Origin of the sequence: Flavobacterium arcticum (assembly GCF_003344925.1) — a bacterium.
GTDB lineage: Bacteria > Bacteroidota > Bacteroidia > Flavobacteriales > Flavobacteriaceae > Flavobacterium > Flavobacterium arcticum.
In genome coordinates this window covers 1,528,261-1,643,603 of record NZ_CP031188.1, presented here as the reverse complement: position 1 = coordinate 1,643,603, position 115,343 = coordinate 1,528,261, and the positions used below count along the sequence as shown (strand labels likewise).

Genomic DNA, 115,343 nt, shown 5'->3' with positions numbered 1-115,343 from the left:
AACTCGGTTACCATACTAGGAAAAGGTGAATTTGATCGTAATTATAATAAAGGTAACCTTAATTGGGATAACGAGCTGGTAGTTAGATACGGGTTTAATAGCCAAGAAGGACAAGAAACACGAAAAACTGACGACCAAATACAGCTTACCTCTACCTTTGGTTACCGAAGTGATACCATATCGCATTGGTATTATAGTGCCAAATTTAACTTTAATACGCAATTTACTAACGGATATGCTTACCCTAATACTACCGATGAAATTTCGGCACCTTTTGCACCTGCCTATATTTTTCTTGGGGTTGGTGGCGAATACATCCGTAAAGATTTAGGTTTAAATGCTTACTTCTCTCCTCTTACCGATAAAACCACATTAGTACTAAACCAAACACTTGCTAATCAGGGTGCTTTTGGGGTACGTGCTGCTGTGTATGATGAGGAAGGTAAATTGATAAGTGAAGGTAAAAAATCACGTACAGAGCTGGGTATATTAATTACCAACAGTATAAAGCGTAAAATATTTAAAAACATAGTACTCGATCATCGCATTAGCTTTTACACCGATTACATTAATAAATTTGGGAATATTGATATCGACTGGCAATGGTCTTTAGACATGACCGTAAATCAATATGTAAAAGCAAACATTGGCGCACATATCATTTATGATGATGATATAAAAGCTACCGAAGAGGTAAATGGCGAACCTATAAAAGTAGGTCCTAAACTACAACTAAAACAAATGCTTGGTGTGGGCGTAACGTATACTTTTTAAATTTTTGGATTATCTGATAATTAGAAAACCTGATAATCCAAAAATCTATTTTACTCCTGTTATAGTATTATAAAGTAATAGCGCCTTACCATCGGTTAATGTCGATACAAAATGCGATATATGCAGTAACCTGTCATATAAATTCATTTTATCTGTAACAAATTTTTCGGGTAGCATTTTTAATACTAACTTGTCATAATTACTCTCTTTTCCATCATACTTATTGTTGTATGCGGTACAAAAAGTATCGAGCAGTATATTTATAATACGATAGCCTATTACTTCTTTTTCTACCACCTCACGACTCTGGTATATGTTTTCGACACTAATATTAATTATATCACGCATCTGGGCAGTATATTTACCCTGATCAGTTAGTGCATAAGGGTATTTACCAGCAAGTATTGCCTCTTCATTATCCAAGAATACCTTTACAGCATCATTTATAAGACTACTAATAGCTAAGGCGCGCAAGTAGCTCACCCTATCCTCTTTAGTCTTTAAGCTCTTATATTTTTCTACTTGTACATTGTCTTTAACCAACTTTATAAGGTATTCTAACGCAAAATCTTCTGATATAACTCCAAGGTTGATACCATCTTCAAAATCGATAATGGTATAACAAATATCATCGGCAGCCTCTACAAGGTAAGCCAACGGATGGCGTTCGTAACCAATATCATTACCTGTTTTATTACGAATAAGCCCCAACTCTTTGGCTACATCTTCAAAGTAAACTTTATCACATTGAAAGAAACCATATTTTTTATCGGCAATATTAGCCGTAGGCTTTTTAGGCAACGACTCTTTAGGATATTTCATAAAAGCCCCCAGTGTAGCATAGGATAATCGTAAACCACCCTCTATACCTGGGCGCGATGTAGCAAGCAAGTTAAACCCATTGGCATTACCCTCAAAATCGACTAAATCTTGCCATTCTTTATCGGTAAGTTGGTCTTTATACTGCTTCCCTTTACCTATTTTAAAATATTCGCCTATAGCCTTCTCTCCCGAATGCCCGAAGGGTGGATTACCAATATCGTGTGCCAAAGCTGCCGCAGCGACTATAGCACCAAAATCGTTCATTTGGAAACCGTGTATATCTTGCAGATACGGATGCTTCTCGATAATTTTTTTACCAACAAGCCTGCCTAGCGAACGCCCAACAACTGATACTTCGAGACTGTGTGTAAGACGCGTGTGTACAAAATCTGTTTTAGATAAGGGTATTACCTGTGTTTTATCTTGTAGGCTTCTAAAAGCCGATGAGAATATAATACGGTCATAATCTACCTCAAAACCCAAACGGGTATCGTCTTGTTCTTTTCGTAAACGTTTACTTGTATCGCCCTGCCTTTTTAACGACAGTAGTTGTTCCCATTGCATCATATTGGTCGATGGTTTTATTCTCTAATTTTCTTCAGCTTCTGGACTATCATCTTTAACCCATTTTTTCTTGTTTGCCAATGCAAAATCTTTCGATTTCATAGGGTATTTTTCTTGACTTTTATCACTCGGGTTTTCGATAATGGTTTTTATCGTTATCTTGTCGTCTAGTTTAAATCCCGAAGCTACTTTTTGATAATCTAATAGGTATGTACCACAAAAGTAGTTACCATCTTCATCCTGCGCTATCACTCCCGTATAAACGGCTTTTTTTTCTTTTGTCATATTGGTTTATTTATGGCTATTAAAGCACTTCTTCGTTACCTATCTCGTTAAACGACTTTTTTAATTGTAATGCTGCTTCATATTCTTTTACATCTACCACATAGGTTTTACTAAGGCTATCATGCCACCCTCTCGGGTTAGCTGCAAAATATGAAAAAGCATCAAAAGGTATAAATCTACATACCGTTCTTAATGCTATTGTTCTAGCATCGGGTTTAGTACCATCATAACACACTACTTTAGTACCTGTAATATATTTACCTATAGTTCGCTGCGTTGAGACCTCTATAATAATATAATAACTGGCTACAATTAAAATACTCAGAAAGAAGCCTTGCAATGGATCTAAGTTAGTAGTCCACATAATCATCGAATCGTAATCAAAAATATAAAAAAGCCCCAAGCCAATTAAGTCTAGTAAATTTACAAGCACAACTCTTATTATCATATCAATAAGAAGGTTACCTAATCTTTTACCCCAAGAAGCCTGCATATCTTCTGTTACAAAAAATGACGACGGTATTGTTTGATCCATTATTCAGTGTTAAGAAAAGAAGGAGCAGTAACCTTGCTCCTTCTATAGTTTATATATTTTTTATTTAATTCTAAAAATTAAGAACCACACATTTCGCAGTCATCAGGATCAGCATTTTTAGAACGCTCAATCATTGCCTGAAACTCGGTAGTTGCTATCGGTTGTGCCTCAGCTGCTACTGCTTCGGGTACTGCTACTGCTTTTTTATCGTTATTAAGCGTAAACTTAATAGCATCTACAGCACTCTTAGTCCTTAGGTAATACATACCTGTTTTTAAGCCACTTTGCCATGCATAAAAGTGCATAGAGGTAAGCTTACCAAAGGTAGCATTTTCCATAAACAGGTTAAGCGACTGCGACTGGTCGATGAAGTAACCACGTTGGCGCGACATATCTATAATGTCTTTCATACTCATCTCCCATACCGTTTTGTATAGCTCTTTTATATCTTCTGGTATGCCTTCTATATTTTGTACAGAGCCATTAGCTCTCATTAGTTCTTGTTTCAGGTTATCATCCCAAATACCAAGTTCTACTAAATCGCGTAGTAAGTGTTTGTTTACCACAATAAACTCACCCGAAAGTACTCTTCTTGTATAAATATTAGATGTATAAGGTTCGAATGCCTCATTGTTACCTAATATTTGCGAAGTAGATGCTGTAGGCATTGGTGCCATAAGTAGTGAGTTTCTCACACCGTGCTCCATAACTTCTTTACGAAGTGATGCCCAGTCCCAACGACCACTAAGATCTTCATCTTTTAAGCCCCAAAGGTTGTACTGGAATTCTCCTTGCGATATTGGCGAACCTTCAAAACTAGAGTAAGCTCCTTCTTCTTTAGCCATTTCCATAGAAGCGGTAACGGCTGCAAAATATATGGTTTCGAATATCTCTTGGTTTATCTTCTTAGCTGCATCACTAGTAAACGGAAGACGCATTAATATAAGTGCATCGGCAAGCCCTTGTACACCTAACCCTACAGGACGGTGGCGCATATTAGAGTTACGTGCTTCTTCTATTGGGTAATAGTTCCTGTCTATAACCTTGTTAAGGTTACGGGTAATACGCTTAGTTACATTATGCAGGTGCTCATGGTTAAGCACGCCTTCTTCTACAAACATTGGTAATGATATAGAAGCAAGGTTACATACTGCTATTTCATCTGGTGCTGTGTACTCCATAATCTCAGTACACAGGTTAGATGAGCGTATTGTACCTAAGTTCTTTTGGTTCGATTTCCTGTTAGCTGCATCTTTATACAGCATATAAGGAAGCCCTGTTTCTATTTGCGACTCTAGTATTTTCTCCCAAAGTTCACGGGCTTTAATGGTTTTTCTACCTTTATTTTCTGCTTCATATTTAAGGTAAAGTGCATCAAACTCCTCACTATGCACATCGCATAATCCTGGGCACTCGTTAGGGCACATTAATGTCCATGTACTATCTTCTTGTACACGTTTCATAAATAAATCTGGCATCCACATAGCCGTAAACAAATCACGGGCGCGCATTTCTTCTTTACCGTGGTTTTTACGTAACTCAAGGAAATCAAAAATATCAGCATGCCAAGGTTCTATATAAATAGCAAAACTACCTTTACGCTTACCTCCACCTTGATCTACATAACGTGCTGTATCATTAAACACACGTAGCATAGGCACAATACCGTTTGACGTACCATTAGTACCACGAATATATGAACCTGTAGCTCTAACGTTGTGTATAGATAAACCTATACCACCCGCAGATTGCGATATTTTTGCTGTACTTTTTAGTGTATCATATATACCATCTATACTATCATCTTTCATGGTAAGCAAGAAACATGATGACATTTGTGGCTTAGGCGTACCCGAGTTGAAAAGCGTAGGCGTAGCATGGGTAAAGAATTTTTTAGACATCAGCTCATAAGTTTCTATAGCTGCATCTATATCATCAAGATGTATCCCTATTGACACACGCATTAACATATGTTGTGGTCGCTCTACAATTTTTCCGTTTATTTTTAACAAGTACGAACGCTCTAGTGTTTTAAATCCAAAGTAGTCGTAGTTAAAGTCTCTATTATATATAATGCTCGAATCTAAAAACTCAGCATTTTCCATAATAGTTTTGTAAACCTCATCAGAAAGCAAAGGCGATTTTTGCCCTGTTCTTGGGTTTACATAATTATACATATCGGACATGGTTTCCGAAAATGATTTCTTAGTGTTTTTATGCAAGTTAGATACCGATATACGGGCTGCTAACTGTGCATAATCTGGGTGACTAACCGTCATAGCGGCAGCAATTTCTGCAGCAAGATTATCTAACTCATAAGTAGTAACTCCATCATATAACCCCTCTATAACACGCATGGCTACTTTTACAGGATCTACAAGATCACTAAGCTCATAGCATAGTATTCTTACTCTATCGGTTATTTTATCGAACATTACCGGCTCTCTGCGTCCGTCTCTTTTTACTACATACATAGGGCAATATTTTTTGGGTTAATAATAGCAAACACCTTAGCATTTGCAACAAGTAAATTGTTATTAAAAATCAGCGTCGAAGCTAATTTTTTGCGAATCGCCACCTTCTTTATTGATAACACCTGCTTTTTGATATTCTGAAACTCTTTTTTCGAAGAAGTTAGTTTTTCCTTGTAAGGATATCATATCCATAAAATCGAATGGATTAGTTGCATTATACTCTCTCTCACAACCTAACTCTACTAAAAGCCTATCAGTAACAAACTCTAGGTACTGTGTCATTAATGTAGAGTTCATACCAATAAGGCTCGCTGGCAACGACTCTGTTATAAACTCTCTTTCTATATTAAGTGCATCTATCAATATTTCTCTTATTCTTTCTTTTGGCACTTTATTTACTAAGTGATGGTTGTGTAGGTGTACTGCAAAATCACAGTGTACACCTTCATCTCTAGAAATTAATTCGTTAGAAAACGTAAGCCCTGGCATAAGCCCTCTTTTCTTTAACCAGAATATTGAACAAAATGCTCCCGAGAAGAAAATACCTTCTACCGCAGCAAAAGCAATAAGCCTTTCGGCAAAAGAATCGCTCTCTATCCATTTTAATGCCCAGTCTGCTTTTTTCTTGATTGCAGGAAACACTTCTAAGGCATTAAACAACTCATCTTTCTCTTCCTCATCTTTTACATACGTATCTATAAGTAGCGAATAGGTTTCGCTGTGTATGTTTTCCATCATAATCTGGAAACCATAGAAGAATTTTGCTTCGGCATACTGCACCTCGTTTACAAAATTCTCGGCAAGGTTTTCATTTACAATACCATCAGATGCTGCAAAGAATGCAAGAATGTGCTTAATGAAATATTTTTCATCATCACTCAGTTTATTATTCCAATCATTAAGGTCTTGGTGCAGGTCTATCTCTTCGGCAGTCCAAAAACTCGCCTCCATTTTTTTATACCAGTCCCAAATATCGTGGTGTTTTATCGGGAATATTACAAATCTGTTTTTATTTTCTTGTAAAATTGGCTCTGTTGCAGACATAGTGTTTTGACTTTTATAGTGTTATGAAAATAACTTTTTTTGCTAAAAGGGAGATACAAAGATTGGCATTTAGATTAGAAAATGAAAGGCAAACTTATCCACAATCGGCATGAGTTTTTAACAACCCCTTAATATTAACCTAATATTAATAAAGTATTACAAAAGCCTGAAAAATAGACCATTGTAAACAATAAACTTATGATAAAATAATAGAAAAACTAAACGGAAACAGTAGTTTTCACAAGGGTTAACAGCACTTTTTAACAAGCTTATCTTTAAGCTCATCCCCCCATTTACCAACTCAACACACCAGTATTCTTTAAACGATAAATAAATATCTACTTTACAACTATAAAGAATAACCTATAGCACTTTTTTATCTTGTTTTTTACATTTAATTAAAAAAAACGGATAATTCTCTTCAACCTCTATAACTTCGACTAAACCCACATTATTAAACTCTTTACTTATAGACTCTCTGTCATAAAAAAACATTTTAACACCCCAAACATCTCAAAACGATCTTTACTAACAACACTACCCTTGCCATAAGTAGAAGCTTCTTTTGATATAGTTGTGAATATCATATAGCCGTTTTCGGCAAGCTGATCATAACAATCCTTAATAAGTTTTTTCCTTTCTCTACTACTAAGTAAATGAATCAATGCATAGCAAAATATCCCATCATAACGATATTTATCATATGGCATATCCGTTACAGAACCATGATGAATTTGTATATCTGCACCATAATGTTTTGTCGCCATCTCAATAGCGGTCTTTGATATTTCTATACCTGTAACCTTTATTCCGTTATCTTTAAAAATTTGCGCATTTCGCCCATAACCAATTCCGGGGATAAGAATATTTTTAATTGATTTTTCAAGAAAAAAATCTTTTATCAACACTGCAGATTTGGATGGGTCAAACCCCCACATCTCTTGTTTATCAATAAAATTTTTCTCCCAAAACTCGGGTTGTTCAGAGTTATTTATCATCGCAGTAATCAATTATTAATTACAGTAAAACCTTCAAAGAAACAACAGTAATGCAAAATAAACTAACCTAAATTTAGATTATTTTCTCCCTAAAGTCTCATCTTTAAGTTCAGTCGCCACCTTTTCGAGTTCCATATACCAGTCTTCGCCAAAGCGACGAATAAGCGCTTCTTTCACAAATTTATATACTGGCACTTCTAGCTCTTTACCTAGCGTACAAGCATCACTACATATATCCCAACGGTCATAATTAACCGCAGCAAACTCTGTAAAATCTTTTACACGTATAGGGTATAAATGACAGGAAACAGGTTTTTTCCAACTTATTAAACCCTGATTATAGGCTTGCTCTATACCACATAGTGCGGTTTTACCATCAAATATTACGTAAGCACAATCTTTATCATCAATAAGTGGTGTTTCTAAGTCACCATCTGTGCCTTTTTTCCATATCCCTTGTGCCTCAATGGCAGCAATACCCTCTTTTCTTAAAAAAGGTTTTACCTTAGGGTATATCTCCTCTAATATCTTGGTTTCTTCTTCATTTAATGGTGCACCAGCATCGCCATCTACACAGCAAGCCCCATGGCATGCCGAAAGGTTGCACACAAAATCTTTTTCCAGTATGTCCTCAGACACTATTGTTTTTCCCAGTTGAAACATCCTGCAAAGATAGCGAAACTCGATATAAAAAAGATGTAAACTAAGCACTCTTAAAAATTTAAATTCTTTTTAGTTGTATCCATTACTATATATGGTAATTTTGCAGCTTCAAATTTTAATAACACTAGTTATGGCATTCGACTGGAAAGAAATTTTTACAGTAAGTATGGTATTGTTCGCCGTTATAGATATAATGGGAAGTATACCTATAATAGTAGATTTGCGCTCTAAGGTAGGGCACATACAATCGGAAAAAGCATCTATAGTAGCTATGGTTATTATGATTGCATTCTTATTTGTAGGGGAAGAGATATTAAAGCTAATAGGTATAGATACTAGCTCGTTTGCAGTAGCAGGTTCTTTTGTACTGTTTTTCTTAGCATTAGAGATGATTTTAGGCATACGCCTGTATAAAGACGACGACCCCAACACGGCATCTATAGTACCCATTGCATTTCCGCTTATTGCTGGCGCAGGTACCATGACAACAATATTATCGCTTAAAGCAGAGTTTGCCACAATAAATATAATAATCGCTATTATTGTGAATGTAATAGTAGTCTACACTGTATTAAAATCATCGGCAAGAATAGAGAAAGCGCTGGGCGCAAATGGACTAGGCGTAATTAGAAAAGTATTTGGCGTTATACTCCTTGCTATAGCTGTTAAATTATTTGCGGCTAATGTTAAACAATTATTTATATAATAACTCTTTTAGTATTTTTACACTAAATATCAGATAGATACATCTACACTTTATAGGTGTTCTATAACTTAATTTAAAATCGCAATGAAAATTTTTATTTACACCCTTATTGCTATAGCGTTAGGGCTCATTATTTTCAATATTACCATGCTAGATTTTAGTAATCCTGCAAAGGGAGATAGCCTTATAGCTCTCATCGGGATTATAGCCTCATTGTGTGCTATATGCATACTTATTATTTTTAAGATGGCTAAAAATATTGAGAAAAAAACAAAACGATAATTATTACTTATGTTTGATGTACTTATAATAGGCGGTGGCGTATCTGGGGTATCTTGTGCCCTAATATTAGGCTCTGCTCATGCAAAACCATATGCCGAAGGCAAAAAAACAGGGATACTTACCCACCAAAAAGCATCGGCTTTACAAGATGCTGTTTTTAATAACGCTTATGGTATACCGCAAGGAAAATTAGGTAAAGAAATAATGGACGAAAGCTTAGCACACCTAACAGAAGCTTACCCACATGTAACCCAAATTGAGAAAGAAAAAGTAATGAAAGTAGAAGGCGAAGCCGGAAACTTTACCATTACTACCAACAAAGCTACCTATACTACAAAAGCAATAGTAGTTGCCGTAGGCTCTGCGCCTACTTTTGGTATCGAAGGGCTAACGCAATATATAGAACCACATGGTAAAGCTTTACCAGAAAAGAATAGAATACAACTGAAGAATAACGACCACCTTGTTACCGAAGGTATTTATGTAACAGGTACACTTGCTGGTTGGCGTAGTCAGCTTGCCATAGCCTCGGGTAGTGGTGCAGCAGTAGCTACAGATATTATGACACTCTGGAACAACGGAGTGCCAGCACAATATCATGATAGTACAAGAAATAAATAGTTTAATCTATTTCTAGATAAAACATAAAAAAACGGGGTTGTTATATAACAACCCCGTTTTTTTATATATAAGTGATTTTTACACCTTACAACAACCGTCTAGTTTTTCATAAGCATTTGGGTCTGCTTTAATATCATCTGCATCATAACCCAGTTTACTAATCGCTTGTTTTATGGTAGACAAGTCTGTTTTTTTACTATTATAAGTTACCTTAATAGTCATAGCCTCTTCATTTAGCTCTACCATTTGCACTCCCTTTTCTCTCAACAGTTTTTTATCAAAAAGCTCTCCGCAAGTTTCACAAACTTTACAATGGTTACACGCAATAGCTGTTTTTATAGTAGCCGTCTGGACTGTTTTCTTTTCTTGCGCGCTAGCAGTAGTACTAATACAAAATAACGTAAACAGGAGAAATAATGATTTAAATAGTGTTTTCATTTTTTATAGTTTTATGGTTTTAATTTATACACTTACTGTTCTAGCACTTTTTTTACCATGCTATCTTCTTTCAGTAACATTTGATAATATTTCTTTTCACTTACAAGCTGCCTTACAAATTCTGCCGCTAAATAGTATTTTATTTCTTGTTTATGTTTTTGTAACGGTAGTACCAAACCGCTCTGTGAAAGGTACTTGGAAAATGACCTATAATAAACATCAGTATTGATAATTTTATCTATTACTTGTTGTTTATTAAGACCATCAAACGCTTTTCTTTCAGCATCTAGTTGTTCAAATACAAAATAGCTTACCACACCCGATTTCATTATCATAAGTAAAGCCTCATCGCCATGCTCGCCCTCAAGCGGCACAAACACGTCGGGTATAATACCACCACCGCCATATACCGTTCTACCTCTAAGGGTTTTATATTTTAATGTATCGGCTACTTTAATACTATCGGCAGCATATAGCTCACCATTTTCATAACGTTTCTGAAAATCGTCAAAATAAGCCTCTTCACCATCGGCATAGCTACGCTGTATAGAACGTCCCGAAGGAGTATAATAACGCGCCACAGTAAGCCTTACAGCACTACCATCACCTAATGGCATTTCGCGCTGTACTAAGCCTTTCCCAAACGAGCGCCTACCTACTATAGTGCCTCTATCATTATCTTGTATAGCTCCTGCTAATATTTCACTTGCCGATGCACTATTTTCATTTATAAGCACATATACCTTTCCTTGCTCAAAAACACCATCATCGCTTGCATAGGTAATATCTTCACGATTTTTTTTATTCTTGGTTTTTACAATTACAAGATCGTCTTCCAGTAAATCATCGGCAATATCTACTGCTTTTTCAAGGTAACCACCACCATTATCACGAAGATCTATTATAAGTGTTGTAGCCCCTTGTTTTTTAAGAGTAACTAGCCCTTCATGAAACTCATCATAAGTTGTCTCGGCAAAACGATTTATTTTTATGTATCCTGTTTTATCATCAACCATTACGGCAACATCTACACTTTTTATAGGTACTACATCACGTGTAAGATTAACTTTAAATTTTTTATTTTCACTTTTTCTGAACACGGTTAAAGTAAGCGCAGACCCCCTTTCGCCTTTTAGCGTAGCAAAAAGACTATCGTTTGGCAGCTCACGCCCATATAGTTTAGTATTATCTGCATATAAAATGCGGTCACCCGATTTTATTCCCGCTTTTTCAGATGGTCCTCCATGTATAGGCTTTATAACCGCTACCGAGTCTTTATACATATAGAAGTTAACCCCTATACCTACAAAGTCTCCTTTCATGCTTTGGGATACAGCTTCCATTTCATTTTTGGCAATATATACCGAGTGTGGGTCGAGTTTTTCGAGTATGCTATTTACAGTAAGATCTACAATAGAGTCGGCATCTACATCATCTATATACTCGCTCTCAATAAAGTCCATAAGTTTATTCAGCTTCGTCTTTTTAGCACTAGACAACATACTGCGCTTATCTTCGGGAAAGTTTAAAAAACTCCCCAAAAGTATGCCTGCTGCCATAAAGACCGCAAGAAGCAATGGAATATATATATTTTTAATTTTCATTATCTATTTATCCAAATCAGGGATACACACAACCGCTACACCTGCACGTTCTAAAAACGTAATACCAGAATTGTCTTTATATCCGTTTTGATATACTACACGGGTTATACCTGATTGATGTATTAATTTACTACAATCTTTACAAGGCGACATTGTGATATATAATGTTGCGCCCTCACAAGATTGTGTTGAACGAGCAACTTTTAAAATCGCATTAGCCTCTGCGTGTAAAACATACCATTTAGTAAGGTTCTCTTCATCTTCGCAGCAGTTTTCAAATCCCGATGGTGTGCCGTTATAACCATCAGATATTATCATTCTATCTTTTACAATAATTGCGCCAACCTTTTTGCGTTCGCAGTACGACAACTGGCTCCATTCTCTTGCTATTCTCAAATAAGCTTTATCGTACTTATTCAGTTTTTCTTCTTCCATTTACATAAATAACTAAAGAAACAAAGTTAAGCCATTCAGCGTCTTAAAACGATAATTGATTAAAATTTATTATTGTAGTAACCAATAGTAACACCTAAAATAAGTATACAAACTACTCTAAAAACCTTACAATTATAATAAAGGTTGAAAATTTAAGAAATTTGCAGTAAAAATCTTTTAAAAATTGTTTTCAACAGGGAATTTATAATTTATATTTGCGGTTACTAAATAACATGTAAGAAATATGTCAATTTCAGATTTATTCGATAGTGGTTTCAAAGAGAGAAATAAAGGACATTTCTCTGCTATTGTTAGGGTTGCGATGGAAAACGGACACGTTAGTCCTGAAGAAAAACTGTTTTTGGATAAACTGGCTAAACAACTGGAAATATCCGAAGATGAGTACAAAGAAATCATGGCTAACCCCATGAAATACCCTGTAAACCCTCCGTACTTGTATGTACAAAGACTAGAGCGTTTATATGACCTTTCTAAAATGGTATATGCAGACCATATATTAGGACCAAGGCAAAAAGATATCCTTACCCGTTTTGCCCTTGCATTAGGCTTTACTCCGGGGAATGTTAAGTATATTGTAGACAAAGCATTATCACTTATTGTGATGGGAGTTGACTCTGACAACTTTGTGTATGAAATGCAACACATGAACAAATAATAAAAAAAGCCCTTTTAAAAGGGCTTTTTTTATTTATGGTAATTTCTATTATTCTATTATTTCACTTCGGCTTTTTGCATAAACTCCTCAGCTTTTGCTACCATATTATAACTACCGCAGAAAAACGGTACACGCTGGTGCAGCTCTGTAGGTTGTATTTCCATAATACGTTTAAACCCATCAGATGCTTTACCACCTGCCTGCTCTGCTATAAATGCCATAGGGTTACATTCATATAACAAACGTAATTTACCATTAGGTGCTTTTGCACTAGTAGGGTAAATATATATACCACCCTTTATCATATTACGATGAATATCAGACACCAAACTACCTATGTAACGCGATGTGTAAGGTCTGTTCTCTTCTTCTAGCTGACAGTATTTTATATAGTTCTTTACGCCTTGAGGAAAGTGTACATAATTCCCTTCGTTAATAGAGTAGATATTTCCATCTTTAGAAAACTGCATATTAGGATGCGAAAGATAAAATGTACCAATAGCAGGGTTAAGCGTAAAACCGTTAACACCATGCCCTGTTGTATACACAATCATAGTACTAGTACCATATATAACATAGCCTGCTGCAACCTGATTAACTCCTGGTTGTAAAAAATCTTCGGAAGTAACTGGCGTACCCACAGGTGTTACCCTACGAAAAACAGAGAATATAGTACCTACCGATACATTAACATCTATGTTAGACGAGCCATCAAGCGGATCCATAAGCACAACATATTTGTTATTATGCCCTTTATCCTGCCCTTGCACCGTAATAAAATCGTCATTCTCTTCAGAAGCAATACCACATACAATCTCACGATTTATAAGCGTTTGCATAAAAACCTCATTAGCATATACATCAAGCTTTTGCTGATCTTCGCCCTGTACATTCTGCTCGCCAAAGGCACCCACGATATCTACGAGCCCCGCTTTGTTTACCTTATAGTTTACCACTTTTGCCGCAAGGCGTATAGAGTTGATAAGCCTTGATAATTCGCCCGAAGAATATTGAAAATCCTTCTGATTCTCGATGATAAATTCGCCTAATGTCTTGTTGCGTTCTTCCATTACTAAAACGTTATAGTTGAGTTGTGGCACAAATATCTAAATTTTTGTGATAAGAAAATAATTTATTATCAAATAAGGGAATAGAATGTATTTTTGCTAAAATTTTGGTCATGATTATACGCAAAGGAACACCGCAGGATATGCCTGCCGTACTGGAACTCATTAAGGAACTTGCCGTTTTTGAAAAAGAACCCGATGCAGTACTCCTTACTGCTGATGATTTAGTAAAAGATGGTTTTGGCACAAATCCCTTATTCTATACTGTTGTAGCGGAATTGGATGGCGAAATAATAGGTATGGCATTATTTTATAACCGTTACTCTACATGGAAAGGTAAAACCATACACCTTGAAGACCTTATTGTAAAAGAAGAGAAACGCGGCACGGGTGCAGGCAGCGCATTATATAAAGAAGTGATTACCTTTGCTAAAGCGCAGGGCGTAAGCCGTGTAGAGTGGGTAGTACTCGACTGGAACACTCACGCTATTGATTTTTATAAACGATCGGGGGCTACCGTTTTTAACGACTGGCTAACGGTACAAATGGACGAAGAGGGCATTACAAAATTTACACTTAGTTTATAAGCAATTTAGTATAACAGATGAAAGTATTTAAATTTGGAGGAGCATCAGTAAAAGATGCCGAAGGGATTAAAAATGTATATAGTGTTTTAGAACAAGTAGGGCATAAAGATGTACTGCTTGTAATTTCGGCAATGGGTAAAACCACTAATGCATTAGAGGTTGTTATAAAAAACTATATTGACAAGTCGCCAGAACTGCAATCGTCTTTACAGGATGTAAAAAAGTACCATAACCAAATATTACTCGACCTGTTTGAGGAAGAGAATCACGAAGTATTTACAGTAGTAAACAAGCTGTTTGCCGACTTAGAATATTTCCTGAAACACAACAAATCGCCTAATTACAATTTTGTGTATGACCAAGTAGTAAGCACAGGCGAAATGGTATCGACCACCATAGTGAGTCAGTACTTTAATTACAGAGGGCTGCAAAACCAATGGCTGGATGTAAGAGAGTTTATTAAAACCGACAATACTTACCGCGATGCCATAGTAGATTGGGAGCATACACAGCAAAACATTGTTAAAAAAATACAGCGTAAAACACTAAACATTACACAAGGATTTTTAGGCTCTGACGAGAATAACTTCACTACCACGTTAGGCAGAGAAGGCTCCGATTATTCGGCAGCAATATTTGCCTATTGCCTTAATGCCGAAAGCGTAACGATATGGAAAGATGTACAAGGGGTACTTAATGCTGACCCTCGTTATTTTGAAAACGCAATACTGCTTAACCAAATATCCTATCGCGAAGCCATAGAGCTTGCTTTTTATGGTGCTACGGTTATTCATCCTAAAACGTTACAACCACTACAGCGCAAAGAAATTCCGTTGTATGTAAAGTCGTTTATCAATCCTTTATTGGCAGGCACAAGCGTGAGTAAGGGTGCCGACTTAGAACCACACACCAGTTGCTACATTGTTAAGAAAAATCAGTTATTGATATCACTTTCATCGCTTGATTTCTCTTTTATTATGGAAGAAAACATCAGCGAGATATTTGCCTTGCTGCACCAATATAAAATGAAAGTACACCTTATCCAGAATTCGGCAATTAGCTTCTCGGTATGTGTAGATGATAAATTTGGCAACTTTAGCGAACTAAAAAAACTACTCTCTAAAAAGTTTAAAGTAACCTATAACGAAGATGTTTCGCTGTACACGATACGTCACTTTACCGAAAAATCGGTTAATGCTGTAGCACAAAATAAAGAGGTGTTAGTAAAACAGGTAAGCCGCGAAACGATGCAGGTAGTTACTAAAGAAAAAATATAAGCTTATTTGCGGCTATATTTATATTTTTCTTCATATACACTATCCAGTATTGCATTAGCTTCTCTGCGAAGTTCTTCATTATCAGGATCAGCTTGTGCTTTTTTATAAGCTTCTATATATTCAGGGATATCTCCATATTGATTCTCTATATACCAGTTATCTTTAATCATAAAAATAGTAGCGCATATAAGACAAAGTATTACAGAACGTAGTAATATACTCTTATAAAAAGGTAGTTTACTTGAACTGTATTTAATTAGAGATATTATTATTACAATAGATACACTTATTGAGCCAATTAATGTCATAAAAGAGGCTCCTGGCCAAAACATTAACATAAAGAGTATACCTATAGTAAGAATAGAAAATGTAAACCCTGTAGCTACACTAAATAGTGTTTGTAAAGTCCCTTTGGCTTTAAATAATAAAAAACTTAAAGTAATGTATAGCATAGACAATAATCCCATAGATAGTATCCCTAAAACTGCCCCTCCTGGCACATGGGATATCTTTAATCCTATTGCTATTATTGCTATTGCAACAAGTATTAATTCGGCTTTCTTCATTTTTTGTTTATTTGAAAGACAAAACTACAAAAAAGAAATACTCTGTTAAATAAAAAATTACTTCGCCGTACTTACTCATAATGACTAATCTCATTACCTTAACTAATTAAAGCCAAATACACTACTTTTGCCATTTTAGAGTTATAAAGTTGTGATGCTGAAAAACGGGCTTTTACTGGTGTTTATATGTTGTGCCTCCGCGCTATACGGGCAGGAGATAACCACGCCCTATAAAAACCGTAAAATAACTACCGAACGTGATACTATAAAAATAGATAGCGTAAGCATTAATAAAGTGTTCTTTAAGCTACAGGACAAAATGGGTAACGATATCGATACCAGCTATTATGATGTTGATTTCCGTAAGAGTACACTGATATTTAAAAACGGTTTCCAATCGCCCGATACGCTTACTATGCGTTATCTAAGTTACCCCGACTACCTTACCAAAAAATACAGTATTTACGATGCTTCGCGCGTAGTACCAAATGATGCCGACGATGGTAACCGCTACACTATAAAACGTGACCCGCTTAATACTTTTAAGCCTTTTGAAGGGTTAAATACGTCGGGGAGTATAACACGAGGCATCACGATGGGTAACAATCAAAATGCGGTGGTAAACTCTAACCTCGACTTACAAATAACAGGGAAAATATCACAACGCGTTAGCCTGCGTGCCTCTATACAAGATAGTAATATACCATTGCAAGAAGGCGGTTATTCGCAAAAGCTCGATGAGTTCGACCAAATATTTATAGAGATGTTTAGCGACAATTGGAACATTCGTGCAGGTGACTTGTTTTTAGAAAATAGAGAATCGCGTTTCCTTAATTTCAATAAAAAAGTACAGGGGCTTTCTACCACTTTTTCTTTCGGGAAACCCGAAGCACGCACTACCATACATACCGCAGCGGCATTGGTACGCGGGCAGTATGCGCGCAGTACCTTTACAGGGCAAGAAGGCAACCAAGGACCTTATAAACTACGTGGCGCCAATCAGCAATCCTATATATTGGTAATATCAGGTTCAGAGCGGGTTTTTGTAAATGGTATCTTGCTGGAGCGTGGCGAGAGCAACGATTATATTATTGATTATAATGCGGGAGAAATTATCTTCACTACACTGTTCCCTATCACTTCAGAAATGCGTATTAATGTAGAATATCAATATTCTGAGCGCAGTTATACCCGCTTTGTATCTTATGGTGGTATTACGCATGAAAACGATGGCTGGAGCATTGGTGGTTATGTGTACTCTGAAAATGATATTAAAAATCAACCATTACAACAAAATCTATCGGAAGCACAAGTAGAAATACTAAAACAGGCGGGCGATGATAGTAGCCTAATGACTGCGCCCTCTGCTTACCTTGACAGTTATTCGGAGAACAAAGTATTATATCAAAAAACTATAGTAAACGGCTTTGAAGTTTTTGAATACTCCAATAACCCTGATGATGAGTTGTATAATGTTACCTTTAGTCTTGTGGGCAATAATCAGGGTAATTATGTACTGAGTAACACCGATGCTATAGGTCGAATTTATGAATATGCCCCACCCATTGGCGGTGTATTACAGGGGAACTATGAACCGATAACCCGTTTAACCCCTCCTACCAAAATACAAATAGCTACCGTACTGGGAAAATATAACCCAAACGAGAAAACCTATATTGATTTTGAAGCAGGATTAAGCAATAACGACCTTAACCTCTACTCCCCTATAGATGATGGGAATAACAAAGGTTTTGCAGGGAACTTGAATGCTAAACAGCGAGTTTATACTGCTAATGCATGGGAACTTGATGTTTTTGGTAATTTCCAATATGTGCAAAAAGATTTCCGCACTATAGAAAGGTTGTATAACATAGAATTTGACCGCGACTGGAACTTGGACAATATTATTACTACCGATGACAACCAAAGCTTTTTAGTAGCAGGAACAATATTTAAATTACCCAAAAAGGGGCAGGTAAAATATCAGGCAGAGCAACTAGATTTTTCTGACACTTTTTCAGGTACGCGTCATGTGGTTGATGGTATGTTTACCTTTAATAAACTGATGGTTAAAAATCAGGGTAGTTGGCTAGAAAGTGATAGCGACTACGCATCATCTACTTTTATACGTAATGAAGCATTAACAAAATATCACTTTGGCAAAAACTGGGTAGGTGGTTCTGTTAGGATGGAGAGCAATGAAGAAAAAATTAAAGAAACAGATGAATTTTCAGCTTTAAGCCAACGCTTTAATGAGTTTGGCGCATTTATAGGGCGTGGCGATAGCACCAAAGTATATGTAGAATTGGGCTACTTGCAACGTGCCAATGATAGCTTAGTAGCAGGGGCTTTAAAAAAAGTAAATACTTCGCGCTCCTACTACCTAAAATCGCGACTAGTAAAAACCGAAAAAAGCGACCTTACACTATTTGTAAACTATAGAGAATTAAAGTTTGAAGACCCTACCATACGCGATGAGCCTTCGCTTAACTCGCGCGTGTTGTATAATGACAGCTACTGGAATCAACTAGTGCAGGTTACTACGGCTTACGAAACCACATCGGGTACTATTGCACAGCAAGAGTTTACTTATCTTGAGGTAGAACCTGGGCAGGGTGTATATATGTGGAACGATTATAACGAAAATGGTATACAAGAGCTACAGGAGTTTGAAGTAGCCCCTTTTCCTGATCAAGCGAAGTATGTACAAGTGTTTCTAGCAAATCAAATTTTTGTACGCACACACCAAAACAAGTTTTCGCAATCACTTATGCTTAACCCTAACCAATGGCAAAATGAAGAGGGATTTAAAAAAGTGCTTTCTTACTTTTACAATCAGTCGTCTTTTTTAATTGACAGGAAAATAGCGCGCGATGGTGGTAACTTCGACCTCAACCCTTTTTCTTCAGGTGAGAAAGACTTGCTAGGTATCACATCGGGCATTCGTAATAGCTTGTTTTACAATCGGGGTAAACAAGACCATTCTGTTACCTATACCTATACTAAAAACAGGACTAAAACGCTGTTAACATCAGGATCGCAAGAAAATAACAATAACTCGCACCAGTTACAATATGCTCATTTATTACAAAAAACATGGTTGTTTGGGTTAACAGGGCAAATGATAGAATCATCTACTTATTCTGAAAACTACAGTACACGAAACTATGAAATAGACAGTTATTTGGCAGGTCCTAAAATATCATATATTTTTTCGCGTAATGCGAGTTGGGATATTTTTTATGAATACCGCAGCAAAGAAAACCGCATTGGTGATGCCGAAACACTATACCAGCAACGTTTGGGTACTTCGTATACTTATGCTTCAGAGAAGCAATTTACCACGAGCGGCGAGTTGTCTTATTATAAAAACGATTTTACAGGAAATCAGTTAAGTCCCGCAGCATTCCAGATGCTAGAAGGGTTACAAGCTGGCGAAAACATTACTTGGCGGCTATTATTACAAAAAAGTCTTACGCAATTTTTAGATGTAAATATAAGCTATCAGGGACGTAAAAGTGAAACCAGCAAAGCGATACACACGGGTAGTGTACAGCTACGAGCTTACTTCTAATTAAAATATTCTTTTTCTTCATCAGAGAAAGCGGCTGATTGTTTGACATACTTTTTGGTAAAGTCTTTTAAATCCTGCGGTTGTTTATTGTAATTTTTTATAAGAAAGGCTTTATCTTCTTTAATTTCAGATTTATACCCAGTAATCCAAGGTACATTATCCTGAATATTAAGCCGTATTAGGCGGGCTTCATAATTATCGGGTGCTTTTTCTATAGTAGCCTCTAGCATATCAGTACCTCGATTAAAAAACCTTGTTTTGGTAATAATACCTTTTTCATATTTTGCCATCAGTACTACAGAGGCTGCCTTATATGCCATAAGCGTTGCATCTTGTCCTTTCTCTATGCTTTGTAATGAAGTATAAAAGCTATCAGCACTCGTTTTAGATTGTGCTGCATTAATATAATGCTGCCTCACTGATTTTAGTTCAGGAGTAGAGATAACAAATAGAAAAAAGACACAAAATGAAATTAACTTCATAAAAACCACTATTATATGAATCAGCAAATTAAAGCGTATTTATTAAAAGTACACACTATTTTTATTTTTTATAACAAAAAAAGGGCTTCCTGTACAGAAAGCCCTTTAGTGGAAAGGAAAAACTAACCAATTTATTCCTTCTTCATAATCTTAAATGATGTCGTTGCACCGTTTAGTGCTTGGACTTGTACAAAATAAGTACCCGCTTCTACTGAATCCATATTTATAATAACTTCTGTATCATTAGCATCCTGACTAATAACGTTTTGCCCTAGTAAGTTAACTACTACTACTTTAGAAATAGTAGTTTCTCCTGATACAATAAGCACATCAATAACAGGGTTAGGATATACCATCATTTTATTTCTAGTAATCGTTGCTATACTCAACACGTCATTTGCTGTAATCATAAAGGGTAAACTTTCACAACCATCAACCGTTTGAGTTGCATAATATTCTCCTTCATGAACTAATGCAGTATTTGAAGCTACCTCGACTAGCTGCATGCCAGCATCCATTATGTACCATGTTATTGTTGCTCCATCTATTGTAGTAATCTCTAAATCGGCTATTGTTTCGCCAGAGTTGAACTCTTGTTCAGCGTCTCCCATAGGCGCAATAGGTATCAGGTTAACAGTAATATTTACTTCTTCTCTATCACTCTCACAAGTACCGTTTGTTTGCGATACATAATAAGTACCAGATGTTGTTATTACCATGTTTATATTTAAAGGTGTTCCTCCTGTAGCAGCATCATAAAATACTGGCATTAAGAAACCTTGGGTTCCAACTGTAGTAACCTCAATTACACCTAATATTACCTGCCCGCAAAAAGTTTGATCTTCTACGATAGGATTACTAAGCGGCGCGATTGTTACCGCTACTGCTGTTCTTTCACTTGTACAACCATCTAATGTTTGCTCTACATAATAGTTACCTGAAGTTAATGTTGCTGAACTGGCTAAAGCTGTACCGCCTGTAGCAACATCATACCAGCTAAGAGTAGCTCCTGTAGTACCACTTGCCATTAAATTAAAAACGGTAGAACCTTCACAAAGATCTTGTGTAGCATCTGCTGTAGGGCTAGTAGAAGTAATTGTTACATCAAAACTTTCTTCTGAAGGACATGCAGGAAAAGTTTCAGTAGTTGCATAAATATAAATTGTTTGGTTAGTAGTTATCATATCTCCTGCTGATAACATCGTGCCTGTACCAGAGGGTCCTGTATAGTAATCGCCTACTGTAAGAGCAGGTAATTCATAGTCTATACACACTGTTTGATTACCTGGAGAAGTCACTACTGGAGAATCAATAATAGTAATTGTAAAACTACTTTCGTCAGTACAATTTGGTGTCGTTCCTGATTCTGTATAAATATAAATCTCTTGAGTAGTCGTTATAATATCTCCCACTGCTAACATAGTGCCTGTACCGCCAGATGCTGTATAATAATTATTACCCGCATCTAATGATTGTAACACATACATATCGCACATAGAAAAAGAAGGTAATACTTGTGCTGTAACACTTGCAACAGTTACTGATACTGATGTTCTTTCGCTCTCGCAATCACTTACCGTTTGCGAAACATAATATGTACCTGTCGAAAGAGAAGCTGTACCTGCAAGTGCTGTACCTCCTGTAGCAACATTATACCAACTAAATGTTGCACCCGTAGCACCTGTTACTGCAAGATCGCTAACCATAGCACTATCGCAAAATGTTTGCGCCGAAGCTAATGGAGCATCGGGAGCTACACAAGTAAAAGGTCTGTTAAGCTGATACCCTCTATTTATACCGTGATAGGCTAAAGAGTAAACGGCTGTTTGCGAACGCGAAAAAGCAAAGTCTATATCAGTATTACTATATACAAATGTATAATCGTTAGTATCTCCTGTATTAAAAGCTCGTGTTGCTACAATTGTTCTTGTAGAACCTGAAACTGTATTAGATGTCACCGTCCAGTCATTGGTGGCATCGGTAGAGGGTGTAGCGCCAACTCCATTATGCACTGCATCTACTAGTGTAGTACCGTTATAATAAACAATATCTTGACCACTAGCCATACCTCCGCCACTGGTTCCAGGAAATATACCAAACTGCAACGCATACCATCTGTCAGACGGACCTGTAAAGGTTAATGTCGCTGTTGATGTATCATTATTAAGCACTATCTCGGCAGTTGTACCTGGTATCGAACCCGATGCAGAGAGTAAGTTTACCACTCCTGTGGTTTTTGACTGCGCCTGCAAACCAAGCGAAGCCAACATAAAAAGAATAAAGAGTACTGATTTTTTCATAACTAATTTTTTAATAGGTTAATAACTTCTTGATTTTTAGTAAAACCTGCATGATCTATAGGCGTTTTACCGTCTTTATCCTTATATGTTTTACTCGCTTTATATTTTAATAATAATTCTATAAGTGCTGTATTTTCAAACTGAACAGCATATACTAGTGGTGTAACCCCTAGAGCATCTGCAATGTTGGGGTCTGCTTTATTTTCTAGCAATACTTTTGCAATTTTCACATCGCCTTTTACTGCTGCTGCTGCTAGTGCTGTTCCATTTTCGGTGGTATAATTAATATCTTTTACGTTTTGCGCTAAGTATATTGCCACTTCGGTATTACCACGATAGCATGCTAATATAAGTGGCGTAAAACCCATAGGGTTTACGCTATTAATACTGTTTTTATCGTTTGCTTCAAGTTGTTTCATCTCGGCAACCGTACCATAACGAGCCGTGTTAAAAACATCTTTATCTGACTTCATTTGCGCATGGCAAACAACAGATAAGAATAAAATAAATAAGGTGATTTTTTTCATAATACTATATTTCAGTGTTTATTTAGTTAGCAATAAATTATAAGTTACCGCTACCGCCTCTGCTACTTTTTTGCGCACTACGTTAGGCACTTCAATATCAAAATCGGCAGGTTTTACATTAAACTTTCCTGTTACTGTTATAACATTTCCTGATTTTGACATCATAGCGATATCAGTAATTTGTTTTGTTTTTCCATGTAGGGTAATCTCTCCTGTAATGGTATATTCTTTTGGTGTTTCCGAAAGTTTTGCGCTATCAAAATTTTCTATTTTACCCTTAAAAGTAGCCTTAGGATACTTATTACTTTCTACATAATTTTCATTAAAATGCTCTTCCATAAGCGCTACTTTAAATCGAAATCCTTTCATTAATGCCAGTACTGCTATATCGCCACTTGAAGTATTTAATGCTGCCGAAACTGATTTGTTTTCTCCCGCTACTTCTTCAAATGATGGTACAGAGGCTTCAAACTTTACTGTACCTGTTCGTGTGCCATATTTTTGCCCGTAAAAAAGGGTTGGCAACAATAAGGCTATTAATAAAACACAATTTATAAATCTCTTTTTCATAGCATTTTATATTTTAGTTTTCAGGTAAACCATTGTTAGCCCACTCTAATATTAGATCTATATTGCTCATGGTCATTCGTCCTGTTTTTGGCATTTGTCCTTCTTCTCCATTTTGCCTTTGTATCCTGTCTAGCAAGTTGGTGGTTTCTACTGCATCTTTAACTTCCATATAGTTTGTAAGTGGTCGAAAAGAAGACAACCCTCCTTCGCTATGACAAACTATGCAATTATTGTCTATAACTGATTTTATATGTGCATCATAAGTTATTTCTTCTTCTATCATTACATCAGCTTCCAGCTCCTCATAAGTAGTACTATCACAACTGTATAGCAGTATCATAACACCTATTGCTAATATTCTATATTTTGCTTTCATCATTTTAAAACACTCTATATAAATTAAACCCAAAGAAAAAATCGCCATCGCCCCAGTCGCCTGCTGCATGAGTCATATAACCACTCTCTGTCATCGACTGAGAGTTAGCAAAAAGCAATTGAAATATATGTCCTCCTGTTTCTAAATCTAACCCTACAGATAATGGGTTTACATAAAAATCAGGTTTATCTACATTGTACACATATTCTAAATTAAGCGACAATCTTTTCGTGAGCTTTACTCTACCCCCTGCACCAACTGAGAACTGATTATCATTTTCAATCGTGGGGTTATACAAGTTTTTATGAATGAAAGACGGAACTAACTCTACAGAGACCCTATCAGACAATTTTCTTGAAACCAATAATTGACTTATATAGGTAAGCCTATCTTTAAATTCTATTTTAGGATAATCTTCCTCTTCAAGAAATGTATTTATATCTATTGTATTATATCCTACTATTTCTAGCGGAAAGCTATCGTCTTGCCTTGCTAGCCTGTATTTTATACCTGTTTCATATACCTTTAGCATAGTATGTCGCGATGCACTTACAGAAAGCCAATTAGTAACACCATATACTCCCCCTATTTTTGTAGTGGCCATATCGAGTCCAAAAAACTCTGATATCCCGTCTTTAACCGATCCAAACCGGTGCGAGACTACAAAGTAAAACTCACTTTTTGCAGGCATTTTTGTAGTCTGTAAGGTCACTATTTGCAAACCTTTAAATACCGCTGTTACGTGATTATCTGTTACAGTTTGTGTCGAGTCTAGCTCTGCGAGCAGGTTATCTTGAGCATTAGCTGTTACAATCCCTAATAGGCAAACTGCCAGTATAAACTTCTTCATATATTTATTCATTACTACTGCATTGATCGAGTTTTACTTCGCCAAAAATCTCATCATAGCCAATGCAGCGCCCCTTTACAGTAACAGTGTCATCAACATTAATTTTTTCTTTATAATCAAAAGCACAAAACACTACCGAGTCAATAGTTATTAGCGAATCGGCAACATGGGTTACCACACCTTGTACTGCTATCGTTTTATTAAGATACTTACTATTAGCAGCTTGTAAATCGGCTTCATAATCTGATATTAGCTGAGTTGCCAAAACCGTATAAGTTGCATCTTCTGTAGTTATATTGCGTGCTTCTTTATACACATAACCATATAATAGGAAAAAAGTCCCCGCAAGCACTACAAGTATTATGGCAATAATTTTTACGCTTCTTTTTTTCATTTTTTTCAAGAAATGAGGAGTTAAACATTACATAACAACCTCATTTCAACAAAAATAAACAAGAAAACCACGGTTAATTTAAAATAAGGACAAACACCACTTTTGAATGAGAATTTGAATAGATAGAGCTAGAATTTGAAAAACAGAAAATCTAAGTTTGCTTATAAGGCATCTTTAAACATAAAAAAAAGTTAAAGGCTGTTTTATTTCTAAACGATTGTTTAGATTTGTACTGTAATTTAAAATATGGCAAGAAAAAAAACATATATAGAAGAGGAGGTAATAGAGAAAGCTATGAATTTATTCTGGCGGAATGGTTATGAAACTACCTCTATGCAAATGTTAGAAAAAGAGATGGGAATAAATAAGTTTTCTATCTACGCTAGCTTTGGCAATAAAAATGGTGTGTTTATAGAATGTTTAAAATGTTATAAACTAAAGCTAAACCAAATTATTAAGAACCTAAAAGCTTCTAGTGGTGGTACTGATGGAATAAAACAGTACTTCTATGATTTTATAAATTTTTCGAAAGAAACAGGAGTAAATAAAGGTTGTTTGATAACCAATACAGCAAACGAAATAGGAGAAGGTGCAGATGAGAATGTGAAAGAAATTCTATCACGATTTACTAATGAGGTAAAGCAAGCTTTTGCCGATAGTTTACAGCAAGATAAAACTAAAAGCATAGAACTTATTGAACAACAAGCCGACTATTTAATTATAGCAATGTTTGGTTTATCTTCTGCTACAAGAGTATTTAATAAAACACAACTCGATAACTACATAGAAAATATATTTAAAAATATATAATCCTTTTTTTTAACCAATAACTAAACATTTGTTTAGATATAATTAACAAAATTAAAATTATGAGTACTACAAAAACAAATGAAACATTAAAAATTCATACTATCGAATCGGCTCCAGAAAAAAGCAAAGCATTATTAGAAAAGTCTAAAAAAGCCTATGGCTATGTACCTAACTTACACGGAGCTCTAGCCGAAGCCCCAGAGTTACTAGAAGCATACCAAACATTGCACGAATTATTTGCAAACTCTTCTTTTAATAATGATGAGCTTACCGTAGTATGGCAAACTATTAATGTAGAACATGAGTGTCATTATTGTGTACCTGCACATACAGCTATTGCCAAAGCAATGAAAGTAGATGATGCTATTACAGAAGCCTTGAGAAACAAAACCCAAATGCCATCAGAAAAACTACAAGCCCTACATGAAACTACATTAAGTATTGTGCGTAACCGTGGCGTTATATCTCAAGAAGAAATCGATACTTTCTTTAAAGCAGGGTATAACCAAAGAAACCTTTTAGAAATCATTCTTGGTTTATCTCAAAAAGTAATAAGTAACTACACTAACCACATTGCCGAAACACCTCTAGACAAAGGGTTTGAACAATTTATCTGGAAAAAATAACTGTAAGTTTTAAAGAGCTATAATATGCACCTTTAATATATAATCAAAAAAAACATAGTATAATGAAAAATCATCGACGCGATTTTATAAAAAACATAGGGCTTATGGGAACTACAGGAATATTAATGCCCAATATGGTAATGGGCGGTACACAAGAAATGAAAACAGATTTTGAGATAAAAACAAGACCTAAAGTACTATTTTTTGATGTAAATGAAACGCTGCTAGACCTGACTGTAATGAAAAAACAGGTAGGTAAAGCATTAAACGGTCGAGAAGATTTATTATCATTATGGTTTACTACAATGTTACAGTATTCACTTGTTGTTACAGCAAGTGGACAATATGAGCACTTTGGCTATATAGGGGCTGCTGCATTACAAATGGTGGCAGCAAACAATGGTATAACAATAACTCAAGATGAAGCACGAAAAATAATTGTAGACTCTATAAGAGCACTACCCGCACATCTTGAAGTTAAAACCGCACTATCATTATTAAAAAAAGATGGCTATAAGTTAGTATCATTTACTAATTCGTCAAACGAAGGGGTTAAAACTCAATTTGAAAATGCAGGGCTAACCGAATATTTTGATGAACGCCTAAGTGTAGAAGATGTAGGGAAATTTAAACCCGCTACAGATACCTATGCATGGGGAGCTCGAAAAATGGGTGTAAAACCTGAAGAGTGTATGCTTATTGCAGCCCACGGATGGGATGTTGCAGGTGCACTCTGGGCAGGATGGCGTGCAGCATTTATAAGCAGACCAGGACAACAATTATTCCCGTTAGCTCCTAAAACAGAAATTGCAGAAAATGATTTAGAGAAAATAGCGCAAATTCTTGTAACCTATAAATAATTACAAGAAATATTACTTGGTTTATATCTACTAAAAACCGCAATCTATTCTTCACGAATTTGATTGCGGTTTTTAACTTTTAAAACAAAGTTACTTTTTCCATTTTGTAGCCTTCCACTCTTTCTGTTCTTCTTTAGAGAGTAACGTCCAAGCTACAATTCGGGTAGATTTATTACCCGTACCCATAGGTATTGTTTTTACATCGGTAGCCCCTATAGCATCTAATGCTTTATAAATCCCTTTTAAATTAGATTGTTTAGACACTAAAGTGGAAAACCAAAAACAATTTGCAGCAAACTTTTTACTCTCCCTTATCATATTATGTATAAACTGATGTTCGCCGCCATCGCAAATAAGCTCATTACTAATGCCCGCAAAGTTGAGTTCAGGAGTTTTTATAGGCTTACCCGATAGGTTTTTTACTTTGCGCAACGTTCCTTTTTGTGCCTCTTCGGCAGATGCATGAAAAGGCGGATTGCATAGCGTCATATCTATTTTATCTTCTAGGGCTATTATCCCATAAAAAATATCCTTACTGCTTTTTTGTAATCGAAGTTCAATTTTGTTGCTAAGCTGTACATTATTGTTAATAATATTCTGTGCCGATGCAATTGAATTTTCATTGATATCTGCACCTATAAAGTTCCAATTATACTCTGTAACCCCAAGTATAGGATAAATACAACTCGCCCCTACTCCCACATCTAAACACGTAATTTTATTGCCATGCGGAAGCCTACCAAAATTACTTTCGCACAATAAATCGGCTATGTAATGAATATAATCGGCTCTACCAGGAATAGGCGGACAAAGGTTTTCATCAGGAAATTCCCAGCTTTTTATACCATAATAATGACTCAGTAATGCAGTATTAAGCAATTTTACAGCAACAGGGTTTGAAAAATCTACCGAGTCTACTCCAAATTTATTAGGCTTTACATAATTAGATAATTCAGGAGTAGCAATTAGTAATGCGTCTAAATCATATCGCTCTCTATTTCTGTTCCTTAGGTGTAATCTTCCCTTTTCTTCTTGTTTTTTTTCTGACGACATGATTTAAAAAAATTGCTATTATTTATTTTTTAGTTTCCTCGTATTTTGACTGAATGCCCGACCCGTATTTTTTAGCATATACCCAAGTAAATTCAGCCCCAAAAAATAATATCAAGCAAGAATAAGATACCCATAGTAATATAAGAACAATTGTTCCGGCAGCTCCATAAGTAGACCCTGGGTCAGATTGCCCAAAATAATATCCTAGCAAGGACTTTCCTAGCACAAAAAGTACCGATGTAATTACTGCACCTACCCAAACTGACTTCCACCTTATCTTGGCATCAGGTAGATATCTAAAAATGAGTGCAAATAGAACAGTTATTATTCCAATCGAAATTATAAAATCTAAAACGAAGGCAATATATACAATGGCTTCGGGTAAAATGCTAGTGATATAATTGTTTAATACAGCAATTGCAGCAGTTACTATAAAACTAATCAACAATAAAAAACCAATTACGATAATGAAAACAAAGCTTCGAGCTCTATCAATAAGCGTTTTTAAGATGCCCGAATTGGGTTTGGGTTTTATCTCCCATATCTGATTTAAAGATAACTGTAAGTGATAAAACACACCCGTTGCACCAAAAATTAGTACACCTATACCAAGTATTGTTGCCAAGGTACTTTTATCCTTATTTTGTGTCTCCATCATCATGGCCTGAATAGATTCACTAGCATTTTGACCCAATGCACTAGAAATTTCATCGGTCAAATAGCCTTGTACTATTTCCTGTCCCCAAATTGAGCCTACTAAGTTGATAATAATTACTAATAAACCTGGTAAGGATAATACAGCATAATATGCTACAACGGCACTCAACCGAAACGGGTCGTGTTTGTTCCAAACTTTATAGGTCTCAACCAAAAGCGAAGGGATATGACCGATTTTAAATGTTGAATTTTTTATGTCCATGAATGAATAAATCTGACATTTGTTATTTTCACCTGCTGCCATTAATTACAAAAATAACATAAAAGAGTGGTAGTCCGCTCCCTATAAAATCATAATTATTTTCAGACTCTCAGTAAACAACGAAACCCTCTGGCTGCGTAATACGACTCTGCTCCATTATGATAAACAAACACATGGTTATAACGCCTATCGGCAAAAACAGCACCTCCGTGTTTCCTAATTTCATCAGGTGTTTTAATCCAGCTTGAGGTTTTAGTATCAAACTCTCCAAGCTTTTGCAGTTCTTTATATTCCTCTTCCGATAAAAGTTCAGCGCCCAGTGCTAACGCAGCATCAATAGCGTTATTTTTAGGTTTATGCTTTTTTCTTGCTTCCAGTGCAGCATTATCATAGCAATAACTCCTTCTTCCTTTAGGGCTTTCTACTACACAATCATAAAAAATATATTCAGCGGTCTTTTTATCGAAATCTACCACGTCGGGTTCTCCTCCCGTTTCTTCCATTTCATTAAGCGACCATAGTTTTTCGGGGTTAGCCTCCAGCTTTGCAAGTACATCTTCCCACTTTAGCCCTTTATGGCGATGCATATTATTTTCAAAGCGTATTTGTAATGCTTTTAGTAATTCTTCCTGTAAATCGGGAGATAGATTTTTATTGTTGGCACTCATACTTTATTAATTTGTATGAGCAATATAATAAAAAAGCTCCAGTTTTCACTGAAGCTTTTATCTGTGGAGAAGATGGGATTCGAACCCACGACCTCTTGACTGCCAGTCAAGCGCTCTAGCCAACTGAGCTACATCCCCAATAATTTAGTGCTAGCAAATATAACAGAATTAACAACCATTCTACAAATACTGTTACAAAGTTTTGCAAAATTGTTTAACTACTACCATATTTGCTTTAATTTTACCGTAAAACTATTAAAATGACAACTACTAACAGACCTGACGGATCGCTTTATACCAATATTGAAAATCACATTGCTACTATAGAGTTTGGGCATCCTGCAAGTAACTCTTTCCCATCAGTACTATTACAACGCCTTACCGATGAGTTAAACCAATTAAGTGATAATAACGATGTACATGTAATTGTATTAAAAAGTGAAGGCGAAAAAGCCTTTTGTGCAGGAGCATCTTTTACCGAATTACTAGCCGTTTCTAACCTAGACGAAGGTGCAAAATTCTTCTCGGGGTTTGCCAATGTTATTAATGCTATGCGTAAGTGTTCTAAACTTATTGTAGGGCGCATTCACGGTAAAGCCGTAGGTGGTGGCGTAGGGCTTGCAGCAGCCTGCGATTATGCCTTAGCTACAGAGCATAGTGCTATAAAACTATCTGAATTTACCATAGGTATAGGACCATTTGTAATTGCACCTGCCGTAGAACGAAAAATGGGCGTTGCTGCTCTTGCCGAAATGACTATTGCTGCCGATGAGTGGAAAAATGCCTATTGGGCAAAAGAAAAAGGATTGTATGCCAAAGTATTTGACAATGTAGAAGATCTTGATAAAGAAATTGATATTCTTACAAGCAAGCTGGCAGGCTATAACCCCGAAGCATTGCAAGCAATGAAAAAAGTATTATGGGAAGGCACAGAAACATGGAACACATTACTTGCCGATAGAGCTGCAATATCAGGTAAACTAGTACTATCTGACGCTACTAAAAAAGCACTTGAGCCTTATAGAAAATAAGTCATACTTATATAGAAAAGTAAAAAGGGTTTAGCAATTGCTAAACCCTTTTTTATGATATAACTATATTGTAATAATGTAATTGTTATTGCTTAACAATCTTAACTGATGTTGTTGCGCCATTTTGCAACTGTACATTAAGTATATAAGTACCCGCAGCAAGACTAGATACATTAAGTTCTACCGTTTCAGTATTAGCAGTACGGTTTAGTACTGTTTGCCCTAAAAGGTTAGCAACTTTTACATTTTCTATAACACCCACATTTGCAATAGTAATCATTGCATTAGCAGGGTTAGGATATACTTTTAATCCTGAGAACTCATGAGTTACTGTACTAAGTACTTCATTTGCTGTTATAGCTAGCATTTCGCTCTCACAACTAAGAAGTGTTTGCGAAACATAATAAGTAACACCATTTTCTAATACTGTAGTAGCATCTACGGCTTCATAATTCCCTTCTACAGTCATTACATACCAGTTAGCAGTTCCAAATTCAACAAAATCAACCTCAAGACTTGCAAGAGTTTCGCCTGTATTAAAGTCTTGCATCATATCGCCTGTAGGCGCATCAGGTGTAGCATTAATGGTAACAGCTACTTCTATTCTATCACTCTCACAGCCTCCTACAGTTTGTGACACAAAGTAAGAGCCTGTTTCTAACACTAACTCTTCTGCTAATAATTCTTCACTGTCTGCTGTTGCATACCAATTGATAACTCCGCCCTCTATAGTATCTACATATAAACCTGATATATTAGTCGCTGTACAAAATGACTGCTCAGTTTCTGTTAATGGTAATGTTGCAGTACCTAGTGTTACCACTACAGCCTGTCTTTCACTCTCGCAAGTATACCTGTATTGTGATACATAATATGTTCCTGATTCAAGTACTGTTTCTTCGGCAAGTGGCTCTACGCTTTCTTCTGTTGCATACCAACGAATTGTAGCGTCGTCATAATCTGTTGCAGCAACCAAATCAGCTACTGTACTAGCAGTACAAAATGTTTGGTCATCAGCTTGCGGAGTTAACGGTGTAACACATTCATAAGTTACTGTAACTGTCCAGCTATTATTGTCTACAAAATTATGACTTGTAGTACAACCAGAACTACCATAAGTTCTCCATGCTCTTAGTTCAAACTCCACCTCACCCGTAGCACCATTGGCAAATGTTAAATCTGTACGGTTGTATTCTTGTGTTCCTCCATTACCTGTACCAGAATAAAGACTTGATTCAGAAGTATTGGTAGTAGTACAAACCAATAGCGAACGCTGTTCTGATTTATACCCGTTACTTGCAGTAGTCATAGTATATGATGTTGCTACATCTCCTATTTGGTATCCGTCAGGAATTGAAATAGTCATTGTTCCAGGACAAGTAGTTGTTGATGTTATTGTTGGAAAGGTATTATATAATGTTTCTATATCGCCTTCTGTATAAGTAGACGAAATTTGACCTGTTGTAAAAGTAGTAGCTACCCAAGCACCTACATCGCCATCACCACAGTTAGAGCGCACCCAAAAATAGTATGTTGCTCCTATTTCTAATTCTGAAAACTCAACAGTCATTACATCAGATGCAACATTACCTGTTGGCACTGTAGCTTCTGTTGGTGCATCGGCACTTGTACTAAAGTAATAGTCATAACCATCTCCAGGCTCTATTATAGACTCTGCCCATGTAACAGCTCCCGTAGTTATTCCAAAAACAGCCGTTAAACCATCAGGAGAAGGACAACTACCTAATAGCTCTGCGGTTACAGCAAATATATTAGCTACACCTTGGGCTGTAGAAGTCTTGGTAAATTGAATACTCTCTATTTCTTTTATTTGGTTTTCAACATCTATATCTATAGTAAGTTGATACATTCTTGGATTACCCGATGGGTTTTCAACATTATTAGTTGCTACACTTACACGTCCAAAACCTGATGCTGCAACGGGTAATACAGTACTATTATACCAATCAGGCAAAACAGCTCCTGTTATAGTTTGTGAAGTAGCATCAGTAAAATTAACAATAGCAGTTACAGTAGATGCACCACTACCCGAAGTAGCTAAAACATAAAGTTTTTTAGCACTAACTTGATTAGAGAAAACCAAAGTTCCTGTAGTAACAGTAGGTGCTGGAGTAGTACCGTGTATTCTTAGTGAGTTGTTAACTGAATAATCAGCTAATTGATAACTTAATCCTGGCGTAGCCATCGAGGCTATATTGCCATCTACAGGAAGCGCATAAGCTGGTGGAATAGATGTCCCTGTAGGCTGAAAATCGGCAGCAACAAAAGCAAAACTATCATTATCTACAATTGTACTTATAGATGCAGCTGCAGTATTAGCACCATTGGCTATTACATCTTCATTTAATCCAGATGTAATCTCTAAATATTCATATTCTTGGGCTGTAATTGTTTCAAAAGCAAAAAGTGAGAAAACCCCACATAGCAAAAGTATTTTTCTTTTCATAAAATGAATGGTTTGGTTAAAAAATAGGTACATTAACAAATGTAACACGTTTTTGTTAAAGAAAAACTAAAACCATTATGTTAAAAGAACGGTAATAACAAAGTTAAGTGCTAATGTTATATTTCTACACCAAAATATCATTAATGCTTTGATATTTATTAAAATACAATCTCAGGTCGCGATTTTAACCATCCTGTAATACTAAGGCGTTCTTGCTGTACTGGTTTTACCTCGTGTTCTAAAACTTGACTTTCAAAAATTACCATACGACCTTGCACAGGATATATATTTAACGCCGTTTCTACACCGTCGTTAGTATGATATAGTGTAAGCTCACCTCCATACTCTGGCAACCAATCTTCATCATTCAAATAACATACGATAGACAATTTACGTTTACTATCATTCTGAAAAGTGTCTAAATGCCTTTTATAAAAAGTACCTGGAGGGTATACTGCATAATGAAACTCCTGATCGGCAATACCCATAAAACAAGTACGATTAAGGTAAGTCGTAAAATCATTAATCTTATCAAAAAACTGACGTTCGGCACTATTATAAATACTTTCATCAAGCCAAAAAATAAAATCGCCTCTAATCGCCTCAACGATTACTTCATTAGCCATATTACCTATAGCCGATTTTTTAAACATGTCCTCATCATATTTTACCAAAAGGCTTTCACGGAGTGCAAGCACTTCGGTAGCCGAAAAAAAATTTTCGACAACACTATATTGCTGTTCCACTAAGTCGGTTATAACCTTTTCATATAGCGGATTAAGCCCTGTTCCATTCATTAGATGTAATTTAAAAAGCGAGCAAAGGTAACCTGAAAAACAATACGCTGTTAATAAATTATTACCGTCGATTTTATTTAGTAAATTTGCAGCCTTAACACCTTTACTTATGAGTAAAATAAGGATTACAAAACAATTTACTTTCGAAACTGGACACGCCTTATATGGCTATGATGGCAAATGTAAAAATGTTCATGGACATAGTTATAAACTATCAGTTACAGTTATAGGCATACCAATAACAGATAATAATCATGTAAAATATGGTATGGTTATAGACTTTGGCGATTTAAAGAAGATAGTAAAAGAAGAAATTGTAGATGTTTTTGATCATGCTACAGTATTTAACCAAAATACACCACATATAGAGTTGGCTAAAGAGCTACAAAAACGTGAGCATCACGTTATACTTGTAGACTACCAACCTACGAGTGAAAATATGGTGATTGATTTTGCTAAGAAAATAAAAAACCGACTACCCGATTCTATAAAGCTACACTCTTTAAAATTACAAGAAACCGAAAGCTCTTTTGCAGAATGGTATCAAAGTGATAATTAGGAGAAGAAGATAATAAAAAACAAACCCCGTTACACAATGTGTAGCGGGGTTTTTGTTTTTATAAGCTCAGGGTAAAACCCTTATCGTTGATTGTTCGTTGTTGTTATCTGCCATAGTTTGGTAGTAGCCTACGCTGTATTGGGCTGGGTCCATTCCATCGAGTATTTCTTCGTCTTTGGTGCTTAGATCGAAGATGGTAACTCCATCGGTGTCGTCTAGTCCTGCATCACATAAAGCATAGTCGGTTGGGATGGCGGCGATAGGGCGTGGATTTACAACAAGATTAAGTGCTACAATAGTATAACATGTAGATACAATATCTGACTGTAATCTTATATATAATATTTGGTTATTGGCTACTATATTAGGGTAAGCACTTAGATTAGTAATAGGTGAGTTATTAAACTCTGCATCTATTAACGTTTCATGTACAGTTACCGAAACATCAGTTTGATTATCTAATGCAGCTTGCATAGAGGGAGCAAGGTTAAATATACCGTGTCCAAGATCGTCTATACCACAAGTTTCAATCGGATCAGGCTGTACAAATGTTGGTGAAGAAACAACTGTCACTTCAAAATCACTCTCGGCTGTACAAACAGGAACTGTATTCGTTTCTGCATAGATGTATATCGTACTTGTAGTTGTTATCACTGTACCTTCGGCAAGCTGTGTACCTGTACCTCCAGGAGCTGTAAAATAATTACCTTCGGCAAGGGCTGGTAATATATAATTTTCGCAAACTGCAAAATCTTCAACTTCAGGAACGTAAACAGAGTTTACTGTTATAATAAAACTACGCTCGTTTGAACAAGTTACAAAAGCATCTCCTGTAGCTTCGTATATATATATTTCTTGTGTTGATGTTATAATATCTCCTGCATTTAGCATTGTTCCTGTTCCGCTAGGACCTGTATAGTAATTACCTACAGTAAGCGGTGGTAACTCATACTGGAAACATACCGATTCGCTTACTGGATTAGCATCTACTATTGGAGTATTAAATATTGTAATTTCAAATTCATTTTCATCATTACAGTTTATCCTTCCTCCCAATTCTGCATATACATAAAGTGTTTGGGTAGCTGTTATAACGTCACCTGCTTCATACAGTAACTGACCTACTGTATCAGGACCTCCTGATAACAGGTAGTAGTCTCCTACTCCAAGTTCTGGAAGTGTATAACTATCACAAACAGATATTGCTCCATTTTCAGGGTTATCGGCTGTTATACTATGTATTCTTATTTCAAAACTATTTTCTGCAGAACAATTTGGTGTTGTGCCTGATTCTGCATAGATATACATCGTCTCGATTGATTCAGTAATTATATCTCCTGCAAAATATTGCTGCTGACCAGGAACATCTGGACCTCCTAATAACGCATAATAATCCCCAACAATAAGCTCATCAAGTACATATTGATCACATCTTTCTACTAAAGAACGTGCATCAGGAATTGGTGTATAGTTAATCTCTACTTCAAAACTATCCTGTGATATACAGTTAGGAGCTGTACCCGTTTCGGCATAAACATAAACTGTTTGTGTGCTTGTTATTAAACTACCTGCTTCTAACAACGTACCCTCACCATCGGGTTGTGTATAATAATTACCTACTACAATTTCAGGAAGTTCATACTCATCACACATCGGCTCTAATACTGGCACAGGAGCTAGCACTGGCGACTGGTTTACTGTTATTGTAAAAAAGTTATTATCGGTACAGTTTGGCGTTGCAACCATTTCTATATACACATATATATCTTGGGTAGATGTTATTACATCGCCTGCAAAAAGTTGGAAACCTGTTCCTGCAGGACCTGTATAATAATTACCTACTGGTAGCTCAGGGAGCACATAGCTATCACACACTGTTGCACTAACAGGTGCCTGAGGATTAATGAATATAGAGAACATATGTTCTGCTTCACAGTTAGGAACGCCTCCTGTTTCGGCATAAATATAAAGATCAGTATCTGCACTTATTACTTGTCCTGCAAAAAGTTGTGTACCCGTACCTCCAGGTCCTGTATAATAATCACCTACTGTCAAAGCAGGTAATGTATAAGTACCACATGAACCTACGTTAGCAGGTGTATCTATAGCCGGAGCAGGCTTAATAGTTACGGTAAAAACTCCCTCATCAGCACATGTAGGTAGTGTGTTTGTTTCTCCATACACATAAACATCCTGATCTGCATCAATAGTATAGCCCACAGCATATTGTACTTGACCAGGTGTATTAGGACCTCCAGACAGCATATAATAATCTCCTATTGCAAGCTGAGGAAGCACATATCCATCACACACTAATTGATCTGCAGGGTCTGGTATATTAAAATCATTAATCGTAATTGTAAAAGCATTATCATCAAAACAACCCGGTATCGATGTATTTTCATAGTACACATGCAAAGTAGTATCTGCAGTAATAATATCTCCGGCATTAAGCATAGTACCTGTTCCGTTTACACCAGTATAATAATCACCATTAGTAAGCGGCGGAAGCTCATAATCAACACAAGAAGTAACATCAGCAGGATCATCTGCTATGGCAGCAGGCGATATTGTAACAGTAAAGCTGTCATTATTTGTACAGTTAGCACCACTAGTAACAGAGGCATATGTATAAACAGTTTGAGTACTTGTTATAGATGAACCAACACTTAAAGAAACTCCTCCACCCGAAGGTGCTGTATAATAACCCCCAAGAGGTAATGCAGGAAGTACATAACTACCACATGCATCAACATCGGCAGGAGCTATAGAGCCGTTTATTATAGTAATATCAAATGTTTTTTCTTTTGCACATCCAAGCGAAGAAATAGAATATATATATATTGTTTGTGGAGAACTAATTATTGTACCAGCAGGCAACATAGTACCCGTTCCATCTGGACCTGTATAATATTGCGCATAAGATGGTAGTGTATTTGGTAATGCATAACTCCCACAAACAAGTTCATCGGGCATGGAAGGCAAAATAGGGTTTGGGTTTATAGTAACCTCAAAACTTTCCTCGGCAGTACATGCAGGTGTAGTATTAGACGCTACGTATACATATATAGTTTGTGTTGATGTAACATTTGCACCAGGCGTTAACTGAACCCCCATACCACCTGACTCTGTATAATAATCTCCTACAGATAAAGGAGGCAATGTATAAGCCCCACATCTTTCTATATCATCTGGAGCAAGCGCATTTACATCTATTATAGTCACATCAAAAGTTCTTTGCCTTGTACAACCGTTTGGCGAAACTGCATAAACATATATTGCTTGGTCAGTAGTTAAAACCGTACCTGCTGGCAATAATGTGCCTGAACCTGAACTGCCTGTATAATAATCAGCATAAGAAGGTAATGTATCTGGCAGAGTATAGCTTGAACATGCCACTACATCTGGAATAAACGATAGTTCAGGACGTGGATTTATAGTGACAAGAAAATCTTCCTGATCATTACATGCTGGGTTAGTAGTACTAACAGCATATATATAAACCGTTTGAGTAGATGTTAACGATGTTGATACTGCCAACATATCGCCTGTACCATTAGGACCTGTATAATAGTTTTGACCTGCTGGTAGAACTGGCAGTACATAATTACCACAACGGGTAACATCTGCCATATCATTTACTTGTATATTATTTATTATAATTTCAAAACTTTCCTCTGAGTTACAATCAGGATTAGCAGGGTCTATACTATATATATATAATGTTTGGCTAGAGCCTATTGTAGTTCCTGCTGCCACTTGTGTACCTGTACCACCTGAGCCTGTATAGTAATTTTGACCCGCAGGTAATGCAGGCAATACATAAGGACTACATTCATTCACATCGGCAGGATCAGTAATAGCTGGAGGGCTGGTAATTGTAACTGTAAAGTTATTATTCTCTGTACACGATGCTGCTGCAGGGATATAAAAATATATTGTTTGTGTAGTTGTAATTACAGTTCCTCCTGCAATTTCTCCGCCTGTACCAGCAGGACCATTATAATATAACTGACCGTCAGGTAACATTGGAAGCGTGTAACTACCACAAGAAGAAACATCATCTGGCGAGGTAGCTGCAGTAATAATTTCAACATCAAAACTTACTTCGCTAGAACAGCTTGTGGTGCCCTGTGTATTTACAGCATATATAAATAGAGTTTGCGATGTCGTTATCTCTGTACCATCTGCAATCATAGTACCTGTACCGTTTGTACCTGTAAAGTAATCCCCTACTGATAGTGCAGGCAACGTATACGTATTACAAGCCTGTACATCTGCAGGAGCTGTTAGTACCGGAAGAGGCACAACAACAACATCAAAAGATGTTAATGTATAACAATCAGAATCAAAATTTCGCTCTACCCTTGCATATATAGTTTGACTAGTACTTGTATAAGCCGAAGGTGTATCTATAGGTGCCGAACCATCTTGAGCGGCAGCCATAGAGGTAAAATATAATATTGTGTTTTCGTTTACTGGTTGCGAGCCTAATATTACTCCGTTTTGTAATGAAAGATCGAATATCGCTTCTCCTGAGCCTTCAGCATCTTCACATGAAATAAAGTTATTAGGCTGAGTAGCTGTAGGTGCTGGTGCTGTTAGTAGCTCAAAAGATTGCACATCATAACAATTACTGTTATGACTTTTAACCCTTACCCATATTGTTTCGTTACTTGGACTAACATAAGTATTACCTAGAGGTGCTATATTGTCTTCTGCATTAGTTTCTGTAGCATGATAAGACACTGTTGTAGCAGGGTTAAGCCCTTGTTTAACCACAGGAGTATTTAATGCTAAATTGTAAGTATAAGTAGCACTACCATCATTACAAGCATAAAGGTCGTTAGGTGTGTTAGCTACAATAAGCGGTGCATATTCTACTATAATATCTTGTGTACTGGTACAAGTAGATCCTATTCTTGTTACGGTAACAGCATATGTTCCTGGCTGATTATCTGTTATAACTGCACCTCCTGGTATACTACCACCATCTCTCGTCCATGCAAATGTATATAAACCTTCATTAGGCTCTAATCCTGTATCGAGTGTAAAAGTATCTCCAACACACAATGCTGTATTATTAGCCAATGTAAGGTCTAAGCCAAATAATTCTTGACCAAGGTTAAAACCTCCTTGCGGAAAAAACACAGCCGAATCATACTCTCCATCAGTATTATCGTCACCACCATCATCTGCAATAACTATTTTTAAATGATAAGTGTCACCCGGTACAAGTGTTGTAGAAGCATTCATTAATACAGTGCGCCCCTCATAGTTAATAGGTGCTGTAGCCCCATCGCCACCTCCATAAAAAGCTCCAAAATATTCTGGATTTACCGAAGGACATGCAGAGTTATTTATATCATCTTTAATAGAGCTTATAGATATAGGCTGAGTTGTAGATGGTATTAAGGCTACGTTTTGTACTGTACCACCTGCTGTAACATTAGTAAGCAACAAAGCAAAACCATCGTTAGACTCACACTGGTATGTACCATACTCTTCTGATGCAAAAATATAATCTATAGAAAAAGTTGTAGTTGCCGGAATAAAATCAAACTCAAGTATCGTGGCATTTTTAGAGTTCATAGTTATTGCAGCATTTATTGCTGCATCTCCTGCCCATGATGGTGCAGAGAAACTAGATGTATTAGTATTTGGTCCCTGAGCCGCTACTGCATTACCAGATGTTAATAAAACACCCTCTGTAAAAGGAAAAGCCGTGTTAGTGTTGCTAAATGTACCTATACCATTACCTTGAGAGTAACCATAATCTGTACCTGTGCTTTTTGTAACATTAGAAACCTGAGCCAAACAAGCATTATTCAATAAAACATCAGTAACAAGCTGCGTGGTTGCAGCAGCATTGTTTGTAGGGTGTGGCGTGACCACAATTCCCTGCGAAAAAACGTTTATTGATACTACCAATAAAGCAAAAAGGAGTAAATTCTTTTTCATAATTTGAGTTATACACCATTTATATATTATTGGAAAGTAGTGTTTTACTACTCCCCCCCGAGCGTTAAAAACTTAATCTACAGTTTTTTAAATAAAGCGCAAATATAAAACTTATACTTCGATATCATAATTTGACACCATTATTAAAAATAACAAAACTATTTAACAAACACTTAAAAAAATAATCACAATTTATCTATTTTTATAACAAAATCCTTGTTTTAATTATCAAATCTCGCAGCGCATACTATTTAATTTTTATATTAAGCACGTAAAATTACCTAGTGAAAACTGGGAACACCTGTTAAATTCGATGATATGCCATATAATATAGATGACATGCATAATAAAACAGCTAAATAACAAAAAACCCTAGTCATATAAATTTACCAAATCATTAAATTATAATTAAATAAGATTATTTTCTTACTTTTGAAGAAAATAATACCACATGTCAGATAGGATAAGAGAAAAACTTACTATACTTGCCGATGCAGCAAAATATGATGTATCGTGTTCAAGCAGCGGCGGCAACCGAAAAAACACCAATAAAGGTATAGGCGACAGCAGTAGTAGTGGTATTTGCCATACCTATACAGAGGATGGCAGGTGTGTATCATTACTCAAAATTTTACTCACTAATCATTGTATATATGACTGTGCTTTTTGCGTATCGCGGAAAAGTAACGATGTAAAGCGCGCTGCCTTTACAGTAGATGAAGTAGTAGAACTTACTATGAGTTTTTATCGTCGTAATTATATAGAAGGACTTTTTTTAAGCTCGGGTATATTTAAAAATGCCGATTTTACTATGGAGAGATTAACGCGCATTGTCAAGAAATTGCGTATCGAAGAAAGGTTTAATGGCTACATACATCTTAAAACTATACCTGGTGCAAGCGAAGAACTCCTTACAGAGGCAGGGCTATATGCCGACAGGATGAGTATTAATCTAGAAATGCCTACTGAGAGCGGGTTAAAATTATTAGCTCCCGATAAATCGCATGATGATGTAAAAAAGCCTTTGGGTTTTATACAAAACACCATAACACAATATAAAGAAGAGAAAAAAACAGGGCTTATAAAAAGCATCCCAAAGTTTGTACCCGCAGGGCAAAGTACCCAAATGGTTATTGGGGCAACCCCCGAGAGCGATATGGAAATTATGTACAGCGCAGCGCAGTACTACAACAACTTTAACCTAAAGCGAGTGTATTACTCTGGGTACATACCTATAAGTTATGATACTAGAATGCCTATAATAGGCAGCCAGCCCCCGTTATTACGCGAAAACAGGCTATACCAAACCGACTGGCTTATGCGTTTTTATGGATTTAACGTACAAGAACTACTAAACCCCAAAAACCCACACTTAGACACTGATATTGACCCAAAGCTAAGCTGGGCGCTGCGTAACATGGAGCATTTCCCTATAGATATTAATACCGCCGATTATAAGATGATTATGCGTATACCAGGTATTGGCGTTCGGTCAGCACAAAAAATAGTACAGGCACGCAAGTTTGGCAAACTACGCAGCCATCAGCTCCAAAAAATAGGTGTTGCCTACAACCGCGCCAAGCATTTTATTCGCTGTGCCGATAGCACTTATCTAATAAATGAGCCTGATGCCCTGCATATAAAGAACATAATACTTGCCGAGAGTACTAGTAAATACCTAAAAACCCCTCAAAATCAATTAAGTCTGTTTTAATTATGGTTACTTATGTTTTTGACGGCTCACTAGAAGGGCTACTTACCGCTATTTTTGAATTTTATGAACAAAAACCACAAGCGGTACAGCTGGTGTGGCAAAAACTGCATCAGCCTACTATGCTGCAAGAAACGGTTACCATAATAAACAATGAAGTAAAAGCAAAGCGGGTATGGAATGGCTTACAAAAAAAGCTATCGCCAGAATGGTTAAAACAGTTTTATGTTGCTTACTTATCAGAACAGCCGCAAACCTTTCAGGATTTATTTGATTTTGCCTGTTATATTTTTGACAACCCAAAAGGTGCCGAAAAAAACTATGGCAACCCCTATGTTATAGCAGTATCTCAAATAGTAAAAAAAGTAGGTAGAGAACGCCATAGAATGAAAGCTTTTATTCGATTCCAAAAAACTGCCGACGGGATGTATTATGCACCCGTAGAACCTGATTTTAATGTGCTACCATTAATTATTCCTTTTTTTAAAAACCGCTATGCCGACCAGCAATGGATTATATATGATGTAAAACGAAAATATGGACTTTACTATGACCTGCACACCGTTACCGAAATTACCTATGATTTTGTATCAGAATTAGACACTAGTAAAGTTAATCTGCCATTAGAACTAACCGATAAAGGCGAGGAACTAGCATCGTTGCTTTGGAAAGATTATTTTAACAGCACTAACATTCCTGCACGCAAAAACATGAAACTACACCTACAGCATGTACCTAAACGTTACTGGAAATATCTAAATGAGAAAGAGGGTAAAAATTAATGCCCAAACCTTACAAAACGGTAAAGCTTGGGTATTAAAATAATAAATCAATTATTCATTCTTTCTATTCAAACTCTAGCCACTCTATAGCCTCTAGTCTATCAGATCGTCTTGGTCTATCGTTACCCTCAATTCCTAAATCTTTATACACCTCTTTTATTGGCTCTTCTAATAGCCCTAATGATTTGGCCTTACTAAGTGTTTCATCAAGCCTTTCTTTCTCTTTTATATTATTGTATGCAAAAGCAGTAGATTGTGCATAGAGCGTAGGGTCTACATTTTCAGGCTCTTCTACCCTTATACGCAGTGCCTGTGGTTCAAAATCGGCAGGATCCATACCTGAAATTTTGGTTTTTAGTGTTTCGATTGTTTTATTAATCTCACTAAAGGTGCTCTGGTTTATATTTTGAGGCACGGGTAGTAATTTAATCAAATCGCTATCACTAATACCTATCCCTGAAATTTCATATTCAACGTTTCCTAAACTCAACTCTGCAATAGCACCAATGCTCGCAAAACTAACATCTGTACCAAACTCGGTATTAGAGATTTTCATTATTACACGAATACCCACACCATAACGCGTTTCTATCACTTTACTTCCCGTGTCGGCGTTATCATTAGTATCCATATAATGTACAATGCGTCTACCTAGTGTATAGGTATTAAACTCTGATGATGCATTTAGCATTGCTCCAATTTTAATCTCAGAAGAGTAATTCGCACTAATTTCAAAATTTTCATCTTCTAGCACTTTTGGCGCTTCTGCCCAGTTTGCAGGAACAGGATGAGGCTTATACTTACTATCTTCGTTAAGGCTATATGTATATGCCGAGTCTATTTCTACCCATGCAGTATCTGTGGCAGTATTCTCTACTTTATTATAGTTACCCGAAATCCATTTAGTAGCATCTTGTCTTTGTGTTACTGATGGGGTTACATAGGCATCTTTAATACCAAAATAGCTGTACATAAATTGAATTACGTTATCATTTATATTCAGCTTTTTTTCTTGATATAGCTTTATAGATTCTGATAGGCTTTTGTGAGATGCAATAGCGCGGGCTGCATAGTAAATTGATTTAGTATTGGACTTATCAGGAACTATTTGAGTATTTTTTATTATTTCTATAGGATATAATGCTGCTTGGGGCATATTACCTATATGCTCTTTAGCCTTCCCGAAAAAATCTTGAATTTTAAGGAAAATATCATTCGTAAAATCACCTTCTTGTTCTGGCAAATACTGTGTAAGTTCGGGTGTTAAAACACCATATACCGATATTTTATAAGACACTCTAGAAAGGTCTAAAGCGCCAGCTGCAGCTACAATACCATAATTAGCATTTATTTTTGTTTCTACATCTTTAACATCTAGCGTTAAGGCAAATCCTATTCCGTACCTTCTTAAAGCTAATACTTCGCCATTACTACCCATTAGTGGTTTATAACGGTTAGACAGCAATGCTGCCATATAGTATGTTTTTAACGATCTTACTTTAGAATTAGAATTTACAAAACCCCCAAAACTAAACTCTGAACTAGCATCAAGGTTTGCTATTTTTTGCTCTACTTTAAACTCTGTCAGTTTATCATCAGTAGCAGCAACTCCTATTTCTAGTTCTGCTGCAATCTCATTAAAAAAATTGCTATTAAAGCCTTTATTTTCTAATCCGGCTATAAATATCGATTCACTTTTTTTCATGTTTTTTAGTTGTTATGATTTAGAACTACTAAGTAAGTGATTTTTAAAATAATATAAATACCTACATACAGGTATTTTTTATTGCTTTACATAAACTTAAAGCAGTTAGCCTATGAAATAAATAATAAAAGTTATGGCAAATACTCTTTAATTACTTTTCACTAAATTCGCTCTGTACCATTACACACTACTAGTGACAAGAGATATAATACATATTAACGATTTTACCATATTGGTAGAAGTCGCCTCTGCCGACAAACCAACGACAGATGCCTGTTGTTTTGAAGAACCTCTTATTGGTGTGGCTTTTTATGGCTCGGGCAATGTAGATTTATCTGTAAAATATAATGGTAAAGAACAGCTATACAGTAATACTAAAGGATTAACACTTGCTTTTTATGCAGATGAAAAAGTAGAATTTGCACACACAGTATCGCCCAGTAAACCTTTGCAATGCATTGTAGTAGCCACTAGCATTAAAAACCTAGATAACTTACCCAATGCAGAGGGCGAAATTTTTTCTAGCTTACTCCACCAGTTAGTACACCCTAAAGACCATTATGTAGAAGGTCCTCGATTTTTTATGACTCCCGAAATGGAAAACATCATACAATCGTTATTCAACATTCAGTATGAAGGCAAAACCAAAATGATGTTTTTTAGAAGCCAAATTACAGCGCTACTCTCTCATTTTTTCGGGCAGCTATCACAACAGGACAATCAGAGCATAAACGAATCTGAACGTGAGAAACTCTATCTTGCTAAAGAAATTTTATTTAAAAACCTTAACAATCCGCCCTCACTATCAGAACTTTCTAAAGAAATAGGGCTAAACACCTTTAAGCTCAAAAAAAACTTTAAAGAACTCTTTGGCACTCCTGTTTTTAAATATTTACAAAACGAACGGCTTACTATAGCCCACCAAATGATTCGTAATGAAGAAGCAACAGTACAAGAAGCCGCTTGGCATGTAGGTTATGATAGCCTTAGCTCTTTCTCTAATGCTTTTGCCAAAAAGTTTGGTTACCGCCCCAGTCAAATAAAAAAATAATCCTTTTCGAATAAATCATACTCCTTTTACGATAAATAGCCCCTATAGCTAGGTGGTAGTTTTGCCATGTAATTATTCAAAAATAAAAAACATGAAAACTATCAGAGCCATCGCATCAGGAATTATCATATGGGTTTTAGGTGTTACCATATTTACGTTATCCTATTACGCTCCTCTATTAAACGATTTAGACCTACAAGCAAACATCATATTATCTATTGCGCTTATACCCATAGTTGGTATAGTCTCAAAATCTTACTTTTCAACATACACAAACACTTCTGGTATTAAAACAGGATTGATTATGCTATTTACAAGCACTGTACTAGACGCCACTCTTACCGTGCCCTTACTCATTATACCAAATGGTGGCACTTATATCGAGTTCTTTATATCTATTGCTTTTTGGCTAATTGTTATTGAGTACCTCTTAATTGTTGTGCTTAGCAAAAGAATATGGAAAACTAAAAAACTATAACAAACACATTTATCATTAATCATTTAAACAGCAAGAAAATGAACACTAACATTTTAGTAATTGGCGGAACTGGAAAAACAGGAAGTAGAGTAGCACAACGACTACAACAATTAGGGCACAACATAAGAATTGGCTCGCGCAGTGCAACACCAGCATTCGACTGGGAAAAACCAGAAACATGGGCAACCGTGATGGAAGGAATAGAAAAAATGTACATTACCTTTCAGCCAGACTTAGCAGTCCCTGGAGCGCTGGAGGCTATAGAGGCATTAACCAAACAAGCACAAAAAAGCAGTGTCAAAAAAATGGTACTACTATCGGGTAAAGGAGAACGAGAAGCCGAGCTTTGCGAACAAGTAGTCATCAATTCGGGTATTGACTATACTATAGTAAGAGCCAGTTGGTTTAATCAAAATTTTAGCGAAAGCTTTTTACTCGAACCACTACAGGCGGGGCTAGTAGCACTACCTCAACCCGATGCTGAAGTACCCTATGTAGACACTAAAGATATTGCCGATGTGGCAGTTGCAGCATTATTACATGATAAACATAATGGCGAAATTTATGAACTTACAGGAACAAGAACCCTAACCTTTAAAGAGGTTGTAACCGAAATTGCCACAGCTACCAAAAGAGATATTACTTTTATATCTGTTACTCTCGAGGCTTACACACAAGTAATGCAACAACAAGAAGTACCTGCCGATGTTATTTGGCTAATAAACTATTTGTTTACCGAAGTATTAGGCGATGAAAGAAACTCAGAAATAACGAATGATATAGAAAAGGTACTGGGTAGAAAACCAAAAGATTTTTCACTATATGTAACAGAAACTGCTGCAACAGGTATATGGAATACTATGCCTAGCATAGAAAATTAAAACAAGTATAAAAACAAACCCCTGTAGTACTACAGGGGTTTGTTTTTATATACCAACAGAGTTATGTTCTGGCTCAGATGTTTTAAATCGAGCTGTACACGACTCTTTAGGCGATTCATTAGCATAATTCAATTGCTTCAGTTCTTTACGCATTTGCTTTACCGTTTTGGTACTCCCATCATGGCTCCAACCAGGCGGACCAAAAATGTACATAAACTTATGCTTCCAGTTTTTCGACTTTTTCATGTCCTGCCAAATATTAGCATACTCATGGGTTAATATCACATAAGGATTATAAGAGTTAGGCGGAGAAGTAACACCATATTCTATATCAATATTTTCGTCATAGTCTTTAAAAGTACCAAACAGTTTATCGAAAGCATTAAGAAACCCACCATGGTTTTTATCCATATACTCTAAGTTTTTAGAGTGGTGTACTTGGTGCATTCTATGCGTATTAAATATTTTTTCTATAAAGCCCAGTTTTGGTACATATACCGAGTGTAGTTGAAACTGCCATAACGACTCTATACCTAAACACACTAAAAGCATTTCGGGAGGAAAACCTATTGCAACAATCCACATATAAAAGAAGGGCTTGTAAAACAAAGTAAACCAGCCGTTGCGCACCGCTGTACCTAAATTAAATTGGTGCGAAGAATGATGTACTATATGTGCTGCCCAAAAAAACCGAACCATGTGGTTTTGTCTATGAAACCAATAGTAGCTAAAATCATCGGCAAGCTGGCATAATAACCATATATACCAAGCATACCCAAAAGACTCCCAACCAAATATATTAGTACGCACACCGTCTACCATTGGGTTAAAAACATCATACACAAAGGTAAAAATAACAATAGCCGTAACCGTTTTTAGCAAAGCCGCAAGCACAGCAGAGCCTAAACCTATACTAACACTAGAGGCAAGGTCTTTCCAATTATAAAGTTTTTTTCGGGTTGTAAGTTTACTGTAACTCAATTCAAGAAGAATTAAGCCTAAAAAACAAGGTACTCCGTACACCAACGGGTTAGTAAAATCCATTAAAAAATATTAAAATTCGTAGCAGTTTTGATAAAACTAAAGGTTTAAAAATAGCTTAACCATTATATTTAAAACATTTATGATAAATTTAACGGTAATAAATTAATAATTCGTTAGTATTTGTTGGCGCTTTTTATACCATACATAGTAAAATCACTATTTTTACACATTGTACACAAAACAACATTATGAGAAAAATAGAACATATAGGCATCGCCGTAAAAGACCTTGAAACATCTAACCAGTTATTTGAAAAACTATTTGGTGCACCAGCTTATAAAATGGAAGAAGTAGCAAGCGAAGGGGTAAAGACCTCTTTCTTTATGAATGGTCCTAACAAGATAGAACTACTAGAAGCCACTAACCCCGATAGCCCTATTGCTAAATTTTTAGAAAAAAAAGGCGAAGGTATACACCATATAGCCTTTGACGTAGAAGATATTATTAGCGAAATAGCCCGACTTAAAAACGAAGGCTTTATAGTACTAAACGAAACACCTAAAAAAGGAGCCGACAATAAAATGGTAGCTTTTTTACACCCAAAAGGCACTAATGGTGTACTAATAGAACTGTGCCAAGAGATAGCATAATTAGTATATTACAGGTCTATAATGCAACTTTACACAAGTAACTGTAAACCTGAAACCATAAATTGAGTACTTTTGTACCATGGAAACAAATAGGCAGAAAAAAATAGGCACACTACTGCAAAAGGATTTAGTAGATATCCTTCAGGGCGAGGTGCGCAAAAACAACATTAGCAACCTCATCATATCTATATCAAAAGTAAACGTTACTAGCGACCTTTCTATAGCAAAGGTATATCTTAGTATTTTCCCTACTAATAAGGCTGATGAACTGTTGGCGGCTATCCGTTCTAACACACCACTTATAAAACACGACCTTTCGCAGCGCGTAAAAATGCAACTACGAAAAGTACCAAACCTTATTTTTTATATCGACGATACACTCGACCAGATAGAAAAAATAGATCACGAGTTAAAAGGTGAAAACAACCCTATTACTAACCCAGAATTGCTAGACAAGCGTAAAAAATTATAGCACCTTAATTTGAGCTTCTCCCTATACATAGCCCGACGATATACTATAAGCAGGAGTAAAAGCTCAGCCGTAAACATTATTACTGGCATTGCAGCACTAGGCATAATAGCCAGTACCGCAGCACTATTTATAATAATGTCGGCATTTAGTGGGCTACGCGAGTTTACAGTATCATTTACCAATGCTACTGATCCTGAACTAAGAGTTATACCCGCATTAGGAAAATCGTTTACGATATCGGGAGAGCAAGAACAGGAACTAAAAAAAATGGGCGAAATAACCCATTACAGCAAAATAGCCGAAGAGCGCGTGCTCTTTTACTATGACGGAAAAGAGCAGGTAGCTTATTTAAAAGGTGTAGATAGTATTTATACTGATGTAAACCCTGTTAAAGAAAAAGTAATTCAGGGTAACTGGCTACAACCCGAAACAAGCCAAGTAGTAGTAGGCTATGGCATTATGTCTAAACTATCTATGGGATTATTCGACTTTAATAATGCACTAGAAGTATATGTCCCTAAACCAGGAAAAGGACTTATTAACTCGCCCGAAGACGGGTTTAAAAAAGCAGCCCTTGTACCTATAGGTTTTTACTCTATAAATGATGATGTAGATAGCCAATATGTGTTTGCCGACCTAGGTTTAGCACAGGAACTACTAAACTTTAAATCCGAACAAATAACGGCTCTGGATATAAAACTTGCTCCTAATACTGATGAAGCAAAGATAAGAGAACAGCTAAACTCCATTTTTAAAGGAAAAATAAACATTAAAAACAGGGCACAGCTAAACGCATCATTATACAAAATGCTGAATATTGAAAACTTAGTTACCTACCTATTTTGCTCACTAGTAGTGGTTATGACATTGTTTTGCCTTGCAGGCGCACTCATAATGCTGATACTAGACAAACGCGAAAACATAAAAACACTCTATAGTTTAGGTACAGCCGTTACTGAGCTTCGTAAGATTTTTTTATATCAGGGTATATTCATTACCACCCTTGGTGTAATTATAGGGCTCGCCATAAGCGTTGGTGTGGTATTGGCACAACAGCACTACAGCCTTATTATGCTAACCAACACCCTCGCCTACCCTATGCAATTTACTTTTATTAACATACTGATAGTCTTAGCCACTATATATACACTGGGCATACTTGCCTCGTGGCTAGCTGCCAACCGTGTTAATGCTAAACTGCTCAAAAATTCATAAGAATTTTATCTCTTTTTTATTTTTTATTTTACATTTGTATCCTAACGCATTAGGAATATGATAGTTTTTGCTGTCCTTGTAAAATAGGACTACCTCTTTTCGCAAATTAAACCAAAGGCAATATCACTTTATTGCCTGCATCACTATTATTTATATTATACACAAAATACAATGACACAAATTGTACAAAGGAAAAATGCGTTTTCCCGATTTTTTATATTACTAAAACAGTCACTTACAGGTGGCAATATCGATTTTACAAAAGGTAGCATTCGCAGAGCCGTATTACTACTCGCTATACCTATGATGCTCGAAATGGCAATGGAATCAGTATTTGCACTGGTCGATCTCTATTTTGTAGGGCATTTAGAAAATAGCAGTTTTGCCGTACAAACCGTAGGACTTACAGAATCTGTACTTACCATAATATACTCTATAGCCATAGGCATGAGTATGGCAGCCACAGCAGTAGTGGCACGCCGTGTGGGCGAAAAAAACCCAGAAGCAGCGGCACGAGCAGGAATGCAGGCAATAGTTGTAGCCGTAGCCATAAACACTGTAATTGCTGTTTTTGGTTTTATTTATGCTACTGATATTCTGCTACTCATGGGTTCATCAGAAGCTTCAGCAATATACGGAACTGATTTTGTTCAAATTATGATGGGTGGTAGCTTTGTTATCATGCTACTTTTCTTGTTCAACGGAATATTTCGTGGTGCAGGTAACGCTGCCATAGCCATGAAAAGCCTTTGGATAGCCAATATATGTAACATTATACTATGTCCTATTTTCATTAACGGGTTTTGGTTTATACCTGCTTACGGACTTACAGGTGCTGCAATGGCAACCACAATAGGGCGAGGTATTGGCGTAAGCTATCAGCTTTACAACCTCTTTAACGGTAAAGGCATGCTCAAGGTTGCAGCCTCTTACTTCATTCCGCATTGGGAACAAATAAAAGCATTAGTAAAAATTGCAGCACCAGGTATAATGCAGTTTGTAATTGCATCATGCAGTTGGATATTTTTGGCACAACTAGTTGCCACTACGGGTGGCGACGAAGGCTCGGCAGGCTACCAGAGTGCTTTGCGTATCATGATGTTTTTCTTACTACCAGCTTGGGGGCTTAGCAATGCTGCTGCTACACTGGTAGGGCAAAACCTAGGTGCGAAACAAGTAGAGCGCGCGGAACGGTCGGTATTTGTTACCGCAAAATATAACGTTATATACATGGCAGCTATTACAGGGATTACCTTTCTTGCTGCCGACCCTATTATGTGGTTTTTTACCAATAATACTCACGTGCATGATATAGCGGTACAGGCTATTAAAATACTAAGTGTCGCTTTTGTGTTTTATGGCGCAGGCATGGTATTAATGAATGCCTTTAATGGTGCTGGCGATACCAAAACACCAACATATATTAACTTTTTCGGGTTTTGGCTTTTCCAGATTCCGTTAGCTTATATACTGGCAAAGGTTTTCGAGCTTGGTCCTGTAGGGGTATTTATAGCCATACCTGTTTCGGAAACAGCTATTACTATAGCGAGTATTATACTTTTCCGTAGAGGTAAATGGAAACAAACTGAAGTGTAATAGATAAAACACCAAACTGTCATTCTGACGAAGGAAAAATCTTAAACTAAAATAGATTCTTCACTCCGCTTAAGCTTCGTTCAGAATGACATTTCTCAAAAAAAGACAGAAATATGCTCTCTGTCTTTTTTTATTGCTTTATATTTAATCATTTGACTGTAAGCTAACTACCACCTCATCAATCCCTATAATCAGAAACCAATGGGTCGACATATATCTTGTCACCTGGAACAGCGTTTTCAATAATTACGAAGTTATAAAAATACACATTGATAGGTATTGTACATCTTGATATTTGAATATAACTTAGCTTGTTCTCAATAATTAATTAAAAATTTAATTGATGAAGAGAAAGAATAGAACTAAATTTTTTACACTCATTTTAATCTCTTCAACTTTAAAATATGCCAAGACCAGAATTTATTGATTTAGTTAATAGAATCAAGAAAGAAAAAAAATCAAGAAAAATGTCAAAACGCGATTTCATCTGGCTTTTTGACTGGTATGAGAAACGTACAAGTGGTAATGTTTGGCGAATAAATGAATTTCTTGAGCAAGAAAAATTAGAAGTTGTTCCAAATTTTCAAAATGGCTGGATTGATCATGAAATTGAAATACGGGAGATTGATAAAGTAAAAATAACCCATGATTGTAAAAGCGAAGACGAATTTGATCCAATTAGCCGATTGAGTATATTACCCGCCGCATCAAAAAACCCAACATCAATTACAAAAGAATCTGATCTTACCAAAGCATATCACCTTATGTGGAAAAATAATTTTTCACAGTTACCTGTGATGAATGACTCAAGAAAAGTATTGGGGATTATTAGTTGGGAATCGATTGCAAAAGGTTTAATAGCTAAAAAAAAATCTAACCAAGTCAAAGATTTCATGACTAATGATTTCAAGGTCTTAAACCATAATACATCACTATTTGAAGCCATAAAAGAAGTCTTTAAATGTGGAGTAATTTTTGTTACTGACATTGATAGTACAATTAAAGGACCTGTAACAACTTTTGATGTTAATGAAGAGTATATTGAGAAAATAGAACCGTATATATTACTTGAGCAAATTGAGAATTTTATAAGACTGTTTTTACACGATAAACTAATACTTAAAGATATAAAAAGTGTTCTAAAAGAAAGGACTGATAATAAAAAAATAGAATCTATAGGTGATTTAACATTTGGTGAATATATACTTGTTCTTGAGAACGATACATTTTGGGACATCCTTAATCTTCCATTTATAAAATCAGATTTTGTAAATGAGTTACATGAAATAAGAAATATTCGAAATAGAGTAATGCACTTTAGTGCCGAGGGTGGTGACGATAAAGATTTAGAACTTTTAAAAACAATGTCAAATTTTTTAAAAGACTATCATAACAACTGCTAATTAAATAAGTAATTCTTTATATTGTATTATATATGAAAAACTATACTGTAGCACTAAACTTTTCCAACACCTCATCCATTACACCATATACATCGGCGGGACTATCAAGTGTTACCATACGTTGGCGATATTCTTTAAAGTGTGGTATACCTTTAAAGTAGTTAGTATAATGCCTGCGCGTTTCTACCACGCCTACGCGCTCACCTTTCCAGTCTATCGACCATGTTAAGTGATTACGTGCTGCTTCTACCCTATCCTCTATCGTTGGAGCAGGCAAACGTTCGCCTGTCTCAAAAAAGTGTTTTATCTCATTGAATATCCAAGGGTAGCCAATGGCAGCACGCCCTATCATGATACCGTCCAGTCCGTATTTATTTTTATATTCTAATGCCTTTTCGGGGCTATCTATATCGCCATTACCAAAAATAGGCATGGTTATACGCGGGTTATTCTTCACTCGGGCAATAGGTTCCCAGTCGGCCTCCCCCTTATACATTTGCGCACGAGTACGCCCATGTATAGTAAGCGCCTTAACACCTACATCTTGCAGTCTTTCGGCTACCTCATCTATGTTAATAGAATCGTCATCCCACCCCAGTCGGGTTTTTACCGTTACAGGAAGGTGAGTACTGTTTACAACAGCTTTGGTAAGGCGCACCATAAGATCGATATCTTTTAGCACTCCAGCACCTGCACCTTTGCAAACTACTTTTTTTACAGGGCAGCCAAAGTTGATATCTACAATATCAGGATTTACAGTTTCGACAATTTTTGCCGACATAGCCATTGCCTCTTCATCGCCACCAAATATCTGTATACCTACAGGACGTTCATAATCAAAAATATCGAGCTTTTGCCTGCTTTTCATTGCATCTCTAATCAACCCTTCCGACGAAATGAACTCGCTGTACATAAGGTCGGCACCATGTAGCTTGCATAATCTCCTAAATGGCGGATCGCTCACATCTTCCATTGGTGCAAGTAGTAACGGAAAATCGGGCAACTCTATATTTCCTATCTTAATCATCTCTTTCATTTTGTGCAAAATTACAATAATTTACAATAGTGTGTTTAGCATTACGACACAGCTATGCTATTATCCTAAAAACTAAGTGTAAAGAGAATATTATAAGACTCTTTTAGCCGCATACTATTAAAATAATTTTTATTTATCCATTTACTAAACAATCAATTTGTCAAAATTTTAGCATAAAGACAAAAAAAACAACTGCATCATTAACTATGATACATCAATATTTACAGTATAAAAGTCATTTTAACAACAAGTTTCAAGCGGTTAAAAAACAGTTAATCTATGGTTAAGAAATTAAGTATTAGCAGTACTTTTGCAGTTAATTTTTAAATGAAACCCTTTGATTATGAATACCCCCAAAACAAAAAAGGCATTTCTTGCTATTATTTTTACTTTAGCTATAGGCAGTACTTCGGCTTATGCACAAATAGAATTTGATGATGATGCTAACGATGAACCAGCAGCAGCAAGTATATCAGGATATACAAGCTTAACGTTATTATTAGGCGCAACTGCAGGTTATTATCTTTTATCAAAAAAATCGAAGCTTAGAGCTTAAACACAAATTCTCACACTATCTACATGAAAAAAATTTATTATATTATACTATTGTGCTTTGCATTCAACTTTGCACAAGCACAGGTAACACAAGTTTATACTGATTATAACAATTTCTGGACATCGAGTTCTTCAAGTATAAATAGTACACAACCTAATTTATCGCACAACTTATTAGCGTTTACTTGGTCTGGAGTTACTTACTCTACAGGAGTAGATGATGCTAAATTAACATCTAATGGCGTAACGTTTCAAAGCACAAAGTTTAGAGCACTACCCATTACCACTGTGCCATTAACAAGCCCTCAAAACGCGTACTTTGTTGGTCTTGGTGCGCTAACCGATGGTGTTGCTAACGGCGTGACAAGTACTGCTATAAACCCATTAGTTACCACAGGGGCACTTAAGGCAAGCTATCTAACTACTGGAGAAAACGGACTTGATCTTGGTACTTGTCTTACTAATATACCTACAGGTAACGACCTTACTTTTAACCTTAGTATTAATGGGATAACAATTGATAATGTAAATGATGGTATCCCTGATATATTAGTAAGTCAAATAGCTCAACCAACAGGTACAGGGGTAGATAAATTATATTTTGCCGACATTAATGGTAACCTTGTAGGTAACTCTATAAGCATTAATCTTTCTAACAATTCATTATTCCCTACGGTTGCAAACTGGAATGTTGATTTTTACAATAATGACAGTACACAATCAGAAAATAATTATATAAACACAAATAGAACTGTAAAATTCTTTACTGCCGATATTTCGCAGTTTGGTATTACAGAGGCTAACTATACAAGTGTTAGAAAACTAATATACCAACCAGGAGGATCATCTGACCCTGCTTTTATTGCTTATAACGAGCCCTCTATAGGCGTTGCGCAACAAATTATAGTAAAAACACAACCTACAGGGTCTGACTGTGATGGTATTATGCCTAGCGACTTTACCGTACAACTTGCTGACTCTTTTGGCGATAATGTAGAGCAAGCAGGTTATGAGATTACCGCTTATATGGAGACAGGTCCTGGAGAGCTTTTAGGTACAGTTACACAAGCTACCGATGCTACAGGACTGGCTACTTTTAATGATTTATCATTTGAAATTGGTGGTGACCACACTATACGCTTTGAAAACACTAGCCTAAAAGCAGGTATTACCGAAAATATAATAGGCGATACCAATTGTAGTAGTAACGAATGGACAGGAAACAATGGTACAGCATGGAATGATACTGCCAACTGGACAATTGCAGATATACCAAACGCTAACAATGATGTAACTATCCCTACAGGACGACCTAACTACCCTGTATTAACTGCTAATGCAGGAGCAAACAACCTTAGTATGGGAGCAGGAGCAACCATTAATTTAAACGGTAAACTATTTGCCATTAAAGGCAATATCACTAAAGATGAAACCGCTTATATTGATGCAAGCCACGAAGATTCTGAATTATACATGTCAGGTACTACTACACAAACTATTCCTGACGGATTTATATTAGATGGCGAAATTGGCAACTTTACTGTAGAAAATGCAGCAGGTGTAAGTACATTAAACCCAATGTATCTTAGTGGTATTCTTAACATAGAGTCTGGTAACTTCGAAACAAATGATATCGTTACACTAGTATGTTCATTTAGCCCAAACAAAACAGGACAAATAGACAAAATAGAGAGCGGAAGTAGTATATCTGGACTTATCACTACAGAGCAATGTTTTCCTGCACGTCGTGCCTATAGGCTTGTAACACCTACAGTAACAACCACATCAAGCATCCGCGAAAACTGGCAAGAAAATGCTTCTGCTTATAATGACAATCCTAACCCAGGATATGGTATTCATATTACAGGTTATGGTTCATCAGGATCAGACCCTGAGTCTGCTGATGGTACTAATGGGTTCGACTGGCAACCATCAGGAGCATCGTCTATATTTACATTTAACAACAGTACACAATCGTGGGAGGCTGTTAGTAATACTACCGATGTGCTTACAGCAGGAACACCATACCGTGTACTTATAAGAGGCTCTCGTAGTGCAGATATCACATCAAACGCTACACCGCCAAGCAATACCAAACTACGTGCTACCGGAACTATAACAAGTGGTACTACTGCTATAAATGGTCTTTCTTCTACAGAAGGCGATTATAACTTTGTAGCAAACCCATATCATACCATTGTAGACATGAATAAAGTAATGGGTAACGCCTCTAACCTTACCAATTTCTATTACGTTTGGGATCCTACCTTAGGAGGCACACCTGTAGTAGGTGTTTCTGGAGGGCGTGGGGCTTATGTAACAATAAATGCCTCTACAGGAGAAAAAAGCAACTCTAGCTCAGCAGCTACTCGTTATGCACAGCCATACCAAGCTTTCTTTGTACAAACGTCATCTCAGGGTACTACACCAATACTTACCTTTAAGGAGGCATACAAAAGAACGACCGCAGCGCAAACAGCTGTTTTTAGAACATCGGGCACACCATATATAGCGCTTGATCTTTTTGCTGAAACAGAATTTATAAATGAGCATACCTCAGCAGATGGTTTAAGAATTGATTTTAGAGAAGGATACAACAACGATGTTGACTTTAATGACGCTAAGAAATTTGGCAATTTAGACGAAAACATTTCACGTCTTAATGGCGAGGAGTATATTGCAATGGAGAACAGAAACCTACCAGCAATAGACGAAGAACTACCTCTTGCTGTATCGCGCTACAGAACATCTAACTATGTAATGAAACTAGAACTTGGTTTCTTTGAAGAACTTGATGTATATATTAAAGATTACTACCTAAACGAAGAAACCTTACTAGAACAAGGCAACACTACAAACTTCGAGTTTAGTGTAAACGAAGATATAGAAGCGAGTACTGATGCTGCACGATTTGCAATAGTATTTAGAGCTGCTGCATTAAGCACTGAGAACCCTATAACTAAAAATAACTTTAGTCTATTCCCTAACCCATTAAGCGGAAGCGAGCTTTACATTAACGCGCCAGAAGCATACCAAACGGCAGATGTAGCTATTTATAACACTATAGGTCAAAAAGTATTTAATACTTCACAGCCATTTAACGGAAGTAGTCAAGTTATGCTACAAGTTGGCGATTTAGAAACTGGAATTTATATCCTAAAACTAAAAACCGAAACAGGAGCTACTTATAGCACACGATTTATAAAAAGATAACAACTTATATTTTTATAAAATAATCAAACAGCACCCTTCGGGGTGCTGTTTTTTTTACGCCATTAGCCTAAAATTTTTATTCCCTTTATAACTCGCTAACTTTAACTATATTTGCCGATTAATTGGCTACCTTTAGTATAGCCACTGGGCACGCCCACAACTGATAAACGACGAAGATGAAGCACATTAGAAATTTTTGTATTATTGCCCATATCGACCATGGTAAAAGTACACTTGCCGATAGACTGCTAGATGCTACCCAAACGGTAACAGCACGCGAACAGCAAGCGCAACTTCTAGACAATATGGACTTAGAGCGCGAGCGTGGTATTACCATAAAGAGCCACGCTATACAGATGGACTATATACACAATGGCGAGCAATATACCCTTAACCTTATAGACACTCCTGGGCACGTAGATTTCTCTTACGAGGTATCGCGTTCTATAGCAGCGTGCGAAGGCGCACTACTTATAGTAGATGCTGCACAAAGCATACAGGCACAAACCATAAGTAACCTATACTTAGCCTTAGAAAATGACCTTGAGATTATACCTGTACTTAATAAAATAGACTTACCAAGCGCAAACCCCGAAGAGGTGAGCGACGATATTGTCGATTTATTAGGATGCGAGTATGAAGATATTATACCTGCTAGTGGAAAAACAGGACTGGGTGTAGATAAAATACTCGAAGCCATTATAAACCGCATACCACCACCAAAAGGTGTAGAAGACGAGCCACTACAGGCTTTGATATTCGACTCGGTATATAACCCGTTTCGTGGTATAGAAGTTATCTTTAGAGTAACAAACGGCACGATAAAAAAGGGACAAAAAATTAAGTTTATGGCTACGGGCAAAGAATATTTTGCCGACGAAATTGGTACGCTAAAACTAAACCAAGTTCCTAAACAAGAAATAAAAACGGGCGATGTGGGTTACCTCATCTCTGGAATAAAAGAAGCCCGCGAAGTAAAAGTGGGTGATACTATTACCGATGCCAAAGAGCCTACCAAAAACATGATTGGCGGTTTCGAGAACGTAAAACCAATGGTATTTGCAGGTATATATCCTGTAGATACAGAGGATTATGAAGAGCTGCGTAACTCTATGGAGAAACTACAGCTAAACGATGCCTCGTTAGTATTTTTACCCGAAAGTTCGGCAGCACTAGGTTTTGGTTTCCGTTGTGGATTCTTAGGAATGCTACACATGGAAATTATTCAGGAGCGACTAGAACGTGAGTTCGACATGACGGTGATTACTACCGTACCCAACGTTTCATATTTTGCCTATAGCAAAAAAGAACCCGAAGTACCTATAGTGGTAAACAACCCAAGCGACCTACCTGAACCAAGCAGAATGGATCATGTAGAAGAGCCATACATAAAAGCAACCATCATTACAAAATCTGACTTTGTGGGGCAAGTAATGAGCCTGTGTATAGAGAAGCGTGGACTTATAACGAACCAAACCTACCTTACACCAGAGCGTGTAGAGCTAACGTTTGATATGCCGCTTGCCGAGATTGTATTTGACTTTTATGATAGGCTAAAAACAGTATCGAAAGGGTATGCCTCGTTTGACTACTCGCCTATAGGGATGCGCACCTCTAACCTTGTTAAAGTAGATATACTGCTTAACGGGCAAATTGTAGATGCACTATCGGCATTAATACACGTAGATAACGCACACAACATAGGTAAAAAAATGTGTGAGAAGCTAAAAGAACTTATACCACGCCAACAGTTCGATATTCCTATTCAGGCAGCAATTGGGGTTAAGGTCATTAGCCGCGAAACCATTAAGGCACTCCGTAAAGATGTTACCGCAAAATGTTATGGTGGTGATATATCGCGTAAGCGTAAACTACTGGAAAAACAGAAAAAAGGTAAAAAGCGTATGCGCCAAGTGGGTAACGTAGAGATACCACAAGAAGCCTTTATGGCGGTGTTGAAACTGAATGATTAAGAAGTAGTAAGAACGAAGTACAAAGAATTAAGATAATAAAACCCGATGCTTATGTATCGGGGTTTTTTGTTGTGTTGAAGCAAATTTATTAATCTAAGTTTCAATTAATCGATTTAATTCCTCTTTTAAAGTCAAAGAAATAATAGAAAGGCTCTCATAGACCAAAAAACACTAACTTCTCTTAAGGATTTCATATTTAGAAAAATATTTTCCTGCTAAAGATAAAAGTGTGGAGGCAAATAAAATTCTCTCTATTGATTGTACCGATTCATGACCTAACCATTTGTAACATTTAGGTGTAACCAAATGATAAAACCATATTAGTAGTAGTAGACAAAACAAAATAGACAATAGATAAATAAAAAACACAGCAATTCGAAAAAGTGCTTTCTCGAGAATTACACCATGCTTTCCATCAAGTTCACCTCTTTCTTTACCCCAATTTTTCTCTTCCTTAATGGCAAGATTATCATTATTGTTGTTTTCAGTCCCAAAACTTGTATACTCATAGCTATCCTCACTAATGAAACTAAGGTCCTCTAAATCTTTATGTTTATCTTCATCATCAACCATTAGACTACTCTGATTTAACTTGATTTAGATTCAACCTTATTAATTGCAACTTTTTTCTTATAATATTCCTTAATTATATTATCAGGGATTTGAGAAGAAAAAATGCCAAAACCCGTTTTTCTTTTCATATTATTATTCTGAATTAATTTACTCCATGTTATATACCAAGGAGTGCCTATTTCATGAGTTTTTGCACTTAACTGTATTGCTGAAAACTTGCCATACACTTGCCATATCTTATCCAAAAAAGTTTTAATTTTTTCAGGAAGATTATCATCAGGGTCATTAGGAAAATAATTTATAGTTATAGCTTTTCTGCCATAGTCTTTAAAGTGGTGATAAACCCTAGGAATAACAGGACCATATTTCCAAGCCTCTGGATTTTCATCAATTAAAGCTTTATCACTAATCCCTAAATACCATCCATGAGCAATGTAAACAAGCTTGACTAACTTCATTGGAGTTATTTCAGACTTATCCCCATATTTTTTTAGAAAATAATTCGCTATGTCTATAGGATTATACATTCTTGAATTTTATTTAATCAAAGATACTAAATTTAAATCTTTAAAAAGAATTAAGAGGTTATTATAAAAACCCTTGCTCTACCCATTCTTAACCTATCTAATTGATTTTAAGAAAGCATTTCATCATATAATGAAATCAAAACACGCTCCCATGCTATATATTATCAAAAATCATTCCAGCCTTGACTTTTTGGTTCTTTTGTGTCAAGACAAAAGAAGAAATAAAAAAGATTGCCACGTCGTACCTCCTCGCAATGACAACCCCAACTGACGAAGCAACAACACAACGCATGAGTGAAGCTCTGGCATTAAACGCCGTGGCGTATAGAAAATTACAAACATGGCGTAAAGAAGCATTCGGTGTTTGAGCGACAGCGAGTTCGAATGCTTTAGCCAAGTGCAATAATTTTTAGCCTAGGTGTTAGAGCCTTGACTTTTGGTTCTTTTGTGTCAAGACAAAAGAAGAAATAAAAAAGATTGCCACGTCGTACCTCCTCGCAATGACAAACCCCGAACTGGTGAAGCAACAGCACAACGCATGAGTGAAGCTTTGGCATTAAACGCCGTGGCGTATAGAAAATTACAAACATGGCGTAAAGAAGCATTCGGTGTTTGAGCGACAGCGAGTTCGAATGCTTTAGCCGAGTGCCGTGATTTTTAGCCTAAGGCGTTATAGCCTTGACCTTTTGGTTCTTTTGTGTCAAGACAAAAGAAAAGATAAAAGATTATACCCCAAAAACACGATAAAGCACAACCAAAACCGCTAAATTTGTGCTACTAATCACAATACACCAATGCTCAAAAACAGAGGCAAAAAAAGAGCATATCAGCACAACATCAGGCTTGCAACACTATTATCATTTGTAGCAGGTATCGTTAATATATCGGGATTACTATCATTAAACATACTAACCACCAACCTTACAGGGCACTTTGCCTTTTTATCGGAAGCCTTTGTAAACAATAATTATAAAACTGCATTTATAAGCGTCTTCTATGTGCTTTGCTTTTTGGCAGGTTCGTTTATTTCGAACCTTACCATCGAACTCGTTTCTCGAAAAAAGCCATCACTAGCCTATGCTGTACCCATAAATATAGAAATACTCATTATTGCGGGAGTAGCCCTCTTTATAAACCCAAAAGAGTTACAACACCCCGAATACATCGCTGCCATACTCCTTTTTGCTATGGGATTACAAAACTCACTCGTTACAAAAGTTTCACAATCGGTAGTCAGGACAACCCACCTCACAGGCTTGTTTACTGATTTAGGCATCGAACTCTCGCAACTCTTTTTCTATAAAGAAAAACGCGAACTACAGCAGCTTAAAAGAGGTGTTTATTTAAAACTTTCTATAATTCTGTTTTTCTTTGCAGGCGGAATTGTAGGCGGATTGCTCTATAAAGAAATTGCACTAAAAACACTGCTTGTTGCTTGCTGTTTTTTACTACTAGCATTGGTATATGATAGCATCTTGCTGCGCTATTACACCATAAAACATAAGGTAACAACACACAAACACTAACCGTTTTAAACTTTACAGCTTTCCATTTTACGACTTTATAACTTAGTCGTACCTTTGCCTTTTACGATTTTATAAACTTTACGACTTTCGACAACTATGTTAGAAGATAAAAACCAAGAACGCACCAGCCTTTCGAGCATGGGCGAATTCGGACTGATAGACCACCTTACCAAAGATATCGAGATAAACCAACCTAGTACCCTAAAAGGTATTGGCGACGACGCTGCTGTACTCGACTTTAAAGACAAGCGCACCGTAATAAGCACCGATATGCTGGTAGAGGGCGTACACTTCGACCTTGCCTATATGCCGTTAAAGCATTTAGGCTACAAAGCCGTGGTAGTAAACCTATCTGATATTTGTGCTATGAACGCCAAACCTACCCAAATAACGGTAAGCATAGCAGTATCTAATCGTTTCCCGCTGGAAGCATTAGAGGAACTCTACAGCGGTATTCGTCATGCTGCCAAGGTATATGATGTAGATATCGTAGGTGGCGACACGACCTCTTCGCAAAAAGGACTAATTATCTCGATAACCGCCATTGGCGAGGCCGAAGAAGCCGATATTACCTACCGCGTAGGTGCTACTGATACCGACCTGCTTGTAGTAAGTGGCGACGTAGGCGCAGCCTATATGGGCTTGCAAGTACTAGACCGCGAGAAAGAAGTATTTAAAGTGAACCCTAATAATCAGCCCGATTTAGAGGCATACGATTATCTTATCGAGCGTCAGTTAAAACCCGAAGCCCGTAAAGATGTAAAAGAGCTGCTAAAAGCCCTTGAAATACAACCTACCGCAATGATTGATATTTCTGATGGGTTATCGTCAGAGATACTGCACCTGTGCAAGCAGAGCAACGTGGGCTGTAACCTGTATGAAGATAAAATTCCGTTAGACCCGCAACTGATAAACGTATGCGAAGAGTTTAATATTGATATCACTACCGTAGCTCTAAATGGTGGCGAAGACTACGAATTACTGTTTACCATAAAAATGGAAGACTTCGAGAAGATTAAGGCGAACCCTAATTTTAGCATTATCGGGCACATGACGCAGGAAAGCGAAGGTGCACACCTGATAACCCGTGCCAATACTAAAATAGCACTTAAAGCCCGCGGTTGGAATGCCATTAACGACGAAGAATAATTTTTTAATTCTATATAAATAAAAAAGCTCCCAATCGGGAGCTTTTTTTATTCTTCTACAGGAATAAGAAATTTACACTTCTTTAATTCCTTGTCATCATCTACTCTATAGTTAACTATTATTTCATATTTGCCATCAACTACAGATTTTTCATTAACGGTTACAGAACACAAAAAACAATTATCCCCGCATTTCTTGCCTAACATTCTAATACCTATACCATATATACTAGATTCTGCACGTTTTATATTCTTAAAAGAAGTCCTTAACTCAGTAGGCTGATTTAATTTTAAATATTCTTGCCCGTTTTCAAATTCAAGCTTTACGACTCTGTTTTCCTGTTCACAAACAAAACCTTCTTCCTCCTCTTTTTTTGATAGGCAGCCAAGTAAGGAAAAAGAAACTAAAAGAATAAAATATTTTCTCATTGATATTATGTATTAAATTATAAAAAATCAACAAATCTAAGCTTTTGTATTACTCATATTTACGATTCATTTTTTTACGCTCAGCATCTAGTAATTCATAGTGTGGGTTTTCAATAACCAAAATCAAATCATTATTCAATTTACTAATCAACTGCACTTTCTTTTCTATAAATTTAAAAGTATTCCCTCTAGACATCAGTAGTCTAAATAGTTTATCTATAAGCAGTCCTCCAATAAAGCGGATAAGGCTTACCTCTTTTCTTTTAACTTTTAAATACTCATTTAATTCTTCAACAGATATCTTTGGATATTTATTTATTCTGTCATAAAAATATTGAGAACCTCTTATTGAAGCTAATGAATGTAATGATTCTATATTTCGTTCATGAATTTTCACATATTCATGTGCAGAATTTACATAATCGCACCTTTCTGCAAAGTCTCCGATTATTTTAAGCGACTTTTTTAAGATTATTAGCTCTCTTTCTTCCATATTTAGAAACCATTAATATATATAGCTGGTAAATATAACGAATAAAGAAAAATTAAAAACGCCCCCACAATGTGGAGGCGTTTATATTCATAAAAAGGAAAATGAATATTACATCTTCATCAACCATTTTCTTACAGAAACCTCTTCATTGATTATATTTCTAAGGTCGGCTATGGCAACCCTATCTTGTTTCATACTATCACGATGACGAATGGTTACTGTTTTATCTTCCAGCGTTTGGTGGTCAACCGTAATACAGAAAGGTGTACCCAATGCATCTTGCCTGCGGTAACGTCGCCCTACGGCATCTTTCTCATCATAGGCTACATTAAAGTCCCATTTAAGGTCTTCTATAATTTCACGTGCTACTTCTGGCAGTCCGTCTTTTTTAACCAATGGCAGTACCGCAGCCTTAGTTGGCGCAAGTACAGCAGGAAGGCTAAGTACTGTACGTACAGAACCGTCTTCTAGTGTTTCCTCTTTTAATGACGAAGAGAACACAGCAAGAAACATCCTGTCAAGACCAATAGACGTTTCTACTACATACGGCACATAGTTTTGATTTAGTTCCGTATCAAAAAACTGTAATTTTTTACCACTATGCTCTTCGTGTGCTTTCAGGTCAAAATCAGTACGAGAGTGGATACCCTCTAACTCTTTAAACCCAAATGGGAAATTAAACTCTATATCGGCAGCCGCATTAGCATAGTGTGCCAACTTATCGTGGTCATGGAAACGATAATTTTCTTTATCTAACCCTAATGACATGTGCCATTTTAAACGGGTTTCTTTCCAGTACTCATACCATTTCATTTCTTCGCCTGGGCGTACAAAAAACTGCATTTCCATTTGTTCAAACTCACGCATACGGAAGATAAACTGACGCGCTACAATCTCGTTACGGAACGCCTTACCCGTTTGTGCAATACCAAACGGAATTTTCATTCTACCTGTTTTTTGCACATTCGAGAAGTTTACAAATATACCTTGTGCCGTTTCTGGGCGCAGGTACAAGTCCATAGCATGTGCAGCCTCAGCACCCAGCTTAGTACCAAACATTAGGTTAAACTGGCGTACCTCTGTCCAGCTTTTACTACCTGTATCAGGGTCGGCAATTTCAAGCTCTTCAATAAGCGCTTTCACGTCGGCAAGGTTCTCTGTTTCTAACGAATGCCCCATACGTTTTAGTATCTCAGCTCTTTTAGAAAGGTAGCCTACTACACGCGGGTTGGTCGTTACAAACTCTTCTTCGTTAAAGGCTTCGCCAAAACGTTTCTTAGCTTTCTCTATTTCTTTTTGGGCTTTAATGTTTAGCTTCTCGGCATAATCCTCAATAAGCACATCTGCCCTATATCGTTTCTTACTGTCTTTATTATCTATCAACGGGTCGTTAAACGCATCTACGTGCCCCGATGCTTTCCAAGTAGTAGGATGCATAAATATAGAGGCATCTATACCCACTATATTTTCGTGCATTTGTACCATTGCTTTCCACCAGTAGTCACGGATGTTCTTTTTTAACTCGGCACCATTTTGCCCATAGTCATATACTGCGCTTAGTCCGTCATATATTTCGCTCGATGGGAATATATACCCATACTCTTTAGCGTGCGAAATTACATTCTTAAAAATATCTTCTTGTTTTGCCATGATGCAAAAATATAAAAAGCGATTATATATCATAGCAGTAATGCATTAGAAAATAGGTAAAAGAACATACCTTTTTTGTTAATCATAGAGGTTTAAATAGACCTTGAGGTATAAGCCAAATATATTATTGTGCAAAACCTGATTTTTATATCTTTAAATCCGCTAAACAATTACCTGAATATGCTTAAAAACCTTATCAATATACTATTCCCAAAAACCTGTTCGGGTTGCGATACTATTTTACTAGAAAGCGAACACACAATATGTACTGCCTGTATTCACGAAATGCCTTACACACACCACCATTTAGTTTCAAATAATGAAACCTTTAAAAAGTTTTATGGCAGGTTGCCATTAGAACACGCTTCGGCATTGCTGTATTTTCATAAAGAGGGGTTGGTACAACAGCTTATTCATAACCTCAAGTACAAAGGACAGCAGGACATTGGCAAACTCATGGGGCAATGGTATGCCCACGAACTAAAAAATGTAGGTGCACTACAATCTGTCACCGATGTAATACCCGTACCACTACACCCCAAAAAACTTCGCGAACGTGGGTACAACCAAGTTACCGAGTTCGGGAAAGCCTTAGCCGAAGGGCTTAACGTAAACTATAACCAAGATATATTACTGCGTACTACTTACAACAAAACACAAACCAAAAAGAACCGAGATGCAAGGGCAGCTATTATAGGCAGTGCATTTGATGTTACCTATACCGATGCTGATAGTAGCAAACACTTTTTACTGATAGACGACGTTATCACTACAGGAGCAACATTAGAGTCGTGCGGTAAAGCGTTACTAAAAACACCCAATAGTAAACTGAGCATAGCAACTATTGCCTATGCCCACTCTTAAATTTTAAAAAACATTTTAATTAAACTGAATATAATCGTTATTTTGTGCAGTTAAAGAATACACCATGCTGAAGAACAGATTTCTGCTTTATATATTTTTCATTGCGCTGTCGCTTACCAGTTGTGCCAAAAGAGGCTCTATAACAGGTGGAGCAAAAGACACGCTTGCTCCTGTACTTACAGGAAGTACACCGCGCAACATGAGTACACAATTTAATGGTACCGAGTTACGTGTCGATTTTGATGAGTATGTCAAAATTAAAGATGTAAATAAGCAGCTTATCATTTCGCCACCTATGGAAAATGCTCCTATTATTACCCCTATGGGTAGTGCTAGTAAGTACATTAGTATAAAAATAAAAGATACCCTACAGCCTAACACTACCTACAGTTTTAACTTTGGGCAAAGTATTACCGATAACAACGAGGGTAATCCCTACTCACAATTTAAGTTTGTATTCTCTACAGGTACATACATCGACTCGCTAACACTGGGCGGAAAAATTAAAGATGCCTTTAGCCAAAAGCCCGATAACTTTGTTACCATACTAATGTATGAAGATAACGAAACCTACACCGACTCCACCGTATTTAAAGAACGTCCGCGTTATGTTACCAACACACTAGACAGCATGACCATGTACTCACTGCAAAACCTGAAAGAAGGCAGGTATCGTCTGTTTGCTTTAAAAGACAATAACAACAATTATAAATATGACCCTAAGAGCGATAAAATTGCTTTTTTACCCTATACCGTAAGCGTTCCTAACGACACGCTGTATCAATTAGAGTTATTTAAAGAAGAGTTACCTTTTAAAGCCAAAAGACCTAAACAAGAAAGCATTAACAGGTTTATTGCAGGTTATGAGGGTACAGCAAAAGGAAAAGACATTAAAATTAAAGTTGCCAATGCTGCCAACAACGAGGCCATACAAAGCATAACTACTTACATTAAGGATAAAGACTCAGTACAAGTATGGTTACCCCGCAACATTACAGCCGATTCGCTTAGCATGAATATGGCTTATCGCGACTCTATAAAAGATTTTATTGTCAAGTTTAAAGAAATGAAGGCTGCCGATTCCCTCTCTGTAACAGCTGTACAAAAAAGCGGGTTGCACTTTCGCGAAAAATTTACGCTAAACACTACTACGCCGTTAACTACCATAGACAGTACCAAGATAACCCTTACCCGAAAAGACTCTACCGCAGTACCTTTTACCTATGCGTATGACGATTTTAAGCAAGAGTTAAAATTTGATTTTGAAAAAGAAGAAGATCAAAAATATGTCTTTAACCTAATGCCAGGTGCGCTGCGCGATTTTTATGAAAAAGAAAACGACACGCTTACTTATAAGCTATCTACGCGTTCTTTAAACGACTACGGAAACCTAAGAATAAAACTATCTAACGTAAATAGATTCCCTTTAATCCTACAGGTATTAAATGCTAGTGAAGATGTAAAAGCCGAATATTACTCGGAAGGAGAAACCCAAATAAACTTCGATGGCATGTTACCAGATGAGTATATACTGCGCGTAATATATGACGACAATGGCAATAAAGAATGGGACACAGGTAACTACCTCGAAAAAAGACAACCCGAACAAGTAATTTATAGGCAAGGAAAACCTATAAAACTAATGGCACTATGGGATGTAAACGAAGATTTTAATCTAGGAGGGTAAAACTATCCCTATCGTTAAGAAAACCAAACTTTTTGCGGGTTTTGTGTAATGCTGTTTTATCCAATTCAACAGTAAAAACATCTTCATAACCAAACGGCTCTACCACATAATCGCCTAAACCACCTATTACCTGCGAGTGTCCGCTATAGTTATGTCCGTTGTTATCTTGCCCTATACGGTTTACACCCGCTATATAGCACATATTTTCTATAGCACGGGCTTTAAGTAAAGCGTCCCAAGCCTGTATGCGCACTTGTGGCCAGTTGGCAACATACAGCAACAAGTCAAAATCTTCCGTATTACGCGAAAAAATAGGGAACCGAAGGTCATAACACACTAGCGGGCATATCTTCCAGCCACGATACTCTAAAACCAGCCTGTCACTGCCTGCGGTGTAGTACTTCTCTTCACCTGCAAGAGTAAAGAGGTGACGTTTGTCATACGTTTTATAGCTCCCATCGGGATATACAAAAAACAATCTGTTATAATACTTACCATCTTCCGTGATAACCAAACTCCCTGTTATGGCGCAGTCTTTAGCTTTTGCCATTTCCTGCATCCACACTACCGATTCCCCCTCCATTTTTTCGGCAACTCCTTCGGGTTGCATAGTAAATCCTGTAGTAAACATTTCGGGCAATACTATTAAGTCGGTTGCTTCTATGCTGTTTATCCTCTCGGTAAAATTGTCGCGGTTCGCTTTATGGTTTTCCCAAGTAAGCGGAGTTTGTATCAGGGAGATTTTCATGCGGTATTATTTTCTTATAAAATTACTGCTTTATAGCTAAAAACAAAAACGACTTACATACTGTAAGTCGTTTTTTTAAATATGACAATTAAAGCACTATAGGCTCAAAAATTAAAATCTTTGAGCTCCCTCTACTCTTTAATCAATACCTGATAAGACAACGCTCCCGTAGGAACTGTAGCATAGTGCACATAAACATTATTTTCATCGGCTGTTATATATAAAATACCTGCTGCATCGGCTGTAATAGCATTTACTAAATATACGCTAGGTTTAACACCTATAGTGTGGGGTATTGTTATAACCTCTGTACCAGATGCACTTACGGTTACCTCTCCCTCTATATTTGTAGAAAAATTATTATTCACCCACTCTTTAGTAACAAGTGCAGTATCGTCTGCGGCATCTATTAAATCAGGTGTTAAAGCATTGGCAGTAACAACACCATTTTTCTGTATTCTAAAACCGTCTTTCTTATTTTCTATAGTTGTACCTATACCAATCCTTAAAACATAATCATTCTCATCAATGGCACTAGCAGAAGTAGCTACTAGATCTTCTGGATATACACCAAAACAAGTTTCGCCAAAACTATTTGCTCTTGATTCAATACCAAAAGCGACAGAATAAGGACCATTTGCTTGAGCCTCATCCCCAAAAGCAGTAGAACAATATCCCTCTGCTAATGTACCTCTACCGAAAGAAGTAGAGAAACTACCCTTAGCTGTGGTGTCACTACCAAATGCAGTAGCATTAGAACCTTGTGCATGTGTTCCTGAACCAAAAGAGGTAGCATAAGATGCTGTTGCTTGTGTAGCAGCACCAAAGGCAGTAGAAGTATATTCTGTTGCTTTAGATTGGTTACCAAAAGCAGTAGAAAGAATTCCAGATGCTTCTGTCTCCTTACCAAAAGCTAAAGCAGTATCGCCTGTGGCTTGTGTAACACTACCAAAAGCAGTAGAAATATAACCACTTGCCTTCGTACCTCTACCAAATGCAGTAGCGGTATTTCCAGTTGCCTGTGTGGTATGACCAAAGGCAGTAGTATAATTTTGTACATCTGGATCAGTTTCCGTTGCTGGTAATGATGCCTTTGTTTTATAACCAAAAGCAACAGAGTGAATTCCATTTGTTTCTGTATCAAGACCAAAAGCAGTAGAATAATCTCCATTTGCCTGTGTATTAGAACCAAAAGCAGTAGCACGAGTACCTGCTGCTATTGACCCAACACCAAAAGCAGTAGAATAATCTCCACTCGCCTGTGTCCCATTACCAAAAGAGGTAGCATGAGTAGCTCCTGCTACTGTAGCATTACCAAAAGCAGTTGCTCTATATCCAGTGGCTTGTGCAGTAATACCAAAAGCAGTAGAGCCTTTTCCTATTGCCTGTGTATTAGAACCAAAAGCAGTAGAGCCATCACCGCTTGCAAGTGTATTAACTCCAAAAGCAGTAGAAGTACTACCAATAGCTTCTGAACTATCCCCAAAAGCAGTAGAATTACTACCAGATGCTGTGGTAGCATTACCAAAAGCGGTTGAAGTATCACCTGTAGCATGTGTTTCTCTACCAAAAGCAACAGAATATTCTTCCATAGCTTGTGCATTCCTACCAAGAGCAATTGCATGATCTTTATCGGCAACAGCCCCGCTACCTAAAGCAATAGCGTTAGTTGCATTTGCGTGTGAAAGAGAACCTAATGCTATTGAGTATTGCCCATCTGCTCTATTACCATAACCCGAAACTGTTGAATAATCACCACTTGCCTTACTGTTATAGCCCGAAGCCGTTGAAGAAACACCCGCAGCTCTAGTATTCTTTCCGAAAGCAATCGAATCATCACCAGTAGCACCTCTAGAGTCAGAGGCATCAGTACTGACTGATAAATCAACTGCATTTTCACCTATATTACCGTGAAATAAAGGATCTCTACCTGCCAGTCGCCAGCCTGTATTTTCTCCTTCAGTTATTTTTTCTAAACCCTGTGGGCTAACCAAATAATCATCTTCTAATCTATTTACAAAACTATCTATTAAGTCTGCAAACTGATCTTCTGTTGGTCTATCACCCGTTTCAAAGTATTGTTTTAATTCAACTCTAGTTTTTTCTGCCATACCGTTTTGTTTTTTAATTTTTTATATTGGATTAATTACGAATAATCTATTATACTTTTAAAGCGCATTACTAAACAAAAAAACTACAATAATAATTGTAGAAATTTACTTTAGGACTTATAATATTTAACGCTATAAATATTTTAATATTATTGAATATATAGTAATACGAATAAAAAAAGCTAAATTTTAAAAAAACCATATTACGAAGAAAAATCATTGAACACTCTTTCTTCTATTTAATAAATCTTTAAATATTCGCTATTAAAAAATAGCCATTTTTAGATATTAGTTTAATTGTTTTTACAACAACAAAGCGCATCCCGAACAGGATGCGCTTTGTTGTTGTAAAACGATAGTTGTTTCTTATTTAAGACTTGCAAACAGATATTCTCTGTTCATACGAGCAATGTTTTCTAAAGAAATTCCTTTAGGACATTCTACCTCACAAGCTCCAGTATTAGTACATGCACCAAAACCTTCTTCGTCCATTTTAGCCACCATGTTAAGCACACGCTCAGTAGCTTCTATTCTACCTTGTGGCAACAATGCAAACTGCGATACTTTTGCCGAAACAAACAGCATAGCCGATGCATTTTTACAACTCGCTACACATGCACCACAACCAATACAGGTAGCAGCGTCAAACGCCATATCGGCATTATGTTTCTGGATAGGAATGTTATTTGCATCCTGAGTATTACCAGATGTGTTTACCGATATAAAACCACCTGCTTGCTGTATCTTGTCAAAAGACGTACGGTCAACAACCAAGTCTTTTATTACAGGAAATGCCTTAGCACGGAAAGGTTCTATATATATTGTATCGCCATCTTTAAATTTTCTCATGTGAAGCTGGCAGGTAGTTACTCCCCTGTCAGGTCCGTGTGCTTCGCCGTTAATAAACAGCGAACACATACCACAAATACCTTCGCGGCAATCGTGGTCAAAAGCAACAGGGTCTTCACCCTTGTTGTTAAGGTCTTCATTTAATACATCGAGCATTTCTAAGAACGACATATCTCCTGAAATATCGTTGATTTGATAATCAACCATTTTTCCTTTATCCTGAGCGTTTTTCTGACGCCATATTTTTAATGTAAGATTCATCTTTTATAAGTATTAAGTAATGAGTATTGAGAGCATACTATCGTATAACAGCTCAATACTAAAATCTTATTTATAGCTACGTTGTACTAGTTTAACATTATCAAAAACAAGGTCTTCTTTATGAAGCACTGCTTCGCTTGGTTTTCCTTTATACTCCCAAGCAGCTACATAAGCAAAATTTTCATCATCACGTTGTGCTTCACCTTCTTCAGTTTGATATTCTTCTCTAAAGTGACCACCACACGATTCGTTTCTGTGTAACGCATCTTTAGCAAATAGCTCTCCAAGCTCAAGAAAATCGGCAACTCGCATTGCTTTTTCTAGCTCTTGGTTAAAACCATTCATATCGCCTGGTACTTTTACATCATTATAAAACTCCTCACGTAGTGCGGCAATTTCGCTAATGGCTTCAGTAAGTCCTTGTGCATTACGCGCCATACCTACTTTATCCCACATAATTTTACCTAAACGTTTATGGAAGTGGTCTACACTATGCTTACCATTATTGTTTATTAAACGCTCTAACTGTCCTCTTACGTTTTTCTCTGCCTCTTCAAATTCTGGTAAATCGGTAGAGATTGCACCAGTACGAATATCTTTAGACAAGTAATCGCCAATTGTGTATGGTAATACAAAATAACCATCGGCAAGACCTTGCATTAATGCCGAAGCACCAAGACGGTTAGCACCGTGATCTGAGAAGTTTGCCTCACCAATAGCGTAGCAACCCTCTATAGTAGTCATAAGGTTATAGTCTACCCAAACACCTCCCATGGTATAGTGTACCGCAGGGTATATCATCATTGGGGTTTGATACGGATTTTCATCTACAATTTTCTCATACATCTGGAACAGGTTACCATATTTGTTCTCAATAACTTCTGTACCTAGTTTTTTCACTAAAGCATCATCATTATCATCAAGATCTTTTATTCTTGCCTGCTCTTTACCATAACGCTGTATTGCCGAAGCAAAGTCAAGATAAACAGCCTCGCCTGTTTTGTTTACACCATAACCAGCATCACATCTTTCTTTTGCTGCACGCGATGCAACATCACGAGGTACAAGGTTACCAAAAGATGGGTATCTTCTTTCTAGGTAGTAATCTCTGTCAGCTTCAGCAAGCTCTGTAGGTTTAAGTCTGCCTTCGCGAATAGCTTGTGCATCCTCTATATTTTTAGGTACCCATATACGTCCGTCATTACGTAATGACTCTGACATTAGGGTTAATTTTGATTGATGGTCACCCGATACTGGAATACAGGTTGGGTGAATTTGTGTATAACAAGGATTAGCAAAATATGCTCCTTTTTTATGCACTTTCCAAGCTGCGGTAGCATTACTACCCATAGCGTTTGTAGAAAGGAAGAATACATTACCATAACCTCCAGATGCTATTACTACAGCATGTGCCGAATGTCTTTCTATTTCACCCGTTATAAGGTTTCTAGCAATAATACCTCTTGCTTTACCACCTACTACTACTACATCTAGCATTTCGTGGCGGTTATACATTTGTATTTTACCACGACCTATTTGGCGGTTCATAGCAGAGTATGCACCTAATAGTAATTGTTGTCCTGTTTGTCCTTTTGCATAAAAAGTACGAGAAACTAGTACCCCACCAAAAGAACGGTTATCTAACAATCCGCCATATTCTCTTGCCAATGGTACACCTTGTGCCACACACTGGTCGATAATATTAGCCGAAAGCTCAGCAAGACGGTGAACGTTTGCTTCACGCGCACGGTAGTCACCACCTTTTACAGTATCATAAAATAATCTGAAGCTAGAGTCACCATCACCTTGATAGTTCTTAGCTGCGTTTATACCTCCCTGTGCAGCAATAGAGTGTGCACGTCGTGGAGAATCTTGAAAACAAAATGCTTTTACGTTATACCCCAGCTCGGCAAGTGTAGCCGCAGCAGAGCCTCCTGCAAGTCCTGTACCTACAACAATAACATCTATGTTACGCTTGTTGGCAGGGTTTACAAGGTTAATGTGGTCTTTATAATCGGTCCATTTATCAGCAATGGGTCCGTTTGGTATTTTAGAATCTAAAGCCATAATACTATACTTTTAAAGTATGAAATGAATATATAACGGAATGATAGCAAATAGTAGTGGTACTACTATTGAGAAAGCTTTTCCGAAATTTTTAATAAATGGTGTGTACTTAGGGTTATTTGCACCCATAGACTGAAACGCACTGCCAAAACCATGATACAAGTGAAAACCAAGTACCACCATAGCTAGTGCATATAGTATAGAAGCTATTAAACCATAATCAGGGTTTTTAAAGAAAGCTACAGTAATTTTGTAAAGATCTTTATAACCATCTTTTACTTTTACCCCTGCAGCAGTATCATAAAACTCTGTTCTGTTTTTTATTTCTATAGCTCCTTGATCTACTTGAGCTTTTGATAGGTATGAACCATCTGTAGTAATGTAAAACTCTTGTGGCATACCTCCTGCATTTATAGTAGTAGTTTGTAGTGGCATTTTTTCGTCAAAGTGCATCTTTGCCCAAAAGTTTACCATGTGTGTAACTATAAATACCAAAATAATAGTACCTAGTACTGCCATGTTTCTAGAAGCCCAAATAGTATTGGCTTGTGGCTTGTTGTTAGCATACTGTATTGGTCTTGCTTTTCGGTTTTGTACCGCTAGCAATATACCATCTATAGCATGAAATAAAATAGATAGATAAGTAAGGTAAGACAGTAGTTTTACAGCAGGATTGCTTGTCATAAACAATGCATACTGGTTAAAGTGTAGTGCTGCATCCTTACCGCTTGAAAGCAACTGAAGGTTACCTAATAAGTGTCCCGTTAAGAAAAGACACAAAAATAAACCTGTTAAAGCCATCCAGTACTTTTTGCCTAGCGAAGACTTTAATAGCGCAGATTTTGCCATAGTATTTAATTAAAGTAATAAGTTTTATATAAAAATCCAAACAAAAATACAGTTAAAAGCCAATAACTACAACCATTGCGAGGTAATTTATAATCAGTTTAAAGTAATGATTTTTGTCAAGTTTTAATTTCAGGAAATTTAGTAATAAAACTTATCATGCTTTTTAACAGCTCTATACGTTTTTGTTGTGTAGTATATCGAACAGTAAGCATATAGCTACCTTTTTTACCAACACCATACAACTCAGGACTAAACTCTGAGTCTGTAGATTTATATATATCAATAAGTTCAGTGTTATTAAAAAGCTGTTCTATAAAGTTTTTATCGCGGCTTTTTACTTTAAAATTTTTCGATTCACTCTTCGCAAAAATTTTAGCAAAAAAACCTTTTGTTAGAACTTCAAAATCAGGCAATGTTACATTTTTAGCAGTTACTTTTATATCAAATAAATGTCTGTCACTAAAAGTATCTAAACCAATTGCACCAGATTTACTAAACTCAGAAGAACGAAATTCATGCCTTACCATAAAATCCCATCCTCTATAAGAAAAATCTAAATCATATAGGTACACTGGCAGATAGGTATGACCATTAAACCACTTATCTTCACTTATGCTTAGAAAGCCATTATATTTTTCAGCTATTTCTTTAAAAAGCTCTTTCATTTAGATAAAATAAACAACCACATTAATATGTCTTGGTCATATCCTCATCCACTACCAATATAAAATCTGCTGTTTGTAGGTACTCTTCTTCCAGCTTACTGATATCTTTTTGCGACACAGCGGCAATAGTAATAATTTTTACTTCGGGCTTATTGCGTTTTAAATACCAGTTAATCCCTTCAAAATTATCACTATGGTACGTTCCGTTATAATGGATAAAAACAGTATTAGGTTTTAAATTTTGTGCTATAAAATATGCCATAGTAGCATCTTTTACTGCTTGAGCTTTTGGCAAGTTATCGCCACCATGACCACCCATCATTTCCAGCATCTTTACATAACCAGGCAAGGTAGCATCATAGGCAATAGGTAGTGGTGCTATCCATGCTTTTTCGTTATCTGGCAAAGTATCTAATACAGGAAATCCTTTTTTGAACACCATACTAGCATAGCGACGCGGAATATTAGTGGCTATAAAGCTAACCTGTTTTTCTTTAGCAAAATCTACAAGCGGCTTATAATCCGTTTTATGATTATTCCAAAGTCGTGCTACAGTATCAAACGCCTTTTGGTCTATTTCTCCTTTTAGGTATTGGTTAAGCTGTGTTTGATTATCCGCTTCAATCATCTCGGCACCCAGCACCAATTCGTTATCTTCAGCTAAATCTTTAGTAAGTTCCAGTTGCAACCAGTGAATAAGCGCATCGTTATGATGCTCACCAAAGAGTACAACATCGGCTTTAGCCGAAGCTTTCAATAATTTTTTATAAGTTACTTTTTTACCATTTTTGGTATAAAGCTGATACGGTTGTTTGTCTTGCGCATTCATAAAAACACATAGTACAAGCGCCGTAAGAGTATAATATAATTTCATTTTAAATATAAAAAAGGTTACTGCCTGCTAAATTAATCATAAACGGGCAGAACAGAATTACAGATTTATAAAAATTAACTCCTTATTTTTTTCATATTGGTAAAAGTGCTGTGCAATAGCGTTTTTGTAGCGTTTATCTCAATTTCGGTCATTAATTTTATACTTCAAAATATGGAAAAATGAAAACTGGAATAGACGCTATTACCTTTGATGTAGCAAAACTACACCTACCTATAAAAACACTTGCCAAAGCTCGAAATATAGAACCCGAAAAGCTCGAAAAAGGATTAGGGTTACTAAAAATGACATTGCCCGATGCCCATCAGGATAGCGTAGTTTTTGGAGCAAATGCACTTACAAAACTCATACAGCAAACCAACCTTAACCCTGCCGATATAGCCCGCATATATGTAGGTACAGAAAGCGGTATAGATAGTGCCAAGCCCATAGGCTCTTATCTTGTGGGACTGATGGAACAACGGTATGGCGATGGTACTCTTAGCCATTGCGATGTAACAGATATGACATTTGCCTGTATAGGCGGAGTAGATGCCCTGCAAAACTGCCTTGACTTTGTGCGCCTTAATCCTGACAAAAAAGCCATTGTAGTAACAACCGATATTGCCAAGTACGATTTAGAGTCAACAGGCGAATACACTCAAGGCGCAGGAGCAGTTGCGCTACTCGTTAGTGCTAACCCTCGCATTATGGCTATTGATAATCATTGGGCGGTGAGTACCAAAGGTGTTTTCGACTTCTTTAAACCCTACCGCACCTTGAGCAAATGGCACATTATGGGCAACGATTTTAACGACCCTTGGTTTGGACATTTAGAGCGTGTACTCGAAATAAATAAAGCACAACCCATTTTTGACGGACAGTACAGCAACCAATGTTATACCGACCGTACCCGCGAAGCCTACCTCAGGTTTAAAGAGCTTACGCAGACCAAAGGTTCGCTTTACAAAAATTGGGAGAGCATTATTATGCACCTGCCCTACGCCTACCAAGGGCGCAGGATGTTTGCCGAGCTTTTTGCCCTTGATGCCGAAACGCCCCTGCTGACAGGCACTGAACCCCGAAGCGAACAAAAGGAAAAAATAAAAACAATAAGCAAAAGTACCAATTATAAAGCATTTGTAAACCAAAAATTGCAACCTGCCGAAGTAGCCTCATCACTTATAGGTAACCTATATACAGGCTCTATATTTATGGGACTACTAAGTACGCTTACCGAGCACGCTGCAAAAGACAACGACGGCAACGGTAAAAAGTTCGGATTTTTGGCTTACGGCAGTGGTTCAAAATCAAAAGTGTTTGAAGGTACATTACAACAAGGCTGGGCAGAAGTAGTGCAAAAAGCACAGCTTTTTGAAACCCTGCAACAAAGCCATGAAATAGATTTTGATACCTACTTGAAACTACACAAAAAAGAGCAACGCAATAGCATACAGCATCCTAAAAACGAATGGATTTTAGAACGTATCGAGAAAGAAACGCCAAACCTTTATGGCGCGCGGTATTATAAGTGGGTGGAGTAGCTTATGCCTTTCCGAAAGAATCCCAATAGCTATTTCGTATCTTATCAAGAAATTTAAAATTAACTTCTTGCATATCATGTTGAAATACTTTTGCTTTTTTTGCCTTTACATGTAATTCTCCTACAACATAATTAAGTTGAGGATCTCTTTGATACATATATACTATAACTTCATTATCTTCAACTTTGCTTGAGCTAATTTCAATATCACCTGCAAATATATCTTCCCACGATGTTAGTATTACATTATCTTCTTCTGTGGAAGTCCAGCATTCCATTTCAAGTTTTTCAACAGTTTCAAGTTCCAGATAAAAAAGTTCAAAATCTTCATGTATCCTTTCCGCAAGATAAAGACAGTTTATCTTTAAAACGATTTTATTACTATCACCCTTAAAATCTTCAACACCCCCATCATGAAAAATACCAAATATATCTGATATAGCTTTTTGTGTATCCATTTTAGTTATTTGTCTAAAGAATAAATATAAAGAAAACATTGACACATTTTCTGACTATTCCCAATATTCTCACTAATTTTGAGGTACAATAAAAAAACAACATTATGAAATACCATCAAATAGACCGCGACCTGTTCATTAAAAACCGTAAAAAATTTACGGCTGCAATGAAACCCAACAGCGTGGCGGTATTTAACTCTAACGATATTTACCCAATTAGTGCCGATAGCACCATGCCTTTTCAGCAACACCGCGATATATTTTACCTGAGTGGAGTTGACCAAGAAGAAAGCATACTGTTACTTTTCCCAGATGCACCTTATGAAAACCAACGCGAAATACTTTTCTTAAAAGAGACCAACGAGCATATTGCCGTATGGGAAGGTGAGAAACTAACTAAAGAGCGCGCCTTTGAAGTTTCGGGTATAAAAAACGTACACTGGTTGCAAGATTTCGAAAAAGTACTTGCAGAGCTAATGACCTATAGCGAGACGATATACATTAACACCAACGAGCATTATCGTGCAACAGTAGTAACCGAAACCCGTGAAGCGCGTTTTGTAAAATGGTGGAAAGAGAAATATCCTGCACATCAGGTAGCTAAGAGCAACCCTATACTGCAACGCATACGCTCTGTAAAAGAAAGTGAAGAGCTAGACTTAATACAAAAAGCCTGCGATATTACCGAGAAAGGTTTCCGACGCATACTATCGTTTACCAAACCAGGTGTAATGGAGTATGAAATAGAAGCCGAGTTTATTCACGAGTTTGTACGTAACCGTTCTAAAGGCTTCGCCTATACGCCAATTGTGGCATCGGGTAACAATGCTAATGTATTACACTATATAGAGAACAACCAACAATGTAACGCGGGCGATCTTATCTTGCTTGACGTAGGTGCAGAGTATGCGAACTACTCTAGCGATATGAGCCGTACCATACCAGTATCGGGCAAATTTACAGCAAGGCAAAAAGAAGTATATAACGCTGTACTCCGCGTAAAAAACGAAGCTACAAAAATGCTTGTTCCGGGTACGCTATGGAAGCAGTACCACGTGGAAGTAGGTAAACTAATGACATCAGAACTATTAGGTCTTGGATTATTAGACAAAGCTGATGTGCAAAACGAAAACCCAGATTGGCCTGCCTATAAAAAATACTTTATGCACGGTACGTCGCACCACATGGGGCTAGACACACATGACTACGGGCTACTATACGAACCAATGCAGGCAAACATGGTGTTTACCGTAGAACCGGGTATTTATATCCCTAACGAAGGCTTTGGAATCCGTTTAGAAGATGATGTTGTAATACAAGAAAGCGGCGAGCCATTTAACCTGATGCGCAACATCCCTATCGAAGCTGATGAGATAGAGGCTTTAATGAATCAGTAATTAATTTAGTCACAGTTTACAGTCATTGCAAGGAAGCATGACAAGGCAATCTATATTAAAAAATGCTTACCCAGTGGGTAAGCATTTTTTGTTTCTTAATATTATTACAAAAAAGAAAGACAAACTTGTATAAGCCTACTTAAAAAGGTAATTTTAAGTATAAACCTAATAATCAAGGTATAAAAACTAACCTAAAACATTACCGAAATGAAAACTTCTTACTTAAAATTTCTCCTGATGATGGTAGTATCGTTTGTTATAATGTATGCCGTTATGTTCCTGAATGTATTTCAAACCGACCATATTTACCTCAGCACCACCCGAACTTACATGACTTTCCTGATGGTATGCCCAATGGCAATATCCATGATGCTCTTTATGTGGAAAATGTATCCTAACAAAAAAGTGAATTACGGTATTATAGGCGGTTCGGCAGCTTTATTTTTTATTTGTCTTTTCGGGTTACGCCAACAAATACCCGTTCAAGATGAGCAGTGGATGAAAGCCATGATTCCGCACCACTCCTCAGCCATACTTACCAGTACCCGTGCTAACATCAGCGACCCCGAAGCTCGAAAACTTGCCACCGATATTATTGAAACCCAAAAGAAAGAAATAGCCGAAATGAAAGCGATACTAAAACGACTGGAAGCAGAGGAAGAATAGTTTTCAGTTTTCAGGTGCAGTTTTCAGTCATTGCGAGGAGGCACGACGAAGCAGTCTATATAAAAAATGCTTACCTGTTTGGGTAAGCATTTTTATTTTGTCATGCTGAACTTATCAGAAAAATTATTCTTTAATAAACTTTTTAGTAACTGTTCCTTTCTCAGTTTCTATTTGAAGGATATACAAACCTTTTTGTAAACCTGATACATTTATGTTGTTACCTGTAGTTGCCATAATTTCTTTTCCTTGAATATCAAAAATGTTAACCTGCTGTATAGCTGTAGTAGTGTTTTCTTTTATGCACAAAACATCCTGTACAGGATTTGGATATACTTCAATATCTGATTCTAAACTATCTGTTTCAGTTCCTAAAATCATTCCGTTAAAACTGCCAAAATTTTTCCATACTGGAGCTATATAATAAGCCGACTCACGACCCTCAGGTACAAACAGAGGTATTTGAGAAACATCTACATTCTGAAAAGCATTTGAAGCTATCGTTGGTGGATTCCATCTATGTACAGTTACAGATGTTAAACCCATACAACTCCAAAATGCATTTCCTCCAATACTAGTTATACTTTGAGGTATATCTACAGATGTTAAACCCGTACAACCTGAGAATGCTCTATTTCCAATAGTGAGTACACCCTCTGGTATAAACATAGATGTTAAATTTTCACAGTATTGAAAAGCATAATCACCAATACTATTTAAGCTTTCCGGCAAGCTTACAGATGTTAGACCAAGACAAGAACTAAATGCTGAGTCTCCAATAGACGTTACATTTTCAGGAATAGTTATAGATGTTAAGTTTCCACAACCTGAGAATGCGGCCCCTCCAATAATAGTTGTACTTTGAGGTATATCTATAAATGTTAAGTTTCCACAACCCGAAACAGCATTACTACCAATAGTACTTAAGTTTTCAGGAAAAATTATAGATGTTAAACTAATACAGCTAGAAAACACAAAATTATTGATAACAGTAACACCATCTGGCACAACTATAGACACTAAACTTATACAATGAGAAAACGCAGCACTCCCTATATTAGTTACATCTTCCGGGAGATTTATAGATGTTAAACTTTCGCAGTATGAAAACGCTCTACTTCCAATATCGGTCAAACTCTCAGGTAAATTTATATCCGATAAACTTGTACAATTTAAAAACGCACTATCTCCAATAGTAGTAACACTCTGTGACATAATTACAGATGTTATGTTGCTACATTTTTCAAAAGCATTATTTCCAATACTAGTAATATTCTCCGGTATAATTATGGATGTTAAACCTGTACAGTTATAAAATGTATTCTCTTCAATACTGGTAATTGAGCTAGGCAAACTTACAGATGTTAAACTAGTACAGTTAGAAAATGCGCGATTTCCAATAGTCGTAGTACCTTCTGGCACAACCAAAAATGTTAGACTTGTACAATCTGAGAATGCTCTATTTCCTATACTGATCACACCTTCCGGTATAAATATAGATGTTAAACTTTCACATTGTAAAAATGCTCCATATTCAATACTCGTCAAACCTTCAGGCAAAATCACGGAGGTCAAACTAGTACAATTATAAAAAAGATAACCTATACTAGTTACTCCATCAGGTATAACTATAGAAGTTAACCCCGAACAAGCTAAAAAAGCCCCATCTGCAATAGTAGTTATACTTTCAGGCATATCGATAGATAGTAAGTCATGACAGTAAGAAAATGCCGAAGAACCAATACCTGTTACATTATAAGTAACATCCGCATTAGTAACTGTGCCAGGTATAATTATATCTCCAATATATCCGCCTTCCTTAGAGGTTACCTCTACAGTAGTCGCATCAATTATATTATAGGCTATACCATCTTGAATGAAATCCTCTGCTTTTACAATAGTTACACTCAAAAAAGCAATAAATAATAGTAATGTTTGTTTCATTTTTTTGATTGAATATGTGTTTATTTAAATAAGTGGCAAACATATAAAAACATATTTAATATTTAGTTTAAATATTTAACCTTGTCTCTATTATAAAGAAGGTTTAATTTTGCAGTAATACTTTAATAAACTCTAAACTTGCAACTCGCTTACAAAAACACAACCATCAACTATACCGATACAGGTAAAGGCACCGCCGTAGTGCTACTACATGGCTTTCTAGAAAACCAAACCATGTGGAATGCCTTTGTACCCGAACTCAGCAAAAAACACCGCGTTATAACCCTCGATCTGTTGGGTCATGGGCAAACGGGCTGCATTGGCTACATCCACAGTATGGAAGACATGGCAGATACCGTACATGCCGTGTTGCAAGAACTACGCATCCGTAAAGTAATACTAGTGGGGCACTCTATGGGCGGTTATGTGGCGTTAGCTTTTGGCGAGCTATACCCCGATATGGTAAAAGGTATCGTACTACAAAACTCTACCGCACGCCCCGACAGCGACGAGCGTAAAAAGAACCGCGACCGTGCTATACAAGCCGTAAAGCGCGACCACACCAGCTTTGTGCGCCTTGCTATAGCCAATCTATTTAGTGAAGAAAACAGAGAGCGACTGCTCCCCGAAATTGAAGCACTACGCAGCCAAGCACTTAAAACACCTGTGCAAGGTATTGTAGCAGCCCTCGAAGGGATGAAAGTGCGCAACGACCGCGAAGTACTACTGCATTTTGGTCCTTATCCTATTATGCTAGTATTGGGCAAAAAAGACCAAGGGTTGCCCTATGACGAACACGCCAACCAAGTAGAAGGCACTAACGTAACCCTAGTTACTTACCTCGACGGACACATGAGCCATATAGAAAACCGCGACGATTACTTAAAGCAACTATTACAGTTTATTAAGCAGTGTTAGCTTAGTACTCTCTTTGCAAAATTTTTATTCAATTAAGCATTTTTCAAATACTTTATCACAGTATTCTATTTCTTTTTGCATAATAGAGTAAGCTTCTTCACATGCAGCATCATATTCATCTTTTGAAATAGAATCTGCTTTACGTTTATTAGCGGCTTTTTCCACAACTTGTGAATATGCATTTTGTAAAGGCTTAATACATTCCATGTACTGTGTCATACAGAGAGAATCTTCTTGCTTCGAAGTTGCCTTTTCATCAAGGATAACTGTTTTTTCTTTCTTATCAGAGCATGAATACAATGACAGTAAAGAAATCCCTAACAGAAGTAATAGTAATTTTTTCATAAATGTTGGATGTATATGAGTTATTTAAAAAAGGCAGGTTTAAACCTGCCTTTTTTAAATCTATTACTGTTTTTCTAGAATAATATAAAAACCATTGTCAAATTTATCAAGTACACTCCCTTCAATATTAACTAATAATGATGACAGCTTTATCTTGTTTTTCCCTGCATCAGAAACAGAAAATTTCACATTATCCCCCTCCATAGTTAAACTAAGTATATTATCTCGATATACCCATGTTCCTTTTTTAGTTGGTTTACCATTAGGACAAATACTCTTCTGTGAAAATGTATCTCCAATATCAAATGTGTATAAAACCCCATAAGTACCTTCTTCACAATCAACTACGATATCTTTCAGAGATACCCTATTAACTTTCCCTTCTTGTATCACCTCCCATCGTCCAATTATATCATCTTCTTCTACTATTGATTTATTCATTGAGCAACTAAAAAATGTCACTGACAAAATAAGTAGTATCAAAATTTTCCTCATAATAACTTGTAGTTTTAATTAGTAAGAGTAAATATCTACCCTGTTTAATTTTTTTATGCCGCTTCACAACATGACTTAAAATGCATTGCACACATTTTAACAGACCTATCTCTACTATAATAAGCTTTTTCTATAGTACGGTGATATTCTAGATAATTACCCACATCATAGCTCCCTCCTCCATTAATAAAGCTTTGACTCGCTTGCTGCATAGCAGCTCCATATTCACTGTTGGCTATACCTACACAATTATTATATGTCTTTACACACCCACTACAAAGAGTAGGTATAGGTTGCAACTCATCCAATATAGGGGCTAGTACATTCGGTGCAGCACCAGCTAAGTATTTATAAAAACTATAATTAGCCTGTATTGCTGCAATACCTAATGCTACTACATCTTCATGTTTATCTACCGCCTCTTGATAGTTCAGAAAACCTGTTTGTGTAATATTACTCTGAATCCAACCAAGCATTTTGTTTCCTAAATCCATTTCACTATCAGGAATATCATAACCTAATTTATCATAAAAAGCAACTCTTGCAGTATCATAATCAATATAACTTTGAGAATTTATCATATCGATATAGAGTTGTTTTAAAACAGAATCAACTGATGCACTTTTTAGCATTAATTGTTCTTGGTTTACTGAATTTGTAATTATAGACGTATCATCGTACGTAACAGATTCTTGTATGTCGTTTGAACATGATGTTAGGGAAATAACGCCTAGCAGAAATAAAAATATTTTTTTCATAATTTGTTGGATTTTAAATAATTGTGTAGTCTTTATTTTAAAAAATTTAATACCATCATAATGTTGGTATTAAATCTGATTATGCATCTGTACAGCAATCATCCATAGTTTCATGACACTTTCTATCCCCCTTAATTCTTTGTAAATCAGCTTCTGCACAAATAACAGAATAACTTTTATTAGAGATATATCCCCCTTTATGTAAACCAACCGCAAGTTCAATAAGTCCTGTATAATTATCATTCACTGCTTTGGAGCAAACTAAAAATTGAGCATAACATTCTTTACACGAAGAAATAACAGGTCTTACTTCTTCAATTACAATTAACAATGTACCCGGAGTAGTTCCTGCTAAATAGTCATGAAAATTGTAGTTCGCATTAAGCTCAATAGCAGATAAAGTTTCTACATTATCCCATTTATCCTCTGCTTCCTGATAGTTTAAAAAACCTGTTTGTGTAATGTTATTTTGAACCCAGCCTAACATTTTATTGCTTGAGTCCATCTCGCTATCAGGAATAGTAGTACCCAGTTTATCATTAAAAGCAACTATGGCATTATCAAAATCGATATAGCTTTGAGAGTTTACCCTGTCGATATACAATTGTTTTAAAACAGGGTCAGCCGATGCACTTTTTAACATCATAGAACTGTTTGCTTCTACAGACGCTTCATTAAACGTTACCGATTCTTCTGTGTCATTAGAACATGACGCTAGGACAAAAATCCCGAATAGGGATAAAAGTAATTTTTTCATTAATGTTGGATTAAAATGTTTAGTGCCTACCTTCAATATTTATTGTCATTGTGTCGGCTATTCGTGACATTCTTATAGCTATAAGTAATTCAAAAATAAAAATTTTATTAATAACGTAAACTTTTTAACGTTATTATTTTGTTATCACGAAAAATTATCGCTTATCATTTATACAACCTCTGTAAAAGGAGTGTCTTTATCAAAAATATCATTAATCAGTACCACTAATTGTGCTTTAAAATCACTGAGTATAGCTTGGTCTATAACTTCGGTGCTAGGTGCGCCCTTGCCATCACCCTCTTTAAAACAGAAATTCATAAACCCGCTTTTCATATTTTTAAACGATATGATACCCACTTCCATCTCCATACCATTGGTGTGCGGTTCATACATAAATGCATACGATAATAGCTGTATTATCTTTTCATTTTTAATCTCGGTAGTAAGTCCGTCCCATGTTTTTAATACTAAATTGTATTTATCTACTTTTCCTGTTTTATAGTCTACAATCCTAATTTTACCATTGCGCTGTTCTACACGGTCTATATTCCCTGCTATTTTTACCGCAAAGGGCAAGCGGTCATCTTCTAGCCAACGCTCATAGGTTTGTTCTAGCGCCAATACTTTTACCGCATCGTCATTTTTAAGGCTTTGCTTTTCCTGCTTTAGTAAGTTGTGCACATTTCGCTTAGCAACTTCAAAAGCCAAAAGATTGCGTCCCTTTTTGATTTCACCCTCTTTATACTCGGCTACAAACTGTCGCATTACTTCCTCATCTGCAAGAGCAACCATTGCATCAATATCTTGCACAGCAAGAAACTTATTAATATATGGCTTATAAAGTTCCTCTAGCGCACCGTGTATAATAGTACCTAGCGTGTTAAGCGCAATACTCTCTTCCACCTCATCTACTTCATAAATGCGGAGTACCCGCTGATAGTAAAACTGCATAGGGTTACGAATATACCCAGTTAATGCCGATGGCGAAAAGCCTTTGCCTGTTGCTATCTCCTTAATACGTTCTTGTACTTTAACCGACTTGGGCACTACCATAGGCTCATAAGCCTTTTTAGGTAAATTGGCATTATACAACACCGTTTTTAGGTTATGGTTTGGCTTTTTCTCTATTTCTAGTTGGGTTAAAAAACGGCTTCGTTCTCCTGCATCTAGCCCCTCGCTTTCGGTATTATACAGCAAGTAAACATTTTTGGCACGCATCAATAAATGATAAAAGTGGTAGCTATATATAGCATCTTTTTCTTTATAAGTAGGTAAGCCAAGTTCGCGCTTTACATCATAGGGTATAAACGAATTTTGGGTTTTTCCTGCTGGGAATTTCCCTTCGTTCATCGAAGTAATTATTACATTTTCAAAATCAAGTACACGACTTTCTAGCACCCCCATTACTTGAAGTCCCGATAGTGGCTCGCCCTCAAACGACACCTCGGCAAGATCGACAACTTGTTTGTACACCGATTGTAGTATCGTTAAATTGCTCATTTGTGGGTGCTGTTCATAGTAATTAATCAGTTTATTAATCACCTTGAATATAGAGTATAGGAATGCTTTGGTTATTTTGTCCTCTTCTTCATCGTTACTTAAAAACGACTTTAACATAACCAGAATGCTCGACAGCCTTTGTAGCACGTCGCCCGTATCAATATCCCATCGTTCAAATAATAGTTTAAACAACTCAGACGGTTCGCCTTGTATCTCAAACAATTTATTAAGCGAGAAGAAAGTAATATTGTTTTTATTGATAGTCTCTACCAGTTTTGATGCCCCTAAGTAAGGCGCTACCAATGGGTGATTCAATACATCTAATACCTCACGATAGTAGAGTGTATAACTTGTTTGGCTTCGGTTCAATGCATTGGTATGCATTTTAAAAAGTTTCTGTACTAATATCTGCGCAGGATTGTTCCTACTACTATACCCCATAGTTATATTAAGCGCACCCACACTATTGGGCAGGCTGTACAGCATGGGCACAAGCATATTCTCTTCGCCCAGTACCAGTGCTGTTTTATCTAGCGTTTGTCCGCTTTGCTGTATCCCCTCTACTATTTTTCCTGCTATTTTTGCCTGTCCTACGGTTTTTGGCGTACCTATTATTTGTATGTTTTTGGCTTCGCTAAACGCATCGCTTATCCACTCAAAAGGTTGTACAGTAAACTGTTTCCACTCTTTTTGAAAGCGACGAATAAATAAGCCTGCATCATGGTAAGGGTCATTCAGGAAAGTGCGGTCGATATCCCAATATACACTTGCTTTCCCATCGGTCATTAATTGCTGTATAATATACTCTTCGGCTGCATTAAGCGCATTAAAACCTGCAAATAGGAGCTGATCTTTTGTAAACGATTCCGAGAAGTGGGTAATATTACCCACCGCCTCTTTGTAAATAAGCCCCTGATAACCCGCACCTTTTTGAATAAGATGATTATACAGCGTTTCATAATACTTCGGTAGTAGTGCCCAAAACTCCAAATAATTCTTTATCATATCGGTTTGGTTCTCCAAGTCGAGCGACCAGTGCTTGATATCTTCAATATCTTTCAGGTACGAGAATACATGAGCAGGAGGTAGCAGGTAACGGTCTATTTCGTTAAAATCCTGCAACAATGTTTTTGCCCAATTGGCAAACGTTTCAAAGGGTTGTTGTTTTTCTTTTGGCGTAAGCTCTAGGTATATGGTATAAAACTCAAACAGCAGTTCTATAGTATCTATACTACGGATGCCAGCAACATCTTGTATAAAATCCTCTATACTAATAATCTCTGGTGCAAATACCGTAGCATCGAGCTGTCTTTTTAATGCCTCTATTAAAAATATTCTTGCCCGTTTATTGGGCAATACAATAGTAATACCCGAAAGCGAGTTGCCATAATTAGCTATTATCTCTGTACTTAATTTATCAAGAAACGTTTGCTGTGCCATGCTATAAATATAAAAAAAATGCCTCTGTATTAGGGAGGCATTCTTTATAATAATTTGAGTTTTGCTTTTTAAATATAAATAATCAAATATATAAGCTGAATATTAAAACACATTAATTGTAATGTATTTGCTCTACTTGTAACAACTTAACCTCACCCTTTTCGTTACTAAAGACATAAATATAACTACTACCAAAAGAAGGTCTTTCTGAATACTTATAAACACGACTCTTAATTGTATAAAATATCTCAGCAAAGAAAGTATCATCCTTCTCTTGAGAAAAGAAGATATTGACTTTACCACGCTTTCTTTTATTGAGGCTTAGTAACTCTTCATCTGTTTCAAAAACAGAAGGTTGATTAATCAGAGATATTGATAATGACATATCGAACCACATACCTAATTCCTCAAAAAATAAAATTTCTTCAGAAACTACATAGTTTTTATTATTTACATGAAACGATTGGTATTCTTCAGATTCTAAAATAAATCCTAGCGCTTTCACATATTTTTGATTTGATTCACTTATGATATTTCCTTCTTGAGAATGGCAATCAATTGAAATAAATACTAATAATATTGCTAACACGAAACATTTCATATCTGTTATCTTTTACTTTCCAAATTACAGTCAGTCAACACAAACATAACAAAAAAATGCCTCCACGATGGGAGGCATTCTTCTCTTTATTTTAGAAAGTAGGTTTACTTATTACTTGATAAGTTTAACTTCTACTCTTCTGTTTTGTGCTTTACCAGCTTTAGTTTTGTTTGAAGCAATTGGCATTGTTTCACCAAAACCTGTAGACATCAATCTGTCTTTAGCAATTCCGTTCTCAACAAGGAAGTTAAGTACAGCAGCAGCTCTGTTTTCAGAAAGCTCTTGGTTAAGTTGGTTACTACCATCGCTATCTGTATGTCCTTCTATGCTAAATCTTGCATGTGGGTATTCTTTGAATATCTCTTTCATACTTTGAAGTACAGGAATAGTTTCATCTTTGAAAGAAGATTTACCACTGTTGAAAAGGATTGTTCTAGCATACTCGTTAAGTTGTTTCATAACATCGTCAGAAACTTCTGGACAACCACGGTTAGCTTTAGTACCTGGTACTTCTGGGCAAAGATCATCTTTGTCTAATACTCCATCTTTATCAGCATCTGGCCATGGGCATCCGCCGTTAGCTCTAGGACCTGCAACTGTAGGACAGTTATCTTCAGCATCAGTTATACCATCAGCATCTGTATCAGGACATCCTTTCATGCTTGCAAGACCTGCAACTTCTGGACAGTTGTCTTCTTTGTCAATTATACCGTCGCCATCTGTATCAGGACAACCTTGAAATTCAGGAAGACCAACTATGTTAGGACAGTTGTCATCTTTATCAGCAATACCATCACCGTCTGTATCAGGACAACCTTGGAACTGAGGAAGACCAGCTTCTGTAGGACATAAGTCATCTTTATCATAGATACCATCTTTATCAGTATCTTTTCCTCCAAATTTGAAAGTTATACCTGCAAAATGCTGAATGTGTCTTGGCACGTTAGCTTCTGCTTGGTCTTCAAATGTATGCTTGTATATAGATCGTAATGAAAGACCTACGTTTTTACCAAACCAAAATGTTACTCCAGCACCTCCATTTAATGTACCATTACCTTTATTGTCTAACCAAGTATAACCACCACCTAAGTTAAGGCTAGGATCGAACCAGCTAGTACCAATCATATCCATAAAGCTATAACGGATGTTAGCATCTGCAGCATAGTAAGTAAGATCGCCAGGATTGCTTACACTATAATCTGATGTACCAGGCTCACGAGACACTAACTTATCTATTTGATTTACAGATCCTGTAAGATCTACAGAGAAGTTATTACCTACATTTCTTGATAATGTTAGATAAGAAACTGAAGGTATAATATTCCAGTTTTCTTTTGCTTTAAAAAAGCCACCAAACTGGTCGCCAAAATCTGATGCAGCACCAAAACGGTTACTTACTGCATTGGCACCAAAGGAAATGGCCCAAGGATTGTTATCGTCCTGCGCATTGGCATTTAGTCCCAATACCATAAGGGCAGCAACGAATAGTTTGTTAAGATGTTTCATACTTTTTTCTTTTAATTACAAATAGGTTATATCAGGAACAAATTTACTCCCTTAAAAGATAATGGCAAAACGATTTATTAAAAATTATCTTACTAAACGGCTTAAATTGTAGTTAAATAATCGTTAATGCCTTCCCAACTTCTGTAAATGAGGCTATTGCCTTATCTAAATGAGCCTGCGTATGGGCTGCCGAAAGCTGCACTCTAATACGTGCTTTATCCTTAGGAACAACAGGAAAAAAGAACCCTATTACATAAATTCCTTTCTTCAATAACTCGTCTGCCATCGTCTGCGAAAGTTTAGCATCATACAACATTACGGGTACAATAGCCGAGTCGCCATCTATAATATCAAAACCTGCTTTTTTCATACCTTCTTTAAAATAGTTGGTATTCCACTCTAGTTTATCTCTTAATGAAGTGTCTTTTTCTAACAGCTCAAACACCTTAATAGATGCACCAACTATAGCAGGGGCAAGCGAGTTAGAGAAAAGGTAAGGTCTAGAGCGTTGTCTTAGTATCTCTATAACTTCTTTTTTGGCTGTTGTATAACCTCCCATAGCGCCACCAAGTGCTTTACCTAGTGTACCTGTTATAATATCTACACGCCCCATAACACCTTTAGCCTCTAGCGTACCTTTACCTGTAGCACCTATAAAACCTGCGGCATGGCACTCATCTACCATTACAAGTGCATCATACTTATCGGCAAGGTCGCATATTTTGTCTAATGGCGCTACAAGCCCATCCATAGAGAAAACCCCATCGGTAACAATGATTTTAAAACGTCTGTTTTCTTCATTGGCTTTTATAAGCTGTTGTTCTAGCTCTTCCATGTTGTTATTCGCATAACGGTAACGTGCTGCTTTACAAAGGCGCACCCCATCTATAATAGAGGCATGGTTAAGACTATCAGATATTATAGCGTCTTCGGCACCAAGTAATGGCTCAAAAACACCACCATTAGCATCAAAAGCTGCTGCATACAGTATAGTATCTTCTGTACCGTAGAAATTAGCTATTTTTTGCTCTAGTTCTTTATGAATATCCTGCGTACCGCAAATGAAACGTACTGACGACATACCGAAACCATGGGTATCCATAGCATCTTTAGCTGCTTGTACTACTTCTGGGTGCGATGATAACCCTAAATAGTTGTTGGCACAAAAGTTTAATACTTTACTACCATCAGTAAGTGTTATCTCGGCATCTTGTGGCGATGCGATAATGCGCTCTTTTTTATACAGTCCGTTTTCTTTTATCGTTTCTAGCTCCTCAGCCAAATACTCTTTAATTTTTCCGTACATATTATTATATAGTTTGTTTGTTGTTCTTATTAGTTTTCAGTCGCAGTGCTCAGTCTCAGTTGACAGTCTCAGTTGACAGTTCCTCTAATTCCTTTTAAAAGTCTTTAAATTAAATTTTACACCCAAATTTCTCAGGATTGTTTATCTTATAATTTTTCCTACTTCTGCATTCTTTGTAGTTAAATCTATATAAGTTTCATTATTTATATAATTACACTTGAGAGCAAATTCAAGCCAAACATTTGTTTCAGAGTTTTCGGCATCACAATCTGTCAACTTGCTTATAAAATGGTTCACATAACGTCTTTTTCTATATGCCTCGGCAAAGTTAGCGCATACACTACGTGATGAACGCCTTATTTGATCGGTAAGAGAATATTTTTCTTCAACAGGGAATGATTTAGAGATATGAAAAACCTCCATCGATATTTCAAATGCTTTCTTATACCCTATTAATTCCCTAAAATCCATAGTTATTATTTATGAACTGCATTTTTGACTGAGACTATTTACTGTGACTGTAAACTTTTTACACGGGCAAATTTACTACATTTATTTCCGCTCCTATATATACAAGCGTTTTTTTAGCGACTTGTAAGCCCATTTGTTGTAACGCTGACTGGTAACCATCTAATTGCTTTTCATATTTAGCCTGATGTGCTCCTGTTTTATAATCTAACAAGTAAGCTTTACCATTACTCACTGTTACCCTATCGGGTTTTATAGTTTGCATACCTAACCCTATAATACGCTGCTCGTTATACACTGTAGCATCGGGTATAAAAAATACGGATAAATCAGGGTGATTTACTATTTCATTTAGCGTATGAGTTACTTCTTCGTTTTGTCCTTGTGTTATAAGTCCCGACTCTACTGCTTTTGTTACCGCTAGCGGTATATCATCGGGTGTTTTTACAAAAGCCAATATTTCGTGCATTACATTACCAAAAGCTATTGCTTTTAGCTGAGTACTACCCCACATAAGGGCTTCGCGCTGCGCTATTTTTACCGCTTGTGGATTTAGGCGTTGTTGTACCACTTGTATAGTAGGCTGTTGTTGTGTTTCTTCATCAGGGACAGAAAGGCGTTTGGGATTACCAAACTCATATTCATTTTTATCGTCAGCATACACTCCTTTGTTTTGCAGGTATTGTATAAAGAAAGACGACATATTATCGGTAAGCTCGCCATTGGCTTTAATGTTCCGCGCCGATATTATATACAACTGCTCTTCGGCACGGGTAAGCGCCACATATAGTATATTAATATTGTCTAATAATTCTTCTTGCTCCTTAATAGTATAGAGTGCTGCGCCACGCTCGCCATAATCGGCTACACTTTTATTACGATCTATTAATGCTTTTTCAATCCCAAATGTTTCATCTTCTAGCTCTAGCCACATTTTGCTACGTGGTGCGCGGGCATAATCTTCTTCGGCAAAAGGGAATATCACTACGGGAAATTCTAACCCCTTAGCCTTATGTATGGTCATGATGCGCACGGCATCATTACCTTCGGGTGATGGTATGCTAAATTTAGACCCGTTAGCATCCCAATAGGTTAAAAAATCGGCAATACCTGACTGCGTACGGATGTCGCGCTCTAATACCAAATCCAAGAAATATTGTACATAACTCTGGTTGGCTTTTTCTTTTATAAAAGCATCTACTATAGTTTCTACCGCTTCATACAACGATTTTTTTCGGCATCCTTTAAAAGAGATATGTATATCATAACCGCTTAACCATTTTTCTAAAGCTTCCTCTGTGGGCTGCTCCATTCCTTCGGCTATAAAATGGTGTATGCCCTCGCCCATTTGTCGAGTATTTGCCACGAAGTATAAAAAGTGTGCTTTTGCCTCTTTGTTGTCATTACTTTTTAAGTAGCGCAATAGGTTTAATATCAACTTTACTTCGGTAGCATTTTCTATCAATAACGTTTCAGATGATAGTATAGGGATACCCTGCTCTGTAAGATAGTTAGCAAGCTGCACACCTGGTTGGCGTTTTCGCGTAAGCAGCACTATATCTTTATACATAAAGCCTTGCGCTTTTACCTTTTGTATGGTATCAAGCGTGGCTTCTAGGTAAAGGTCATCTCGGTTTGGGGCATCTTCATCAGTGGTATCAACTTCGGGAACAAAGGCAACGTTCGCATAACCACCTTGCTTAGGGTTATGTTTCTGCTTACTGTTACGATACATATTAGTATAATCTTCATTTTGAAATATACCTGACAGCATCGAAAAGAAATCGTTATTAAAATCGATAATAGTACTATAGCTCCTAAAGTTAGTTTCTAGATCTACAACCTGCTTATCGGGGTTAGCAAATGGATTAAAGCCTTTACTCAAGTCGATAAACTGCTCTGCCTTACCACCACGCCATCGGTATATAGATTGTTTTGGGTCGCCCACTAGCATTAGCGAACCTTTTACACCCATATCTTCAGATGAAAGCGCATTGTCTATAAGTGGTATTAGGTTTTGCCATTGCATTTGGCTGGTATCTTGAAACTCATCTATAAAAAAGTGTCGGTATCGCTCACCCAGTCGCTCATATATAAAAGGTGCGGGCTGGTTTTGTATTTCTTTATGTATTATGGCATTAAACTCAGATATCGAAAGTACATTTTGGTCTTTTTGAATGCGCTCCAATTCCTGCCCTATCGAGTTAAGCAACGATAGTGGCGTGATGTTTTTAAGGAACGCCTCATAAAAGTTTTTCTTCTCGTAGTTATTATATACTTCTTGCAACGTTGCTAGTAGTTGCGGTATTATCGCTTCTATAGCATCGCGGTCTTTTGCTGTTTTATTTATCTTTATATCCTCTGCTTCGCGATATTTTTTGTGGGTAGATTTTAACTCTCCCTTTATTATGTATCCTATATGTTTTGGGAAATACTGCCCTGAAAACGATTTTGGGTCTATACCTGCATCTTGCAACATAGCATTGAGGTTATTACCCAATGTTACACACTCGGCATCAAGATGTTCTACTGCTTTTTGCAATTTTTCTTTTACCGTTATAAACTCGTCTATTGTTTTTTCTTTAAACTGGTTCAGTTCATTACGGTTGTTTTCATTTATAAGGAGTTTACCTGTTTCAAAAAGCTCATAGGTAACATCCCAACTTTTATCATTATCGGTTTTATCTAACGAGAAATCGACAAGCAAGTTGGTTAACTGTTCGTTTTCGCCCGCTTTGGCAATAATAGCATCTACAGCCTCTTTAAGTAAATTTTCGGTTTCAAGCGAAACATCAAACGACACCGAGAGATTAAGGTCATGCGCAAAAGCTCGAATAACTTTGTGAGTAAACCTGTCTATAGTAGAGATATCAAACGAGGCATAATTGTGTATAATATTCTTTATTATTGCCTTCGATTTATCTTTTATTGTAGCTATAAATAGTCCTGTTTCTTGAGCTAAAACTTTCATTAATGCTGCGCCTTTCTCTGTAGGATCATCTTTAGAAAAATCCGAAAGGTTAAAAATTATTCGCCCCTTCATCTCCTCTACCGCTTTATTGGTAAACGTTATGGCGAGTATTTTTCGGTAAGCATCGTTGGCACCAGCAAGCAATACTATCTTTAAGTACTCTTTTACAAGCATATAGGTTTTCCCTGACCCTGCCGAAGCATTATATATAGAAAATGTAGTTTTAGTCACCTTAATTTGTACTATTTAATATTAAGTAAGAGAAATTATAACAAAATCTTATTTCTTTTTAAAGCATAAATCTCTAAATTTGGATTAAAATTAATACTAATCTTTTAAATCCACACATATCATGGCATTTGAATTACCAAAACTTCCTTATGCATATGATGCTCTTGAGCCTCATATTGATGCACGCACTATGGAAATACACCATACAAAACACCATAATGGTTATACTACTAACCTAAATAATGCTATAGAAGGTACTGACCTTGAAGGTAAAACTATAGAAAATATCCTTATAAACTTAGATATGGCTAACAAAGCCGTAAGAAATAACGGTGGTGGTTTTTATAACCACAGCCTTTTTTGGCAAGTAATGTCGCCAAACGGTGGCGGACGACCAACAGGTGACCTAGAAGAAGCTATTGAAAAAGCTTTCGGTACATTTGAGGAGTTTAAAGCAACATTTGCCAAAGCTGCTGCTACACAGTTTGGGTCTGGATGGGCTTGGCTTTGTGTACATAAAGGTGGTAAGGTAGATGTATGTGCTACTCCTAACCAAGACAACCCATTAATGCCAGAAGTTGGCTGCGGTGGTACACCTATATTAGGTCTTGATGTATGGGAACATGCTTATTACCTAAACTACCAAAACAAACGTCCTGATTATATAGAGGCTTTCTTTAATGTTATTAACTGGGAAGAAGTAGCAAGACGCTATGCAATGGAAAAATAAGCAAGACTTATAGTAGATATAAAAACGGGTGTCAAAAACAGGCATCCGTTTTTTTATACCATTTATAAAAAAAAGAAGCGGAAAACTGAGTTTCCGCTTCCGCCCCCAAAAAATACCGTAAAAATTAATTTACTATATTATTCAGTACAAATTTAAATTATTATAAGCTATAACACAATTAATTATTTAAAATATTAATCACAAAATTTAATATTCAAATAAAAATATTCTTTTTTTTGTTAAAAAAAGAAGCAAAACGTTAAGCTGTAACAAAATACTTGCTCTTTAAGCAAAGAGTGCAAAGAATTTAGACTTAACTATAGTGCATAAAAAAAAGCGAAAACTATATAGTTTTCGCTTTTTGCCCCCAAAATACCGTAAAATCAATTTACTATTGCTATTTCACTGACAAACATACAACAACAACACACCTCAGTACAAACCGTATAGACGAACGCAATAAAAAAATCGTTTAAATACACACTTTTTACTCAAAATACCTATTAATGGGTAGTTATAAAAGGCATTTGATATATGTAGTCCCTAAAAATTAAGCACAAAAAAAAGCGAAAACTATATAGTTTTCGCTTTTTGCCCCCAAAATACCGTAAAATTAATTTACTATTGCTATTTCACTGACAAACATACAACAACAGTCCCCCTCAATACAAACCGTTTAGACAAACAGAATGAAAAAATCGTTTAAATACACTTTTTACACCCAAAACACCTGTTAATCAGTAACTATAAAGATCATAAACTACATATTACCCAAAAAAATTAGACATAAAAAAAAGCGAAAACTATATAGTTTTCGCTTTTTGCCCCCAAAATACCGTAATAATTAATTTACTATTGCTATTTCACTGACAAACATACAACAACAGTACTCCTCGTTACAAACCGTATAGATAAACAGAATAAAAAAATCGTTTAAATGCACTTTTTCACACTAAATACCTGCTAATCAGTAACTATAAAGGATATTGATTATATAGCTCAAAAAATTAAGCACAAAAAAAAGCGATAACTATATAGTTGTCGCTTTTTGCCCCCAAAATACCGTAATAATTAATTTACTATTGCTATTTCATTGACAAACATACAACAACAGTACTGCTCAATACAAACCATTTAGACAAACAGAATGAAAAATCGATTAAATACACTATTTACCATTTTTGTACTCAAACATCAATAGCTATCTGGCTCTATATGAATAAGAATATTACCAAATTCAGGAAATTCGAGCCTTAGCCTATCCTGAAGGTTATGCGCCAGCTCATGCCCGTGCTTTACTGTAATAGTACCATCTACAACAGCATGAAGATCTATATGATATTGCATACCTGCTTTGCGCACATAGCACTTCTCTGTAGTTACTATACCCTCTACTTTTACAGCTACTTCTCTTATATTAGCTATAACATCGTCATATAAATGTTCATCCATTATTTCGCCCAGTGCTGGTCTAAATATTTTATAGGCATTATATAGTATAAAACCCGAAGCAAACAGTGCTGCCCAGTCATCGGCAGCTTCATACCCCTCTCCAAATATTACAGCTATAGTAATACCTATAAATGCCGCTACCGATGTTATAGCATCGCTACGATGGTGCCATGCATCTGCTTTTAGCGACGAACTGTTAGACTGTATTGCTTTTTGCATTACTATTCTAAACGATAGCTCTTTCCAGATAATAAGTGCTCCAAGAAAAAAAAGTGTCCATGGTTTAGGTGGTGCATGCGGAATGCCTATGTTTTCAATACTCTCATGAGCAATAAGCATAGCCGATGCTATTAAAAACCCAACTACAATAAATGTTATAAGTGGTTCTGCACGCCCATGCCCATACGGATGATTTTCATCGGCAGGTCTACTAGCATATTTTAAACCAAATAATACCAAAAGTGAAGAAAAAATATCGGTAGCCGATTCTATAGCATCGGCTATTAATGCATACGAATTACCAAAAACACCTACTATTGCTTTTATAACTGCCAATGCAGCATTAGTGGCTATACTAAAATAAGTGGCTCTAACGGCTGTTTGGTGATTTTTATTCATACCGCAAAAGTATAAATTACTTTACAGACGAACTCATAATTTAAAGAAGGTTTACTACCGGTATAGTACCAATATAAAACAAGAAAGCAGAAACCAAGGTTTCTGCTTTCTATCCCCAAAAATATCGTAAAAATTAATTTTTACTTGCTATTTGATTACAAAGATAAACTATGTACCACTACACTACAAACCTATAGTAATAAAAATCATAAAAAAAAGTTAAAGAAAGTTATTAAATTGTTACAAAAATATCATTATACAGATGGTAATGATATTAAATAGCTAATAATAAAACGCTTAAACAAAAGAAAGCGAAAACTGTATAGTTTTCGCTTTCTCGCCCCCAAATACCATAAAATTAAATTACTAATGCTATTTGTATTAAATATATAAACATTTTTAACATACAATAAACATTATAGATGAAATGCATTAAAAACCGATGAAATGCATTATTTAGTATGCGCGGGCATCATTACCTTCATAAAAATTGATAAATGCACGATTTACAACTCTATTACCACCTGGTGTAGGGTAATCGCCTGTAAAATACCAGTCCCCTAAGTTATCAGGACAAGCTTTGTGCAAGTTATCAACGCTTTGAAATATTACTTTTACATCTGCTTTTACATCTTCTGTCTTTAGCAGCTCTGCTATTTTGTCTGAAATTTCTTCATCTGTAAAAGGAGCATAAAACTCTCTTACATAATTTACCACATCAATATCGGGCGTGTTCTCTTGTGCTTTCGACTTTTTATATACTTCATCAACAATATCTTCGGTACCACGCTCTTTATGAAGTGCCAGCGCTGCCTGAAATGCCACCAAACCTTCTAGTTTTGCCATATCTATACCATAACAGTCAGGATAACGTATTTGCGGAGCAGATGACACTACTACAATACGTTTCGGGTTTAACCTATCCATCATTTTTATGATACTCATTTTTAATGTAGTACCACGCACAATACTATCATCTATAATAACAAGATTATCCTCTGGCTTTATCACACCATAGGTAACGTCATACACGTGTGCTACAAGATCATCACGACTACTATCTTCTGTAATAAAAGTACGTAGTTTGGCATCTTTAATAGCTACCTTCTCGGTACGTATTTTTACTGACAATAACTCTTTTAGGGTTTCCTCAGTAAGGGTTTCTCTATTTTCTAGTATATGGTTGTTCTTCCTGTCATTCAAGAAATCTTGAGCTGCCTCTACCATCCCAAAGAAAGACGTTTCGGCAGTATTAGGTATATAACTAAACACACTATTATCAGTATCATTATCAATAGCTTTAAGCACTTGTGGTAATACTAATTTACCTAGCTCTTTACGCTCTTTATATATTTCGGCATCACTACCTCTAGAAAAGTAAATACGCTCAAAAGAACATGCTTTTTTACCTACAGAGGGTATAATTTCTCGTATAGATACTTCGCCATCTTTTTTAATGATAATAGCATGACCTGGTTCAAGTTCTTTTACCTCTTCAAACGGTACATTAAATGTAGTTTGAATTACAGGACGCTCTGATGCTACTACGGCAATCTCATCATCTTCATAATAATATGCTGGACGAATACCCGCAGGGTCGCGAAATACAAAACTATCGCCATGACCAAAAAGTCCTGCCATAGCATAACCACCATCCCATTGCTTAGAAGCACGTCTTAATATGCGTGCTACATCTAGCCTTTCAGATATTACAGGCGATGCCTCTTCTTTGCTTAATCCTTCATTTTTACAATCTTGGTATAACTCACCAACCTCATCATCAAGAAAATGACCTATTTTCTCCATTACCGTTACTGTATCGGCAAGTTCTTTAGGGTGCTGCCCTAGCTCTACTAAACTTTCAAAAAGTTCTTTAACATTAGTCATGTTAAAGTTACCCGCCACAATAAGGTTACGGTGCATCCAGTTGTTTTGCCTCAAAAACGGGTGAACGCTCTCTATACTGTTTTTACCAAAAGTACCATAACGCACGTGCCCTAAATAAACCTCGCCCACATAAGGCACTTGGCTTTTCATTAAGGCAGTATCCTCATTATACTCTGGGTGTGCAGTAAGCTCTTCGCTTATCCTTTCGTTTATTTGTTTAAAAATGTCTTGTATAGGTTGTTGCTGGTTAGAGCGCACACGGCTTATGTAGCGTTGCCCAGGTTTAACATCCATTTTAATACTAGCAAAACCGGCACCATCTTGCCCACGGTTGTGCTGCTTTTCCATTAGCAAATACATTTTTTGTATGCCATAAAAAGCAGAACCGTATTTTTGTTTATAAAAATCTAAAGGCTTTTTTAGCCTTAAAAGCGCAATACCGCATTCGTGTTTAATAGCGTCGCTCATAAATTTATCCCTTCGTTGTTGTGTTGTTGTATATTAAAAAAAGCCCCACAATGAGGCCTTAGTTTTTTTATTATTCATCGCCCAGCGATATATCAAACTGGGTTAGTGCTTTAAACTGTTCTAAACGGTCGAGCACTTCTTCTTTAGTAAGATCTACCATCCGTTCTGTACCAAATTTCTCTACACAAAACGAAGCCATGTTAGAACCGTATATAATGGCATTTTTCATGTTCTCGAAAGAGATGTTTTCGCTTTGGGTAATATACCCTGCAAACCCTCCTGCAAAGGTATCACCTGCCCCTGTAGGGTCAAACACTTCTTCGAGTGGTAATGCTGGCGCAAAGAATACTTCTTTATCATGGAACAATAACGCTCCGTGTTCTCCTTTTTTAATCACTACATATTCTGGACCCATTGTGCGTATTTTGGCTGCTGCCTTTACTAATGAGTATTCTCCAGAAAGCTGACGTGCCTCTTCATCATTTATGGTAATAACATCTACCCTTTTTATTACTTCTAATAACTCAGGTAGTGCGCAGTCCATCCAAAAGTTCATAGTATCTAGTACTACAAGTTTTGGTTGTTTTTCCATTTGGTCTAATACACTTATTTGTACCATTGGGTGCAGGTTGCCTAGCAATACTACATCGGCATCTTTATAATGCTGTGGTACTACTGGTTTAAAATCGGCAAGTACATTAAGTTGTGTATCTAAGGTATCGCGCGAGTTAAGGTCGTTATGGTAACGTCCGCTCCAAAAAAACGTTTTACCGCCTTTTACCACTTCAAGTCCTGTAACATCTATATTTCTATCTGTAAGTAAGTCAATGTATTCCTGCGGAAAATCTTCGCCTACTACCGATACTATTGCCTGTTGTAGTTTAAAAAATGATGCCGAAAGCCCTATGTAAGTGCCCGCTCCTCCTAAAATTTTATCTGTTTTTCCAAAAGGTGTTTCTATAGCATCAAAAGCTACTGTACCTACAATCAGTAATTTATTCATAATATGGGTTGAAAATTGAAGCTGCAAAGATACTTGATAAGTTACAAACTACAAAACGAATACCTTTTATTGGCAATAGTTAAAACAAGTATTAAAGAAGGGGTATTTTGATAATATTTAATTCAGCGTTTTGCCTGTTCTCATTTTATATGCTCTCTCATGAATTTCTATATCTCCTATCCACTCCCCCCTTTCCCTGAGAATTAAAAACACTGCTCCATCTGCCCTAGCTATAAATAGAAAATAATTCGCAACATCATATTTTGGATCATCAGTTTCTGGTTCATCTTCATGACGAACCATTTTAACTCTCCAAATTTGTTCCCTATTAATCAGTGTTGCAGTTAAAGATTCATACTCATTAAAGTCAATATCTAAATCCTTAAAATGTCTAGAAAAATAAGAACAGGCTATGATTTTGGCATCTGTTTCATTGTCAACAAGATTATATGCTCTCATAAACTTAGATTCATAATCAATGTTATAAAGCAAGTCTATATGATCATAATACCTCTGGGTTCTACAACTTGAAAAAAATATGATGATGATTATAAAGAAGAAATTATATTTGGACAGGAACCTTTTCACTGATAATATATTATTTAAAAGCAGACTTTAAAAAGTAAAGTCTTTCAATAAAAGTTATTTCTTATTCGCTTTTATAATTATCCTTACTACTAAATAAGCTAGATATATAAACCCAATAATTAATAGTAGCACGACAAATTGCCATATAAATAACCCTATGCTAAAATCGTTTTGTAACTCCATGTTTTAAATATATAAAATATTTTACACACAAAGAAAACCATAAGCCCGTAAGACAACAATACTCAACAATGGGTATTTTACTAGTTAATAAAAATAAAAACAGCCACCCATAAAAGGCGGCTGCTTTGCAATAAAATATTTAACTAACTCAATCTATTCAATTTCGCTAACACGTAGTGTGTTTACCATACCTTTATCTACTACTGGCATTGCTGCAAGGTTTATAAGCATATCGCCTTTTTCTACAAAGCCTTTTTCTTTAGCTATAGCATTTACGTCTTCTACTGTATCATCTGTACTACGGAACTCATCATAATAAAAAGCATTAACCCCCCATAGTAAGCTAAGTTGCGATAATATTGTTTTATTAGATGTAAATACTAATATATCAGCTTGTGGTCGCCATGCCGATATTTGAAATGCTGTATAACCACTATTAGTAAGTGTACTAATAGCTTTTGCGTTAATTGCATTTGCCATTTGTGCCGCGTGATAACAAATAGATTTTGTTATAAAACGTTTAGTACGCACTTGCGGAGTATCTTGTGGTACTTGTATTAGCGGAGAATCTTCTACCGCTTCAATAATTTGTGTCATTTTCTCTATTACCTGCACTGGGTAATTACCTACAGATGTTTCTCCAGATAACATTACCGCATCGGCACCATCCATAACAGAGTTAGCCACATCATTCACCTCTGCCCTTGTTGGGGTAAGGCTAGTAATCATGGTTTCCATCATTTGAGTAGCAATAATTACTGGTATACGTGCCGTTTTAGCGCGGTGTACTAGTTTCTTTTGAATAAGTGGTACTTCTTGCGCAGGAACTTCTACACCAAGGTCGCCCCTAGCCACCATAAGTGCATCACAAAAAGCAACAATTTTATCAATATTTTCTACTGCTTCTGGCTTTTCTATCTTAGCAATAATCGGAATTTTATGATCAGAGTGTTCTGCAATAAGGTCTTGCAGCTCTTCAAGGTCTTTAGATGTTCTTACAAAAGAAAGTGCTATCCAGTCTACCTTTTCTTTTATTGCAAATATAGCATCCTTAATATCTTTTTGGGTAAGTGCTGGCAACGACAGTTTTGTGTTAGGCAAGTTTACCCCTTTTTTAGATTTTAAAGGACCTCCTTGTATTACTACTGCTTTTACCTCTGTTTCTCTATTTGTTTCTAATACTTCAAAAATAAGTTTACCATCATCAAGCAATACCCTTTCGCCTGGGTTTACATCTCTAGGAAACTCTTTATAGTTCATGTACACCTTATCAGCAGTACCAGGTACATCTTCGGCTGTTTGAAAAGTAACAATATCGCCAGGAGCTACTACTACATCTTCTTTCATTACCCCAACGCGCAGTTTAGGACCCTGCAAGTCGCCAAGTATAGAGGTATTGTAACCAAACTCTTCGTTAAGACCTCTTATTATTTGTATACGCTCGGTTACATCAGTATAATCGGCATGCGAAAAGTTAATCCTGAATACATTTACACCAGCATCAATCATTTGCTTGATTGTTTCTTTAGTGCTACAGGCGGGGCCTAATGTGGCTACAATTTTGGTTTTCTTTCTTGTTGGCATTCTATTAAAAAATTAAATTGTTTTTAGATTTGAGTTTATTGTGTTCTATTGTGTAGGCTGTAGTAATATGCTTTATACCTAATAATTTATTAATCAAGGTACTGGGCATAAAAAAGGAGGGCTTATTTTCTACCTTAAGTATATAATCTACCTTCTTTAGTTCGGGCAGCAAATGGCTGCTTGTTGTTATATCAATTTCGGCTTCGCTAAATAATGATATTGGCACATTTTTTTGTTGTGCAACAGTTGTACTGCTTTTATTCTGTATAAGATTCCAAGTAATATCAGTATCGGCATCTTCAAAAATAAACCTAGAAAAACAGCTTTCTGCTTTGGCAGATTTTACACTTATATCTTTACGGCTTTTTTCGAGCAGTAAGTGCAAATTTTGGTTTATAAAATAGGCAAGCCTATAATCTTCTATAGAAGAGTGTATGGCAATCAATTCATAATCAATAGTTACAAAATCGTCGATTTGTAGTTTGTGAATAGCCATTTTACATCCAAATAAGCCGTAAATATAGTATATATAAACAACAAAAAACAGCAGATAAAGTAAGTTTACGTTAAATTAATCACTAAAACGTTTTCGTAAACAGCAGATTTGCTTTATTTTATGTTAATTTTTTCCTGAAATGCAAAATAGGCTCTTTGAGATGCCTTTTCTTCTGCTTTCTTTTTAGAGGTAGCTCGTGCCTTTGCTATTATTTTGCCGTCTATTTTTAATTTCACCCCAAAATAGCGTTGCCCTTCCATTCCGTTATCTTCATACACCTCAAAGTTAAATTTCTTTTTCTCTTTTTGGCACCATTCTATAAGCAGGCTTTTATAGCTAATAACCTTGCCCTCTAGCTTAGCAATATCAACATACGGAATTACTACTTTTTTGTGTATAAATTTTTCGCAGTAGGCAAAACCCCTGTCTAAATATATAGCACCCACAAAGGCTTCAAAAAGATTGCCATGAATATTTTCGCCAAAATGCTGTGCAGATACTTTACTCTCTACCCAGTGTATAAGGTTAAGATCGCGCCCAAGCTCATTAAGATGCTCACGGCTCACTATTTTAGAACGCATTTTGGTAAGATATCCTTCATCGCCTGTAGGCGCTTCGGTAAAAAGGTGAGCAGCTATGACTGAGCCTAGCATAGCATCGCCAAGAAACTCTAATCGCTCATAATTTACAGGAGTGCCATTACTATCAACTTTGTTAGATGATCTATGGGTAAATGCTTTACGGTAGTGTGCTAGATCTATAGGGTTAAAACCTAGCAGTTTTTTCATTTCATCAAAAAAAATCCCGTCTTCCGGAGAACGACGGGATTGGCTGAATATTTTTTTTATTACACCCATAACCTAAATCGTTACAGTTCGAGTTTTTTTATCAAAACGCAGGCATTATGCCCACCAAACCCAAATGTATTACTCATAACCACATTCATGTCGCGCTTTTGAGCCTTGTTAAACGTAAAGTTTAACTTAGGGTCTATATTTTCGTCGTCAGTAAAGTGGTTTATGGTAGGGGGTACAATACCATGTTTTATAGATAGTATAGATGAGATTGTCTCTATAGCGCCTGCTGCACCCAGTAAGTGCCCCGTCATTGACTTAGTCGAGTTAAGGTTTAGCGTATAAGCATGCTCGCCAAATACTTCTAGTATCGCTTTGCTCTCTGCAATATCACCTAGCGGTGTCGATGTACCGTGCATATTAACACCATCTACATCCTCTGGAGTAAGTCCTGCATCGCGCAAGCAGTTTATCATTACATTTTTAGCGCCAAGCCCCTCAGGGTGTGGTGCAGTAATGTGGTGCGCATCGGCACTCATTCCGCCACCACCTATCTCGCAGTATATAGTTGCTCCTCTTGCTACGGCGTGGTCATACTCTTCGAGTATAAGCGAACCTGCACCCTCGCCTAGCACAAAGCCCTCACGGTCTTTATCCATAGGTCTAGAAGCTGTAGTAGGATCATCATTACGAGTAGAAAGTGCATGCATGGCATTAAAGCCACCCATACCGGCAATAGTTACTGCTGCCTCACTACCACCTGTTACCATAACATCGGCATGACCTAGGCGTATGTAGTTAAACGCATCTATAAGTGCATTTGTAGATGATGCACATGCCGAAACGGTTGTGAAGTTTGGTCCTCTAAAACCATATTTTATAGAAATATGCCCTCCGGCAATATCTGCTATCATTTTAGGAATAAAGAAAGGGTTAAATTTTGGGATACCGCTACCTTTAGCCCACCCAATAACTTCTTCTTGAAAAGTTTCGAGTCCGCCAATACCAGAACCCCATATAACACCTACTCTATCCTTATCTAATTTTTCAAAATCAAATTTGGCATCTTTAACGGCTTCGTCTGTAGCAACAACAGCATATTGTGCATAACGATCCATTTTTCTTGCGTCTTTTCTTTCTATAAAATCTTCAACGTTGAAATTCTTTACTTCGCAAGCAAATTTGGTTTTGAAGTTAGTAGTATCAAAATAAGTAATAGGGGCAGCGCCACTTTTACCGTTAATAAGTCCCTCCCAGTATTCTTGTACTGTGTTACCTATTGGGGTAAGTGCGCCCAAACCTGTTACTACAACTCTTCTTAATTTCATAAAGTAAATTTTATAGTTTCAATTTATAGAACAATACCCATGAATCTCTTTAATCACGTGGTAAGAAACATGGGCATCTGTAATATTTATGAATGTCTTTAAATAAGGTAAAAGCCGTTCATTTATTTTTTAGAGCGGCACGCTCTATAGTCAATAAACAACAACATCCATGTAGTAGTAATACACATGGATGTTATATATTCATTACTTTTTTGCTTCTTCTATGTAAGAAATAGCTTGACCAACAGTGGCGATGTTCTCAGCCTGATCGTCTGGAATTTGAATATCAAATTCTTTTTCAAACTCCATTATAAGCTCAACAGTATCTAGAGAGTCTGCTCCTAGATCGTTTGTGAAGCTAGCTTCTGAAACAACTTCGTTTTCGTCAACACCTAATTTGTCTACGATAATCGCTTTTACTCTTGATGCAATGTCTGACATAATCTTTAATTTTAGAATTTAAATTGAATGGCAAAAATAAAAAACTTTATTTTAAAACAACGTTTTCACTCAAAAATGTGAGTACTAAAATAAAAAATAAATTTTACAAATATGACAATGCTATGTGTTTTTGCAGATTATTATTCTTTTTTTTGCAGTGTAAAACCCTTCTATTAATGAAAAAAACAATTCTCTTTGCTTCGGGTAGTGGCTCTAATGCGGCACAAATTATACAATATGCCCAGCAAAAGAACACCTATACCGTAGCAGCCATTTTTACAAATAATCCCAATGCAGGAGTTATAGAAAAAGCAAAAAACTATGGTGTGCCCACTGTAATTTTTACCCGAGAGGAGCTAAATAATGGCTTGGTATTGCAAAAAATTAACGAAATAAGTCCTAGCCTTATCGTGCTGGCAGGCTTTTTATGGAAATTTCCGTCAGATATTATAGCTACCTACCCACAAAAAGTGATAAATATACACCCTGCGCTATTACCTAATTATGGCGGAAAAGGCATGTATGGCATACACGTGCACCGTGCAGTACTTGAAAATAAAGAAGCAGAAAGTGGTATTACCATACACTATGTAAACGATAATTATGATGAGGGTAACGTTATATTACAAAAGAGTGTAAATGTACAAGAATGTGAAACACCCGAAGATGTAGCTGCAAAAGTGCTGACTTTAGAGCATAAACATTTGCCTATGGTAGTTGAAGAACTACTTATTAAGACAACAACTTAAACATGAAAAAGTATTTGTTATTAATTGGTACAATGCTACTTATAATTGGATGCAAACAAAGAAACACACAAAAGGAAGTTGAAACTGTAAAAGAAATACATTTAGATAAAAGCTCTTTGACAGATAAGAACGAATTATATGGAATAACAGCAGATACTATGTGGAAACATAATTTGACAGTGTTTTTTGAAGAGCATGACGGGTTCAAAACATTTTTTGAAAAATATGCTCAAGACTCCATATTTCAAAAAAAACACACACGATTTCCTCTAAAATATAGCTTTATGGATTTTAACGGATTTGGTAACCGTTTTATGAGGGAAGAAAATTTTACTAGCATTAATTACAAAGATTACAAATCAGAAGCAAAAAAAATTGATAGTTTATCTCCTAAGTGTAAAATTGTCATTAAAAAAAAGAAAGATACTATTTTTTACAAATACATTGGAATAGAAAATGGTATTAACGTAAACCATACTTTTGTTTCCGATACCAGTTCTTGGTATCTAATAGAAATAAAAGACCTATCTATAACTAAACCTACCTATAACTAAAATGACCCACACCGTACACATATATACAGATGGCGCAGCAAAAGGCAACCCCGGTAACGGTGGCTATGGTATAGTTATGGAACTCGTGGGGCAACCTTATCGAAAAGAGTTTTACGAAGGATTTCGGCTAACGACTAACAACCGTATGGAACTGCTTGCCGTAATAGTAGGACTAGAAAAACTGAAAACCCCCAATACTGCCGTACTGGTAGTAAGCGACAGCAAGTATGTAGTAGATGCCGTAGCAAAAGGATGGGTTTTTAACTGGGAAAAAAAAGGATTTACAGGCAAAAAAAACCCCGACTTGTGGAAACGCTTCTTAAAAATATACCGACAACACAAGGTAGATTTTAAATGGATAAAAGGGCATAACAACCACCCACAAAACGAGCGTTGCGACCAGCTTGCCGTTATGGCAGCCACACAACCCAACCTAAATGTAGATGCCTTTTATGAAAACGAGGGCGGTAAACTGCTTTAGTAACAACAAATTACCTACTACTATTATCGTACAAAGTATACGCTGAGTTAACAAATTAATGAACAGGGCATACTTTTTGATTCGTACGCTAAAATAAATTATATTTGAATACCTATTCTAAAATTATTAAACACATGGAATTTAAATCGAGTAACCCTGTATTAAACAATAAAGCATACAAAACAGGAGCAACAACAGTATTTGACCCTGACGGTCGCCCTGTAGAAATCATAGACTACAATAGCACTATGACGGTGCAAGGCGCTATAAACAAAAGTTTCCTTACACTAATACTATTAATAGGAGCTGCATATGTAACATGGAATTTAACTAACACTGGTGCAAACATATATCCGTTTATGATTGGCGGAGGTATTATGGCTTTTATTATGGCCATGATAGCTATCCGAAAAACCGATTATGCCCACTACCTTGTTCCTGCCTATGCCATCCTCGAAGGCATATTTATAGGTGCATTTTCTGCATTAATGGAGGCATGGTATCCTGGCATAGTACTACAAGCTGTAGGAGGTACTTTTGTAACAGCATTTGTATGTTTCCTACTGTATCGATTTAAGGTGGTAAAAGTTACAGAACAATTCAAATCGGTAGTAATTGCAGCTACATTAGCCATCGCTACCTATTACTTTATATCAATTATACTTTCAATGTTTGGCGTTCAAATGTTTCATCATGACAGTTCATTAATGAGTATCGGTTTTAGCGTATTTGTAATTGTTATTGCTGCGCTTAACCTTTTCTTAGATTTTGACCTGATAGAGCAAGGTGCAAAACGCAGATTACCAAAAAACATGGAATGGATAAGCGCTATGGCACTTATGGCTACATTAGTATGGTTATACTTCGAGTTCTTAAGATTACTATCTAAATTACAAGACTAAGTAGTTTATACTATATAATAATAAAACTGCCAGATGGCAGTTTTTTTTATGCTTAAAAATCAAATTGCAACTGCACTACCACTGATTTTTTTTCACCTTTGGCAGCATCAGTATTAAGGTTAGAGAGCGAGATACCCAGTAATCGCACCGACTCTTTTAGTCGTTCTTGGTACAGTAACTCTTTTACCATTTCGAACATTAGGTTTTTATCCGTAATATAATAAGGTAACGTTTTGCTTCGGGTTTGCACAGTAAAATCGCTATACTTTATTTTTAGCGTTATGGTTTTACCTGCTATTTTCTTTTTCTTCAGTCGGCGTTCCAGCTCATCGGCAATGCGCACCAGTTTTTCTTCTATAAATACCTCCGATACTAAGTTCTCAAAAAAAGTATGCTCTGTACCCACACTTTTGGCAATCCTGTTAGGCTTCACCTCACTATTATGTATACCTCGCACCACATGGTAATAATACCCACCCGATTTGCCAAAATGTTGCACTAAGTACTCTTCGGTTTTTGATTTTAAATCTTTACCCGTAAAAATACCAAGCTGATACATTTTTTGGGTCGTTACCTTACCCACACCATGAAACTTACCTATAGGTAATTCCTCAAGAAAAGCAATAACCTCATCGGGGTTTACCGTTTTTTGTCCATTCGGCTTGTTATAATCGCTCGCTACTTTGGCTATAAACTTATTAATAGATATACCTGCCGAAGCTGTTAAACCCGTTTCTTCAAAAATACGTTGGCGTATCTCTTCGGCTATCATGGTCGCACTCGGGTTGTCTTTCTTATTATGAGTTACATCTAAGTAGGCTTCATCTAAAGATAGTGGCTCTACCAAATCAGTATATTCAAAAAAAACTTTTCGAATAATTTGCGATATCTCTCGATAACGGTCAAAACGAGGTTTTACAAATATAAGCTCAGGGCATCGCTTCTTGGCAAGATAACCGCTTATCGCGCTACGCACCCCAAACTTTCGAGCTTCATAACTAGCAGCAGCCACCACACCCCTTGTTTCGCCGCCACCTACAGCTATAGCCTTACCCTGCAACTCGGGGTTATCCTTCTGCTCTACAGAGGCATAAAAGGCATCCATATCTACATGAATTATTTTACGTTGGGGTAACTGCGCTTCCATACCACAAAAATACTGTAATATTTAATAGTAAATTTTCGACTCTTATTACAAAATAGACATTTACAACCTCTTAAACTGTATATACAAACTACTATTTATACCTATTATAAAAAGTTTATGTTATAATGATATTTTAAAATGTTTATTTTTGCAAACAACCAATCCTAAAAAAGTTTAAAACCATGTACTCAACTATCCAAGAACTACACTCGTATATTGCCTTTGCTGTGCTTGGGCTATTATTAATAGCTGCGCTAAATGCTTTTACAGGAATTGCTGCTAAAAGACCATTTCTTAAAAAAGACAGACAAATAGCACTCATAGCACTTGCATTTGCACACACACAGTTTGTTATAGGCTTAATACTGCTTTTCCTATCACCTTATTTTGAGGCTGTAAAAGCATCGGGTATGGGCGCTGCCATGAAAGACAGCACAATACGACTTTATGTAGTAGAACACCCACTTATAAACATTATAGCACTTATACTAATAACTATAGGATGGTCTAAGCATAAAAAAGCTACAGATGACACTACAAAATTCAAGAAAATAGCCTACATGTATGCCATAGGGCTTGTACTGCTACTAAGCAGAATCCCTTGGAGTGCCTGGTTAGACTAAACATAATAAAGCCCTTAAAAAGGGCTTTTCTTTTTTTATAAAGCCTGTAACCATTTTAATTGAGTGTAATGAAAAAAAGCATTTTAGTATTTACAACTAGCCTACTACTTGTAGTACTTACAGGTTTTACTACTATACATAACAGTAGCCCACAACAAGAAGAGGTAGAACTAACAAAGTATAAACAAAACGTAATTGCCACCTACTATGCCGATAAGTTTAACGGGCGTAAAACCAGCAGCGGCGAACGTTTTGATAATACCAAATATACAGCTGCACATAAAACCTTGCCTTTTGGCACTATGGTGCGCGTTACTAACCCTGCAAATGGCAAATGGGTAGATGTACGGGTAAACGATAGAGGACCTCATAACCAAAAGCTAGAAATAGACATTACCAAAAAAGCATTTGTAGCAATAGCAAATACTAATTCGGGTACAATAAAGGTTGATTTAGAAATTATAGAAAACAAATAAACACCAATGGCAAAACGCATTTTATTATTATTTATAACAGTAGTCTTACTCACAGCCTGTTCATCTTCAAAAAAAGGATCATCGGCAAGTTTTAAATCATACGATAAAAAAGCTGTTGCCAGTTATTATGCTAATAAATACAACGGCAGAAAAACAGCCAGTGGCGAAAAATTTAGCAATAGTAAATATACCGCTGCACATAAAAAACTACCCTTTGGCACAAAAGTAAGAGTGACTAATAAAGCCAACGGAAAATCGGTAATTGTAAAAATAAATGACCGAGGGCCTTTTACACGCGGGCGCGATATAGACCTCTCTAAAAAAGCATGGATGGCAATTACCCACGACAAAAAAAGAGGCTTGCTAGATGTTACCATAGAAGTTGCCAAATAGCAAATAATACTCTTAAAAATAAACCCACCCCCTAATTAAATTATTAGGGGGTTTTTTAGTCCAAAAAATTATGTTAACAAGCCAAACACACTACTAAAACGATGTAATAAAACCGCCGTTATTTTTATTAACTAAATTTTAACGATTAGTTGGTTCGGTTTTAACAGAACCAAAAGAACTAATGTTCTATATTTGCTCAAATTTTAACGATACGATGATAGATGCTCAAAAAGAAAAAGAGGAAATAATAGAATTGTTTGGGGTTCATTTCGAAACACATTACAACCTACCACCACTAGCTTCCAGAATATTAGGAACACTAATTATAGATAGCTGTAGGGCAGGAATTACTTTCGAAGAACTTGTAGAACGCACAGGAGCAAGTAAAAGCTCTGTTTCTACTAGCCTAAACTTACTGTTAAAAATGGAGAAGATAGTATACTATACCATCCCGTGTGATAGAAAGAAATACTTTAAACCATCGCCATTAAGCGAGCGGTTTTCGAATTACATGAAAATGATTGACTTCGAAAAAAAAATAGTAGAACGGGTAATAGCCTACCGCAACCAGACAGCAGAATGCCCTGCAGAACAATGTAACCTAAAGACCTCAACAGCCTATAAAGAACACCTATTGGAAATAGAACAACTAATGATAAAAACAATAGATATGTTTAAAAAAATAGAAGCAGACATAGATAACAACAATTAAATATAACCACTACTAGCATAATAATTATCAAATGAAAAAAAGATCTTTCTTAGGCGCAATCGCAGCCTTACTAATCGTATCAGCATGTGGCAAAAAAGAGCAACAAGCTCCGCAGGCACAAGGGCCAATACCTTTCCCTGTACAAACCATAGCACCCCAAGATGCCAT

At 36.5% G+C, this 115,343-nt stretch carries 106 protein-coding genes and 1 tRNA gene (2 of these 107 only partly in view); 44 read left to right on the top strand and 63 right to left on the bottom strand.

Translation table 11 applies throughout. From position 1 onward, the window contains the following. Positions 1-774, top strand: the 3' portion of a protein-coding gene (locus tag DVK85_RS07460) for a DUF3078 domain-containing protein (protein WP_114677846.1). 174 nt of this gene lie to the left of the window's left edge; 774 of the gene's 948 nt are visible here — the last part of the coding sequence; the start codon falls outside the window, past its left edge; the stop codon is at positions 772-774. A 45-nt stretch (positions 775-819) separates the two neighbouring features. Here DVK85_RS07460 and DVK85_RS07455 read toward each other — a convergent pair whose 3' ends face one another. The 7 genes from DVK85_RS07455 to DVK85_RS07425 all read right to left on the bottom strand — a co-directional run bounded on the left by DVK85_RS07455 (position 820) and on the right by DVK85_RS07425 (position 8,159). Next, positions 820-2,160 (bottom strand): deoxyguanosinetriphosphate triphosphohydrolase, encoded by a 1,341-nt coding sequence (locus tag DVK85_RS07455; protein WP_114679003.1) that lies wholly within the window; start codon positions 2,158-2,160, stop codon positions 820-822. Between the two features lie 24 nt (positions 2,161-2,184). Then, positions 2,185-2,445, bottom strand: a complete 261-nt coding sequence (locus DVK85_RS07450) for a hypothetical protein (RefSeq protein ID WP_114677845.1) — start codon at positions 2,443-2,445, stop codon at positions 2,185-2,187. A 19-nt stretch (positions 2,446-2,464) separates the two neighbouring features. Then, entirely contained in the window at positions 2,465-2,980 is a 516-nt protein-coding gene (locus DVK85_RS07445) for an RDD family protein (protein ID WP_114677844.1), read from the bottom strand. A gap of 77 nt (positions 2,981-3,057) precedes the next feature. Next, positions 3,058-5,454: a ribonucleoside-diphosphate reductase subunit alpha gene (locus tag DVK85_RS07440; protein ID WP_114677843.1), complete on the bottom strand. Its 2,397-nt coding sequence runs from the start codon at positions 5,452-5,454 to the stop codon at positions 3,058-3,060. A gap of 63 nt (positions 5,455-5,517) precedes the next feature. Further along, positions 5,518-6,498 carry a ribonucleotide-diphosphate reductase subunit beta gene (locus DVK85_RS07435; protein ID WP_114677842.1) on the bottom strand — a complete coding sequence of 327 codons (981 nt, stop codon included), beginning with the start codon at positions 6,496-6,498 and terminating at the stop codon, positions 5,518-5,520. Between the two features lie 467 nt (positions 6,499-6,965). Then, positions 6,966-7,496, bottom strand: coding sequence for a class I SAM-dependent methyltransferase (locus tag DVK85_RS07430; protein WP_240339614.1), 531 nt, complete (start codon positions 7,494-7,496; stop codon positions 6,966-6,968). 78 nt (positions 7,497-7,574) lie between these two features. After that, entirely contained in the window at positions 7,575-8,159 is a 585-nt protein-coding gene (locus DVK85_RS07425; protein ID WP_114677841.1) for a DUF3109 family protein, read from the bottom strand. A 130-nt stretch (positions 8,160-8,289) separates the two neighbouring features. On the opposite strand from DVK85_RS07425, the gene DVK85_RS07420 reads away from it, so the two are divergent. The 3 genes from DVK85_RS07420 (at position 8,290) to DVK85_RS07410 (ending at position 9,768) form a co-directional block, all read left to right on the top strand. Next, positions 8,290-8,865 carry a MarC family protein gene (locus tag DVK85_RS07420; RefSeq protein WP_114677840.1) on the top strand — a complete coding sequence of 192 codons (576 nt, stop codon included), beginning with the start codon at positions 8,290-8,292 and terminating at the stop codon, positions 8,863-8,865. Positions 8,866-8,949: 84 nt separating this feature from the next. Continuing rightward, a complete protein-coding gene (locus DVK85_RS07415) occupies positions 8,950-9,147 on the top strand; it encodes a hypothetical protein (RefSeq protein WP_114677839.1) in 198 nt (65 codons plus the stop codon). A gap of 9 nt (positions 9,148-9,156) precedes the next feature. Continuing rightward, positions 9,157-9,768 (top strand): FAD-dependent oxidoreductase, encoded by a 612-nt coding sequence (locus DVK85_RS07410; protein ID WP_114677838.1) that lies wholly within the window; start codon positions 9,157-9,159, stop codon positions 9,766-9,768. Between the two features lie 78 nt (positions 9,769-9,846). On the opposite strand, the gene DVK85_RS07405 is transcribed toward DVK85_RS07410, so the two are convergent. The 3 genes from DVK85_RS07405 to DVK85_RS07395 are packed head-to-tail and all read right to left on the bottom strand — an operon-like array spanning position 9,847 to position 12,245. Beyond that, a complete protein-coding gene (locus DVK85_RS07405; RefSeq protein WP_114677837.1) occupies positions 9,847-10,206 on the bottom strand; it encodes a cation transporter in 360 nt (119 codons plus the stop codon). Between the two features lie 32 nt (positions 10,207-10,238). After that, positions 10,239-11,810, bottom strand: coding sequence for a S41 family peptidase (locus DVK85_RS07400; protein ID WP_114677836.1), 1,572 nt, complete (start codon positions 11,808-11,810; stop codon positions 10,239-10,241). A gap of 3 nt (positions 11,811-11,813) precedes the next feature. Then, positions 11,814-12,245, bottom strand: coding sequence for a deoxycytidylate deaminase (locus DVK85_RS07395; RefSeq protein WP_114677835.1), 432 nt, complete (start codon positions 12,243-12,245; stop codon positions 11,814-11,816). Between the two features lie 244 nt (positions 12,246-12,489). Between DVK85_RS07395 and DVK85_RS07390 the strand changes: the two genes are divergently transcribed. After that, on the top strand, positions 12,490-12,921 hold the full coding sequence (locus DVK85_RS07390; protein ID WP_114677834.1) for a tellurite resistance TerB family protein: 432 nt from the start codon (positions 12,490-12,492) through the stop codon (positions 12,919-12,921). A 56-nt stretch (positions 12,922-12,977) separates the two neighbouring features. On the opposite strand, the gene fbp is transcribed toward DVK85_RS07390, so the two are convergent. Then, positions 12,978-13,991: a class 1 fructose-bisphosphatase gene (fbp, locus tag DVK85_RS07385; protein ID WP_114677833.1), complete on the bottom strand. Its 1,014-nt coding sequence runs from the start codon at positions 13,989-13,991 to the stop codon at positions 12,978-12,980. A gap of 110 nt (positions 13,992-14,101) precedes the next feature. On the opposite strand from fbp, the gene DVK85_RS07380 reads away from it, so the two are divergent. Further along, positions 14,102-14,575 (top strand): GNAT family N-acetyltransferase, encoded by a 474-nt coding sequence (locus tag DVK85_RS07380; RefSeq protein WP_114677832.1) that lies wholly within the window; start codon positions 14,102-14,104, stop codon positions 14,573-14,575. Positions 14,576-14,592: 17 nt separating this feature from the next. Beyond that, positions 14,593-15,852 carry an aspartate kinase gene (locus DVK85_RS07375; protein ID WP_114677831.1) on the top strand — a complete coding sequence of 420 codons (1,260 nt, stop codon included), beginning with the start codon at positions 14,593-14,595 and terminating at the stop codon, positions 15,850-15,852. 2 nt (positions 15,853-15,854) lie between these two features. On the opposite strand, the gene DVK85_RS07370 is transcribed toward DVK85_RS07375, so the two are convergent. Further along, positions 15,855-16,418, bottom strand: a complete 564-nt coding sequence (locus DVK85_RS07370) for a hypothetical protein (RefSeq protein ID WP_114677830.1) — start codon at positions 16,416-16,418, stop codon at positions 15,855-15,857. A gap of 154 nt (positions 16,419-16,572) precedes the next feature. Here DVK85_RS07370 and DVK85_RS07365 point away from each other — a divergent pair, with 154 nt between their 5' ends. Then, on the top strand, positions 16,573-19,992 hold the full coding sequence (locus tag DVK85_RS07365) for a hypothetical protein (protein ID WP_114677829.1): 3,420 nt from the start codon (positions 16,573-16,575) through the stop codon (positions 19,990-19,992). Here DVK85_RS07365 and DVK85_RS07360 read toward each other — a convergent pair. From DVK85_RS07360 to DVK85_RS07330, 7 genes are all read right to left on the bottom strand, one after another. After that, positions 19,989-20,474 (bottom strand): hypothetical protein, encoded by a 486-nt coding sequence (locus tag DVK85_RS07360; protein ID WP_114677828.1) that lies wholly within the window; start codon positions 20,472-20,474, stop codon positions 19,989-19,991. The genes DVK85_RS07365 and DVK85_RS07360 overlap by 4 nt on opposite strands. A gap of 131 nt (positions 20,475-20,605) precedes the next feature. Next, positions 20,606-22,774: an Ig-like domain-containing protein gene (locus tag DVK85_RS07355; RefSeq protein WP_114677827.1), complete on the bottom strand. Its 2,169-nt coding sequence runs from the start codon at positions 22,772-22,774 to the stop codon at positions 20,606-20,608. Between the two features lie 2 nt (positions 22,775-22,776). Beyond that, on the bottom strand, positions 22,777-23,301 hold the full coding sequence (locus DVK85_RS07350; protein WP_114677826.1) for an ankyrin repeat domain-containing protein: 525 nt from the start codon (positions 23,299-23,301) through the stop codon (positions 22,777-22,779). 18 nt (positions 23,302-23,319) lie between these two features. After that, entirely contained in the window at positions 23,320-23,871 is a 552-nt protein-coding gene (locus tag DVK85_RS07345) for a YceI family protein (RefSeq protein WP_114677825.1), read from the bottom strand. 13 nt (positions 23,872-23,884) lie between these two features. Beyond that, a complete protein-coding gene (locus DVK85_RS07340) occupies positions 23,885-24,250 on the bottom strand; it encodes a cytochrome c (protein WP_240339615.1) in 366 nt (121 codons plus the stop codon). A gap of 1 nt (position 24,251) precedes the next feature. Further along, a complete protein-coding gene (locus DVK85_RS07335; protein WP_114679001.1) occupies positions 24,252-25,097 on the bottom strand; it encodes a DUF5777 family beta-barrel protein in 846 nt (281 codons plus the stop codon). A gap of 4 nt (positions 25,098-25,101) precedes the next feature. Then, on the bottom strand, positions 25,102-25,491 hold the full coding sequence (locus tag DVK85_RS07330) for an OB-fold protein (RefSeq protein WP_114677824.1): 390 nt from the start codon (positions 25,489-25,491) through the stop codon (positions 25,102-25,104). Between the two features lie 246 nt (positions 25,492-25,737). Here DVK85_RS07330 and DVK85_RS07325 point away from each other — a divergent pair, with 246 nt between their 5' ends. From DVK85_RS07325 to DVK85_RS07315, 3 genes are all read left to right on the top strand, one after another. Continuing rightward, the gene (locus DVK85_RS07325) at positions 25,738-26,301 is read left to right on the top strand and encodes a TetR/AcrR family transcriptional regulator (protein WP_114677823.1); all 564 of its coding nucleotides are present in this window, start codon (positions 25,738-25,740) and stop codon (positions 26,299-26,301) included. 59 nt (positions 26,302-26,360) lie between these two features. Beyond that, positions 26,361-26,927: a carboxymuconolactone decarboxylase family protein gene (locus DVK85_RS07320; protein WP_114677822.1), complete on the top strand. Its 567-nt coding sequence runs from the start codon at positions 26,361-26,363 to the stop codon at positions 26,925-26,927. Between the two features lie 62 nt (positions 26,928-26,989). After that, positions 26,990-27,787 (top strand): haloacid dehalogenase type II, encoded by a 798-nt coding sequence (locus DVK85_RS07315; protein ID WP_114677821.1) that lies wholly within the window; start codon positions 26,990-26,992, stop codon positions 27,785-27,787. A 90-nt stretch (positions 27,788-27,877) separates the two neighbouring features. Here DVK85_RS07315 and rlmF read toward each other — a convergent pair whose 3' ends face one another. The 4 genes from rlmF to DVK85_RS07295 all read right to left on the bottom strand — a co-directional run bounded on the left by rlmF (position 27,878) and on the right by DVK85_RS07295 (position 30,565). Continuing rightward, the gene (gene rlmF / locus DVK85_RS07310) at positions 27,878-28,840 is read right to left on the bottom strand and encodes a 23S rRNA (adenine(1618)-N(6))-methyltransferase RlmF (protein ID WP_114677820.1); all 963 of its coding nucleotides are present in this window, start codon (positions 28,838-28,840) and stop codon (positions 27,878-27,880) included. Between the two features lie 22 nt (positions 28,841-28,862). Further along, positions 28,863-29,801 (bottom strand): YihY/virulence factor BrkB family protein, encoded by a 939-nt coding sequence (locus DVK85_RS07305; protein ID WP_241209608.1) that lies wholly within the window; start codon positions 29,799-29,801, stop codon positions 28,863-28,865. Positions 29,802-29,860: 59 nt separating this feature from the next. Further along, positions 29,861-30,427 carry a DUF4256 domain-containing protein gene (locus DVK85_RS07300; RefSeq protein WP_114677819.1) on the bottom strand — a complete coding sequence of 189 codons (567 nt, stop codon included), beginning with the start codon at positions 30,425-30,427 and terminating at the stop codon, positions 29,861-29,863. A gap of 64 nt (positions 30,428-30,491) precedes the next feature. Next, positions 30,492-30,565: transfer RNA gene (locus DVK85_RS07295), tRNA-Ala, on the bottom strand. 122 nt (positions 30,566-30,687) lie between these two features. Here DVK85_RS07295 and DVK85_RS07290 point away from each other — a divergent pair. Continuing rightward, positions 30,688-31,458 (top strand): enoyl-CoA hydratase/isomerase family protein, encoded by a 771-nt coding sequence (locus tag DVK85_RS07290; RefSeq protein WP_114677818.1) that lies wholly within the window; start codon positions 30,688-30,690, stop codon positions 31,456-31,458. Positions 31,459-31,543: 85 nt separating this feature from the next. Here DVK85_RS07290 and DVK85_RS07285 read toward each other — a convergent pair whose 3' ends face one another. Both DVK85_RS07285 and DVK85_RS07280 read right to left on the bottom strand, forming a co-directional pair. Beyond that, entirely contained in the window at positions 31,544-33,925 is a 2,382-nt protein-coding gene (locus tag DVK85_RS07285) for a T9SS type A sorting domain-containing protein (RefSeq protein WP_162845343.1), read from the bottom strand. Between the two features lie 158 nt (positions 33,926-34,083). Further along, positions 34,084-34,722: a 2OG-Fe(II) oxygenase gene (locus tag DVK85_RS07280; protein WP_114677816.1), complete on the bottom strand. Its 639-nt coding sequence runs from the start codon at positions 34,720-34,722 to the stop codon at positions 34,084-34,086. A gap of 109 nt (positions 34,723-34,831) precedes the next feature. Here DVK85_RS07280 and DVK85_RS07275 point away from each other — a divergent pair, with 109 nt between their 5' ends. Beyond that, complete coding sequence (locus tag DVK85_RS07275; RefSeq protein WP_114677815.1) at positions 34,832-35,281, top strand: 6-pyruvoyl trahydropterin synthase family protein; 450 nt, start codon at positions 34,832-34,834, stop codon at positions 35,279-35,281. Between the two features lie 66 nt (positions 35,282-35,347). On the opposite strand, the gene DVK85_RS07270 is transcribed toward DVK85_RS07275, so the two are convergent. Beyond that, the gene (locus DVK85_RS07270) at positions 35,348-41,242 is read right to left on the bottom strand and encodes a choice-of-anchor L domain-containing protein (RefSeq protein WP_127960569.1); all 5,895 of its coding nucleotides are present in this window, start codon (positions 41,240-41,242) and stop codon (positions 35,348-35,350) included. A gap of 451 nt (positions 41,243-41,693) precedes the next feature. Here DVK85_RS07270 and DVK85_RS07265 point away from each other — a divergent pair, with 451 nt between their 5' ends. Beyond that, positions 41,694-42,956, top strand: a complete 1,263-nt coding sequence (locus DVK85_RS07265; RefSeq protein ID WP_114677813.1) for a putative DNA modification/repair radical SAM protein — start codon at positions 41,694-41,696, stop codon at positions 42,954-42,956. Positions 42,957-42,958: 2 nt separating this feature from the next. Next, entirely contained in the window at positions 42,959-43,735 is a 777-nt protein-coding gene (locus tag DVK85_RS07260) for a TIGR03915 family putative DNA repair protein (RefSeq protein WP_114677812.1), read from the top strand. A gap of 64 nt (positions 43,736-43,799) precedes the next feature. Here the strand turns inward: DVK85_RS07260 and DVK85_RS07255 are convergent, their stop codons facing one another. Then, the gene (locus DVK85_RS07255) at positions 43,800-45,440 is read right to left on the bottom strand and encodes a hypothetical protein (protein ID WP_114677811.1); all 1,641 of its coding nucleotides are present in this window, start codon (positions 45,438-45,440) and stop codon (positions 43,800-43,802) included. Between the two features lie 193 nt (positions 45,441-45,633). On the opposite strand from DVK85_RS07255, the gene DVK85_RS07250 reads away from it, so the two are divergent. The 3 genes from DVK85_RS07250 to DVK85_RS07240 all read left to right on the top strand — a co-directional run bounded on the left by DVK85_RS07250 (position 45,634) and on the right by DVK85_RS07240 (position 47,850). After that, a complete protein-coding gene (locus DVK85_RS07250; RefSeq protein WP_114677810.1) occupies positions 45,634-46,491 on the top strand; it encodes a helix-turn-helix domain-containing protein in 858 nt (285 codons plus the stop codon). Positions 46,492-46,582: 91 nt separating this feature from the next. After that, complete coding sequence (locus DVK85_RS07245) at positions 46,583-46,969, top strand: DUF5367 family protein (protein WP_114677809.1); 387 nt, start codon at positions 46,583-46,585, stop codon at positions 46,967-46,969. 38 nt (positions 46,970-47,007) lie between these two features. Continuing rightward, on the top strand, positions 47,008-47,850 hold the full coding sequence (locus tag DVK85_RS07240) for an NmrA family NAD(P)-binding protein (RefSeq protein ID WP_114677808.1): 843 nt from the start codon (positions 47,008-47,010) through the stop codon (positions 47,848-47,850). Positions 47,851-47,895: 45 nt separating this feature from the next. Here DVK85_RS07240 and DVK85_RS07235 read toward each other — a convergent pair whose 3' ends face one another. Continuing rightward, positions 47,896-48,894, bottom strand: coding sequence for a sterol desaturase family protein (locus tag DVK85_RS07235; RefSeq protein WP_114677807.1), 999 nt, complete (start codon positions 48,892-48,894; stop codon positions 47,896-47,898). 188 nt (positions 48,895-49,082) lie between these two features. On the opposite strand from DVK85_RS07235, the gene mce reads away from it, so the two are divergent. The 5 genes from mce (at position 49,083) to DVK85_RS07210 (ending at position 54,170) form a co-directional block, all read left to right on the top strand. Then, complete coding sequence (mce, locus tag DVK85_RS07230; protein ID WP_114677806.1) at positions 49,083-49,484, top strand: methylmalonyl-CoA epimerase; 402 nt, start codon at positions 49,083-49,085, stop codon at positions 49,482-49,484. 79 nt (positions 49,485-49,563) lie between these two features. Then, entirely contained in the window at positions 49,564-49,956 is a 393-nt protein-coding gene (gene rbfA / locus DVK85_RS07225) for a 30S ribosome-binding factor RbfA (RefSeq protein ID WP_114677805.1), read from the top strand. A gap of 9 nt (positions 49,957-49,965) precedes the next feature. Continuing rightward, positions 49,966-51,171, top strand: coding sequence for an ABC transporter permease (locus DVK85_RS07220; protein WP_114677804.1), 1,206 nt, complete (start codon positions 49,966-49,968; stop codon positions 51,169-51,171). A 171-nt stretch (positions 51,172-51,342) separates the two neighbouring features. Further along, entirely contained in the window at positions 51,343-52,767 is a 1,425-nt protein-coding gene (locus tag DVK85_RS07215; protein WP_114677803.1) for an MATE family efflux transporter, read from the top strand. Between the two features lie 404 nt (positions 52,768-53,171). After that, complete coding sequence (locus DVK85_RS07210) at positions 53,172-54,170, top strand: CBS domain-containing protein (protein WP_114677802.1); 999 nt, start codon at positions 53,172-53,174, stop codon at positions 54,168-54,170. A 40-nt stretch (positions 54,171-54,210) separates the two neighbouring features. Here DVK85_RS07210 and dusB read toward each other — a convergent pair whose 3' ends face one another. Then, positions 54,211-55,197, bottom strand: coding sequence for a tRNA dihydrouridine synthase DusB (gene dusB / locus DVK85_RS07205; RefSeq protein ID WP_114678999.1), 987 nt, complete (start codon positions 55,195-55,197; stop codon positions 54,211-54,213). A gap of 352 nt (positions 55,198-55,549) precedes the next feature. Between dusB and DVK85_RS07200 the strand changes: the two genes are divergently transcribed. The 3 genes from DVK85_RS07200 (at position 55,550) to lepA (ending at position 60,947) form a co-directional block, all read left to right on the top strand. Next, a complete protein-coding gene (locus DVK85_RS07200; RefSeq protein ID WP_114677801.1) occupies positions 55,550-55,762 on the top strand; it encodes a hypothetical protein in 213 nt (70 codons plus the stop codon). A gap of 23 nt (positions 55,763-55,785) precedes the next feature. Further along, on the top strand, positions 55,786-58,974 hold the full coding sequence (locus DVK85_RS07195; protein WP_114677800.1) for a T9SS type A sorting domain-containing protein: 3,189 nt from the start codon (positions 55,786-55,788) through the stop codon (positions 58,972-58,974). A 176-nt stretch (positions 58,975-59,150) separates the two neighbouring features. Continuing rightward, a complete protein-coding gene (gene lepA / locus DVK85_RS07190) occupies positions 59,151-60,947 on the top strand; it encodes a translation elongation factor 4 (RefSeq protein ID WP_114677799.1) in 1,797 nt (598 codons plus the stop codon). Between the two features lie 171 nt (positions 60,948-61,118). Here lepA and DVK85_RS07185 read toward each other — a convergent pair whose 3' ends face one another. Next, entirely contained in the window at positions 61,119-61,520 is a 402-nt protein-coding gene (locus DVK85_RS07185; protein ID WP_114677798.1) for a hypothetical protein, read from the bottom strand. A 14-nt stretch (positions 61,521-61,534) separates the two neighbouring features. Further along, complete coding sequence (locus DVK85_RS07180; RefSeq protein WP_114677797.1) at positions 61,535-62,047, bottom strand: Panacea domain-containing protein; 513 nt, start codon at positions 62,045-62,047, stop codon at positions 61,535-61,537. Between the two features lie 794 nt (positions 62,048-62,841). On the opposite strand from DVK85_RS07180, the gene DVK85_RS07165 reads away from it, so the two are divergent. Together DVK85_RS07165 and thiL are read left to right on the top strand one after the other, a co-directional pair. Continuing rightward, positions 62,842-63,573: a YoaK family protein gene (locus tag DVK85_RS07165; RefSeq protein WP_114677794.1), complete on the top strand. Its 732-nt coding sequence runs from the start codon at positions 62,842-62,844 to the stop codon at positions 63,571-63,573. Positions 63,574-63,669: 96 nt separating this feature from the next. Further along, the gene (gene thiL, locus DVK85_RS07160; protein ID WP_114677793.1) at positions 63,670-64,722 is read left to right on the top strand and encodes a thiamine-phosphate kinase; all 1,053 of its coding nucleotides are present in this window, start codon (positions 63,670-63,672) and stop codon (positions 64,720-64,722) included. Between the two features lie 47 nt (positions 64,723-64,769). On the opposite strand, the gene DVK85_RS07155 is transcribed toward thiL, so the two are convergent. The 3 genes from DVK85_RS07155 to DVK85_RS07145 all read right to left on the bottom strand — a co-directional run bounded on the left by DVK85_RS07155 (position 64,770) and on the right by DVK85_RS07145 (position 67,293). Further along, positions 64,770-65,150 (bottom strand): hypothetical protein, encoded by a 381-nt coding sequence (locus DVK85_RS07155; RefSeq protein ID WP_114677792.1) that lies wholly within the window; start codon positions 65,148-65,150, stop codon positions 64,770-64,772. Positions 65,151-65,199: 49 nt separating this feature from the next. Next, complete coding sequence (locus DVK85_RS07150) at positions 65,200-65,643, bottom strand: hypothetical protein (RefSeq protein ID WP_114677791.1); 444 nt, start codon at positions 65,641-65,643, stop codon at positions 65,200-65,202. A gap of 108 nt (positions 65,644-65,751) precedes the next feature. Further along, the gene (locus DVK85_RS07145) at positions 65,752-67,293 is read right to left on the bottom strand and encodes a glycine--tRNA ligase (RefSeq protein WP_114677790.1); all 1,542 of its coding nucleotides are present in this window, start codon (positions 67,291-67,293) and stop codon (positions 65,752-65,754) included. 180 nt (positions 67,294-67,473) lie between these two features. Here DVK85_RS07145 and DVK85_RS07140 point away from each other — a divergent pair, with 180 nt between their 5' ends. Then, positions 67,474-68,157: a ComF family protein gene (locus tag DVK85_RS07140; RefSeq protein ID WP_114677789.1), complete on the top strand. Its 684-nt coding sequence runs from the start codon at positions 67,474-67,476 to the stop codon at positions 68,155-68,157. A gap of 64 nt (positions 68,158-68,221) precedes the next feature. Further along, positions 68,222-69,844, top strand: a complete 1,623-nt coding sequence (locus DVK85_RS07135; protein ID WP_114677788.1) for an Ig-like domain-containing protein — start codon at positions 68,222-68,224, stop codon at positions 69,842-69,844. Here DVK85_RS07135 and DVK85_RS07130 read toward each other — a convergent pair. The 7 genes from DVK85_RS07130 to DVK85_RS07100 form a co-directional block, all read right to left on the bottom strand. Beyond that, a complete protein-coding gene (locus DVK85_RS07130; RefSeq protein ID WP_114677787.1) occupies positions 69,828-70,592 on the bottom strand; it encodes an amidohydrolase in 765 nt (254 codons plus the stop codon). The two genes, DVK85_RS07135 and DVK85_RS07130, sit on opposite strands and share 17 nt — an antisense overlap. Positions 70,593-70,723: 131 nt before the next feature. Beyond that, on the bottom strand, positions 70,724-72,703 hold the full coding sequence (locus tag DVK85_RS07125; protein WP_114677786.1) for a hypothetical protein: 1,980 nt from the start codon (positions 72,701-72,703) through the stop codon (positions 70,724-70,726). A 366-nt stretch (positions 72,704-73,069) separates the two neighbouring features. Then, on the bottom strand, positions 73,070-73,813 hold the full coding sequence (locus DVK85_RS07120; protein WP_114677785.1) for a succinate dehydrogenase/fumarate reductase iron-sulfur subunit: 744 nt from the start codon (positions 73,811-73,813) through the stop codon (positions 73,070-73,072). 66 nt (positions 73,814-73,879) lie between these two features. Further along, positions 73,880-75,880, bottom strand: a complete 2,001-nt coding sequence (locus tag DVK85_RS07115; RefSeq protein ID WP_114677784.1) for a fumarate reductase/succinate dehydrogenase flavoprotein subunit — start codon at positions 75,878-75,880, stop codon at positions 73,880-73,882. Positions 75,881-75,892: 12 nt separating this feature from the next. Then, on the bottom strand, positions 75,893-76,729 hold the full coding sequence (locus tag DVK85_RS07110) for a succinate dehydrogenase cytochrome b subunit (protein ID WP_114677783.1): 837 nt from the start codon (positions 76,727-76,729) through the stop codon (positions 75,893-75,895). A 116-nt stretch (positions 76,730-76,845) separates the two neighbouring features. Further along, positions 76,846-77,394 (bottom strand): hypothetical protein, encoded by a 549-nt coding sequence (locus DVK85_RS07105; protein ID WP_114677782.1) that lies wholly within the window; start codon positions 77,392-77,394, stop codon positions 76,846-76,848. A 22-nt stretch (positions 77,395-77,416) separates the two neighbouring features. Then, complete coding sequence (locus DVK85_RS07100) at positions 77,417-78,268, bottom strand: ChaN family lipoprotein (RefSeq protein WP_114677781.1); 852 nt, start codon at positions 78,266-78,268, stop codon at positions 77,417-77,419. Positions 78,269-78,447: 179 nt separating this feature from the next. Between DVK85_RS07100 and DVK85_RS07095 the strand changes: the two genes are divergently transcribed. Then, on the top strand, positions 78,448-79,809 hold the full coding sequence (locus DVK85_RS07095) for a hydroxymethylglutaryl-CoA synthase family protein (protein WP_114677780.1): 1,362 nt from the start codon (positions 78,448-78,450) through the stop codon (positions 79,807-79,809). A gap of 1 nt (position 79,810) precedes the next feature. On the opposite strand, the gene DVK85_RS07090 is transcribed toward DVK85_RS07095, so the two are convergent. Further along, the gene (locus DVK85_RS07090) at positions 79,811-80,266 is read right to left on the bottom strand and encodes a hypothetical protein (protein ID WP_114677779.1); all 456 of its coding nucleotides are present in this window, start codon (positions 80,264-80,266) and stop codon (positions 79,811-79,813) included. A 104-nt stretch (positions 80,267-80,370) separates the two neighbouring features. Here DVK85_RS07090 and DVK85_RS07085 point away from each other — a divergent pair, with 104 nt between their 5' ends. Then, on the top strand, positions 80,371-81,663 hold the full coding sequence (locus DVK85_RS07085) for an aminopeptidase P family protein (RefSeq protein WP_114677778.1): 1,293 nt from the start codon (positions 80,371-80,373) through the stop codon (positions 81,661-81,663). Between the two features lie 207 nt (positions 81,664-81,870). Then, positions 81,871-82,329 carry a DUF305 domain-containing protein gene (locus DVK85_RS07080; protein WP_114677777.1) on the top strand — a complete coding sequence of 153 codons (459 nt, stop codon included), beginning with the start codon at positions 81,871-81,873 and terminating at the stop codon, positions 82,327-82,329. Positions 82,330-82,452: 123 nt separating this feature from the next. Here the strand turns inward: DVK85_RS07080 and DVK85_RS07075 are convergent, their stop codons facing one another. Next, complete coding sequence (locus DVK85_RS07075; protein WP_114677776.1) at positions 82,453-84,270, bottom strand: leucine-rich repeat domain-containing protein; 1,818 nt, start codon at positions 84,268-84,270, stop codon at positions 82,453-82,455. Positions 84,271-84,408: 138 nt separating this feature from the next. On the opposite strand from DVK85_RS07075, the gene DVK85_RS07070 reads away from it, so the two are divergent. Then, positions 84,409-85,188 carry an alpha/beta fold hydrolase gene (locus tag DVK85_RS07070; protein WP_114677775.1) on the top strand — a complete coding sequence of 260 codons (780 nt, stop codon included), beginning with the start codon at positions 84,409-84,411 and terminating at the stop codon, positions 85,186-85,188. 24 nt (positions 85,189-85,212) lie between these two features. Here DVK85_RS07070 and DVK85_RS07065 read toward each other — a convergent pair whose 3' ends face one another. The 10 genes from DVK85_RS07065 to DVK85_RS07020 all read right to left on the bottom strand — a co-directional run bounded on the left by DVK85_RS07065 (position 85,213) and on the right by DVK85_RS07020 (position 97,566). Beyond that, positions 85,213-85,533, bottom strand: coding sequence for a hypothetical protein (locus DVK85_RS07065; RefSeq protein WP_114677774.1), 321 nt, complete (start codon positions 85,531-85,533; stop codon positions 85,213-85,215). A 63-nt stretch (positions 85,534-85,596) separates the two neighbouring features. Continuing rightward, positions 85,597-85,974, bottom strand: coding sequence for a hypothetical protein (locus DVK85_RS07060; protein WP_114677773.1), 378 nt, complete (start codon positions 85,972-85,974; stop codon positions 85,597-85,599). Positions 85,975-86,081: 107 nt separating this feature from the next. Further along, positions 86,082-86,786, bottom strand: a complete 705-nt coding sequence (locus DVK85_RS07055; protein WP_114677772.1) for a putative periplasmic lipoprotein — start codon at positions 86,784-86,786, stop codon at positions 86,082-86,084. 79 nt (positions 86,787-86,865) lie between these two features. Continuing rightward, on the bottom strand, positions 86,866-87,543 hold the full coding sequence (locus DVK85_RS07050) for a hypothetical protein (RefSeq protein WP_114677771.1): 678 nt from the start codon (positions 87,541-87,543) through the stop codon (positions 86,866-86,868). 168 nt (positions 87,544-87,711) lie between these two features. Then, complete coding sequence (locus DVK85_RS07045) at positions 87,712-90,483, bottom strand: PD-(D/E)XK nuclease family protein (RefSeq protein WP_114677770.1); 2,772 nt, start codon at positions 90,481-90,483, stop codon at positions 87,712-87,714. 112 nt (positions 90,484-90,595) lie between these two features. Next, positions 90,596-90,988, bottom strand: a complete 393-nt coding sequence (locus DVK85_RS07040) for a hypothetical protein (RefSeq protein WP_127960568.1) — start codon at positions 90,986-90,988, stop codon at positions 90,596-90,598. 207 nt (positions 90,989-91,195) lie between these two features. Further along, complete coding sequence (locus tag DVK85_RS07035; RefSeq protein ID WP_114677768.1) at positions 91,196-92,590, bottom strand: OmpA family protein; 1,395 nt, start codon at positions 92,588-92,590, stop codon at positions 91,196-91,198. A gap of 112 nt (positions 92,591-92,702) precedes the next feature. Continuing rightward, positions 92,703-93,896 carry a glycine C-acetyltransferase gene (gene kbl / locus DVK85_RS07030; RefSeq protein WP_114677767.1) on the bottom strand — a complete coding sequence of 398 codons (1,194 nt, stop codon included), beginning with the start codon at positions 93,894-93,896 and terminating at the stop codon, positions 92,703-92,705. A gap of 141 nt (positions 93,897-94,037) precedes the next feature. Further along, positions 94,038-94,367 (bottom strand): four helix bundle protein, encoded by a 330-nt coding sequence (locus DVK85_RS07025; protein WP_240339602.1) that lies wholly within the window; start codon positions 94,365-94,367, stop codon positions 94,038-94,040. Between the two features lie 58 nt (positions 94,368-94,425). Next, complete coding sequence (locus DVK85_RS07020; RefSeq protein WP_114677766.1) at positions 94,426-97,566, bottom strand: UvrD-helicase domain-containing protein; 3,141 nt, start codon at positions 97,564-97,566, stop codon at positions 94,426-94,428. Between the two features lie 121 nt (positions 97,567-97,687). Here DVK85_RS07020 and DVK85_RS07015 point away from each other — a divergent pair, with 121 nt between their 5' ends. Then, entirely contained in the window at positions 97,688-98,296 is a 609-nt protein-coding gene (locus DVK85_RS07015) for a superoxide dismutase (RefSeq protein ID WP_114677765.1), read from the top strand. Positions 98,297-99,490: 1,194 nt separating this feature from the next. On the opposite strand, the gene DVK85_RS07010 is transcribed toward DVK85_RS07015, so the two are convergent. From DVK85_RS07010 to DVK85_RS06970, 9 genes are all read right to left on the bottom strand, one after another. Then, a complete protein-coding gene (locus DVK85_RS07010) occupies positions 99,491-100,366 on the bottom strand; it encodes a cation diffusion facilitator family transporter (RefSeq protein WP_114677764.1) in 876 nt (291 codons plus the stop codon). A 456-nt stretch (positions 100,367-100,822) separates the two neighbouring features. Beyond that, positions 100,823-102,721: an amidophosphoribosyltransferase gene (locus DVK85_RS07005; RefSeq protein WP_114677763.1), complete on the bottom strand. Its 1,899-nt coding sequence runs from the start codon at positions 102,719-102,721 to the stop codon at positions 100,823-100,825. A gap of 70 nt (positions 102,722-102,791) precedes the next feature. Continuing rightward, complete coding sequence (locus DVK85_RS07000; RefSeq protein WP_114677762.1) at positions 102,792-103,724, bottom strand: PfkB family carbohydrate kinase; 933 nt, start codon at positions 103,722-103,724, stop codon at positions 102,792-102,794. Positions 103,725-103,841: 117 nt separating this feature from the next. Next, positions 103,842-104,183: a hypothetical protein gene (locus DVK85_RS06995; RefSeq protein ID WP_114677761.1), complete on the bottom strand. Its 342-nt coding sequence runs from the start codon at positions 104,181-104,183 to the stop codon at positions 103,842-103,844. A gap of 465 nt (positions 104,184-104,648) precedes the next feature. Beyond that, entirely contained in the window at positions 104,649-106,079 is a 1,431-nt protein-coding gene (gene pyk, locus DVK85_RS06990; protein WP_114677760.1) for a pyruvate kinase, read from the bottom strand. A 4-nt stretch (positions 106,080-106,083) separates the two neighbouring features. Further along, a complete protein-coding gene (locus DVK85_RS06985; protein WP_114677759.1) occupies positions 106,084-106,575 on the bottom strand; it encodes an IPExxxVDY family protein in 492 nt (163 codons plus the stop codon). A 113-nt stretch (positions 106,576-106,688) separates the two neighbouring features. Then, positions 106,689-107,432 carry a ribonuclease III gene (gene rnc, locus DVK85_RS06980; RefSeq protein ID WP_114677758.1) on the bottom strand — a complete coding sequence of 248 codons (744 nt, stop codon included), beginning with the start codon at positions 107,430-107,432 and terminating at the stop codon, positions 106,689-106,691. 11 nt (positions 107,433-107,443) lie between these two features. Further along, the gene (fabF, locus tag DVK85_RS06975; protein ID WP_114677757.1) at positions 107,444-108,697 is read right to left on the bottom strand and encodes a beta-ketoacyl-ACP synthase II; all 1,254 of its coding nucleotides are present in this window, start codon (positions 108,695-108,697) and stop codon (positions 107,444-107,446) included. Positions 108,698-108,901: 204 nt separating this feature from the next. Further along, the gene (locus DVK85_RS06970; protein WP_014166687.1) at positions 108,902-109,138 is read right to left on the bottom strand and encodes an acyl carrier protein; all 237 of its coding nucleotides are present in this window, start codon (positions 109,136-109,138) and stop codon (positions 108,902-108,904) included. A 176-nt stretch (positions 109,139-109,314) separates the two neighbouring features. Between DVK85_RS06970 and purN the strand changes: the two genes are divergently transcribed. The 4 genes from purN to DVK85_RS06950 all read left to right on the top strand — a co-directional run bounded on the left by purN (position 109,315) and on the right by DVK85_RS06950 (position 111,824). Next, positions 109,315-109,887, top strand: a complete 573-nt coding sequence (gene purN / locus DVK85_RS06965) for a phosphoribosylglycinamide formyltransferase (protein ID WP_114677756.1) — start codon at positions 109,315-109,317, stop codon at positions 109,885-109,887. A gap of 2 nt (positions 109,888-109,889) precedes the next feature. Then, positions 109,890-110,441, top strand: a complete 552-nt coding sequence (locus DVK85_RS06960; RefSeq protein WP_127960567.1) for a putative periplasmic lipoprotein — start codon at positions 109,890-109,892, stop codon at positions 110,439-110,441. 1 nt (position 110,442) lies between these two features. Further along, on the top strand, positions 110,443-110,922 hold the full coding sequence (gene rnhA / locus DVK85_RS06955; protein ID WP_114677754.1) for a ribonuclease HI: 480 nt from the start codon (positions 110,443-110,445) through the stop codon (positions 110,920-110,922). A 134-nt stretch (positions 110,923-111,056) separates the two neighbouring features. Further along, positions 111,057-111,824, top strand: coding sequence for a Bax inhibitor-1/YccA family protein (locus DVK85_RS06950; protein ID WP_114677753.1), 768 nt, complete (start codon positions 111,057-111,059; stop codon positions 111,822-111,824). 52 nt (positions 111,825-111,876) lie between these two features. Here the strand turns inward: DVK85_RS06950 and dinB are convergent, their stop codons facing one another. Beyond that, positions 111,877-112,971, bottom strand: coding sequence for a DNA polymerase IV (gene dinB, locus DVK85_RS06945; protein WP_114677752.1), 1,095 nt, complete (start codon positions 112,969-112,971; stop codon positions 111,877-111,879). A gap of 182 nt (positions 112,972-113,153) precedes the next feature. Here dinB and DVK85_RS06940 point away from each other — a divergent pair, with 182 nt between their 5' ends. The 5 genes from DVK85_RS06940 to DVK85_RS06920 all read left to right on the top strand — a co-directional run. Further along, positions 113,154-113,594, top strand: a complete 441-nt coding sequence (locus DVK85_RS06940) for a hypothetical protein (protein WP_114677751.1) — start codon at positions 113,154-113,156, stop codon at positions 113,592-113,594. 68 nt (positions 113,595-113,662) lie between these two features. After that, complete coding sequence (locus DVK85_RS06935; RefSeq protein ID WP_114677750.1) at positions 113,663-114,070, top strand: septal ring lytic transglycosylase RlpA family protein; 408 nt, start codon at positions 113,663-113,665, stop codon at positions 114,068-114,070. A gap of 6 nt (positions 114,071-114,076) precedes the next feature. Further along, positions 114,077-114,463, top strand: coding sequence for a septal ring lytic transglycosylase RlpA family protein (locus DVK85_RS06930; protein WP_114677749.1), 387 nt, complete (start codon positions 114,077-114,079; stop codon positions 114,461-114,463). A gap of 181 nt (positions 114,464-114,644) precedes the next feature. Continuing rightward, on the top strand, positions 114,645-115,175 hold the full coding sequence (locus tag DVK85_RS06925) for a GbsR/MarR family transcriptional regulator (RefSeq protein ID WP_241209607.1): 531 nt from the start codon (positions 114,645-114,647) through the stop codon (positions 115,173-115,175). A gap of 31 nt (positions 115,176-115,206) precedes the next feature. Continuing rightward, a protein-coding gene (locus DVK85_RS06920; RefSeq protein WP_114677748.1) for an efflux RND transporter periplasmic adaptor subunit crosses the window boundary here: on the top strand, positions 115,207-115,343 show its start. 1,009 nt of this gene lie beyond the right edge of the window; the window shows 137 of its 1,146 coding nt (coding positions 1-137); its start codon is at positions 115,207-115,209; its stop codon lies off the right edge, out of view.

Coding starts and splice junctions, on each gene's coding strand:
- fbp (WP_114677833.1), bottom strand. CDS start 13,991: ATGGAAGAACGCAACAAGACATTAGGCGAATTTATCATCGAGAATCAG.
- DVK85_RS07110 (WP_114677783.1), bottom strand. CDS start 76,729: ATGGCAAAATCTGCGCTATTAAAGTCTTCGCTAGGCAAAAAGTACTGG.
- DVK85_RS07210 (WP_114677802.1), top strand. CDS start 53,172: ATGCCAAGACCAGAATTTATTGATTTAGTTAATAGAATCAAGAAAGAA.
- DVK85_RS07165 (WP_114677794.1), top strand. CDS start 62,842: ATGCTCAAAAACAGAGGCAAAAAAAGAGCATATCAGCACAACATCAGG.
- pyk (WP_114677760.1), bottom strand. CDS start 106,079: ATGCCAACAAGAAAGAAAACCAAAATTGTAGCCACATTAGGCCCCGCC.
- DVK85_RS06925 (WP_241209607.1), top strand. CDS start 114,645: ATGTTCTATATTTGCTCAAATTTTAACGATACGATGATAGATGCTCAA.
- rlmF (WP_114677820.1), bottom strand. CDS start 28,840: ATGTCGTCAGAAAAAAAACAAGAAGAAAAGGGAAGATTACACCTAAGG.
- DVK85_RS07130 (WP_114677787.1), bottom strand. CDS start 70,592: ATGAAAATCTCCCTGATACAAACTCCGCTTACTTGGGAAAACCATAAA.
- DVK85_RS07440 (WP_114677843.1), bottom strand. CDS start 5,454: ATGTATGTAGTAAAAAGAGACGGACGCAGAGAGCCGGTAATGTTCGAT.
- DVK85_RS07075 (WP_114677776.1), bottom strand. CDS start 84,270: ATGAAACAAACATTACTATTATTTATTGCTTTTTTGAGTGTAACTATT.
- lepA (WP_114677799.1), top strand. CDS start 59,151: ATGAAGCACATTAGAAATTTTTGTATTATTGCCCATATCGACCATGGT.
- DVK85_RS07340 (WP_240339615.1), bottom strand. CDS start 24,250: ATGATGAAAGCAAAATATAGAATATTAGCAATAGGTGTTATGATACTG.
- DVK85_RS06985 (WP_114677759.1), bottom strand. CDS start 106,575: ATGGCTATTCACAAACTACAAATCGACGATTTTGTAACTATTGATTAT.
- DVK85_RS07150 (WP_114677791.1), bottom strand. CDS start 65,643: ATGGAAGAAAGAGAGCTAATAATCTTAAAAAAGTCGCTTAAAATAATC.
- DVK85_RS07095 (WP_114677780.1), top strand. CDS start 78,448: ATGAAAACTGGAATAGACGCTATTACCTTTGATGTAGCAAAACTACAC.
- DVK85_RS07090 (WP_114677779.1), bottom strand. CDS start 80,266: ATGGATACACAAAAAGCTATATCAGATATATTTGGTATTTTTCATGAT.
- DVK85_RS07015 (WP_114677765.1), top strand. CDS start 97,688: ATGGCATTTGAATTACCAAAACTTCCTTATGCATATGATGCTCTTGAG.
- DVK85_RS07265 (WP_114677813.1), top strand. CDS start 41,694: ATGTCAGATAGGATAAGAGAAAAACTTACTATACTTGCCGATGCAGCA.
- mce (WP_114677806.1), top strand. CDS start 49,083: ATGAGAAAAATAGAACATATAGGCATCGCCGTAAAAGACCTTGAAACA.
- DVK85_RS07035 (WP_114677768.1), bottom strand. CDS start 92,590: ATGAAACATCTTAACAAACTATTCGTTGCTGCCCTTATGGTATTGGGA.
- DVK85_RS07135 (WP_114677788.1), top strand. CDS start 68,222: ATGCTGAAGAACAGATTTCTGCTTTATATATTTTTCATTGCGCTGTCG.
- DVK85_RS07320 (WP_114677822.1), top strand. CDS start 26,361: ATGAGTACTACAAAAACAAATGAAACATTAAAAATTCATACTATCGAA.
- DVK85_RS07435 (WP_114677842.1), bottom strand. CDS start 6,498: ATGTCTGCAACAGAGCCAATTTTACAAGAAAATAAAAACAGATTTGTA.
- thiL (WP_114677793.1), top strand. CDS start 63,670: ATGTTAGAAGATAAAAACCAAGAACGCACCAGCCTTTCGAGCATGGGC.
- DVK85_RS07245 (WP_114677809.1), top strand. CDS start 46,583: ATGAAAACTATCAGAGCCATCGCATCAGGAATTATCATATGGGTTTTA.
- DVK85_RS07450 (WP_114677845.1), bottom strand. CDS start 2,445: ATGACAAAAGAAAAAAAAGCCGTTTATACGGGAGTGATAGCGCAGGAT.
- dusB (WP_114678999.1), bottom strand. CDS start 55,197: ATGATTAAGATAGGAAATATAGAGTTGCCCGATTTTCCGTTACTACTT.
- DVK85_RS06970 (WP_014166687.1), bottom strand. CDS start 109,138: ATGTCAGACATTGCATCAAGAGTAAAAGCGATTATCGTAGACAAATTA.
- DVK85_RS07215 (WP_114677803.1), top strand. CDS start 51,343: ATGACACAAATTGTACAAAGGAAAAATGCGTTTTCCCGATTTTTTATA.
- purN (WP_114677756.1), top strand. CDS start 109,315: ATGAAAAAAACAATTCTCTTTGCTTCGGGTAGTGGCTCTAATGCGGCA.
- DVK85_RS07100 (WP_114677781.1), bottom strand. CDS start 78,268: ATGAAATTATATTATACTCTTACGGCGCTTGTACTATGTGTTTTTATG.
- DVK85_RS07390 (WP_114677834.1), top strand. CDS start 12,490: ATGTCAATTTCAGATTTATTCGATAGTGGTTTCAAAGAGAGAAATAAA.
- DVK85_RS07400 (WP_114677836.1), bottom strand. CDS start 11,810: ATGAAAATTAAAAATATATATATTCCATTGCTTCTTGCGGTCTTTATG.
- DVK85_RS07085 (WP_114677778.1), top strand. CDS start 80,371: ATGAAATACCATCAAATAGACCGCGACCTGTTCATTAAAAACCGTAAA.
- DVK85_RS07180 (WP_114677797.1), bottom strand. CDS start 62,047: ATGTATAATCCTATAGACATAGCGAATTATTTTCTAAAAAAATATGGG.
- DVK85_RS07280 (WP_114677816.1), bottom strand. CDS start 34,722: ATGAATGGAACAGGGCTTAATCCGCTATATGAAAAGGTTATAACCGAC.
- DVK85_RS07140 (WP_114677789.1), top strand. CDS start 67,474: ATGCTTAAAAACCTTATCAATATACTATTCCCAAAAACCTGTTCGGGT.
- DVK85_RS07270 (WP_127960569.1), bottom strand. CDS start 41,242: ATGAAAAAGAATTTACTCCTTTTTGCTTTATTGGTAGTATCAATAAAC.
- DVK85_RS07105 (WP_114677782.1), bottom strand. CDS start 77,394: ATGAAAGAGCTTTTTAAAGAAATAGCTGAAAAATATAATGGCTTTCTA.
- DVK85_RS07145 (WP_114677790.1), bottom strand. CDS start 67,293: ATGGCAAAACAAGAAGATATTTTTAAGAATGTAATTTCGCACGCTAAA.
- DVK85_RS06930 (WP_114677749.1), top strand. CDS start 114,077: ATGGCAAAACGCATTTTATTATTATTTATAACAGTAGTCTTACTCACA.
- DVK85_RS07045 (WP_114677770.1), bottom strand. CDS start 90,483: ATGGCACAGCAAACGTTTCTTGATAAATTAAGTACAGAGATAATAGCT.
- DVK85_RS07275 (WP_114677815.1), top strand. CDS start 34,832: ATGAGTAAAATAAGGATTACAAAACAATTTACTTTCGAAACTGGACAC.
- DVK85_RS07355 (WP_114677827.1), bottom strand. CDS start 22,774: ATGAAAAAATCAGTACTCTTTATTCTTTTTATGTTGGCTTCGCTTGGT.
- DVK85_RS07115 (WP_114677784.1), bottom strand. CDS start 75,880: ATGGCTTTAGATTCTAAAATACCAAACGGACCCATTGCTGATAAATGG.
- DVK85_RS07000 (WP_114677762.1), bottom strand. CDS start 103,724: ATGAATAAATTACTGATTGTAGGTACAGTAGCTTTTGATGCTATAGAA.
- rnc (WP_114677758.1), bottom strand. CDS start 107,432: ATGGGTGTAATAAAAAAAATATTCAGCCAATCCCGTCGTTCTCCGGAA.
- dinB (WP_114677752.1), bottom strand. CDS start 112,971: ATGGAAGCGCAGTTACCCCAACGTAAAATAATTCATGTAGATATGGAT.
- DVK85_RS07240 (WP_114677808.1), top strand. CDS start 47,008: ATGAACACTAACATTTTAGTAATTGGCGGAACTGGAAAAACAGGAAGT.
- DVK85_RS07345 (WP_114677825.1), bottom strand. CDS start 23,871: ATGAAAAAGAGATTTATAAATTGTGTTTTATTAATAGCCTTATTGTTG.
- DVK85_RS07380 (WP_114677832.1), top strand. CDS start 14,102: ATGATTATACGCAAAGGAACACCGCAGGATATGCCTGCCGTACTGGAA.
- DVK85_RS06935 (WP_114677750.1), top strand. CDS start 113,663: ATGAAAAAAAGCATTTTAGTATTTACAACTAGCCTACTACTTGTAGTA.
- DVK85_RS06960 (WP_127960567.1), top strand. CDS start 109,890: ATGAAAAAGTATTTGTTATTAATTGGTACAATGCTACTTATAATTGGA.
- DVK85_RS07425 (WP_114677841.1), bottom strand. CDS start 8,159: ATGTTTCAACTGGGAAAAACAATAGTGTCTGAGGACATACTGGAAAAA.
- rbfA (WP_114677805.1), top strand. CDS start 49,564: ATGGAAACAAATAGGCAGAAAAAAATAGGCACACTACTGCAAAAGGAT.
- DVK85_RS07430 (WP_240339614.1), bottom strand. CDS start 7,496: ATGATAAATAACTCTGAACAACCCGAGTTTTGGGAGAAAAATTTTATT.
- kbl (WP_114677767.1), bottom strand. CDS start 93,896: ATGTACGGAAAAATTAAAGAGTATTTGGCTGAGGAGCTAGAAACGATA.
- rnhA (WP_114677754.1), top strand. CDS start 110,443: ATGACCCACACCGTACACATATATACAGATGGCGCAGCAAAAGGCAAC.
- DVK85_RS07325 (WP_114677823.1), top strand. CDS start 25,738: ATGGCAAGAAAAAAAACATATATAGAAGAGGAGGTAATAGAGAAAGCT.
- DVK85_RS07155 (WP_114677792.1), bottom strand. CDS start 65,150: ATGAGAAAATATTTTATTCTTTTAGTTTCTTTTTCCTTACTTGGCTGC.
- DVK85_RS07255 (WP_114677811.1), bottom strand. CDS start 45,440: ATGAAAAAAAGTGAATCGATATTTATAGCCGGATTAGAAAATAAAGGC.
- DVK85_RS07235 (WP_114677807.1), bottom strand. CDS start 48,894: ATGGATTTTACTAACCCGTTGGTGTACGGAGTACCTTGTTTTTTAGGC.
- DVK85_RS07455 (WP_114679003.1), bottom strand. CDS start 2,160: ATGCAATGGGAACAACTACTGTCGTTAAAAAGGCAGGGCGATACAAGT.
- DVK85_RS07330 (WP_114677824.1), bottom strand. CDS start 25,491: ATGAAAAAAAGAAGCGTAAAAATTATTGCCATAATACTTGTAGTGCTT.
- DVK85_RS07200 (WP_114677801.1), top strand. CDS start 55,550: ATGAATACCCCCAAAACAAAAAAGGCATTTCTTGCTATTATTTTTACT.
- DVK85_RS07065 (WP_114677774.1), bottom strand. CDS start 85,533: ATGAAAAAATTACTATTACTTCTGTTAGGGATTTCTTTACTGTCATTG.
- DVK85_RS07185 (WP_114677798.1), bottom strand. CDS start 61,520: ATGGTTGATGATGAAGATAAACATAAAGATTTAGAGGACCTTAGTTTC.
- DVK85_RS07315 (WP_114677821.1), top strand. CDS start 26,990: ATGAAAAATCATCGACGCGATTTTATAAAAAACATAGGGCTTATGGGA.
- DVK85_RS06995 (WP_114677761.1), bottom strand. CDS start 104,183: ATGAGAGCATATAATCTTGTTGACAATGAAACAGATGCCAAAATCATA.
- DVK85_RS07010 (WP_114677764.1), bottom strand. CDS start 100,366: ATGAATAAAAATCACCAAACAGCCGTTAGAGCCACTTATTTTAGTATA.
- DVK85_RS07350 (WP_114677826.1), bottom strand. CDS start 23,301: ATGAAAAAAATCACCTTATTTATTTTATTCTTATCTGTTGTTTGCCAT.
- DVK85_RS07365 (WP_114677829.1), top strand. CDS start 16,573: ATGCTGAAAAACGGGCTTTTACTGGTGTTTATATGTTGTGCCTCCGCG.
- DVK85_RS07080 (WP_114677777.1), top strand. CDS start 81,871: ATGAAAACTTCTTACTTAAAATTTCTCCTGATGATGGTAGTATCGTTT.
- DVK85_RS07195 (WP_114677800.1), top strand. CDS start 55,786: ATGAAAAAAATTTATTATATTATACTATTGTGCTTTGCATTCAACTTT.
- DVK85_RS07285 (WP_162845343.1), bottom strand. CDS start 33,925: ATGAAAAGAAAAATACTTTTGCTATGTGGGGTTTTCTCACTTTTTGCT.
- DVK85_RS07060 (WP_114677773.1), bottom strand. CDS start 85,974: ATGAATAAATCAATAGTAGAAGAAGATGATATAATTGGACGATGGGAG.
- DVK85_RS07005 (WP_114677763.1), bottom strand. CDS start 102,721: ATGAGCGACGCTATTAAACACGAATGCGGTATTGCGCTTTTAAGGCTA.
- DVK85_RS07120 (WP_114677785.1), bottom strand. CDS start 73,813: ATGAATCTTACATTAAAAATATGGCGTCAGAAAAACGCTCAGGATAAA.
- DVK85_RS06950 (WP_114677753.1), top strand. CDS start 111,057: ATGGAATTTAAATCGAGTAACCCTGTATTAAACAATAAAGCATACAAA.
- DVK85_RS07290 (WP_114677818.1), top strand. CDS start 30,688: ATGACAACTACTAACAGACCTGACGGATCGCTTTATACCAATATTGAA.
- DVK85_RS07420 (WP_114677840.1), top strand. CDS start 8,290: ATGGCATTCGACTGGAAAGAAATTTTTACAGTAAGTATGGTATTGTTC.
- DVK85_RS07405 (WP_114677837.1), bottom strand. CDS start 10,206: ATGAAAACACTATTTAAATCATTATTTCTCCTGTTTACGTTATTTTGT.
- DVK85_RS07410 (WP_114677838.1), top strand. CDS start 9,157: ATGTTTGATGTACTTATAATAGGCGGTGGCGTATCTGGGGTATCTTGT.
- DVK85_RS07305 (WP_241209608.1), bottom strand. CDS start 29,801: ATGGCAGCAGGTGAAAATAACAAATGTCAGATTTATTCATTCATGGAC.
- DVK85_RS07375 (WP_114677831.1), top strand. CDS start 14,593: ATGAAAGTATTTAAATTTGGAGGAGCATCAGTAAAAGATGCCGAAGGG.
- DVK85_RS07395 (WP_114677835.1), bottom strand. CDS start 12,245: ATGGAAGAAGAAAAACTGAATAAGTACGATAAAGCTTATTTGAGAATA.
- DVK85_RS07415 (WP_114677839.1), top strand. CDS start 8,950: ATGAAAATTTTTATTTACACCCTTATTGCTATAGCGTTAGGGCTCATT.
- DVK85_RS07335 (WP_114679001.1), bottom strand. CDS start 25,097: ATGAAGAAGTTTATACTGGCAGTTTGCCTATTAGGGATTGTAACAGCT.
- DVK85_RS07125 (WP_114677786.1), bottom strand. CDS start 72,703: ATGGCAGAAAAAACTAGAGTTGAATTAAAACAATACTTTGAAACGGGT.
- DVK85_RS07360 (WP_114677828.1), bottom strand. CDS start 20,474: ATGAAGTTAATTTCATTTTGTGTCTTTTTTCTATTTGTTATCTCTACT.
- DVK85_RS06940 (WP_114677751.1), top strand. CDS start 113,154: ATGTACTCAACTATCCAAGAACTACACTCGTATATTGCCTTTGCTGTG.
- DVK85_RS07260 (WP_114677812.1), top strand. CDS start 42,959: ATGGTTACTTATGTTTTTGACGGCTCACTAGAAGGGCTACTTACCGCT.
- DVK85_RS07055 (WP_114677772.1), bottom strand. CDS start 86,786: ATGAAAAAAATATTTTTATTTCTGCTAGGCGTTATTTCCCTAACATCA.
- DVK85_RS07025 (WP_240339602.1), bottom strand. CDS start 94,367: ATGGATTTTAGGGAATTAATAGGGTATAAGAAAGCATTTGAAATATCG.
- DVK85_RS07445 (WP_114677844.1), bottom strand. CDS start 2,980: ATGGATCAAACAATACCGTCGTCATTTTTTGTAACAGAAGATATGCAG.
- DVK85_RS07300 (WP_114677819.1), bottom strand. CDS start 30,427: ATGAGTGCCAACAATAAAAATCTATCTCCCGATTTACAGGAAGAATTA.
- DVK85_RS07370 (WP_114677830.1), bottom strand. CDS start 16,418: ATGAAGAAAGCCGAATTAATACTTGTTGCAATAGCAATAATAGCAATA.
- DVK85_RS07050 (WP_114677771.1), bottom strand. CDS start 87,543: ATGAAAAAATTACTTTTATCCCTATTCGGGATTTTTGTCCTAGCGTCA.
- fabF (WP_114677757.1), bottom strand. CDS start 108,697: ATGAAATTAAGAAGAGTTGTAGTAACAGGTTTGGGCGCACTTACCCCA.